Consider the following 112,747-nt stretch of genomic DNA (forward strand, 5'->3'; position numbering starts at 1 on the left):
CTTTGAACCGCAGCTAATTTTTCTTCTGCACTAATTTTAGACATAGAAAACTGCACCTCCTTGTTAGTTGTGTCTAACAATTGGGGTGCAGTTCACGTTTGGGGGCCATTTGAAATCCTTGTTGCACTAAAGCCCCCGTTAGTTTAAGAAGGATTTGGTATTTATTACTCCTAAGCTATTTTATTGAAATAAAACCGTCTGTAATAGTTAAAATGCCTGCGCTGGCGCCAACTAAACATATGGTGAATTCCCCATCATTCGGAATTTCAAATGAAGCATCTAATTTATTTGAAATTCGGTCAAAGAAAACTTGATAAAATTTATCATTTAAATAGTATCCAAAAACAAAATGAACATTACTGTCTTCGTCTTCGAGTATATCAAAATCTAACTTTAAAGAAACAACATCACCTTTTTTTAAGGTTAGGGGATTGTTATTGTATTTCATTAAAAACGCTTCTCCATTTGGAATTATTAGCTCTTTAAAAGAGTATTTATCTTTTGCTTCTTTTTTTATGAAAAAGTCTTTATGTCTAAACATAGAAATATCTTCTTCTTGATATAATTGTTCTTGTTTATCAGTTTTATTAAAAGAAATACTAAAATAGATTATCCCGAGAATTGCTATAACACCTATCGTTATTATTACAATCAATAAAGTTTTAGTTTTCATGATTTTCACCTCACCTAAATTTTAACAATAAAGGTTCTTTATTGATACTTTATTTTCAAGATTGACTAAACTGCTCCGTTAGTTCAATAACATAAAGCTACCCCAAAGGCAGCCTTATTCTGCTAAAGCCCCCGTTAGCCATACATGTAGCGGAAAACCCGCGCTACACCACAGAGAATGAAAGTTTATGACGTTCTTTCATAGGAGTTCAATAAAGAAAAAAGAGCTGCATATGGAACTCAATGATCTTCAAGTAAAGCCCCCGTTAGTTGAAGAAGAAAATTGAAGCTTATTAAACAATTGCACCCGATTGTTGCTCTTTTCATTTATTTATAAATAGCCTATCTACCGTAGTTTCTAATATGCTCGCTATGTTAAATGCTAATTGTAAAGTAGGATCATATTTATCATTTTCAATCGCATTTATTGTTTGTCTGGAAACCTTACAGAGTTTAGCAAGTTCTTCTTGGGATAATTTAGCTAACCTTCTTAATTCCTTAATATGATTATTCATTTAACCACCATATTTCTTTTTGGAAAAGAATAATGAAATTAGATATACACCTGAAATTGTTACGAGAAGGCTAAATGGACTTATTTGTGCATAAGAGCCGTTACCCCAAATAGTTTTGTATATATTTTCCCCAATTTCTATTATTAGATAACCGATTATAACTATAAATGTGTAAGACTGGGCTTTCATTTTAATGAATTTTTTTCTCTCATCACCCAACCTTGTTAATGATACGAGCGTAATTATAATCAAAATTAAACAGATAGCTAGAAATCCCAAAAACGCAATTAAAATCATCCAATCCATACTTTAACTCAGTCCTTTCATCCCCAAATGTAAAGAACATTTGACACTTATTATTATTATTATATAACCGTACGAACAAATGTCAAATACTCTTTACATATTTCCGTAAAAATGAACACTCTTAAAAGGACTCATTTTCGTTTTATTTCAACAATATGGCCCGTTAGTTGAATGGGAAAATGCACCCAAAGCGTCATTTGGGAAAATTTTCTAAATACTTGTTGCACTAAAGCCCCCTTTAGTTTAACTAAGAAGTTACTTTTATCAAAGAGATAAACTGGCTGCAAAGGACTTTTTAAGAGAACTTTGCGGTCTAATCATGTTTCTAAGCCACGTGTCATCACAGTCGAGAAGAATCCTGCTTATCCTATTACAATTGAGCAGTTAAAAATGGTGAAAAGTATACCCGATGGTATGCAAATCAGACAACAGAAGTACCAAAACAATATAGTGGAACAAGATTACGGCATTATCAAGTAGTGAGTTCGTTTTATCAAGAGGTGAAATCTCCAAAAATGAGATTGAATTCAAACATAGGTTATTTGGCATAGTATCATAATCCACAGATATGAAGCGTAATGAGATGCTATGTTTCTAACAAATTGTATTTGCACCAGAATCCTAAATAATGCTCTCTTGAAAGTGAAAAAGCCCCTTATATATTTTCAAACTGAAATAAATAAATTATAATGGTATATAAATGGTAGAAATGCTAAATTCTATTCATTTATCTTTATTTATACAAATAAACTTTAGAGGAGCACGAAGATGAAAAAGAAGTTCTTATCCTTACTAATGACCATAATAATGGTCCTATCCGTTAGCTTATCGGTGTATGCCGATGAAACGTCGCCACCAGCCACAAGAGGAGAAATCGTTAAAGCCTTGTTGATGGCAGCAGACGCATATCAACAAGGAATTAATAAAGAAGCCGTAATGCAAGGCTCTAAAAACGGAGATTTAAGAGAGAATGAGCCAGCTAAGAAGGTTGAAGCTTTAGTCATGTTGAGCAGGGCTTTCGGCGAATTACCAGAGCCTGTAGGAAATGATCTGCGCAGTGGAACATTTGGCGTTGAATTTACCGATGTACCTGGTTGGGCTAAGAAAGATATCGATAAACTGGCAAAAGCAGGCGTACTGACAGCCAAACCTGATGGCACATTAGGCGTAAATGACAATATTACGATTGATGAGTTCCAAAACATAATCGACAGAATGTGGACGCTTGCAGGCTCCCATTTAAATGACGATTTTTATGAAGCAATCAATAAGGAATGGTTAAATAAATCGACAATTCCAGCAGGAGAAATCATGGGCGGCGGATTTCCAGAGCTGCAAAAGCAAAATAACGATAAAATAGAAAAAATAATAGAAGAGCTCGCTGGCAAACAATTCGCAGAAGGAACAAAAGAACAGAAAATTGCCGACTTCTATTCGACAGCATTGGATACCAAAAATAGAAATAAACAAGGGATTGAGCCCATTCAAAAATATGTAAAGGCAATAGACGGGGCTAAAACGGTTGATGAACTCATTCAAGCAGATCTTACCCTAGAGAAAGAATTGGGTATAAGCTCTTTATTCAGCTTTGCAATCATGAACGATGCAAAGAACAGCAGTGAAAATACTTTGTATTACACAGGATTAGCTACTGGTCTGGATAAGAACAGCTTTGTAACGGAAGACTCGAAAGCGAAAAAAGCCTATATTCAATATATGACCAGACTTCTTGTGGTATCGGGCGAGGAAAAGTCTGCTGCGAAAACACTTGCCGAAAAAGTTTACGAGATGGAGAAAAGCTTAGCTTCCGTATCGCTTGAACCTCATGAACAAGGCGATGTCAATAAATACTATAATCCGTATACAATCGAACAATTCGATAACATGTTCAAAACAGTAGATATGAAACAAGTCTTGAAATCGATGAAAGTCGACAGTGCTGATAAAGTAATCGTATTCGATGTGAAGCTGACGCAAAAAGGCACGGAACTCTTGACTGAAGCTAATATCAACGTGCTTAAAGCTTACTCCAAAGTGAAACTGCTTATGGCAACAGGCGGTTTGCTGTTAGATGAATTCGGAGATGCGGCTAATGAATTTGCCGCAACGTTATACGGCGTTGCAGGAGAAAAAACAGATCAGGAAATAGCAGTAGCCATGACAACTGGCACAATGGGTGGATATTTGGAGCAAATGTTTGCCGAGAAACATTTTTCACCAAAAGCTAAAAAAGATGTTGAGCAAATGGTAGAGAAGTTAATTGTTACGTATGAGGAAAGAATCAAATCTCTTGATTGGATGTCAGAAGCAACAAAAGCGAAAGCAATTAAAAAGCTGGATACGATGATAGTTAAGATCGGTTACCCAGATAAATGGGATACGACATTAGATAAAGTAGCTATCAAGACATATGACGAAGGCGGTTCACTGTTCACTAATACCTTCACAGTAACCAAAGCATACATTGATAACACGAAAGCCAAGCTAGGAAAACCGGTTGATAGAACGGAATGGATTACGAGCGTATATACCGTAAATGCTTTCTACAATCCTCTTAATAACGAAATTACGTTCCCTGCCGGTATTCTCCAAGCACCTTTCTATGATATTGACGCTAAACCTGAAGAAAACTATGGGGCCATTGGCATGATCATTGGCCATGAAATCAGCCATGCATTTGATAACAACGGATCTGCATACGACGAAAATGGAAATGCAAATAACTGGTGGACAGAATCAGACTTTAAGAAATTTAAAGAGAAAAACCAGGAACTAATTGAATTCTATAATGAAATTGAGATTATTCCGGGTGTGTCAAACGACGGTCAGCTTACACTAAGTGAGAATGTCGCTGATTTAGGTGGAATGGCCGCTTCACTGCAAGTTATATCCAAAATGAGCAATCCGGATTATAAAGCTTATTTCGAAAGCAATGCAGAAATGTGGAAATCCACAACTACAAAAGAATTTGCAGCGAATCTAAGCAAAAACGATGTACATTCAGCCAATAAAATTAGGGTAAACCGCACGATTGTGAACTTCCAGCAATTCTATGATACCTATGGAATTAAGCTTGGAGATGGCATGTATGTAGCTCCTGAGGACCGAGTTTCCATCTGGTAAAAATAAGAGCAGATAGAGCTATTTGCGATAGCTCTTACATCAGTGTATAAAGGCAAAGGGGCTGTCTAGGAAGTCCTTTTAAGAGTATATACACCAAAATAAAAAGCCCAAGAATGGTAATTTACCGAATTCTTGGGTTTTACTTTTTTTCAGCACTCAAAATAGTTTAGTTATCTTCTCACTTGCTTCTTCTTAGGAGTCTTCAACATTTGAATTTTCGGCTCTCCAAACCTAAATATCTTATTGAGTTTTGTTCATCCAATAAGTAAGTTTAATGTGTTATTTTTTTACTTTACTATCTTTTAATTGTTATTTAGTAAGGGGAAGAAAAAAATGTTTCATTTAAAAATTATTACTACAAACAATTCCCTAAAGGCTATTTACGTGTCCGGGAAGTTCAAGCAAGGTTTGTCTCATCAAATGCAGTATATCTAGCTCAGTTAAATTTTCTTGAAAAATTCTATGCAAAAGGAATCTTTCTAGACGAGGAAATGATCTATGGGATTGATGAAGAAGTCCATGAGAATTGGAATTATCACATGATGATTGTTCAAAATCACCAAGGAAAAGGATTTGGATTGAAGGCGGTTGAACTTATGATAGAGGTTATTAGGATTATGAAAGAGGATCACCTTCAAACACCATCACACTTTCTTATGAGCCTACTAATGAACATGCAAAACGTGTCTACGAAGAAAGATACATTTTTATTCAACTATACTTCTTCATAGTTTCAATAAGAAAAAGTATGACTTATTAGTTGTATCACTATTAGCTCATTTTTTTTGCTTTCATCTTAGACTTTAAATTTAAAATAAACTCGTATCCAAAAGCTACTAACAATCCAGTCTAAAAAATTACAACTGAAGTAAAAGGCTCACTTCCAAATATGAAAAAGTAAATATAATTTAAAAATAATAGCAGCATATACGTGTAAAAACAAAGGATTGCCCCTTTTCTCGAATTATTTTGTTCAAATTTAGACATTTTTCTGAAGAACTTCATTTTTTCCCTCCAAAATATTACCTGCATCCTTACAGTTCTATTAATGCACTTTAGCCATCCTACTACACCTGAATGTAATTCCGTTTCTTTACCAAATACTATGGTACCTTCTTCAAGTAAACTGCCCCGTTAGTTTAAGTGTAACGTTTCACAATGGATCACCGAAGCCTACTTGATGATTTAGGCGTAAAAATAGACCATCGAAATGATGGTCTTGTTTAGCTAAAGCCCCCGTTAGTGAAAAAAACATCAGCTATTTCAAGTCTTCAATTTTCTTTAGAATCACACTCTCTGAAATATCAAACTCATTCTTTTTTTCTACAAAATTAACTTCATCAAGAGGTCCAAATACCTCTCCACTTTTAATCTCTAATATCCAAAAATGTACATCGTCATTATTGGGAATTTGATAGCCATTACTACTTTTCGGGTCGTTTACTAAACCAAGTTGCTTTGCAATAATATAGTTGTCATCCCAAGCCACCTCGGTGACTTTTGTTGGAATAACATCACTCCCCCAATGCGATTCACTAATTTTTGGTGCTACCTTTACTTGGTGAGCAGAAGTTCTTACAATAGAATAATTTCCAGGGAGGTCTAAGCTATAATCTGCCAATCCCGCACAACCTGTTAACATTATCAAGGAAATAAACACCATTACTAAATAGCGAAAAATGTGTTTATTAAACAATTAACCACCTCATTTACAAATATTGCTGTTTCACTAAACTGCCCCGTTAGTCCAATAAGAAAAAGCTACTCTAAAGGCAGCCTGGTTACGCTAAAGCCCCCGTTAGTTTAATAAGAACCGAGACGCTAATTAAATAATCGAGCCCAATCGTTGAAAATGATTAAACAGTTCTGTTCCCCTTATTATATGGTAAAGCATTTCTGAAAACTGTAGATTCCATAAACCATCTTATAATAATCTCCCTTACTTATACCTACTTAATATTTCTTCTGGAATATGACAATAATCATTTGGACACCTAGCTAACCTATCTTGATGTTCTTCTGCACTTCTCATATAGTTTGTAAGAGGCAATACTTCAACAACTATAAGGTCATAATCATTTCTCTCACCAAGAAACGCCTTCGCCTCTTTTAAATGTTCAGGCTTTTCACTATATACGCCTGTTCTGTATTTCTCGCCAACATCCTGTCCTTGTTTATTCAAACTGTAAGGATCAATGATTTCAAAAAAATATCCCATTAATTCCTTGATTGTTACAACTGTTGGATCAAATCCTGTTTTTACACATTCGGCGTACCGATCATAATCACCCTCAAGTGTATGACTTGTTCCATTAGCTCTTCCTGCTTCTGTAAACTTAACACCAGGTAAAGTTTTTATAAAAGCTTGTACTCCCCATAAACATCCACCTGCAAAATATACTACTTCCATATTGACTCACCTCTTTGTTTAAAAAATATAAAATTCATTCCAAGCAACTAGGAGAAAAAAATGTAATTGTTTAGTCTACTACACATTAAAATAATGACAAATTTTGTTATTCCACATTATGGCTCGATTGTTGAACACAAGTCAAATAACGCTCTTCAACTAAACTGCCTCGTTAGTTAAAAAAGAAACTGCTACCCTAAAGGCAGCCTTGTTCTGCTAAAGCACCCCGTTATTTTAAGTACATCTCTCCACAATCTTTATATCGCAATTATTGTAAATATCCAAATAAAAAAATCATCTCACCCTAAGAAATCTTTAGAGAAGAGATGATTTTATTCAGACTTTATTACAAACTATCTATCTTAATTATAAATCATCATTCTTTTTTATAAAGCTACATTATTCTATTTTATTTTTCTTTAATTAACATAACATTGTTCATTCTTGTGAATAGCAAAATGGCTAGAAGGAGTGCGATACACACTGCACCGAGACCTACCCAATTTAAATACAAAATAGATGCACTGCTGATGATAAGTCCACCCAATCCAGAACCTAATGCAAAGCCAAATTGTATGAAGGATGTATTCACACTCAACGCGATATCCGGATACCGAGGTACCAAAGTGACTAGATATAGCTGTTGGGCAGGAGATATGCTCCAGGTTGCCAACATGAAAATCATGAAAATCACTATCAAGAACAAGAGATTAGTACCAGAAAGAGCAAGTAAAGTAAGCATTGCTCCTTGTAAAAGGAGTCCAAAACAAATTGTAAATTTTGATCCTTTTATATCTGCCAATTGTCCGCCTATTCTTGAGCCAACAAAGCTGCAAATTCCTGCAAGGAATAGAATGCCGCTTATTTCCGCTATGGAAAGTGAGGATGTAGCATGCAAGAAAGGTGTAATATAAGTGAATAGCGTTGAATAACCGGCGATATAAAATAATGTGATAGCTAGTGCAGTCAGAATCCTTGAATCTTTTAAAATTGAGAGCTGCATGCCTAGGCTAACTGGTTCTTCTTCCTTGATTACCGGAACTTTTTTGTGAACAACCAGGAATGGGAAAATGCATAATAGTCCAATCAAAATAAACAAAACTCTCCAGCCAAAGATCTCACTAAAAAAGGTGCCAATCGGAACACCTAGCACAAGCGAACTGCTAAGACCCATCAAAATAATACCGATAGCACGACCCCTTCTTTCTTTTTCAACCAGTCGAGTGGCTACTGCCATGGCTACCACTGTAGCGATTCCTCCGCTAGCTCCCTGAACAATTCGTACTAAAAAAACGGTTTCATAAGAAGGACTTATAAACATCAGTCCGTTACTCGCTATAAAAATACCCAGGGTAATTAATAATAGCTTCTTACGATCCACATTAATTGTTAAGGCGATAAGAATCGGAGCGACAATGGCTGCTGCAAGGGCAAATACAGTTACCAATAGTCCAATTTTAGATGTAGACACACCCAAATCCACGGCAATCATTTCAATTATTCCTGTGATAATGTATTCAACGGTCCCAATTAAAAAAACTGCAAGAGCCATAATATAGATAATAGTGTTGTTTTTCAATTCGCATCGTCCCTCCTCTTATCGGCTTTAACATGTCAATCTGGTCATTATAGAGCAATGTTTTTAATGAAAACTTGCTTAAGCGAGCAAATTCTTTAAATTGGAACAAAGGTTCACCTCCAATCAATAAGGTAAGTGCTTTATCCATCATTCAAGCAAGAACTGCTTGAGACGTTCATCTATACATTCCGAATCCTGTTTATGCTGTCCGATGCCCGCGCAATGTCCCCAGTTAGATTCAATAGGGAGGAAAGTGGCGTTTGGCATATGTCGTGTTTCATATTCGTTGTCTTGTGGAGGAAAGAACAGGTCTGTGCTTCCAGGCATGACCAGAGCCCTTGCTGTAATTCTGCTTAATGCAAGCTCGAAGTTGCCGTTGTAAACCGGGTTTGCACTAATATCCCCGGTGATACCAGTACGTAGCATGGTGATTAAGTTATTGGCGTCAAAGCTGAAAAACACTTGATCCCAGTAATCTACGAGATACTCTTCCAAGTTGGCAAAGCCCTCTTGCTGGTAAAGCTGTTCCAAATAATAAGCCTGAGAGAAGCCCCAAGCTGCATAAACTCGTCCCATGGCCGCCAATCCAACCCTCGGTTGCTCTTTGTAATAACCATCTTTCCAGCCAGCATCCGCTTGAAGAGCAGCAATCATTCCCTCGAATACTACCTTTGCATGAGGTCGGGTTTTAGCAGTTCCTCCGAATGGAGCGATTCGCTCGACCATATCGGGATAACTAGTCCCCCACTGAAAGGTCTGAACTGCGCCAAGTGACCAACCGACAACGAGGGCGATTTTTGTAATGCCAAATTTCTTCGTAACTAGTTGATGCTGTATTCGCACATTGTCATAAATAGAGATGTGTGGAAAATGTGCCTGATGATATGGCGGTGGTGTATTACTTGGTGAAGATGACAACCCGTTTCCCAGCATATTGGGTACAATGATAAAATACTTTTCCGGATCCAGTGCCTTACCAGTTCCGATTAACCATTCGTTATCGGTATGTAGTCCTGCAAACCAGGTAGGATAAACGATCACATTATTTTTGGCCTCATTCAACTTACCGTATGTTTTGTACGCTAAAATGGCATTGGGTAGGGTGTCACCCGATTGGAGCGACACATCGCCCAGTTCAAACAGTTCATAATCTTTCATATCAAAATCTCCTCTCCATAATCAAAGACATAAATGTCTTTCTTGTCATAACTTTACGGCGATGTTATTGTTAAGTCAAAGAAACATTTTTGAATTGAATGTTCATTTTTTTTGAACTATTGGAGGTTTTTTAGTATGGAATTGCGTCAACTCAAAACGTTTCATACCCTTGCTTCTACACTCAACTTTAGCCGCGCAGCAGAAGTGCAAAACTACGTTCCCTCAACAGTTACGATGCAGATGAAATCATTGGAGGATGAACTTGGAGTCAAACTGGTGGACCGACTTGGGAAAAAGGTGGTTCTGACCGATGCGGGTAGAAGTTTTCTGGGCTATGTGGATCACATCTTGAGTGAACTAGAAGAAGCGCAGCATGCAGTCAAGCAATCTGGCGAAATGACCGGTACTCTGACCATAAGTGCGGATGAAACCTTGTGTACGTACCGACTTCCGGCTGTACTTCGCCGATTTCGTTTACGTTTCCCAGGGGTTCGATTGATGTTTCGTCCTCTCACTGAGCCGAACCTAAAGCAGAACTTGCGGGAAGGCAACGCGGACATTATTTTTATGTTAGATGAGATTAAGGGAGAGGCGGGAATTTGCGGAGAAAAGGTGCTTGATGAGCCCTTTCATCTATTGGTCTCACCTGAGCACTCGTTAGCTTTGAAAACTACTTTGACGATTGAGGATTTTGATGGCGAGACTTTCCTACTTACAGAGCAGGGCTGCTCATATCGAATGTTTTTTGAGCGGAGCCTTTCTCAGAAGTCCATGGGAGGCATTACAGAATTGGAGTTTAGCAGTGCAGAGGCGATTAAGCAATGTGCAAAAATAGGGATGGGAGTTGCTATATTGCCTGAAATGGCCGTAGCGGCAGAGCTGAATCGGGGAGAGCTGGTTTCACTGCCGTGGGATTTGACTGCCATATCCTTTGCTACCCAAATGTTTTGGCATGAAGAGAAATGGATTTCCCCAGCCATTGAAGCATTTTTGAATTTGACCAGGGAGAACTTCCAGATTCATACGTAATGGAAAAACTGGTTGTCATGAATAAGCAACTATAATACTAGGCTTGAGATATTAAGTGAAAAAGTTGCACCACAAGATAAAAACTATAGATGAAGATTAGAGATAGCATTCCAATTAATTTGCTAATTGGAATGCTATTTTTATTTGCATTACTACCGAAGTGTAACTTTAGTATAAGGATTGATTTAAAAGTTTCCTTCAACCTATATTTAACAACAAATACATAACTCCATTTTGAAAAATGATTGTTCAAAATAGATATCTTTCTAACTAAGTAAGAGACTTTTACAAAAATGATTGATCTTTCTATTGAGTCTCGTTCAACTAAAGCCCCCGTTAGTTTAAGTACATTATTTCACAAACTTTAATAGAATTGGTTATTTATTTAGAACTTAAGACTGAATTAGTTGAGAATCTCGCCCTAAATTTAATTAGAAACTAAATAGAGCCACCACAATAACTAATAAAGATACTGGTATAAAAAACATTCCCCAACTATTTTTACCTTTATTTTTAAATTCCTCTATTCCTATAATTGCAAGAAAAATTCCAAGCAATATAGATGATATTGGACCATATAAAAAATCATTTGTGATTATGCCGTATGCTGAAATTGCAATTACAACTAAAGCAAGAATTATTTTAATAATTTTCAACTCAATTCCCCCTTGAATTATTGAACTAATCTGCCCCGTTAGTTGAAGAAAAAAATGCCCCCAAAGCTTGGTTTGGGGGCTTTTCTTCGCTTAACGTTGTAAATTCGCATTTTTCTGACGCTCCCCCTATTAGCAAGTTAATTTAAAACTGCTAATCCTCTAAGAGAACTTAATTATTGAAATAAGTCGAGTATAATGTCAGCTATGTAAGTTTCCAGAAATGCGGCTGCGATGATTATTGGTAAAACAAAAACTGCGTAAACTATTATTGTCCTTACAAATTTATTAATAAAAGAATTTCCTTCTTTGTCTTTCTTAAATTTATTTCTAATTTTCACTCTAATAACTTGATTTAATTCAAAGAGAACTGCAGCAAATAAGCAATATGCAAAAATCTCAAAAACAGCATGTGGAATCGAAGCAATTATGAGCTCAAATCCTTTTTCATCAATCAGTAAAGCAATTCCAAAAAAAACTCCGAGTAAAGAAGTAGTTGAAATAACATTTAGCATATATATAAATTGAATAGGTATAAGGGCGAGGATCAACATTTGCAATGGTACTGCAAAACCGTTATTGATTACATAAGACCATACTCTATCAATGCCTGTGGATTCTTTTATCTGGATTGATGAACTCTCCTCCAACCCCAGTACTACTCCTTTTATATCCGGATTAATAATATAGGTTATAATTGTTGCAATCATTGTTATAGCGGCAGAAAATGTGATAAATTTAATAGCTCTTTTAAAGACCACTTGATTGAATATTTCTGTCTTGGTGTACATCATAATTTCGAATCCTACTCCCCTCATTTGCTTTAATACAATGTGAAGAACTTTAGTACTTTTCTATCTCATATCATGAATTTTCATTTTTTCTAATTCCTTTTTTCGTTTCTCAATAAGATACTTTCGTCCACCACTCCATTCTGCAATAAGAAAAAGTAACCCTAATAATAGAATTAGGAAATAGCTAATAGCACTATCAATATGATTTGTTATTAACATCCATGTTAGAAACACAATATAGGCTACTGGTAAAAATGCTCCCCAATATTTATTGTTTCTAGTAGATAAGAAGAATTGAACAGCTAAAACACCTGCAATAATGAAAACTCTGTAAAAACTAAAGTCCATTACTTCTCATTCCTTTCTTGTTTATATTTTTCAATAATTAATTTTGCATCTTCTACACTTATTCGATCATCAATCGACAAACTCTTTATAAATTTAATGAATTCTTGGTTTTCCACAGTATCATTCATTTTTATTTTATCGATTAATCGATCGAGTTTAAGTCTTACCGTTGGGTATGATACCTCATATACTTTAGCTATTTCTTTTAAAGAACCTGAATGAATCACTAAGTTTTTAACAAACTCTAAATCCTCATTTTCCAAAGCTAAAATCCAGTTTGGAATATTGTTAATATCCATAGCACCGTTCCCCTTTTACTTTTATAAAAATAACTTTAACATAAACATAAATAAAATTAAAGTTATTTTTAATATTATTTATGTTTATTTTTATTAAAACAAAAAGAATCCAGTTGCTCTACTGGACTCTTATATATACTCAAGTATATTTTTAAGTGTTATAAACATTTCGTGGTTTGTATATAAGCTATCCTTTCGCTAACCTGCTCCTTTAGTTCAATAAAAAATGAGCTACATAAGCAACTCAACGATCTTTCACTAAAGCCCCCGTTAGTTTAATAAAGACAAAGGCTATGTTATAGGAAAAGGTTGATTTATAACGTTAAGAAATCCGCTGTATATGCAAGATTTTATTCAAAATAAGATCCAGTGGAATTTCTTTTGAACAGCATTGAAAGCCTTGTTGTATCTTAGTTCAAACAATAGTGCATAAAATGGAGTATATGAATGAAATACAGAAAAACACTTAAAACATTGGTATGACAATGTTTTAAGTGTTTTATTTCGTCCCAAAACTTGCATTTTGGAACGTTTATTAGGTTTATTTTGTAAATCTTTAATAAACTAAAGTAATTTTGAATTTAATAACTTAAAAACGTTTCTTAGATAATCGTGCCTGATTACGGAAATATTATATTTTTGCTAGAACAGAGCAAACAAAATCGGTGTTTCTTTTGGATATTTGTGTTTATTATGGGTCAAGCCGTGATAGCTTACATTACTTGCTGAGATATCCTATTCAACTAAGGATTCTGTTATTTTCCCATCTAGATTTTTAATCGCCAACATCGAATTATCCTGAACGATGCCCGTTTCTGAAAAACCAAATGAAGCGTATAATGTTTTAGCTGTGAGATTACTTGTGTGATAAAAGAGGGCTGCATATTCTGCTTCCCCATAAGGCATCGCTTCAATATCCATCAACATTTTTTCAAAGGCAAGCTTGCCATATCCTTTTCCTTGGTAGCTTTTATCAATCATATTATGCCAAATAAAATAACTCTTCTTGCCATAAAAAACTTCATTTTCAAATGATTCATGATCCATCGTATCGTAAATATACATCAAAAAACCAACCATAGTTTCATCAGCATAAATGGCTAGTGGGGTCGCTGGTATACCATCTGCGTTCAACATATGAGCGTCTGCGAAGCATCTTAGGTTAGTAGTTTCTAATATAAAATCTTTCTGGTTTTCTTCAACATCAAGCGCTATTACTTCATCTATGTTATCCCCGTCTATTTTTCGTAATTCAATCATCTTTTTATCTCCTCTCCTTAGACAAGCTACTTCAATACCTAGCCTAAAACATTATAACTATAATTCCCATAATTATCAAAACCAGGTATATAAATATTCAGCCATACTAACTCTTTTTCCCTGTGATTTCTAACCCTTGTTCCGTAAAATGGATCGATTGTTGAATAATGAAAATGTCCTCAAAGCGTCGTTTGGTTACATTTCTTAACTTAGCGTTGTAAATCCCCATAATTCTGAAGGTACTCCTTGTTGCACTAAACTGCTTCGTTAGTTTAATAAAGAATAAAAGAGCTGCATAAGCAACTCAATGAGCTTCAAGTAAAGCCCCAGTTAGTTGAACAAGGGGCATTTAAATTTCTAACCATTCATTCACATTAGCAATGCCACTATATGTTTTATTCCAGACGATGTTTTTTTCTAAGAATTCTAAACCTACATTAGTAAGATGTGCTGAGTTAAGTACAACCGAGTGAACAGTTTCATCATACCACTCATCATCCTCAAAGTAAGAAATGATGACACCCTTCAAGTACCCATAATATTCAATAGTGTCTAAAATTTCAGCCCACATAAACAATTCTAAATTATAATCTATATGATTAGGGATTCTCCCATTATTTATTTCAAACAGTATACTGTACATCAATTTTTCCTTATCCACGTTCTCCCCCCTAAAAAAATCTTTAACTATACTGCTGCGTTAGTTCAATAAAGAAAAAAGTGCTACTTATGCAACTCAATGATCTTCAAGTACAGCCCCCGTTAGTTGAATATTCGACAACCGAAATTTATTTATCACTTTTTTCTCTCCAAAGTTTACCCAGAGCCAAAAAGTAGTTACCGCAATAATAGGTATAAACACTGCTATTCTTTCAAGGGTTTTTGAGTCTTGCATTAAAAAAAGTAACATTAATATTCCAAAAGAAATAAATACAATATAGAATTTTTGCATACCTTTCTTTTTATTCATCCTCCCCCCCCTAAATATGGTATTAGTCTCAATTAATAGTAACACTATTCTTGTTCAACTAATCTGCTGCGTTAGTTGAAGAAGAAAAAAGAGCCGCTTAAGCAGCTCAACGGACTTTCACTAAAGCCCCCGGTAGCGCTATTTTCACTAACTCTTCACCAAATACTCTTTATTAGGCGAATTACCATTCTTGGAATGAATAGTATGGTGTTCCAAATAATGTTCCAAACGATTTCTATTAAGATATAGCCCCCAAGCTGACTTAGAATTTCTTAAAAAAAACCATCCTGCTTTTCTTTTTTTTTATTTTTCATCTTCTAACTCCCAATAACTCAATATCTTTTAATAGCATAATTCAAAAAATCATCTCCCAACTAAAAAATTTCTAGAGGGGAGATGATTGTAATCAATCTTTATTATATATTATCGAACTTTGTTGTAAATTATCAATCTTAATTAAAAGGCTACATCAGCAATCCTTATTCAACTAAAGCCCCCGTTAGTTGAACAAAGCACTAAGTTATTTTTCCCCAAATTTTTAATGCTATGGGATGACATTTTTTTATTGAGAATTCTTCTGTAAGTACAGAATTTTTACCAAACCATTTAATAAAGACTTCGTTTATCACTACCGCTAATTCACCAACCGACTTTACAGTTGTTAAGGATTTTACAATATCTCTTATTTCTGATTCATACTCGTCATCTGGAGCATGTGGCAATAAATCAATTGGATCCCACTCATTAATGACTTCTTTTACTATTACGAATTTGTTCATATTACTCCTCTTTTTAAATAGTATTTTATTGTTAAATTCTATATCCTTATTAAAGTAAGCTGTTCCTTTAGTTTAATAAGAAAAAAGGCTTTACTCCTTCTTGAAGTAAAGCCCCCGTTAGTTGAATAAGAACAGAGACGCTTATTCAACAATCGCGCCCTATTGTTGAAGATTGTTATTAAAAAAAAACGGTAACCTTTAGTTGAATTAAAACACAATATCGAAAATTATGTTCCATATCATTTACTTATCATTAATTCAAATTCTCCTACCTCATCGTTCCATTCATCGAATTTTTAAAGTTGTTTCATTTAGAGTTCATACCAAAGATTATACGTGGTAAACTGAATCTATGATGCAATTTTGAAAGTAGGTTGTTCAATGGAATTTGTCATCTTTTTTATGATTGGAATTATAGGTAATGTAGTAGGTACATTGGTCGGAGGAGGGGGACTGATTAGCTTACCCACTATGTTACTTATGGGGTTACCCGTACATTCAGCAATCGGTGCAAACAAGGTTTCCAATACTGTCAGTTCACTCTCAAGCTTTCTTGTCATATTAAAGAGAAAAGAAGTTTCCACAAAAGAAGCATTATCAGTCCTAATGTTTTGTCTTGGAGGAGGTATTTTAGGTGGACTCATTGCTTCCTTTTTAAGCGGAAGTACCCTAACGCTTATTGCAATCATTTTATTAAGCTTTGCATTTGTAACTTCTTTCATGAATACAGGTAATTTTGATGGAACTGAACAGTTTCATGCAAGTAAAAAATCAGGAACTGCACTAATTGGTATAGGAATGTATGACGGAATGTTTGGGCCAGGAAGCAGTACACTTGCGATGTATTTATATGCAAGCCAAAAAATTGCCTATATCCGAGCAATTGGCTTAGCAAGAGTTGGGGTTTTTGCAAGTTGCTTTGGTTCTGCCATCACTTACATATCAACGGGTAAAATTTTCTGGCCACTTACCATAGCATTAATGCTTGGATCCATTGTTGGTGCACAGTTCGGAGTAAGATTAGCTCGTAAATTAAAAACGGAACATGTAAAACCACTTCTTAGATTAGTAACAGTTCTTTTAATCGTACAAATGATTGTAGATTACTTTATTTTTTGAAAGTATCTTTTTTGAAGATTCTAATTGAACTACAATTCTAACCAGACAAATAAGACGTCCATCTCACTTTTGGATCGACGCCTCTTCCTTGATTTAAGATAACATTTATTGGGGTTCTAATAAAAAAATTAAAATTCTATTCAACTTGTACTTAAACTATCCTGCCCCGTTAGCTTAATATGAAAAAGCTACCCTAAAGGCAGCCTTGTTCTGCTAAAGTACTCCGTTAGTAAAAATTATTTTTTTCTTTTATAGCGATAAAGTAGGAATATTACTGCTTTACCAACTAAAATACTCGCAATAACATATAAGAGTAAGTATGACTTATTATTTTGACTATCATTATCGGTTTTATATTTTGTTTTAATTGTTTTTTCTGGTTGTAATTTTAGAAAATCTTCGAAAAAAGTCCTTCTTTTATCATTTGTGTCTTTAACTTTCCCTTTGTAAACTTGAATCATACCGTTTGGACATCCAACTGGTATTAGGAAATCAGCATCCATACTTTTTTCTAATAATCCATATGAACAATCGTTACCTTAGAAAATTCTTCTTTTATTTTATTAGCTAATGTACTTTTCCAGAATCTCCACAACCGTCTATCCCAATCATGAGTGTAGATTGCTATTTAGAAATTTCATTTATACCATCTGCTAATTTTTTGAAAGAACTAGATTGAACTTTTATTATTTTAAAATTCACCTTAATTCACCACCTTCTGTAATTCACTATTTTTGATAGTTCTCTATTTGTCATATAAAAACCTTTACTTACTAAACTAACCTGCACCGTTATTAGAAGCGGCGTTTTTACTTCTACTGCAAATTTTGGTTGTACTATGCCTTATTCTAACCTCTTTGTAATCGCAAACAATTTCTATTTTTAATAGACTAGATATAAATTACTTTTAATTTATCCAACCTAACCATATAATTAAGAAACTAATTGTAAAGGAGGTTGAACAAATGAAACCTAATCCTTTGCACCAAGGGAAAAAAGATCATAATAAACATGTATTAGATTTCCATAAAAATCACGCATTAGAATTAGAGCGTGGCGAGAATGGAAACGGGTTGTTAGCTAAATGGGAAAGATTTGTCTACAACAAGGGAAAAGCTCTTTTTAAAGCTGTCAAATAAACTTTTATTAATAAACTGTTCCTTGTGGGACAGTTCTTTTTTTCCATTATTGTTGTATGAATAGTTACGCATTTTGTGTCAAATGCGACATAAAAAAGAATTAATTTTTCATATCACTTGTTCCAGTAAGCTTCTACGTTAGTTCAATACAGAAAAAGGCTATGTTGTTGATTTATAACGTTAAGGATTCCTCTGTATATGCAAGATTTTATTCAAAATAAGATCCAGTGCAATTTCTTTTGAACAGCATTTAGTAATTAAATTTATCCCAGACATAACCTTTATTCAACCAAGAAAAGTGAAAACTGACCATTTGTTCAAAATCAATCACCTCATACTAAAATGCTATCATAAAACGTCTCTAAAGCGATGTTTGGGCACATTTATCTCACAAATGTAATAAAATCAATATTAACGGGCTCAAAACTATCTATCCGAAGTCTAGAGTTAATTTGTCCTCGATGGTACTGTCCATGCAATGCTACATGAGTTAAAATATCGTGTACAGAATTTTTAAACTCTGTTCCTTTACTATTTGTGTAAACAATTAATTTATCTAGGTCAGCATTTGTTACATTAGAAATAAACGTTGTTAAACTTTCTTCATTTTGCCTAACAAGTTCTGCACAAATATTTATATTTCCCTCTAACCAAATGGGCAGTAGTGAACTGTCCAATCCGTGTAATCTTGTTATCCATACTTTTTCTGCAAGTAGTAAATGAGAAAATAAACGGACTTCATCATGAATTTCTCCTTCGATACTTTGCAATGTTTCAAGAATACGTTTATTAGCCCAATTTAAATGTTCATACATCTTTTGGATCGTTTTCAATACGAATCACACCCCCAATGATAAAGTTTCCCCTAACTAAATGTTACCATTTCACACCATTTATCAAGAGGAATAAAAGGATACTTCCTCTACTTAAATTTCCGTTCTAGTTGAAGCAAAAAGTTTCTAAACCGTCGTTTGGGGACTATATGAAATCCTTGTTGCACTAAAGCCCCCGTTAGTTTAAGTGTAATATTTAACAAACTCGTTAAGTGTTCATAAATATTTTGAATAATTTTAAGTGTAAACAATTTAAAGATTATTATTTTTTATCTCTTCAAACCACTCATCTGCAATATGATCGGCCGTTTTAATCTCATCATGCGTATAGACTAATTCATACTTATATTCAGTTTTGAAGTTACCATTCTTAACATCGTATATTAATTTCATCTCAGTTGGCATATCTCTCTCATATTCTTCGCACAATTCCTTGGTTTTTTCGATATCTTCATTTATTATGTGCAATACCATAAGCATTCGTTTTGGAGACACATCATACCTTTCATCCCCATCCTGCAATGCATCATTCACTTTGTGACATTCTACATACTTATTATTAATTAAATAAAAGAAACTGCTCGAAATAACTCCTTCTTCACATGAAGCATAAACAAACACTTTATCCGCTCTATCTTCAACATATTCCATACATATTGATATCATATCTGCTTGCAATTCACTAAATCTATCTTCAAATTCTTTCATACTACACCTCACTCCTAGAACTAATTATCACTATCACTCTTTATATTTCACACAAAATACCAACCTGTCGTAATTAAATATTTATATACCATCACTCAAAATCCTTATTCAGCTAACCTGCTGCATTAGTTGAATAAGAAAAAAGAGCCGCTTAATCGGCTCAACGGGCTTTCACTAAAGCCCCCGTTCCTTCAATAAGTACAAGTATGACTTATTTGTTGTATCACTATTAGTTCATTTCTTTGCTTTCATCTTAGACTTTAAATTTAAGATAAACTCGTACCCAAAAGCTACTAACAATCCAGTCCAAAAAATTACAACTGAAGTAAAAGGCTCACTTCTAGATATAAAAAAGTAAATATAATTTACAAATAATAGCAGCATATAAGTGTAAAAACCAAGGATTGCTCCTTTTCTCCAATTATTTTGCTCAAATTTAGACATTTTTCTGAAGAATTTCATTTTTACCCTCCACAAAATAACTTCTTTAGCCATCCTACTATACCTGTATATAATACCATTATTTTACCAAATAATTAAGATACCTTATTGAACTAAACTGCCTCGTTAGTTTGAGTGTATTTTTTCACAAGCCCTAAATAAAAATTTATATTTCTTCATTTAGACAAATCTCTACGAATTCAAATATATTCTTTGCCTCAATAGAACGATTTCCCCAATCATGCCAAAAGTATAAAATCTGTCCTACCACCCCAGCTTCAGATGGATCTGTATCAATGCAAAGATAATCACCACCACCATTAACTGCAATTGGAATCCATTTTGAATTCCAAAGAAATGACTTAAGCTCTTTTTCAATATCTGGCTCTACGTCATCATCTGAATCGAATTCTTCTTGTAAAAAAATCCAATTATCTATAATTTCAGAAGTAGTTGATAGAGTCAAATTTCTCACAAATGGATTCACCCCAGTTACCCAAACTTGTCCGTTATATACCCTATAAAAGCTCTTCATTTCTTCAGGCAGTAAAACACCCAGTGTATCCTCAAGAAGTTGAAACTCTTCATCACTTGCACCCGACTGAAGATTTAATGATTCTTTAAAGTTACTTCCATTATTTGAACCTCTTTCAATAATACGTTTCCATAACCGATCAGCTTGATTTATCATATTTTTAATCTTCTCCTCACGTCTCAAATGTGAATTTTCTCTTATTCAAAATTAGATTTTTATTTTTACTATAAACATATTTTAACATAAAATTCCATAAATATTATTGAACTAAACTGCTCCGTTTGTCCAATAAGAACTCCAACAAAAAAGCGTTAATCCTTCTTGGATCAACGCAACTGTTAGCTTAAGAAGAAATACTAAATTGAAGAGCTATCTATACCCCAAACTTTAAAAGTCTCATTTATAGTTGTAGTAAACAAAGTCACTTCTAACCCCAAATAATCATCCTCACCCGTTGGCAAATGTTCTGTAAGTCTAGTCTTAATCATAATCTGGAATCCCATTGGATTTACGTGTTTAATAAACGAAACAGATTCAATATAATAATTACCTGTTAATTTACTCCGTACAGGAAACGAATTTAAATCTTCACCGTCATCAAAACACAAATTATCATTATTGATATACGTAAGTACTTCTTTATGAACAATTGACAACATTTCAGTCCATCTTTTAGCTAAGTGTTGATATTGATCTAAGCAAATTCCATCATAAAAATCTACCCTGGGATTTGTACCGTTTTCTGTTAATTTTAAATTCATATATAACATCCGCTACCATTGTTTTACCCTGAAAGTAGCTTCAATTATGCTAAGTTCTTCAAGCGTACTTAAAAATCCTTCTTCCACTAACCTGCTTCGTTAGTTCAATAAGAAAAAGCTCCCTTTAAAGGCAGCTTTGTTCTGCTAAAGCACCTGTTAGTTGAACAATAATTTCAGTCTATAATTTAGTATAGATAGAATATTTTATCGGATTTATAAAACCTAATTTACTACCTAAATTAATAGAAGCACTATTATCAACATCACAATCCCAACGTGGTTGAATATTTTCAGAAAGGCAATAATCTATAAATTTTTCAGCAACAATACTTGCTAACCCTTTTCCTCTGTAACTCAAGTCGGTTGTTATATCTATTTCAGCATAATTATTAGATTTAAAAATTGAAACTACTTCGCTAATAATCTTCTCTTTAACCTTCACACAAAAACCAATTCCATTTCCAAGAAAATTTCCAACGGAACCCCAATATTCGTCATAGTATTTTTTATCAAATTCCAAGCAATGTTCAATCAGATATTGATTAATTTTTATTACATTATATTCATTAATTTCATTTCTTTTTCTATTTTTATATGTGATTAAATCAAAAGAAAAAGCATAACGTTGTATTTTTCTTACTCTCTTGTCAAAGTGGTTTTCAATTGCCTGATTCCAAGCGGGAGTAGGAGAAAATAATGTAAATCGTTTGCCTTTATTTACTGATGCCTCAAAAACACTAACTAAATTCTTAAGAAATAGCTCATCAGGTAATTGCCCTGCAACATAATACAATCCTGAATCCGTTTGAAAAAGGAATGATTTATAATTAGTGGAATCTGCAAGTACAGTTCCTTTAATTGTAGAATCTAATAAGCTAAATACAAATGTTGGTGCTTCTTCAATTTTCTTTTTCATAAGATTGAAATGCTCTTTTGGTACAGTAATCATTTCGTTATACCTCCACCATTCCTATTAATCTGAATATTTTTATACGACATTTGTTTCACTAACCCACGACGTTAGTTGAAGTATAACCTTCCCAAAGCGATGTTTGGTAACATTAACATAAAAAACTGAAACATATCGGGATGTTTCAGTTTAAATAGTTATTCAGTAATTTATTTATTTACTATTTCCTTCAAATCTAAAATAATTGGTGGCTCAAAATTTTCGTGGATGATACCAAGATAAGGGAGCATCGTCATTTCTTCTGGGATTGTTTGCATTTCAGGAAGAATGATCCTAAATATTGATTGATTGTTTTCAACATTACGGAAAGTAGTGTTATGTTGACGTGTTCCATTGACCGTAATATGCCATCCAGAAGGCATAATTTCGGGCTGCCCCTCTACGCTGATTGAAAGTTGTAGTCCATTATCCCTTAACTGTGTATCATAAATCGTATACGTATGACCTAAATAGTCGAAGCTCGTATTTTCATTTTTTTTTAAAGTAAACGGCTCAGCGAATGTTGGTAGCTGAGCTAAGTATTGTGTAATTTCAAAGGCTGATGGGTCAATTTCAACAGGCAATGAAAAACGCTTAATCCGCTCACCAAAAATTTCTGTCGTTTGACTAGATTGGCTACTTATTTCATAAACAGGTTTGATACTTTCATTTGCACCCACACCCATGTCTAAAAAAGTTGATACGACTTCGTTTTTACTATTGCGGATGTCGAACGAAATCCGTGCATGCCAGTCAGGTTGAGGTAACTCCAGTGCTTCTAATTGATAGGTACTCACTAACTTTCGAAGGGTTGCTTCTGAATATTGTTGCATCGCTTCATTGTAGTTAGCACGATAAGTAATTTCCTTCATGCCGTTTTTTTCAATAACACTGTCAATTTTAATATCAAGCACAGGACCAGCATGTAGTGGAATACCATATGTGTTCGGCTCCTCCATTGTGTCGGTAGCATGTTGCTGATTTACTGCTATATCCTTAGCTGTTGATTGCCCAGTAGGCGACGATTCTGCTATCGCTTCTTTGATATCAGCTTCATTATTTGTGCAACCTGATAAAGTAAATGCTCCTAATAAAATACTTGTGTAAAGAATTTTTTTCAACATTCCCACCCCATTTAACATTACTAAAATACTCTATTCAATAATACCATATATGGATTTTATTGGTCTTAAGGTATTTAAAGTTACCAAAGCATCGTTTGGGGACTATTTGAAATGCTTGTTGCACTAAAGCACCCCGTTAGTTTAAGTATAATTCTTCACAATCTGCTAATTATATCAGGCAAAAACACTTGTAGCTTTACGATAAATAAAAAAGAATCCATTTTGAAAAAAAATGATCAAAATGGATTCTTACCCAGCAGATTTAAGTTTAGTTTTATAAAAAAGGGTAAGTACTTTCGAGGTGCCTAAAGTTAATTATCGACTTGGCTTACAAATGATATAGACTCCTATTACGTAACATGAGGGTCAAGTATTTATCTTTTTTGAAAACGGTGCAACTTTTTTAAAACATCGCGACATTATTCTAAACATCGTACCTTTTTATTAAGTAAGGGTAAGCTTATTAAAAGCATAACAATCCCTAGTGCTAAAAAATATAGTGGCATCACAAGGACTGTTCCATTATGGAAAATGCTCATACCATATATTGTAGCGCTGACGAGTAAATAATAACCTAAGCTAAAAATCGCACCCGCAGAACCAATGACGTCTTGAAAGTCAATGAGCGCTAAGCTTAAACAGTTTGGTAAAGCAGTACCTGTACCAAATAAAATAATGAACACACTAACAATCATGGTTGGCATTTGTAATGAAATCGGTAAAAAATGTACCGATGTAGCGAACAATGTACCGATGAGCATAATGGCTAACCCGTGAACGATAATCTTCTCAGGTTTTGTGTGGCTAACGAGGTGTTTAGATAGCATCGCACCTGCGATAGAAGCGAACGCAACGACAACGCCTAAAAAACCATACATCGCACTTGTTAGTGTGAAGTATTGCGTAAAAATAAATGGTGCTTCGGTATAATAGCTAAATAATACACCGTTAATACCGCCAATTAATACGCCGTAGCGCCATAGACGCGCATTTGTAATCATGCGCTTCACTATTGGTAATATAGGCTTCATTTCGATTGTAGTAAGCGCTGTTTCAGGTAAGCGTAAAAACGCATAACAAAATACAATAACGCTCATAGCAACTAACACCAAAAATACGACTTTAAAGCCAAAATAATAATCGGTAAAGCCACCGATTAACGGGCCAAGTGCAGGTGTGAAGGCAAGGGCAGCTGAAATTTGAGCAAACAATTTATGACGCTCAACACCAGAGAAGCTTTCGCGTAAAATCGTTTGTGTCACGACAGAGCCAACACTTGCGCCAAATGCTTGAATAAAGCGCGCGACTAATAAAACCGCCATTTCATTTGCTACTAAACAAAGTACGTTACCAACAAAATATAAAAACAGCCCATAAAGCATTGCCTTGCGACGACCCGTTTTATCGGATAAACGCCCAAAGAAAAATACTCCGAAGGCAAAAGCGATAAAGTACACACTCATCGTAAGCTGTGCATCCTTCATAGACGTTTCAAACGCTTCTGCGATAGAAGGTAATGATGGGCTAAAAATAGTTTCACTAATTTGTGGAAAGCCAACTAATATAATCAGTAATATTAAGCTAGGTGTTTTGTTTCCGATGTTTTTCTTCAAAATAATCCTCTCCTAGATAATTATAGGTTTGAAAGAAAAACATCGTAGCTTGGGAAATGGTGGCTTCACGAGTTTAATTTTTTCTAAATCCCTCATGAATTCACTTCCTTCTAATTAAAATACGTAAAAATTATATCATCCAAAGGGATATAACGGTGCACCTATTTTATAAACGATCGAACTTTATTTCAAATCAACAATAATATCGAATACCCCTCTTTCACTAAACTGCCCCGTTAGTTGAACAAGAAAAAGCTCCCCCTAAAGGTAGCCACTTGTACGGCTAAAGCACCCCGTTAGTGCAATAGTTTTAGTTGTTTTTGAGTCTCACACTATAAAACCTCATAGCTTTTGGAACTCCTTCTATTTCAAAAACGCCATTCATGATTAAATGTCTTACCCTATACTCAAAAAACTCGTCACCAATATATTGGTCTAAATATCCAATAACCTCACCAATAAGACGTGCTGATTTCATAAAATCATTATTCTTTCGTTCCGTATGTAATTTTTTAGCATTATTGATAATATAGTCATCATAGTAAGCTACGTCTACACTCTTTATTTCTTTATTTTCCCATACCCTTAGAACCTCTTGTGTAGAAGATAACTCTTTCCATTCCTTCTCCAATTTTTCACGTTGCTCTTGACTTATCGGAGGAACCATTCTACCTTTCTCATAAATTAACCTTAATTTTTCAGAAATAATTTCTCCAGTGTGTAACGGGTAACAATCAGTATCTGGAATATTGAATTGATTTTTATATTGCTTAGTGGTATCCATTAAGAAAATATCGTATTTATTATCTTTTAATAAATACAGAACATATCTTAAGGCAGTCTGTTCGTGAGAGTTCGCCCCAACCCAAACTATAATTGTTGTATTTTTAGGAATAGCGTTAATCATTGAAGTAGTATTATTGAAATTATATTGGTATTCATCTATATAATCATCATCAAAAATTAGATGATTTTTTATCCATTCATACCTTTGATTAAGCCCAACCTTATCATGCAATTGCCAAACTGGACCAATAGAGAACATATCCGAAAATGAGATAACCTTTTCTTCGTCCCGAGATTCCATTTCTTTTAATGCTCTTTTTAAACTACCAGATGCTGAATCACCAAAGAGAATATGTACAACCTTACAGTTTTTATTATTTTTTATATCAGTTTGGTTTCTTTTATAATTCAGAAAATCATTATATGTTTTTTTCAAGTCTGTCACAAATTGCCCCTCAGTATATTGGTCTGTTTCTTCAAGCAAATTGATTCGCAAAAGAATTTGAAATAAAAGTGATTTCACTTCATCATTAGGAGAATTTTTAAGGATTCTTTTCAATTCATCAATCAATTTATTACCCCCTTTTACAGATAATATTACCATAAAAATTCAGCAAATCTTATTAAACATAACTGCTTCGTTAGTTCAATAAGAAAACGCTACCCTTAAAGGCAGTCTTGTTCTTCTAAAGCCCCCGTTAGTTGAAGAAAAAAAGTGAAGCTTATTCCACAATCGCGCCCGATTGAGGAAGACTATTTAAGACTTTGCTCACATACTTTTGAATAAAACAAGACTGGAATTCATTTAAGAATGCGATAAAATGATTAATACAGTGTGTAGAGATATTGGTCAATTCATTTAACCAAAAATATATGTCACATGATACGTCTACCATCTGAAAACTTATTTCGGAGGGTAATAAAATGCATAAAGAAAATCGACTGCCTCAATCGCCAAGAGAAGGCATACTATTTATGATGATTATATCGATTATTTCTGTAAACACCATTGCTCCTATCATTATGATGTTGGATCAAGGATTCAACATGGGAAATTATTTGGAAACGTTACGGATTATCCCGTTCATATGGATAATCATCGTGTTGCTGGTAACTTTGGTCGCTGAACCGATAGTTAGTAAAGTGATGCCAATATTCGTAGCTAAAACGGATGGATTCAATGCCCGCATATTGTTGAATACCTTTTTGACGGTTACAGTCTTATCTGTTTGCATGTCAATAATAGGACCCTGGGTTGGTACGGGGAAAATAGGCATCGAGCCTTTTCAAAACTTCTTTCACAATTGGTTTAGGAACTTCGGGGTAGCGATTTGGATCGAGTTGCTGGTTGCACAGCCCATCGCAAGATTTGCAATGAAAAGATTACATGCAAAACAGGCAATTAAAACAGCGAATGGAAATATTTGACCTAGATAAATTCCTCACAGCCGATTGATTTTCAATCGGCTTTTTTAACGCTGTTAATTTCAAAGATAATTTTTTTTGAAAGTGTTATTTAACAATCTAGCCCGATCGTTGAACACAAGTTAAACAACACTCTTGATCTAACCTGCTGCGTTAGTTCAATAAGAAAAAGCTAATCTAAAGGCAGCCTTGTTCTGCTAAAGCCCCCGTTAGTTCAACAAGGGGAAAAATGATTTAACTATTCTATTCAAATAAATTAGTCGAAAAAATACCAACGACAATTAACAAAGATATGCTCCAAAATATTAAACTTACAAAACGGCTTTTGAGTGCATGAATTGTCAGTGCTAAAGATGGTAAGTATATAGCAATGGCTAGGAGCATCATAGGATTAAGTAATGTCCCTTGAAGCCAATGTTCATTTAACTCATAATTCATTTTAATTATTAAAGCAGCTACTACACTTAAAATTACAGCAATGATTCCACTTAAAGAGCGTTTTGCTACTCTCATCATTCTTCACCTCAATTACTTATTAAGCAATCCTGCCCCGTTAGTTCAATAAGACGAAACTCTAATAGTCAAAATATAATAAACAAAATTTAACTTCTGCCTATTCAATTCGAACTCTTCGCCAACAGTGGCTATTCTCTCAAATCCATTTTTCTCTAAGACTCTTTGTGACGCTATATTGTTAGTTGTTGTTTTCGCTTTAATTTGTTTTATGTCTATTTCAATTACTGTTTCTAATAATAACTTCAATGCTTTAGTGGCAATACTTTTTCCAATATGTGCTTGACCAACTCTATAACCGAGATGCCCGATTTTTTGAGATTTATCAATATCCACTACATTTATTCTTCCTATAATAGAACTATCCTTATCTTTAATTAAATAGAAATAAGCATCTCCTTGAACTTGTTCTTCAAGTAAAGCTTCATGTCTATTTTTAAAAATCTCAGGGTTATAGTAGTCATCCCCACGAGTAGGTACCATTTCTTCGAAAAATAGTCTGTTTTCAAGTTCAAACTTATACAAACCTTCGGCATCTGTAACTTGTAATTTTTCAATATATATATCCATGAATAATGACCTCCATTCTTACATTGTTGCTTATTACAAATTTCTGGTTGAACTAAACTGCTGCGTTAGTAAAAACACTCCATATGTCTATTATTCTATTAACTTGGTAATAATTCCATTAATATCACTTTATTAGGGGGAATGGAATTGTTACTGTCAAAAGCATGGGCTTTGTTTGAAGCTGACAAGCGAATCGAAGGTTTTTCTCCGTAAACGTTGAAGGAATATCTCGCTATATCCGGAAACATTTAAAACCTGTTAGTCTTGCACATCGCATTCTCTTTATGAAATCGTTTTTTCGTTGGTCTCATGAAAAAGTTACCTGAGGAAGAATCCAACTTCCAAAATTAAGGAACCCAAGGTAGGGAAGCGGATACCCAAGTATTTAACCGAATGAGAGATCGAACACCTTCATGAATCCTGTCATTCCCCAATGGAAGAGCGATTTTCGAATTTATGTTTTCTATGGGTTGTCGAATTGGAGAAATCGTTACTTTAGAAAAGAACCATATTAATTGGTCCAATCAATCCGCGATTGTTAGAGGGAAAGGTGATAAGGAGAGGGAAGTTTATTTTAATATACGCTGCGAAATATTGCTTAAACGGTATATTGAAAGTCGGAATGACAATAATCCTGCAATCTTTGTAACGGCAAGCCAACCACATAAAATGAGTGTTGCCCAAATGCGATACATCATCAAGCGGATCTCCAATCGTGCTAAAATTAATAAAGAGATTCATCCACACCAACTTAGACACAGCTATGCAACTAACTTGTTGAATAATGGCGCTCCAATTGAAGTCATTCAAAGTCTTATGGGTCATGAGAAAAGTGAAACCACAAGGATATACGCTCAATTAAGCGGAAAACTACGGAAAGAGTATTATCAAAAGTACTATTAAATGTAAAATGAGCAACGTCTTAAAAGACGTTGCTCTACTTGACTAATGCCCCCTTTAGTTGAAGTAGCATACTTCACAACCTTTAGCTTTATTTTCTATTCAATAAAATAACTTCAGATTTGCCATCCCACTCTATTTTCGCTTCCATCATTTCATCATCTTCAATAATTACTGCACAACTTTTATTATTTATGGGAGGTCCAGTACATTCACTATTACCAGAACTAATATTGTTATCTTGATGATTGAATCCTTCTTCTTTGCTTGTTAATTCAAACCATGTACTTTTTAAGTTATATCCAAATATTTCTGGTGCAGCTTCTTCTCCAATATATTCAAATGAAACATCAGCCCATTCTTTTGCTTCACTTATTTCAGTTTCGTACTTAACAACCCAGTTATTACTTGTTCCATAAAAATTATATGCTTTTTCATCTTGTGAACAGGCACTTAAGGTTAGCAATAAAAAAATAGATATAACACTTAAATTCATATTTAATTTCATTGTTACGCCTCCTAAATAATATATATCCTAATATTACCATTTAAGAACAGTTTTATATAGTTGCATTTTGAGTGAATTATTTGGGTTGTTGATAATCAGTAAGTTACCAAAGCGTCTTTTGAGTACTTACTGTTCATAAGCAGCAAAAACACCCCCTTTTCAATTGAATGAGGGTGTTGGTTCACTAACTTTCATTTGGGAACGTTGTATTTATAGTTGTAGGATATTTATTCAATAATAAAGTGAATTTAATTATTGATATAAAATTCATTTTCATTACTTACACCTAATACAGTACCTGAATCTAAAGAAATCTCAATTGGAAAAACCTTAGACTCCTTATCAGAAAACAACCACTTTCTATTAGAGCTAGCTAATAACAAATATACTTTTGTTTTTTTGTCACTCATAAAAGACAGAGAAGTGCTAGTAATTTCTGAATCACTGCGTTCTACAATATGATTGTTTATCAAACGATTCGCAACAGCCATTTTATCTGGCACTATTAAACTCATTTCTGAAAGTTTTTGTATGCTATCTAAAGAAAACGGATTATCACTTGGCGGATTATCCTCTAATCTAGCCATGAATTCAATAATAATACCTGAAGGGTCCTCAAAATAAAATGATTTTGCAACAGAGTAAGTAAAATTAATTTCGTCTGCTCCATTTTCAATTAAAAGATTCATTTTACTTTTAATCCAATTTTTTGCCTCTCCAAATTGATTAGAAGGAATGTCACATGCAAAATGGTAAAAAGGCGTTCCAACAACATCGTTATCATTAAATTCAATTGAACTTTTACCTAATGTTATTTGGAAACTATTTCGAGTTTCGTTCTCTATGGAGAAGCCTAAAATCTGTTCATAAAAATCTTTCATCTCTTTAAGTTTGTGTGTTTTCAATTTTGTGTTTATGATATCCATAATCTTAATCTCCTTAATTATTCTTGCAATAAAATGTTAACTTATTACTTAAAAAGAAAATATTAGACTTTTGGATGGAAAATTTTTCTACATCTGGAATGTTACCAAAGTGTCGTTTGGTAAAAATTGTGTAACAACAATAAAGTTATGTATTTTTGAAGATGAAAATACGCAATACACCGGTCGAAAATGTGGACGGTGTAAAAAAATTCATTTAAATTTTGGCGCAATTGCCGAATAACAGCTCATAGATGTTACAATACCGTCGTTTATATTGAAGGGTTGTTTAACAATCGCGCCCTATTACTGAAGATCATGATAATAATTATGATTGCTCCTTTTAGCTTGTTAAACTACATAGCATATTATTCAATTAAAAGAATTGGATGAATAATTGTTTCATAAAATTCAAGTTGGAGCATCTCTACTCCCTTAGAAACTTCCATAACTTTAGGCTCCTTTATAATTAAATAACATAAGCATGCAATTAACTTCGACTTAATTCATAAATATTCCTGCTGTTGTTCCACAATCCATCCAGTTTGTAGAACAACTATTAAACAGCACTCTTCACATTCTTTATAGATAAACTAGCATAAATATACAACAAAAAATCATCTCACTTCTAAAAATCATAGAGGTGAGATGATTTTAATCAATCTTTTTTAAAGCTATATAAACCTATATAAGTAATCATAAAGTTGCGACATGACTATAGTAAGTATCCGAATTCATAATGCTAATCCATTTATTCATTCGCAACTTGCAATACGGTTTTCGTCAGTAAAGCAAAGCGTTCAACAATATGTGCCCGTAAAATATGCTCGGTCTCCGCATGAATGCCGTTGCCGACAAGGCCGAGTCCATCTAATGTTGGTGCATACAACGCTGTGAAATTGCCGTCACTCGCACCACCGACAGCCGATTCTTCCACGCTAAACCCTAATTGTTTGGCTTCCTCCTGCGCTACTTCGAATAGTTCTTCGCTTTCTGCATCTTGCTCCATTGGTGGACGATTAATGCCACCCTCTACATCAATTTTCACGCGTGCATCATGCGGCTTAATTGTTTCAAAATAGTCATCGATGCGCAGTTGCTCCTGTTTCGTCACAGAGCGCACGTCCACACCTAAATGTGCCTCATCAGGTATCACATTTAGCTTGCCCCCACCTTGCATCATGCCAACATTGATTTATCCGTTATTCCTCGCAAAATCACACGCTGTCATAGTGGTTTTATAATAATCATTTTTCGTCCCGTAACTTTCATTAGTTGTCGGGATTCCCTTTTGATTTTCATAGCGTGTTTTTAGTTGGTCGCTTTTTGGTCGCTCGTTGAAATATTATAATATTTTGTAGTTTTGGTCGCCTGCTCTATCGAATTTACTAAAGAAATATCCCTCCACAAATTCCGTGGAAGGCTATTTTTATGAAATATATCCTTGTGTTGTATATGTCTGACCGTCAATTTCTATTTCTCTATTTATTGAGTGGCTTTTCTTTAATTAACTAGTGCTACACCATCTTTTACATGTAAATATATAGTCCCATTTGGACTTACGCACATCACTACGTCATCGTTACTTTTCTTTAGGATATTTTCTAACATATATACAAGCTCCCACTCCTGAACATACCCATAACCTTTACTGTTTGAAATACTAGCACACTCAGTATTTCTGTTTTTACTGTGTATAATTATCGATTCTTTACATTTATAGACATTTACTTTTGCATCAGCTGGCAAGGTACACATTGTAGCTTTAACTGCCTCTGGGCTTTCTTTTGTTATATCCCGAAATGTCCGTTGTCTTGAAAATGGATTTTTAAATTTTACTGTCACCTTATAGACACCCCTTTTAAATGAAAATTAGTATGTAACATCCGAAACTTTAAGTATGTCCAAAAAATGCACTTTATGGACTCCGTACACCTTATCCCGGATGTGTATTAACTTAGTATTTGCATCCATCTTTATGATTGCCCCCTGTAAGTGTTCTTCCATTCTGTATACTGTAAATACTTTTAACTTTTTTTCTTCCTTCGCTTCGCCTAATGCAACTGCTATTTCTTCCAACTCAAATTCATCACGATCTAAATGTTTCTTTTCCTTTGGTGGTGAAGGTGTAGTTCTCTGTGGTTTATCTAATTTTTTCGGCTTTGAACCTTTAGCTGGCTTTGGGATTGGTGTAAAAGTCATTATGTATTCATCTTTTCATTTTAGAATATTTGTTCTTTTTCCATTATAGAACATAAGTTCTTATTTGTGCAATAAAAAATTACCAGACACTCACGATTAAAAAAGATCGTTAACCTTCAATTGGATATTTATGTTAAAATGAATTTTAGAAGGGGAGTAATCTAATGGTTAAAAAATTAATTGACATTATAATGTATTCTTTTTTTCTGATATTCTTTATCTATATCGATATTAAAAATAATTTACCTGTTGAATATATTGTTGTTCTTATTATCGTATACATATCTGTCATCATTTATAAAATCATCACAATAAGAAATCACGGCAAAGAGAACTAAGTGATATGGTAACTCTCTTTGTATAAGCATTATTGAGTAAATTTATTCAACTAACGGTGGCTTTACTTGAATATCGTAGAGTTGCATGGCAGCTCTATCCTTATTGCACTAACGCAGAAGGTTAGTTCAATATTTTAGATGTTGATTCGTTAATGCAGTAATATTTTTTAAGGAGGTGGAAATATGAAATTAGAAATTGAAGTAAGAGCATTTGGAGAAGATAAAGTTCAAGGAACGGTAGATGCATATAAAAACACTGAACTGATGCGTGTGCATAAACTTTCAAAAGATACAACATTAGCCGAAGTAGAGTCATTATTATCTAGGTTGTTTGAAGAAGTAGAAAGTGGTTTCACAAATCCAGAACAATGTTTAGGTAAAATCACAATTCGTGCAAAGAAAGAAAATGGTGAAATTGTATTTTTAGGTTAGAAGTTTTAAAGGTGTTAAGGTTTTTTGCACTAACGGGGCTTCAGTTAAACAAGTCGTTTTAAAAATAGATACAAAAAAGTTGTCATTTTGATTATTCAAAACGGCAGCTTTTTATTTATCCATACTGTACGTTTGCAAGAATTGTACAGCTAAATCTAATACTAAATATTCATGTACAAGTTGACGTTGCTCAATACTTAACATTAGACCACCCAACCTTCTTTGTGGGCTACTGGGACTGTAGCAAGTACATTATCAACGGTAAAAGTACGTTTTGCTTGCTTAGTAAAACAAAAAGCTTGAAACTTATCACCCATCATTTTTATGATTTTTACACGTCGTTTTGATATTTCACCCGTTTTAGATACATACATCATGTCAACCAATTGATTACGTTGCATTGCTTTTATTAATTGTTCTTGCATTATAAGCACCCTCAACAAGAACGTTTGTTTGTATTTATTTCAGAACAAACGTTTGCATTTTGGCAAGTATTAATATTATTGTGTACTTAATCAAAATTTTCCATTAAAATGTAATGTATACATAATTTTATAAAGGGGTAACAACAACATGGAAACACTAATTACGAATAAGCGAAATTATAAAATTAAGTTTATTCCATTTGAAGATAAATGCGGGCTAAATGAAGACGGAACCTATGACAATATTTACAGAGGTCACAATATTGAAATTCATTTCAATGAAGAAATATTTTATGGAAGAATATATAAATGTTCACAATATGAAATTTCTTTTCGTTCTACCCCTTTCCCTGTTTTTGGTGAAGATTTAGAAGCGGTAAAGAAATATTTTATGGAAAAACACGAGATAAGAAAATTCCTATATCATGACCCAGATAGAGATGAAGATTGTTATGTGAAATTTTAATCATAAATTAGAAAATGACCAAGACGGCAATTAAGCTATCTTGGTCTTCTTTGTTATGGGTGTCCCTTTGCATTGACGAAAATACATTGTTCCATTAACAAAAATGCACGATTTTTATCATGGTAAATAAGTTTATTTATGGTTAAAGTTGTATTTGCAGGATATTTAATATCATACCCTGCGATAATTTTAAAGGAGGATACATAAGTGATTAATTCGTTTAAAAAAGGTTTTATTTATCTAGCATTAACGTTATTAGTGTTAGTTGGCATTAGTTTTGAAAGTGCATCAGCAGCCGAAGTAGTTGATTATAAGGAAGGAGTTAATAATCTAAATAACACACCTGAAAATAGTTCAGTGGTAGGAGATAGACTCACACAACCTGAAATTGATTGGAAAAGATACGACGATAATCACAATAAAATTATTTACGAAAAGGGTAAATGGGTAAGATACACATCAAGTTCCGCTTCTAATGATTACAAAAAAGGAAGCATGGGCGCAAAAAAAAATGTAACTGCAAAAATGGAATTTTGGTTTTTAGGTAGTAAACTTAATATTATTTCTTTTAGGAATCCAACATATACAAAAGACGCTATTGTTAAAATCGACGGCATTGAACAGGGTAAGGTTGAGAGTTTTGGTTCTACTCAATCTCAAACTTTAGTATTCAAAAAAGAAGGTTTAAATTTTGGTATTCATAAAGTTGAAGTTATAATAACAAGTACATCTCCTAATGTAGATACTTACAATCTTAGAATAGACGCTATTGATATTGATGCAAATGGTAGCCTTGTAGATGAACCTAACAACCAATCCATCACATTAGACAAAAATTTATTAGAGCTTCTAGAAGGTAGTCAATATAAATTAACAGCAACAACCTCACCAGATAGCGTGAATGTAATTTGGTCTTCTAGTGATGAATCTATTGCTACTGTAGATCAAAACGGTAATGTAACAGCCATCCATGAAGGTGAAGCAATTATTACTGCGCAGATAGAAGGCTCAGACCTTGTAGCTACTGCTACCGTTATCGTTAAAAAACCAATTAATGAGTCTTCGAGTGCTATTCTAAGTATCACTTTGGTGAACGGAATAACAAAAGAATATGATGTCACTAATAAAGTTTTAAATGATTACTTAAATTGGTTTGATAGTGCTCAAGGTACTTCGACATTCAAATTCATAAAAACCATTTCTCCTTATAAAAAAGTAACGGAATATATAGTACATGATAAAATTGCTTCTTTTGAAGTAAGAGAATATTAAACTCAAAAAAGCCCGTCACTACTATTACAGTAATGACGGGCTTTGAATTTTTATATTAAATTAATGAGTAAAAAAATCATTATTTATATTGCATTTCACCTATACAGTTGGTGTATTTTGTAAAAAATTAATCCATTGAGTATATGCCTCGATAAGACGTGGTGAATTCGAAACAGTATCCATAATATTTTTTGCACCATCTAACATACTTCTGATAACGGATTGTTTAGGTATCTCGGCTTCACTTGCAGCTTGAGCAGCTTCAATCAATTCTTTTAGTTCTTCTCGCTCGTCATTTTTTAATTCCGAAGAATCAATTTCCTTGAATAAATTCAGTAATAATTCTTCCGATACACCATTGTTATTATTAGTTACTGTATTTGTAGAGTTTTCACCAAAACTAAATGCAGATCCTTGCGGATTATTCACTGTATATGTTCTTTTATCATTAACCATAACGAATACAAATCTCCCTTCATCTTCTAATAGTCCCAGTTCTATTAATTCTTTTGTTGTCTTAGTCCGTTCTATACCATTAAGCATTCTCGGATTGATTTCTTCTTTTTTTTTAACGCATCCTCTATAAATTCATCCTTAAACGAAAATGCAAGAAGAAAATTCTCTGGTTCAAAATCAGTTTCTTCACAGCTATAACAATCGAAATGTTCTTCATCTATAGGTTCATCCAGTAGGAATTCATCACATTTATGATTGTTTGGACAAAGTAATATCTTTTTTGCTAGTAACTCAAATCCATTTTTGCTCATTAGATATCTATATACATCATCATAATAGCTGTCATCTAACCCCATTGAATGCAAAACATTTTCAACAGTAAAATCAGTTATAGAGGGAGTATTGGACGCCCATCGACTTAAAATATCATTCACTTTATAATACGATAAACGCACCCTAACCCCCCCTTTGATTTTATATTATTGAACCTGAATTAATGGCTCTTCAATTGATAATGTATCGTCATTATTAACAATGACTAATGTATCGAGAACATGATCTACTACTATTTCTGGCACAGCAGATGTAAATTTAAAATAACTAGCTTTAATATTCACTTCAAATGTTACTTCTATTACTATATTTGTTTTAGGGTCAGTATATGAATAAAAACAATTTTCATCCATAGTATCATTAGTAGGAAGTCCTAATCCCTCAATAGCTGTCGTAATGGATTTAAATGTATTATCTATATCTAAATTTATACCCTTTTTCCCATTAAATTTCAAGCTACCTACTGTAGATGGTAACGCAATATGAGTGGATGCTATTCCTGCTGAAAGTAAAGAACATAATTGCCTCGCCGCTTGTTTTGTTAGCTTTGGAACCAAAAACCATTTATATGGTGTTGCAAATCCCATTAATTTCATTACATACTCTGAATATTTTTTTGCTTCTCTTGCTGAACATCTCAATTCGATCAATTCTTCTTCTCCAAAGTGTATAACTAAAGAAGTTAAATGTGCATAAGAGGAGGGTATTGTGCCGTAACCGTTTCTTCTTGAATTAAATCTTTCTTCCACCAATTTAATGTAAATTGAATTACCTTCATGTTTTATAGCACAAATTTTAACTTCAGGTGTATATGTTGGTTGCCACTCAGCATTAACTTGAGAACTTAGAATTACACCTTCCGTAATCAATGTGTCTATAAACTTTTCTGGTGTTTTAGACTTATCCGGAAAATTCGATTCAGCCTTGCAAATTGATATATAATTGGCAGGGAATTTAAATTGTTCATTCAGATAAACAAGTTCTGCTTCTTTTCCATTTTCAATTAACATTTCCTCAATTTCCTCTTGAAACTTACCTCTGTAAACAACCTTATTTAATTTTGCGAACTGGTTCAAATACTTCTTTGGAATGTTTTCGTATTTTGCCATAATATCCTGCCTTTCACAATTTTGCAGGTGGCTATAGAATCGACATATCAACTAGATTTTGATATAATACTACTAAGGTTTTTATCTATAGCAACACCTTAGGATACATTTGGGTAATTGTATCCTTTTTTTATTTGTTAATATTATACCACTATTTTCTTATTTTTCAAAAATAACCAAATACTATATAATCAAAAACATGATTATATTAAAATTTTAGTTTTTAATGTAAACGTAAAAAAGCCCGCCACTACTATTACAGTAATTTCGGGCTTTGGAATCGTATTATTTAGTTACAGAACGTTGAGAGATAATCCGTTTTAAACCTGCGTAATCGCCATTAGTCATTGTTCCTTCATCAAATTTCTCCAACCAGGATCCATCGATAAGCTCTTTATCTACCGCTTGTTGTAATTCATCTCTCACTGCATTTTTTGTAGTAGCTGATGTAAATTTCATCGTTTCATCATCCTCTTCGATTTGTTGTGGTTCATACTTTACAATAAGCTGTACCTTAAACTTACTATTGGAAGGTACAATAACCTGTCCTTCTAATTTGTAACCTTTCGGCGGTGCCCAATTTGCTTTTACTTCAAAATGTGGGCGATCCGTTTTCCCTGCATTAACCCACGATGCGTGACCGCCCCAAGTAATGCCTAGCTTAGCCGCAATCGCACCAACTTTATTTAATGTATCTAAATCGTATAAAGACTTTGGAGGACCAACAGCAATATCCCACGCTAAACGGCCGCTATGATTACTATTAAGTGTCCAAGTAACAATTTGCCCAGGTCTTGTACGCCCCAGAGCATATAAATACTTTTGGCGTTCTGGACTACGGTATGTTTCCGTGAGAAAAACGTCCACGATCCCCGCTTTGTAGCACTCCTGGAATAAAAGGCGGCATGCTAATTGTGCTGCTTGTGTTAATTCAGCTAAATCACGGCATGTTGTTGTTACATTCATTTTCCTTCATCCTTTTTATTTACGGCTTTTAACGCATCAAATGTGCCGCTAGCTGCAAGACCAGCAATCAAACCAACTACTAACATGTAATAAAAATCGTAATCACTTAATGGCCAAACAATTAACGCAATAAAAATACCGACTACAATGGATGTAATCGGCAAGTAACGAGCTTTAATTGTAAATGTTTTTTTGATTACCTCTACTACCGCCGTGACGATTGCTACCAATGTAATTGCTACTAAAATTAATCCTGTTAAATCCATGCTTATGCACTCTCCTTATTCACTGTTTTTTCGAGCATTTCTAATCGATTATTTGTTTCAGTTTTTAACTCATGCAAATTGTTTTGTACACCTGTTATTGCATTAATCATTTCTTTTTGTGTGTCTACAATACTACTTGATGCAGCAATCGATTTATCTAGTTGATCGCTTAATTTTTCTTCACGTTTTGCTGATTCGCTCCGATGTGTATCATCTAATTTAACAAGCCACTTTAATGTGTAGCCACCGATAAAGATTAAAGCGACTAATAATACTCCCGCTAAATATACCCATGGCTCACTACTTTTTGCCATTCCCTCAGCTATTTTTGCTCCACCTAAAACTGTTGCCTCCAATACCATAATTCCACCGACCTTTTTATTGAATTGATGCCCTGTGAGACGCATTAAAATCCTGTTTTGTGTACAATTGCCCGTCTCGATTGCGCTCGCAGCACCAGTTTTTAGTATAAAAATAACGATAGGCGATTGTCAGCGCCTTAGAAATCTTGCTTTGTAATCTCTTTATATTCCTCTCCTGTAACTTCACCGAATTTGTTACTTTCAGTGATAACAGCTAAGCGTAATTGTTCAGCCGTCACCCATTTAAGATTGAATGCCATTTTCCAAAATACCATTACACTCCACCTCCCTTCATAGCCATGATTTCAAGTTTCACTTGCGCTAACTGTTCACCTAATCCGTTAATAATTGCGTCCTTTTGCATATTTGCCAGCTTTTCTTGCGTGAGTTGCATGCCAAGTGCTGAGATCTGTTCTTCAGTAGTTGGATCACTTCCTGCTTTTATTGGTTCACCTAAATCACCGTTTTGGTCTCGTACTTTGTATTCTATTGCCATCAGTCAACTACCCCCGATATTAGATGGATTTTGTTATTAATGTTTACGTCCGGTCGTGATGTGGAGAGCTTTAAAATGATATTGTTTTTTTGCTCATTAGCTTCGTGATAATACGTGTCTTCTACGATGCCTGTTTGATTCGGTATAGGTGCAGTATTTTCTTGTGTAAGTGTCACGTAATTCTCTTGCTCACCAATTAATGTCATACTAAGTTCCACTTTTAAATCAAGGTCAACATCGCGTTCTATGAACAACAAAACACCTTTCGCAGATCCTTTAGGTGGCTCGATTTTATAACGAGCGACGGAATCTAAAATAGGCGTTTTGATTTCATTTTTATTTAGTTTAATTGTTTTAGAAACTTTGAAATTATAGCTGTCAGTAAGCTCGACAACGATTGTATTTTGTCCGACTTGTAATTGAGCTAGGGCGATATCAAATGCCCATTTTCCGTCAGTAATTCCAAGCGCTACGCTATTTCCACCATTACTGCGATAGGCAGCTGTAACGGGGTTGCCGTCTGGATCATCTGCTGCGCCACTGATTGTAAATTTATCCGTGTTGATAATGCCGTTTGGCTGCACTGTATCAACTGTTAATACTGGTGGACGGTTTGGCACAACGTAAAATGTACGCTCAGTGATTGCTGATTGACCACCATCGCCGTCCTGTGCCCAGATTTTTAATGTGTGAGGTACGCCGTCTGTTAGACTACCAGTGATAGGCGTGTCACCGTCGTATAGCTTTCCACCAACAAACTTTAGCTGCTTAGTAAATGGTATAGGCGCGTTGCTTAAACCAACTCCTAATACAATCCTTTGCTCCAAATTAACTTGGGCGTAGATTGTAACGGATTGATTAGCGTTTATATCGGATGCATTTCCAGCTAGATTAAACACATCATTTTCATATAATGTCATATTAGCTGTCGGTGACGTCACAATAACTGTTGGTATGCTATTTACCACGTTTAAAGTAAATCCTTGGGATGTACTCAATGATCCGTCCGACGCTGATACCGTAACCCAAACCGACCCGATTTCCTTACCTGCAAGTGTTAAAGTATTTCCAGATACTGTCGCCGTTGCAAGACTCATATTATTTGATAATGCCGAAAACGTTAATGGATTTCCGTCTGGGTCCGAAAAATAGTTTGATAAATTTATTGTAATGCTTTCGTTTTTCTTTGTTGATTGCGTTGGGATAGGTGTTTTAATTGTTGGTGCTGTATTTACAACGCCTTTTCGAACGTACCAAAAACCGTCACCGTGACGACCGTCATTTGGATATGTGCCGTCCTCCACTTGAATGTCCGCTTGAATTATTGAACCTCTACTGTAATTGTTCGTCAAAACCCTTTTGTTATAAAAATTACTACTAAAACCATAATTTCCGCCGGAATATATCATACTATTAGACGGTACGGAATATCCGGAAAATTGATCTATGGCGTAAACATACTCGTCCTTTTTTTGATACGCTTCCGACGCTACAAAAGACCCTATAATTTTAAAGTTGCCCACGGCATCAAGTATCCCACTGGTAAAATTGATAATTGTAGGATCGTTAAATTTTACCGATACATGCGAACTGTAAACCGTCTCGACGCGGTGAGTTACGTTATTTACGCTATTAAACTTATCATAATAATACTTAACCATCCTAAACCACCTCCACTAATTCCACATTATAAGTCTGCCAATCCCCAACGCCCATCTCTGCATTAACCGTATCAATCGCCACATTACTACGTGCCACTTTTGCGCCTTTTTTGTAGCTATTTGCAAGGGCTTGGACTGTGATTGTATCTGCACCGATTGCTGTGATCATTATGTCCTCGCTTGATACGTCATCATAAATTGTGACTTGGGTAAATGCGGTAAAGCCTGTTACATTTGCTACCGGCAATAAGGTTGTACCCGCTGTTACTGGCTGAATGATATCCGTCAGTGTTGTGTCTAATATGATTTTGTTGGTGTTACCGTCTAAAGTATCAGCGAACGTACCGCTGTTACCAGGGACGCGACCATCTAGCTCCATTTGTACACGCATACGCTCCATTTGACGATACATTTCATTTAGAAATTTATAGGCGTTCCAAATACCCCACTCAAAATTATTAGCCAACTCAGACATAAAAGGTGTACCATCATCAATGACTTCTCCAGTCACTGGATCTGTTACATCATCGGCCCATTGAGTTCGTTCATAAGGATTCTTCTTGAAATTTAATGGAATTTCGCCATTCATTAACTTACGCATTTACTTTCACTTCCTTTGCTTCGAGTTGCAGCGGGAATGCGATTACATACCCCTGCGCCCCCTTTTGATATTGCATGGTTTTTACATATAATTCCCGACCGTGGCTATCGACCAAAGCAGCACGCGTTACTAGACCTTGCTCCATAGACAACTTTACATATTTTCGTAATCCATATTTGGTGCTAGTATGATAGATTTCTTTGTCATGTACAATACCATCAATTGTCACCTTTGCACCGGTTACCATGTCGCTCAAAAATTGTTCCACTAAATCAATCATCAATGGCTGTATTTCATTCAATTGCTTGCACCTCCTGCTCTAAATCGACCACAAATGCGGGTATTGATACTAAAATCATAGGATGCTTCTGCTACATTTAATATATCTTTACCGAGTGCGCCGTGAGTTTCAGCTGTTTTAAAGCGGCCGCAGATTTTAGTTGGTAATGCCCATGCATAAGAACCACCTACTACTTGAATCATTTCTTTTAAAATACCTTCTGCAATGATCATATAAATATTTAATGGAATCATCGGCTCTAAAATATCCGATAACTCACGGTAATAGTTCTGTTCACTTGGTATTAACAATTCCAAAATATAATCTTGTGGATCTAAGTTGATTTGAAAGTTATTTTCCCCAAATATAGAACTCAATAATTGTTGTAATGAGCGCCACGTGTACGGAAGTTTATTATTAATTTTCGCAACAACTTTTATTTGACGGGTTTCAAGTGTGTCGGTTGGGCGTCGTTTTAACTTCAACATTTTTTCCCAACGAGCAATACCTATTTCATCCGTTGCATGGACAAAACGCATAGAAAAAAGTTGTAATAATTGTACTTTCACTCGATTAAAATTGGTATTCTCGACATTAGCTACCTCAATAAATTCTTCAAAATCACTAATGGTTGAAGGATAATATTTCGATAGGTCAACAACATTTGTTAATGGCTCATACATTAGTTATCTCACCCCTATTTGGAATGGAGTTTGGTCCTAAAATAAGATTATTTGCTTCACCATTGATTGTTGTGTTTTGCACATCGATAATTCCGTTGATTTCCAACATTTTAGACTCTAGTTGTACAATGCGAATTACGATTTGAGTTGCATCTTCCCAACCTTTTTTCAGTTCAAGTATGTGATTATCAACCATTTGCTGTACATCTAGCACGACATCTTCCCATTCAAATCCATCTTCAAAAACAATTGATGGGAAATTAATATCGACTTTTTCCTTTTCGACACCAGCTACAAGTACGGTATGACCAATTGGCGCGATCCCCAAACCTTCACCTTGATTTGTCACTGGATCAATTGCCGTTTGAATCGTCTCTATTAATGATGGAGAAGGAATATTGTATGTGGAATCTAATATCACCAGTTTTACGTTGAAAATTCCTTCGCGAATACGGTAAGCTTTTACTCCACCGACACCTTGTAATTCATGTACTTTTTCTAAATAATCTTTCCGGTTACCCCCATAAGCCAACGCTTCAAAGCTATCTAAATAGCGTTTGCGTAGGCTTTCGGTTTCTTCTTCATCTTCCCCAGGAATTAGTAGCTCCATCAAAGTAGCTGAAGCCAATCCGTCTACATACTCAATCGGAATCAATTGACCGAAATAATTATTACCGATTACACCTAGCGTTTCACATTCCAATTTAAAAACACCATTACTGACTCTTTCAATAACGGTGTAATTCAATGTATCTAAAGAAAACCGACTTCCAATAGGCACATCAATATTAAATTCTCCCTTTAAAATTGCCTTTTCAGCTGCATGAGGATAAATTCCTCTATCCCTACATAGGCGTATTAAAAATTCACGGGAGGCCGTATCACCGAACATTTCTTTTAGCATGCCTTCCATTGACAAATAGAGCTCGTACAGTTGAATTGTATGCGGTGATAAGGCATCCCAAATAATCGAACCTTCCCGTTTGTCTACATCGTTTTTTACCATATCCAAGGCATCGCTTAACAATCGCTCCTGACTGATATGTTCAAACATTAGATGTCCACCTCCTTTTCGATATCTATAGGACCGACAATCGTATGAGCTGTGAATTGCACATGCACTCTATGCTTTACATGACTAAAATTAAAAGCATCAACACTATCGATTCGGTCATCGTGTGTTAATGCTTCTGTGATTAATCTTTTCAATTCGCTATATACATAGGGAATCGGTTGCCCAAACAACTTGGCTATTTCGGCGCCGTAATTCCACGTATATATTAGATAGTCATAACGTTCTGTGCTTAATGCTTTGTAGATAGCTTGTTCAACAGCTTCGCGTCCATCTGCATAACCAACAATTCGCTTACGTTCTAAGTCTAATTTATATGTGCGAGAAGGCTGAACAACTTCCTCAAAATCTACTGTTAAATCTTCAACATCATTTTGTGGAATCATCAAACCACCTCTTTATCAATAATTAAATATTGTTGGCCGCCATGTACACGGATCATCGTTACTTTGTCACCGTCACCAAGGCCATTATGGATTAAATACTTTCTACGAACATTATCCACCGTCATATCAACTTCATGGTCCATGACTGCACGTGTTAATTTTAAATGTTCTGCTTCTAAGCTTAACTTTTGATCCACATATATCTTCAAGGGGCTAGTGCTTATAACTGTGCCATATACGATATTAGTTAACTTTTGTGCATTAACAGCACCCAATACAACCTTCCGTATTGCTATCATAATATCAGTCATATCACGCAATGAACTCACCACCAATCAATTTTAGATCCATTCGATGGTCACTCTCTTTAAATGTATGTTTTACCGTTTCAACCATCATGAATTTAGCTACAGATAAATCGCCAAGGTACAATTGCACACCTAACGTTGAGCCACCTCGTACTCGAATATCGCCTAATACTTTATTAATGTGTAGCTTACGTGTTTTTTGATTATAAAGAGCAAGTAATGCATCTGCCTTAACTTTTCCATTCTCGCCTTCTTGGAGCGATTCTGTTAGCTGCAACATGCCCCATTGATTAATATTTTTACTATCTTGAGCAATGTAAATTTCACGTTTACCTTTTTTCTTATCCTCGCGATAGATTTTAATTTTATTGTATGTCTTTTCATCAATGGACGTAGTGTATTCAAACGTTTCGCCGCTTTCTTCATCAATTAATATGTTCAACTTCATGTCTTTTACTTCACGTAAAAAGAGCTTACCGTATTCATCGTATAGGACATATAACTTACCTGTGTGCTTAGTTGTTATAGATAGCGCATTATCCATAATCGTAAATAGCTCTTGAATATCCTCGACACGTGGAGAAATTACATGTTTTGTATCATCAATGGCTCCGGCTTGTAATTTGAAATCGGTAATCAGCATTTTGAGTACCTGCGCAGCCGTTTTCCCTTTGTATGTGTACGTATCTTTATTTTTAAAGTAACGTAGCTGATCATAAGCAGTGACACCGATAATCCGATTGTCCGAGCGCTTTTTAGTAAACACAAAGCCGAAAAATATCTTATGCCCATCATAATCAAAGCGCACTGCATCACCTTCGTGAAAACTTATAATCTCATCTTTCAGGACATTGAAAGTGAGTTTACCTGGAATACCTTTTCGATGCACCTCCCAAACAATAGGCTCTTGTACAGCACATTCAAAAATATTGCCCTGAGATAAAATAAGTAACTGATATTTACCCAAGTTTAATCACCTGCCCTGCTTTAATTAGATTTGGATTAGATAGGTTATTCAGCTTAGCAAGTTGGGTAGATTTAGAGCCATCACCAAGATACTTTTTAGCAATAGCCCATAACGTATCGCCCGATTTAACAGTATGCGTTTTCGGTGTTTCCTTGCCTGTTGTTGGGCGTGATTTCTCAACGGTAGCCTTTTGTTTGGTTGTATCTGAACTACCTGTAGCCGCTTTGCTAGGCTCATTTTTGATGTTTAACTTTTTGGTACCGTATGGACGAAATTGCTTTAAAGGGATAGTTACTTTGATATCAAAGCCATTTTCCGCATTCTCATCAATCGTATAGTCCTCTAGCGATACCGTCATATTTGTATCAAATAACAAAGAGCCATCCGGTTTCATTCGATTAACAATGAACTGAAACGGCTCTTGTGCTGTTTTTAATTTTTCTAATTTTTCAAGGTAATGTGAAGCTGGTTGAAAGCCATCCGGATAAACTGCAAAAGGATATTTAACGTTTGGAAACTCCACTTCAAATTCAATATCCGTCAGTCCTGCTTTTTTCAGGATATTAACCTCACCCTCGTTCATGAGGATGAGGGTTTCATTTTTGTTGTTAATCTTCATGGACATTGAAGGTGGCGCTATTGGTAGCTGCACACCATCAAGGAAAAAATTATACATCTACCTCGCCTCCTTCCGCTAAGATTTCCGCTACTTCTTCTACCTTTTCACCGAAACGATCAATAACCCCATCGATATCCATTTCGGAATTGATGTGGTTCTCATTTTTCATATCAACTTTTATTTCTGCTGTTGTGTAGCGGTTGATGGCATCTCGTTCAGCAAGGTCGCGGAGGTATTTAAGTTCGTTTACAGTACCATCCATTTTCTTCGCCATTTTTGCAGTATTCTTGGCAGTATCTTTAGCCGCTGGAGAATCATCCCCTAAGCCACCTAAAATATCATCCCAATCTTGAGATGCTGCAGGTTTTGGTGGTCCTTGCACTGGTTTGTTACTGAATAAATTATCACCCCAGTTATAACCCGCATCCCAAGCGCCACCTAGAGATTTTAAATTCATCTTAGGTGCTTCCCAGTAATTGGCTGGTGTCTCTCCTACCCAATCATTTATGCCGCTTTTAATGCCGGATAAATCACTAGTAATCGATTCGCGATATGAATATTCGGTTCCTTTTCCGAGCCCTAATGTGCCCGCTACCCCATCAGGCAGTACCTCGATAAACTTATTCCATGCGCCAATTGCTAGGTTTACCGCTTTAATAATTGCATTTACAAAAGCTGTGGCAAATGCATCCCAACCGCTAGTCATAGCGATCGCTTGGTCCAAGACATTGTTAGTTAAATCGCCAAATAGCTTTTTAACAGAAAACATCGGATGTTGCCAAACATTAACGAAAAATTCAGCTATGGATGCGAATATATTCCACCAAAATGCAACTTGATTATAAATGTATGTTCCCAGAACCATAAACGCACCGGCAACAATTCCTGTTGCGCTAATTGAAGTTCCTGCGAAATAATTTATTGCGGCTACTGCTGCATATAAAACTGCAATCAATACAAATACCGCCATAATTATTATGAAAATAGGGTTCGCTGCCATTGCCGCATTCAATCCCCACATAGCAGTAACCATAGACCACGTAGCGCCAGTTCCAACACTGGTTGCAGTAGCATACAACATCGTCGCGGTTGTATTAATAAACTTCCAAGCCGCCGCCGCCATTTCTGCCAACTTCACTGCTCCTAACGCAGTTGCATAACCTAAAAGCACGATGGTAACACCGCCAATTAGAGGGCCTATGAGAGACCAACTATCAAATATGAAACCAGCTGTAGAACTGAAAATGTCCAAAGTTGCTATAGCTACCCTAGCGAAAGTGTCCAACGATCGTGCCGCATTATCTATGAATTCACTTAACCCATCACTATTAGCCATTTGCTCTAATTTCTTAAATACATCATCAAAGGCTTTGACAGCATCATTTTTAAATGAGGTCCATAGTTGCGCCCATGTTTTTGGCATCGTTTCAAATTGCTCTGTGATAGATTCGGTTGCACCTAGCATGGCTGCTTTTACAATACCAGCCGTAATTTCGCCATTAGAAGCCATATCCTTAATTTGACCGATTGGAACTTCTAAGTAATCCGCTATCGTTTGGATAACGTTTGGAGCTGCCTCAAACACAGCGTTTAGTTCTTCACCGCGTAATACTCCAGAACCGAGCGCTTGCGTTAATTGTAAACTCGCGGATGCCATTTCTTCAGTGGTCGCACCGGCTATCGTGAATAATTTGTTAAGGTTCTCGGCAAATTGAATTGTTTCTCTGTTATTCGAGAAAGCGTCACTTGCACGTAACCCTAATTGAGCAACAACATCAGCAGTATCTAAGTATGATGCACGCGACCGTTCAGCCGATTCGAAAATCATTTCTTGCAACTCCGCTGTTGTTTGTAAGCCGTCATTCATCATATTGAGTCTAGCTACCATACTTGTCATTCTATCAGACAGACCTAAAATATCACTGCCGGTCTGAAAACTTAAATAAGCAGCGGCTATCCCCATTATTTTGCCGAGCATTCCGCTTGCGGCGGTGGTTCCATCTCTTATGGATTGGTTAAACCTATCTTGCTGTTGGTCTGCTTCACGGATTTGAGTTTCAATATCCCCGAATGCGGATTCCATTCTAGTAAGTTCACGTCTAGCTAAATCCATGCTAGCTGTATCGACCGCATTACCTGATGCTTGTTGCAAATGCTCGAAGTTATTAATCGTAGCTTGCATTGCTACATTCATAGACCGGAATGCACTAGAAAGACCATCTTGAATTTGTATTGCCGTACGGATAGTTGCCATTCGTTTCCTCCTTTCCTCCATAATAAAAAGCGCTCAAATTATGAGCGCTTTACAATTCGACAGTAACTCTGCCTCTATCTTTCAAATTATAATATTCGTTGTTGAACATAATGGCTTTAGGTTCCGATGTAGCTTCAAATGAAATGAAATCAATTTCATCTGAGGAATTAACATAAGAAAAGATTAAGTATTTATCGATAACCTTACTTTCTTTCTCTTTTGTACGTCCTCCAACCATCGCTCCTAAAGGGCCAAATAAAACATATCCACCAACAGCTCCGCCAATGCTACTAGAGTAGCTCTTTTGAATCTCAATACTCGTTTTCATCAACACATCTTTAACTTTCGAGACAGGAAGTTCAAAAGTTTCTTGGTTTCTTTCGAAAATAATTTTATCTGTACATCTATAAACAAACACTTCCGAACCTTCTGCTAACGGCAAACCAGCCATGTGCTTCAATGAAATACAAAGATCCGCACCTAACAAATGTTGTCGTGCCTTTGAACCAATAACTTTACTTTCAACATCGAATTTTTCTTTTTCTTTATCAGACTTCATTTTTTTCATTGCGAGTTTACGGTTTTCGTCAGCCTCTTTAGCTTCGGGACCGAATATTTTTTTATACCTCTTGATTAAAAATACTTCTAACAAACCAACGAGCAATAACATAACTCCCACAATTAAAAAATCTGCACCTTTATAACCTTCGAAATTCAAAATAACGTTAGATAATCCATAAATAAAGTATAGGCCTACCATTACTGTCATCAAAAGATAAAGAATCTTTTTCATCAAATCTCCTCCTGATACTAATATACCCAATATGGAGGTGTTTTCCTATCATTACTTCCCTTTCCTTTTCCCGTTCCGCTTAGACTCATTTTCAGCTTTTTTATCTGCCTCCATTTTTATTTGGACAGCAGCAATGACAAAGGCTTTTTCATACTTTGGTAAGGAATCATACTCTGACGGCCACTTACGCAATTTGTGCATACAATAGTATGCTATATTCGCGTCATAGTCGCCGTCATTAATTAGTTTTTTGCTTCTTCTACCGCCTCGTCCATACCTACGTCGAATCCATTTGCATTTTGAACGACTTTCAGAAACTCAGCATATTCACCAGGAAGAAGCATTTTCTTTAACAACATCTCTGCCCCCATAACGCCATATGAAGTTTGAACATCCTGGTCGTTCAAATTCGGGTAAATTGTACATTTTACTGCTAAAGAAGCTAAATAAGCATCGTAATCTGTTGTAGGTGTAAACATATTTTTCTTCCCTGGCACAGGTAATCGTTTAGTATGCTGTTTACGTAGTGCTTCATCTTCATCAGAAGAAATCGCACCGATTTGCCATGGGATTGGTTGTTTTGTTTCTGGATCAATAAAACGTTTCGATACAATATGTTCTTCTGTTTCCGCCTTGATTGCATTCTGTGATAAAAAAGCTGTTAAGTTTGTCATTATTAATCACCTTATCCTTTTAATTTTTGTATAGAAAAAGCCCACAAAGCAAGCTTCATTAAGATTGCATTGTGTTCAAAATAGAATAAACCTCAGGTAATTCAAATCGTTCAAAAGTAAAATCAACCGAGTCCTCTAAATATTCAGCGTCAGCATCCAATAACGCAACAATACCGCCATCCATATTGCAATCTTTTAAGATTGTCGTTTGGCGACCGACAGAAGCGCTTTTATCTTCATTTGTCACTTGGATATCAAAATAAATATCCTCACCGGTTTCTTGGTAACGGTAAAGTAATTCTCGGAAAATAGATGTGTTGTAATGGAATGTTGCCGATCCAGTTCCTTCGCCACCAGTTGCTTTATTCCCTTTCGAAACACGTCCCATAATAGGTACTTGTGTTTTTGTTTTATCAAAGCGCGCCTCTAAATTAATTAGGTTAGCAAATAGATAGCGATTATCTCCAATCGTTACGAAAGCTCTCCCTTGTGCGCCTTGAATCGCGTCCTTAGCATGCATTGTTAAATCTGCCATAAACTTATCCCTCCATTAAACTACTGTTGTTGTAATGTATAGTTGCGACATGGCTACTGTCGGTTCAACAACTTCATTAACGACAACTGCTTTTTTTGAATTGCCCGGTTCTACTAATACTTGATCCGATACGAAATTTTGGATAGCGCGAATACGCTCTAGTTCTCTTCGGTGTGCCACAATGTCATTCCAAAGTGAAATACGACCATCTTGATCATTCGGCACTTTACCTAAATAACGCGAATTAAATAGTTGCGCAGTATCAATAGCAATTTGATCTAGTACACGGATAACTTGATTCATACTGAAATCCTCATTTTTATCTGGTGTAAATGAGGTAAACGTATTTACATCTTCTAAAACATTGATATCTTCACCAACGCGATGGAACACATATTTACCCGCTTTTAAAAGCGCTGTTAATTGCGATTGCGTTTTTGTTTCAGTCATATCAAGCGTGTGCTCACCTGTGTACGTTTTATTAGTATTTGACTTGTTAACTGCGATACCACCTTGTACGCCCGTTGCCCAATAAACTGCGCCGAACACTTCTTCACCATCTCCGACAGCATCGTTTTGCACGTCGATGATACCTTCATGATCCATCTTGCCGAGCTTATGACCGACTAGTTGGAATTTACCTCCTACAGTGTCACGGATACGCTTTGTATACTCGACGTACAGTGATTTGATTGTTGGCTCTGAAGACAAGCAACCGAGTGTATTGAAGCCATATGCCTCTAAATTATCAAGTGCCATTTGGTGAGGGGTACCAGCTGTTAAGGCTGTTGCACCATTCGCTCCACCTGTTAATGGCATACCAGCAGTAACCTCTAATTTTGCATCTGTTTTAAATACAACAAAATCATTTCCAACTAAATCAGCAGCAGTCGCCACCGTTTGCTCATCGACTAATGTTGTATCGATGTAGGTTAATACATCGTAATTAGTAGGTTCATCCACATTCGTTTGCACCACAATTCGAATGTCATTTCCGCGGATGCCCTTATATTTAGCTTTAGCAAACTCATTTTCTGCAGCAGTGCCACCTAAGTTAAGTTTTGCAAAGAATACGGTAATCGCGCCTTTAAATAAGTCACGAATACCTTTCAATTTTGGATGCGTGTAATCGTAGCCGAAAATCTTCAAGGAATCTTTCTGTAAGTCCTCTAAATTTACGGTAAATACCCCCTCATCCTGCCCCCAATCTAATGCGATTGGTTGACCTACATAACCACGATCAGATAAATTCACGAACGCTCGTAGTGCACTGATAAAGTTATGATACGTCCCCGGTAAAACCTTATTTTGCGTTAAAAACGGACCTCCACCTAGCGCCATTATTTTTTCACCCCTTCATCGAATTTCTTAAGAATTTCATTTACCTGTGCGAATGAGTATGTTCCATCATCTGGTAGCAATGCATTGATCGCATCACGTCGATGAATATATTTTTGGCTTTTAGCTAATTGCTCTTTTGTGAATTTTGGCAGTTTAGAAGTTACAACCTCTGCCACTCTTTTAACATCCACTGGTTCAATTTTCGCTTGAATCGCTTTCGCCAATTAAATCACCCTTTCGTTTTTTGATAGTGCTCAAGTGAACCCATGAGCGTTTTCACCTCGACCTCTTGCAAGAAGAAATCAAACCGCATGAAGTTATGAGCAATGCCATCGACAACCTCACTATTAGCCCCACGTGCAAGCATTACAGCGCCATTAAGTAGCGTTACATTCTTTAATGCCCTTTGGATTTTTAAAGTCATATTCGCACTTTCTGACGCTCCTTTTTGCGGGAAATACTGAACGTTGAATAACGGCGTTACTTTCCACCGGTCGCCAATTTTCATGATATGTTCAAAGCTCAAAAACTGAATAAAAAAACAAGGTGTCGCAAAGTTTTGCGGTACCTCGTCCATGTATTTTTTATAGCCACTACCAAAAACTGCTTGAAGCTTTCGGGAAATAGCAATTGATATATCGTTAATCTCCATTGAATGCCTCCCTTAGCATTTTCATAAGTTTCTTTTCAAGGATAGCTGGTGCAGCTCGTTCAACTTCATCTGCTGAAATGGTCATCATGAAGCGACCATTTACCCAACCTTGGTGATTGCGTGTGCGATGTCCAAATTCAACATATTGTGCGTATTCTGTTGGATTGATAACTTCAATTTCGAAATGACTACCGTTTTTCTTAACTTCACCGACAGTCCACCCCCTACGTAAAGTACCCCCTGTTTTATCATCTTCATAAACACCGACTGGCGTACGTTTAATGACCTTTCTTAGTAAACGAGCCGCTAATTCCTTAGCAGCAGCCTCGCAAAACTTGTCGTACTCCTTGCCGAGCTTCTCCATCTTCTTTTGCATGCGTTTTAATTCGCGAAAATTAACCCTCGCTCCACGTCTAGCCATTAAGCCCACCCCTTGAATATGTCTAAGACAATCTCTTGATGGTCAATAAATACACCAGGCTCACCGCTACGAGCATAATCTGCAGTCTTACCATTCTGTGTGACGGTGATTTTACAACCTGCAGGTATTTCAAATTCATTGCCAAGCGACACTTTAATTTGTTGGACCACAATAGCACCAGCGCCAGTTGATGATGTGGCACTGATATTTTTATGGGATAGCTTACATTTAAGGTTTTCGTGCAGTAAAACTTCTTGGAATTCAGTCACGAATGTAATTGGATCTTCAACCTCTTTCCATTCGTACACCGTGCATTCTCCAATCCATAATCGCTCGAGTGCTTTTCTACGTTCACTTACCACGTCAGCACCCGATACTTCACACAGTCGACTTCGTTATGCTGCAAGTACATAATAAACGACTCAAACTTTTGCTCTGGGCTGTATTTCGCTTCGACTGCATATTCAACAGTTGTGTCACCATCTTGTACCTTTTTAATGGCGCTACTAAAATCTAATGAGCTTACATCAAGTAAGCCCATCGATTTTTTAGCAAACAAAAACTCACCCACGGCCATGTCGATAGCAACGTGTGTGAGCCCTTTCGGAATCGCATCAAGATTTGTTTGATTATTAATATGATCCGTCACCTTTTTAACAGCAAAAGAAAGCAAAAAGCCATCTGTACTGGATGGCTCGTTGGTAAGTGTAATTCCGAGTGATACTAAGCGCTCTTTCACTTTTTCAAGCATAGAATCACGTCCTATTCAGCTTTTTGAGCTTCTTCGATTTTTTCGATAATGCCTTTTTCTGTTGTGGCTTTTCCGATATCAATGCTTTTTTGCTCGGCATACGCTTTCAGTTCGTCTATGGACATACCTTCAAACTGGCTATCCTGTGTATTCGTTTGCTTTTCCGCAACATCACCGATAATTTCTACTAACTTTTCATTTACATGATCATCTTCCATCTCGAACTGTTCGTCTTTTGGATGCGTTACCTCTTTATAACGAACCGGAACATCAATTACTTTAACTAATTTCATCTGTAAGCCCTCCTTATGCAATTGGCTGTGCTTGGAATACGTTATTTGCTTCTGGGAATGATGGAATAGCAGTAGATGCTGCCTTTGCCCACGTTGACACTGGATCTAAACCTTCTTCAAAGATCATGCCGATGACATTACCGACATTTGTCACTTCTTCATTACCTTGACGTAATAAGCGGCTTTCTTCTGGTGTTGGTCCGTTCAGCGTCTCGCCTAGTTGCGCATCGCCGAACATTACGAATTTGTTTTCAGGGAAATAACGCATTGTTGTATACGTCCCATTAGCGTTTTGTACACGGTATTTAGAGTCGTATGTCGCAATTGTAGGTAAACCATGTGACTGCATGAATGAATTTAAATCCGCTAACGTAGCTACACGACCGCTATCTTTGCCGAATAAAGCAGCGATGATTTTCGCATTACGTAAAATTTGACCAGTAATCTTTGTGGACGTTAAAGCGCGTGTTGGCTTTTCATCTAACGCATCGGACCAGCGTGTAATGTCGCTAATGATATCCGCTGTATCTAGGTCCCATAAAGCCGTTCCAGTTAAAGCCTCTTTATGTTCGTTGGGCACTTTATAATCAACCGTTAATGTACCTCCACCTTCCATAGCAAGTGATAGTTGACCGTTAGCTAAAGCTTGCATACGCATAACTTCTTTTTCAGCGCGCACATCACCAACAGCACGATCAATTAAATTAAATACACGACCCATTAACACTTGTTGTTCTTGTGGTGTACGAGGGAATTGTAATGCAATTAAGTCCTTCTCTTTGATTTGGTACTTCTTTTTAATGTAAGCAGCTTCAAGTGCTTGTTCACCGAATTCAACAGAACCAATTTCCGCTTCTGTATCAAAAGCATGAATTTTAGCGGCAACAGGAAGATTACTCGCACCTACTAAATATTCGAATTCAAGCGTGTCATGTTTCACTTCTGGGAATAGCGTTTCACCTAAGAAAGGTATAATTTTACGCTCCTTTAAATAACTAAGAACTGTTTTATGGGCAAATAACTCTAAAATATCTGGCATATCAATTTTCCACCTTTCGATTATCGGAATTTAATTTCTGTTAATGCTGTTTTCGCTTCTTCTGACGGTGCTGTGTGTAGGCGTGCTTCTAAGATATATGCCTCTACGATTAATGAACCTGGTTGCGGGCCTTGTGTTACATCAACGTCGTTGTACAAAATACCTTTCGCTGAAGCATCATTTGTAGGTAATACAGTACCAGCTCGTACAATTTTTTTTCCATTGGCATCTGCAGCTACACCAGCATCACTGACTAAAGTTGTGAATGACTGCACCTTTGAAGATGCTAAGAAGTTAATACGAGAATAATTGGTTACACCTTTTACATATGGCATGTGTATGCCCTCCCTTTAATTAATTTTCTCCCCATGGATTCGGAGCATCGGAACCGACAGCGCCTTTTTCATTGAACTGTTTAGCAAATGCACTTCCTGCATCTAATTCACCACTTGCACCACCGTCACCACCAGCAGGGCTCCACCCCTTAAATTCAGTCTTCTTTTCTTCCTTTTCAGGAACAAACAAAAAGGACTTCGATTCTTGCAATGTTTTACGTTGCTCATCCAGTCCCTTTGTAATATTTCCTTTTTCATCTAGCTCAATTTGTTCTTTGTCAAAAAGACTTAAAACTAAATCAACATCATGCACTTTACCTGTAAGCGCTAATTTTAAAGCAGTAGATAAACGCTCATCTTTTAGCTGTTTAGCATGATCTAATTTCGCCTGTGCATTTTCTTGCTGTAGGTTAGTGATTTTCTCTTGAAGTCCTTCAGCATCCACTTTCTTCAAACCTTCAAGTTGTGTATCACGATCTGAGATAGTATCGTTCGCAATTTTGAGCTCATTGACTTTATTGTCGAAATCGCTTTTTGGTACAGTCTGACCGTAACCATCTAATACAGCTTGCGCCTGTTCTTCCGTAAGTCCTAGCGCAATTAATTGTTCTTTTGTCATTGAAATAGCCTCCTTAGTGGGATATAGAAAAGTTCGTTCTTTAATGTCTACGATAAAAGACATAATAAAAAGCCGTATCGCTACGACTTAAGTTTCCATTCGATTTTTACAATTTGTTTTGTGAAAATGGTAACATCATCAAAATTTATTACATCACCTAACGTTTCAGTGCGTATCAATTTATTAACATATCGCGCCGCAATGTCCGACAACGTTTCTGTCAAGTTATTAGAGTAATAGATTATTGCACCCTCAATTTTCAAATTATCCACCCTTTCAACCGTATTAAAAATCTATATCATTACAACTATCCAAGTGAAATTCTATTGATATATAAAATAGCATCGTTTGTTGTCATGAATAGAATGTCGCCCTGATCATCAAGAAATGATATAACACTCTCATCTGTACTGATTTTAGCCACATCTTGTATAGTCTTGATTCTCTCGCCATCTCGATACACGAGCATAATTTCATAAACCAATTAACCACCTCATGCCACAAACCTCACTTCCCACTCTGGATATTTGATATTGCTAGAAATGTAATAAACCTTGCCATCTTTACCACGTGCAGCACGTTGAGATAAATCAAACTCATCATCAAAATATGGAGCTGTTGTAGTCCTACAATATGGATGAAACGGATTTGCAGTAATACCTGGCTCAAAGTCCACCATCTTGAATACCTTGCCGTCCATCGATTGACAAATATCACTGGTCTTACTGTCCAATGTAGCAATGATTTCATACTGCTCAACATCAAGTTCCTTAAATGCATCCTTTTGAGCCGATGCACTAAAAAAAGCCGATTCGGTCATAACCAAACGGCGTACTTGATTCTTTGAATTTTTCGAACCTAATTTTTGATGCACTACACTAACAATCTTTTCAGGACCAATACCACGCGCGATTGATTGAGTTAGCTCTTTGTGTAATGTATCAATCAGCAACCCTCTGTCGCGCCAAATCTTAGCGCTGAAAGTCATATTATCAGCAGTCCATGGCTTACTAATAATTTTGGTTAACAGTCGCTCATCAAGGGCTTGCATGGTGAAACCAACATTAAAAGCTTTCTGCACCTCGAACGCTGTATGATAATACTGTGATTGATAGCTTTCTTGAATAAACTGCTCAAAGCCTTTTATGTGCCCGTCATACAGTTTTTCCACATGCTGTTGTATTTGTATTCGTAGGCTTTCCAAACGCGAAATATGGACACGTGACGATGCATTTTCAAGCTGTTTCATCCACTTACCATTGAGCGCGTTCTTTTTGCCGTATTCGATATACTCGTCAACAGTCCACTGGAACTCTTTCAATTCATCAGACTTCAACAATCGTTTCGCTTCATCCAGTGAAATTTCATTGTTAGCAGCAAAGCGGTTGTACCATTTCAATATGTCCTTTTCCAGCTCGTTCATAGTTTGGATGTACGCTTTTTCAAGATCGTCATAATAAAAGATGGAGCGTTGATGCTGGGCATCTTCTAATAGCTCAAATCGTTCGCGCCAGTAATTACGTTTCTTTGCCATTTAGCTCACCTTGCTTTTGCTTGAAATGGTCATCGTAACCGTCATGCATATTCATTTCTTCTTGGCGTTCCTTCTTTCTACGCTTCAATTCTAATTCCACATCTTTTACATACGGATGTTGAGCAATCTTCGTTTCTTCGGATAAGTAAGGTGATTTGTCTAATACTTCTACGACTTCTTTTTCGTTGATTAACACATCGCGGTTAAATGTGATATCGACAGTTTCACCTTCGAAATCCCCTTGTCCGGTATTTGCTAGATGCTGATTAATAAACCAAAGAAGTTCCTCAAATGAGGCTTGGAACTCTGTCTCAATTCCGTTCGCATCAAGCTCAATATCGCTGTACATCGACTGGATATTCATTTGGTTTGGATTGTTACTCATACGCTCATCTTTTGCATCATAGCCACGACCATTTTCGATTAATGCCTTTTTAAATAGCGAAAGAATGGATTTATAGTTATCAGCATTAACCGTAATGGTCAACGTATCAACGCCACCTTTAGCACCATCAGCTGAACGTACTTTAACAGCTCCAAATTGTGCAAGATTGTGTCTGAATTGACCTAAATCCTGTCCGTCATAATTGTGAATTACAAGAATGGTGTTTCTCGCATCTTCCTGCATGTTGTTTTCAAAGTCACTAAGCATAATGTTGACTCCATCTTGCAACGATTTAACACGCTTGATCAATGGTATTTCCTTGCTGTTAAATTTAAACGGAATCAACGGGACGCGCTGCCAGTTTACAGCTTGTTCTTGCTCACCATCTGAAATTGTAATGTAAGGCTGTGTTTGAGTCGTTACATCTGGCACCAATCGACCGTTAAACCATTCGTAATAATCAACGCCCTGTGTGCTGTAAACTTCTGCTTTTTCTTTAACAACTTCTCTTTCACCTTCGTATACAGTGGTTGAATAAATACGTATTGCAAAATCAACAACGGTTTGCTCCGAATCCTGCCAAAACGGAATAATTTCATGTGGAGGGAATCGTTTGATAGTAAACTCACCCTGCTCATTGTAATAAGGGTAGAGCCACCCAATACCACCATTTAATGCATCTTGTCCGACTGCTTTTAACGTGCGATGGAAGCGACGATTAAGAACAATCTCAAGCGCTTTTAAATACGGCTTGTTTTCAGATTCCAATGTAATCGGCTTACCTAGCTGGTAGTTCACCTTTTGGTCAACAAGCTTGGCATATTGATTATCCAAGATTTTATTGTTAGGAAGGTTTTGTGCAATTTCTAACTGCCCACCTTTACCGATAATTCGGCGTTTGCGCTTTAAGATTTCTTGCTCACCCTCATAGTAGGCGTCACCGACTAACATCCACTTACGCTTTTCAGATGCTTTAAATTTACTAATTTCATTTTCTAGTAACTTAATATTGCTAATGATTTTATTTGCTCCTGCAGCTACGTGCTCATTTAAAATGTCCGTATCGGTTATTGCCCCTTGAAACGGGAAAAAACTTGTCATGTAATCACCTCTTTTTAATCGAAACTGTATGTGCTGCCGCCATCAATCTTTTCTGCAATACCTGTTGTTGCATCCGGTGCATCATCATGTTTGTTTTTACCTTCGCGCTGGTACTCGGTCATAGCTTTGAAATATTCTGGCCATCTCTCACGCCAGTTGCTCGGAAAATAAATATGATCCATCACCCATGTGGCATTGGATAATATACGTGCTTGTTTGTTTTTGCTTTGATGGAACGGCTCAACGCGTGTGAAATTTGAATTATGGTTTGTTTTAAGCAATCGTTCAACTGCTCGGGCAAACCCTCGACCACCATTATTTGATTCAATATCAGACATGTTTACCTTACCTTCGAACAGCATCTTAGCTGTGTCCGGCTCTGTTTCTTCCATGCCATCTTTTGTGTAAAGGACATCCAACACGTATGCCTCATTATTAAATGTGACGCCGTAGTTAATACTGCACAAGAAGTCAGCGCCCGTATCTGCCGTATCCGTATAGTTCTTAATCTGTTTAAACTGCAGCAACTCACCGTCATACGTCTTAAATTTGCTATACAATCGTCCTTTAACATCAATAGGCTCTTGCTGATAGTTAGCAGCTGCAATTTCTGGTCTCATTGCACGAGTTTTACTTTCGTATGATCTTTGACTTAAAATTTCATCGCATAACATTGAGCCATCTTCTTGCTGTGCCTTTAAATTGATATGACGAACTTTCTTGCCTTCTTCTTTAAAATGAAGAAGCGCTCGCCCTGCTAAATCTTTAGAGGACCAACGCGTCATGATAATTATTATTTTCCCGCCTTCTTCAACACGTGAAAGCATCGTATTAGTGAACCATTCCCAATGCTTTTCAAGGACACCTTCATTAAACGCCTCTTCAGCATTTTTGATTAAGTCATCAATAATAAGTAAAGATGCACCGAACCCTGTTGCCGTACCAGTAGGTGAAGTGGCTAGATAGTTATTGTAACCACCCTCTAAGCTCCATAAGTTCATAGCGCCATCACCTTGTTTGATGCGCGTATCTGGGAATATGTCGCTATAAACTAATTTATCCTTATCCCCTTTAACTTCGGAAATGTCATTTCGTACAGCTTTTGAGAATGTTGTTGATAGCATTTCATTATACGAACCTGTCATAATCTTTTCGTTTTGATTTTGACCGAATACAAATTTAGCGAACATAGATGCCGTGCGTGATTTCCCATGACGAGGAGGAACATTCACAATCATTACTTCATCATCTGATTCATAAAAGCCTTGCATTTCATCACACATGTAAATTAAAAAGGCTCGACTCTCTTTATAAAAAGAAGGAGCGAGCACATTGCAAAATTTGAAGAAGTTCGTTTTTGCTTCATCGAGTGCTTCTAGCTGCAGTAATGTTTCTAGCTCTAATAATTCTGCATCTGTAATCATTTTAATTTCGCCTTCAATTCAGCTATTCGTTTTTGTCGATCTTCGGTTGTCATTTCAACGACTGTGTTCATTACCTCACCGCTATGCTCTACTTGTTGTTTATCGCGCCATTCTACTGGCTTACGATTCTTTAACCAGAAGATTTGAGCGGTAACATCCGGTTGCACTTCTTTTGTGACAACTTTAGTTATATCTAATTTCATTCCACCGTTTTCTAAGTCCTCTACTAATTCCTTTGTAACCTCATCATATCGGTAACCTAAAGCACGTTTAAGCAAGGCATTTTCAACTTGACGGTCGATTACTTCCTTACCTCTTTTTAAGGCTGCCGAAAGTGCCGAAAATTTATCTCTCCACGTTCGTAATGTTGAATATGCAATGCCCATATTTTTAGCAATCTGTTCATCTGTTAGCCCATCACGTGCCCAACCCTCAATCTTAATAAGTCCTTCATCGGTTAGCCATTCGGAATACTTTCCCTTGGCACCGCCTTTGTTGACTTTCCCAATGGCTTCACCCCCTTGTGCTAATAGCTTTTTGAAATAAAAAACACCCTTATTTGGGTGCTTATATAATTCTATTAAATTCATTTAGTAATACTTCTATTTTCTTAAGTTCGTCCATGTTAAATTTCTTTTCATTTCCTGACACTAGGTTGATTACATTAGTGCGTAAATCCTTACTATTAATACAAATTAAAGCGGCATATTTATCATATTTACTTGTTTTCGAACTATAATTTTCAACAAAATTTTTCGTATCAATTGGATATCCAAAGTATACTATTGAACTAACTCCTTTATTAATGTTTAGTTTTAAATTAATATACTCATTTAACTTCCCTGCTGTACCCCTAACTTGTTTTACAGGATTATCATATGATACAACTTTAAATTCCCGAATATTATCATCATTCTTTTTTAAAGGTTCAAAAATTATTGTTTCTTCTTTATCTTCAGGGTTGTCGTAGAATATATTGTTAAATACAATAGACATATCTCCTGCATTCTTTTTTGAAATGCCATGCAATATTTTCCCTTTCCAAAATTTTGTTTCTATAACGTAGATTCCACTTTGACAAAGAATTAAATGGTCTATTTGTCTAGTCATTAATTCTTTGTCTTTAGTAATAAAAGGTATAAACACATTCCCCATAATTATCATATCTTCAGGTTGAATTTCTTGATTCTTTACAAGTTCACTCTTTAAATCGACTAAAATTTTGTGGGTAATAATTTCCCCACGATTTCGTGAATATTTTTCGAAATTTTTTATATAATCTTCAATTTTATTTAATTTTCCATCGTGTTCTTCTTTAATCTTTTGAAAGTCCTTTTTATACTTTATCGATACTGTGTTTTTGATTTCTTGTATTTTCTGATTATAATAATCCTGTATTTTCTTACCCTCTATTTGTAATTTTTCATTATACTCGCCTTTAGTAAGTTGTAATTCCTTAGAATATTTCTCTTCTGCCGTATAAAGCGTGGAAGCTAACTCATTATTGCTTGAATTTATTAATTCCTCATATTTTTTTGTGTCTCTTTTAAATTTGAAAATAAAATATAAAATAACTAAAAATAATATGGCGATTAACACTATATAAAACATATCCATCTATTTACACTCCTTTTTTCATATATTACCATAATATTAATAGCTAAATCACATTATATTTTACCGAGGCCTATTAAATTATAAAAAGCCACGCTCGAATGAACGCGACTTTTATTAAAGCAGTATTAATTTTCGAAACTCCAACCACTCGCTTCGTAAGAAGTCTTTATTAGTTCTGCATTATCTTGGAATTCTGATTCAGTCAATTTCATCGTATCAAGATAGACAGTGCAATAGCCGCCATCGTAATTAAATAATACCTCGGATACTTTAGTTAGTATGCCATCGTGGAAGCCATCATCTTCCCATAAGTCTCCAGGTCTAGGTATGCATAATAAATCCTCTTTTGAATATTCCTTACTAACTACGATAGTGTTTTCTTCAGTTTCAATAATTCTAGTAATAATAATAGGAACAGTCATTTTTCTCACCTCCCACCCTATCATAACTAAAGACAGGAGGTAATACTACCCAAATTTTGCTCTCAACAGCACGCACCCCTAAAAAAGCAATACGCACTATTCAAAGCCCTAATCAATCATAGGTTTAATGTTGCCTCCACACGCACATCTATTTGGCACAGTCTTTTTAACTGTCTCATGACCAACAATCGTATGCCCATGCTTTTTACTAATCACAGGAGCTGGTCGTTCACATTTCTCACACTGCAATACATAACGCATCGTTCTCACCCCTTTCTGGACATAGAAAAAAGAGCACTGCATAAGCAGCACTCCTGTAGTAATAATAGTAGCCTCTCGTTTATTATTGTGGTAAAAACGATTTGCTTTTGATCTTTTAAAAGGACGAAGTCATTGCATAAGAGGAATAAAACCGCTCCTACCTCCCCTTCAGTTTACATCGTATCTTCCACAAAAAATACGATTGGAACTTTTGTAACACTTGTCACATTTGTAAACCAATCCAAGTTAAATAATGAAAAAGCAAACTTATATTAGTTTGCTTTTGAAAATTACTAATATTAGATTATTTCATTCTACTGACTTTTAAACTTTTTTTATATCTTTCCAATTGTTAGGGAAACCCATTTTATCTAATACTTCATCAAGTAAAATTGTCTTCAAATTATTATCCAGTAGTTCAACTGCATATTTAATCTCGGTAAACATTTTATTAAAGTCGGTTTTTGAAGAAAGCATTTTTAAGCTTATAAGTGCAGCAAATAAATCGTTTTTACCATACAATAAATTCCCGTTAGAATCTAGCGGAATAGACAAATTAGTATGTATATAATTTGTTTTTAATTGAGGAGTATGTGATATAAAATCAAATAATCTTTCATCATGAGCACATGTATTACGAACAAGCGTCAATATACCAATTATTCCATATAGTTCATCAAACTGAACGTTTAAAATTTTTGCAACACTTCTTTGATCAGCTTCTTTCATTGTTCTATAAAACTTACTTACAGTACCGAAAGTCAAAACATTAATTAAAACCCACATAGGTATATAACCATAATCAACCATATAATGCTGTATATATTTTTGATTTTTTATAGCTCTAGCAATGTCACCTTGTATACCTTGTATCAATTTATAAATATCTTGAATAGTATTTACTTGCTTAATTTTAGCTTTTTTCTCTTGATTTGGTGTTAAACCAACAGGTATTGAGGGAACATTGAAGTTTTCTAGCTTTAAATAATTATCATGCCCGTATTTTTCTGAGAATACATACGATATTGCACTACCGAAGTTGTTTTCTATTCTTAAAATTCTTTTCAAAAAAATACTTCTTAATTCGGCATCAAAATCATACAAAGCTTTAATCTCATATAGTTCGGACCCAACCTTATACTTCTCGTTTAATGGAGTGGATAAAGCAGGGTCTATAAATAACGATTTATAACCATTGATTATTTTATAATAATTTTCTTGTTGAAGGATTCTTTTAGGTACTCCTGTCGTGGGTACTATTAAACCCCTACTTCTTAAGATTCTTAATTGTGAATTATATGTTTTGAACACTTTTGGATCCATATTAACACCCCGTATATTTTTAACATTATTGCAATTATAATCCACTAATCAAATAATGTGTATAAAAAAAGGCCCTGGGCCCGCAGGCGACCAGAGCGCGATCTAATAAGTAGATGATATCAAATAGAATAAATTTTGTCAATCACCTACTATATTAGTATATGCTTCACCAGTTATAATAATGTACCTCTAATTAATACAATTTTAAAAATGATAAAAAAATTACATCATGATATCCAAAATACGTTCACGTACTCGCTGTACACTTGTGTGGCTCATATTAAGCTTTGTTCCAATCCACCTAAAGGGCATACCCTCTAATAACCAATAGAGCACCTCTAGCTCTATATCGCCAGTTACTTTTCCAATCAAATTTTGAACAAGTAATAATTCTTCTTTTGTTTTATTAAGTCTTGCTACACGCGATGCTTTAATTTGGATATGCGCAAATACTGGATCACTATTTCCACCAACAGCTTTTGGCATGGTTGCCTCGATCCCATACTGAGTTGTTGATGCGACAGCTGAAAGAGAACCTAATTCATCCCTCATTCGAACATACTTACACATATTCTCATGATATTTTTTTAATGCTTTGTCTAGCTGAAAACGATTTATGCTGATTTGCCCTGCCATAAGATTGCCCCCTTATGTTATAATTTGATTATCCGAATAACATAAAAGGGACTTACCAAGCCGTAGCTCTGCAAAGCTGTGGCTTTTTGTATGCTATAATTTACATAAAATACATAATGAGGTAATGCTATGGACATATTATTAGGTTTATTAAATGGTGGATTAAGTGTGATAATTACAATACTGCCAGTATTAGTTTTAATGGTTGTTCTATTTGGTTGTATCTTTATTTTTTCGCTAATCTTTGTAAAACTACTTCCCGTTAAAATTTATAGATTCCTTTTGGGTTGTGTGGCTCTAGTTGCTTTTTACATTTGGGCTGTGCCAATGAATTTGGGCTTTCATGAATTTTTCAGTTCAATTTTTTAGCGCTACACGAACATACATGCTATAATACACACGTATAGTTTTGCTGACTTGAGGAGACTCAGGTCTTTTTTTATGCCCATTTACTACACATAATTTACAAAATGCTTAGTAACTATAAACGTTTCGCTATCGCTGCAATTACATTTACCGTTACACTATTTCCTGCTTGCTTATACAATTGACTGTCACTATTGACTGCTTGTGCTCGTTCAAATGCCCAATCTGGAAACCCTTGTAATCTCCAACATTCCCTAGGTGTTAATTTACGAATGCGAATACCGTCATCAATGCCAAATGTGCCACTATTTGTGGAACTTGTATTACCTTTAGTTGTTAAAGTTCCGACATTACCGTCAGATCGTTGCACTTTGTTATACATATCCCAAACAACTACACCTTGCTGGCAACCTGTATCAAGTGTATTGGCAACACCCTTCCCAACCCTACCTCGACGAGTTTGTGATCCTGGTACTGCTAAATTAATCGAATCCCCTTCATTAGCAATGTCATAACCCTTTTTAGTAGCTTCACGAATTGCTATTCCATGCCTATCTTGTGCTGTCAGCGTAAACATTGGTTCTCCATCTTCTTTAAATCTACGTCCATTTTGTCGCTTTTCCATTCGATTAGGTGTAAGGACCGGTTGAATAATTTTTAACCCTTCCCCTTTGTTCGTGGTTAATGTTGGTGATATTCCTTCATTGCTATAAACGTTGCCGTTCATACCATGCCCACTAGGATTCACATTCCCTACGTTTACGACATTATTAAACGTTCTACTTGTTGTGGTGATAGGAAATATTTCTCGTCTACTTGTTCCTCTAAGATGTCCAACAATGAACACGCGCTCTCTGTTCTGTGGGACTCCGAAGTCGCTTGAATTGAGTACTTGCCATTCCAAGTTGTACCCGATTTCATCCAGTTCAATTTGGGCCTCAAGGAAATCCCATCCTCTGTTAACCGAGAGAAAGTTTTTAACGTTTTCAATGAGTAAGTAGGTAGGCATTTTTTCGGAATCCCACTCTTTGATTTGGCGTAATCGCTTAGTGACTGCAAAAAAGAGAGAGGATCTGTTTCCGCTAAATCCTTTTTGTTCTCCTGCGACGGAGATGTCTTGGCAAGGAAATCCGAAGGTCCAACAGTCTGCCCTAGGAATGTCTCTATAGTCAATTGTTGATATGTCATGCCACGTCCACTCTCCTTCTGTGTTGTGTATTGCTTCATAGCTTTTCCTAGCAAATTTATCCCACTCAACATAGCCGACACATTCATGCCCAGCTTGTTCCATACCTAATCTGAATCCACCGATACCAGCAAATAAATCTAAAAACTTCATTTCCTCACCCTCTTGTTACTGCACATTTTCTTTCAAATGCTTAATACCTTAACCTCTGCCCTAGGCTGCATCCCATAAAATTTACGAACCACCATCTCGACAATCTGTGCATCATCATGCCAAATTATTTTTGTACAACCATCCTTTATGCCCTTAACCAAATTATCAAGATCCGGCTTAGTTGTCGGTCGTAACTCACCACTCGCAATAAGCGCTTGTTTTGGCTTTGTGTGGTACTTTTTCGGTGGGACGACAAATACATCCACCTCTAACCGTATCGACTCTTGTATAGGCTCTTGTGGCTTATTTTTCCATGCTACGAGCTTGACCAACTCTTTATAATTACGAGACTTGGGAGCGTCGTGTGTTCTGACGCCCTTACCCATTCTCGAAAATCTCGGCCTTTCCTGTGCTTGAACTGCACCTGGTACTGTAAATTTAATCATTGGTCTCCCCTTCAACTAACCACTTGTTTCTCAAATTTATATATCCCTTCAACATAAAACGGTACGTCATCTTGCAAATGGATCCGTAAATTATGTCGCTCGTATTCACAACGATAATTATGGGTATCAACATCTGCTTTTTGTTCGATACCCTTAAATTCATATACATTTCCCTCAAACTCAATTAATCTTGCTGGTGCACGATAGTTGTCGTAAATAGCTGTTTTGCTCTCATACGTAGGTGTCATCCCTGTTCCTCCCTTTTCTCAGCAATCCTGGCATTTATCAAATTTTGAAGATAGCTCAATTGCTAAGCTGCATAATATGCAGCTGTTCACCCCAACATTCGTGTATGTACGTCTAGTAGTGCCTCGAATGGAAATACATACGCGCTGATTAACTCACTTATTGCTTGATCTACCTGTTGTTTGGTCATGCTCCACCTAATTTCGCTAAAACTTTTGCACGTTCTGCTTCAAAATCAATCGGTTCATTCGCCTTTTGTTGTGTCGCTGCTGATTCAGCTTGATGTTTACCAAACCATTCAGGAATGTTTTCTGTGCGTTGATTACCATGCGAACGATTCTTTTGAGCTCTCTGTGCTTCAAACTGAGCTAATAAGGCATCTACGTCTTTTAAGGACTTAACGCCTTTTGAATGCCATTTCTTTAAGATTCCCTCTGCATAAGACCAACTGATGCTGTTTCGTTCCATTGCGATTTGCATAGCGTGAATGACAAGCTCGTCAGATAAGTCATTACACCAGCCAACAATCTTTTCACGGGTAATGTCATTCATGGTTAATCCAAAACCATTTTGAGCATAAAAATTAAAAGGATTTACTACTGCTACAGAAGAAGGCGAAGCCGATTCTTCTTTTAGTAGTTCTTGTTCTTTATCTATTTCTTTATCTATTTCTTTATCTATATCTAATTCTTTATCTATTCCGTCACGTGACGTCACGCTAACGTTACCCTCGTTATTTTGTGACGACTCGGGAGCTTGTAAAGCCTGTTGTTTCTTACGTTCACGGTACTTTCTGTTACGTTCAGCAGTTTGTAAACGAACCTTTTCCATGCCGTCAATGTTTTGGTGCTTCTCCCAATTTGAAATGCATACACGTTCATTTTCATCAACATCAATCATTCTGTAACGTTGTAAAACTTGTATTGCATAACGTACTTTTTCGAGAGGTCGATTAAAAATGATTGCCATTTCTTCTACATTCATTGGGATATCTTCGGCGATCATAATGTAACCGCTGCAATTTACTTTTCCAGCATAGGCGAGTAGCTTCACCCAAATTATCAAGATGCCATCGCCCTCAGGCATACGTTCGATAAGTTTAATTTTTTCATCATCGAACATATCCGTTTTAAGTTTTATCCAAGTGATTTCAGCCATTGCCCTAGTCCTCCTAGTAAACTCTCCGTGGTAAAACCCCAATTGTCATTTCTTCGTTCTCTAAAATAAATATCCGTAGTGCTCCTTGGAAGAAAACAGTGATATTTTCATCAGCAGAAAATTTAACAAACGCTTCTAAAGCTTCCAATAAATATAATGGTGTAAACGAAAGTATATTTTCACCGTCAAAGTGCTGCTCAATATCTAATTCAAAACCATCCAACTTTATTTGAATACCAGGTACCGAAAGTTCGATAGATTCTTTTGTAAACGAAAATCTCACAACTTCAAATTTGCTCGATTTGATAAACTTAAGTGCAGTAATTAGATGCATTGCATCTCCTTTAGACAATTTAAAAGAAGCTTGTAACTTTTCACTAACCTCTACTAATTTCGCTAATTCTGGAAAGTTGTAACCTTTGATCAAATCCAATGTTTTATGGTTCAGCATCAAATTATCTTTATAAGAATGAATGTTTTTTAATATGATCACTCGATGACTGTCGGTAGCTTGAATTTCTCCATTTTCTTTTAAAGCCACATAAGTTAATGCTGGCCTACTTTGTGATGTAGCCACAAATTTCTTCGCTACATCTAATGCTGGGGTTAACCTTTCGCGACCTACCACTTCGATTTCATTTTTTAATGCTACTGCCATATGTTTTGCCCTCCTATGGTATATAAATCATTTTGCCCGTTGCCCTTGCGACTGCTTTAAAAATGCGCTCCACGTTACTGTTGTTGTCTGATAAGTGGAGCAAGTGTATTTCTTCAACTTTGCTTAAATCGTTAGCAGCAAAGAAGTTTAATAGATTTTCAAGTCCAAAGTGCGACCTCATTACACGTTTTCTCATTGCCGGGTGTATACGGCCACTCTCAACATTTTCGTCCAATGTTTGTTGATCGTAATTGCACTCAATCATCAAATGTGTAAGACCACTGAATTTGTACTTGATGTAATAAGTATCAGTAGCAAATAAAAGCTTGTCCCCGTTATCTGATTGAAGCAGGAAACCTAGCGGCTCGTTCACATCGTGCTGTATATCAAACGGTAAAATCGTCCATGTACCAATGCGGAACTGATCTTTGCTTTTAATGACGCGAATTTGCGCATTATCTAAGCCCATGCCGTCTTTTGTGCCTTGCGACATATAAATTGTCATACCACGTTTCAAACAGCCCTCTACGCCTTTGCAGTGGTCCATGTGCTCGTGCGTTACTAATACGCCAGCTATATTGCTAGTTTCGAAATTTACGCCCTGCTGAATTTGCTTGAATGAAATGCCTGCCTCCAGAAGAAGTTGGGTGCTGCCATCACTAATGTGATAGCAGTTACCTTTACTTCCCGTTGCAATTGTTTTAATTTCAATCATTAAAATTCTGGACCTTCATTATCTTTTAGAAGCTCCTGTTGCTCGTATTCAGCGATTACTTGAGCATCTGGAATATGCGTTACTGGCTCTGATTGTTGTTTAGTTGGCTTAACATCTAATATTTCTTGATTAGCGTTCTGCGCAATTTCCTGCTGAATATTTTCTTCTGGTGTAATGTCTTTACGTTCATTTTCATACTCATTTTCAGTTGAATTATTTATCGATTCGATTAATAAATCACTGTCATCCGATGTATTGATAAATGCCTTAGCAGCTCGATTAATTACTGTTCTCTTTGCCATTTCTTGCGGGAACTTTTTATGAACAGCTTGGGATGTTTTGCTTTGCCCCCAAGACGCCTCGATTTCCTTTTTAGTCATAACAGTTAAGATTTCTTCATCATCTGCCGTTTTGACAATTGCATACGCTCCTAAAATTTCCTTATCACGATTTTCGAAAGCAGTTTTGTGACTAATTAAACGTTCGCGACCATGATAATTTTCATAATCGAATACATCATCTTGATAGATAACGTTTGCCCATATGTCCTTCACTCCACTTAAACGTTTGAGCACTGATTGTGTCCCGAAATATGAGCGAAGCATTTGTAACTGGGTACCATACACCACAAAATAGCATTGTGTTTTAGCTGGGCTTAACCCTTGCACCGTCATATCCAATAGTGCGTTAGCAATAGAATCTTTACTACATACTTCTAATGCCGGACGACCTGATTTATCCTTCACTTCTTGAAGTTTGAAAAATGCTGATTTTAGAGAGTTACTAGCGTTATAATTTTGAGGGATTACTAGCCCTTCTTGCTGCAACTCACCTAATTTACCGTTGACTTGGTCTGTAATATCTTTTTGAATGATTGCTACTTGATTTGACATATTAAATTTCCCCCTTTTAATCGCAATAGCTACGGTTGCAGTGAGGGCAACCTGTAACTAATTGTGTTTTTGCTTCATCAACTGAAATTCCACGCATGATCGTTTTTGTTGAACCATCATATAGGTGATATTCCTTTGGCAATTCTTCATAAATATTTTTGTTGCAGTTCCAGCAACTACCCGATTTTGGAGCAAAATGAGGAGCTCTAGTTTCTTTACAGTATTCCGATTGAGCCTTTACGCTTTCAATGACATTGAATGTTTTTTCAGACATATTAGATAGCCTCCGTTTGCTTAGAAATACTTATTGAAGTATTCGAATCAATAGTTCGAACCGACACACCAACTTTTTTCTCGAAAAATTCTTGCGCTTGTTTTGCGTCTTTTGCGTAAACTATCGCAATTGAAACAGTTGTAATTTCTTCTTGAACAATGAAAGGTTTTATTTTCGTCATATTAGATAGCCTCCTTCAGTTCGAATGGATCCAATTCAACGCGCAACTGCTTGTCCTGTTCACTCACAATCAAGCTAATAAGTTGAGTGTCCACATCGATAAACTTGGTTACAGCCTCGGCATTGTCCACGAAAATTGGAGCAAGGATACCATAATGAGCTGAAAGTGTATTGATAATGTCTAAGCCCACATTGATCTTTGCAGCGTTATTTAAGCCCGAACCGTATGGCACACCACTGTAAAGCGTTTCGCATACTTCATTTAAGCCACCGTTGACCTGCTCCTCAAATAACTTGAAGCGTGCGTATTTAAACTTGCTATTAATGCGCTCTGTAAGCATTTCAACCTTCTTGCGTGTGAATGTTTCGATTAGATATAAGTTACCTTCCAGTTGCTCAAATTCAGCAGCTAACCGTTGCTGGTCAGCTTCTAATTGAGTGATACGTACTTTACTAGCTTCCACATTCGCAAATTGAGCTAGTTCGGCGTTAACCTCTCGCTTTTGCTCTTCCAGTTGGCGAATATTCGCATCAATATCTGCAACAACCTCATTTGCATTTGATTTCATTTTTGCAATTTCTTCGTATGTTGCAGTCATTTGAGCAGTTAATTGTTTGTGCTGATCTGCTGTTGTTACATCCGGAATCGTCGATTGTGCTTGCTGTAATTTGTCATTAAATTTAGCAAACTCCTTTTTTGTTGTAGCTAATTTTTCGTTAAGCTCCATTGATTTCGGTGTTACCGTTGTTTCAAGCTTCGAATTAATTGCTTGAATTTGTCCGCTGAAATGAGCGTTATGACTTGCCAATGCTTTACCTTGGTCGTTGATTAAAGCGAGCTTTGCTGTACGTTGTTCGTTGAATTGTGCTATAGCTTCGTTTCGTGCCGCTTCAACTTGTTCAGCTGGTAAGGATTGTTTACATGTTGGACATTCGTTACAGTCATCCTCATGAACAAATCCAGTAGCTCTCACCTGTGAATATTCTGCCCGCTTTTCATTCGTCACTTGTTCATTTTTAGAAATGGCGAATACGGCTTCCTTAATTTCTCGCTCTGCGGCTTCTTTCTCCATATCGTTCATACGAATTTCCGATTTGATAATTTGGATATTGCCTTGCAGCTCCTGTAAGCGCACTTGGAGCTTATGAATTTCCGTTTTGCTGTCCGATTCAAACGTGCGCTTAAATTCGTTCAACTGCATTTCAAGCTCCTTTAATTGGTGCTGCCTGTCCAATAATGCAGACCCATTTGTTACAGAGTAGCGCTGGTCTTTTAAGCCGTTGATTTCTGTTTCTAATGAAGCAACCTGTTCTTTTAATGCACCCACATCCACCGTCATTTCTGGAATCATTTTGTGGATTTCGTCGATGCGTACAGGGATTTTATCAAGTTCGTCATTGATTTTCTTTCTCTTTTCTGCAATGACTTTTTTCATAGCCTCAATAGATTTTCCGCTTAGTACCTCATTTAATTTTGCTAATGCCGAATCCGATGCAATTACGTCCTCGTCCGATATATCACCGCAAATTTCAATTAGAATTTCACGACGTTTTTGCCACTTTAATCCTTCGTTAAAATACGTAGGAGAAGTTAACAATTTGAAAGTTTCTTCTTCTACAATTTCTTCAATTTTGGAAACATACTCATTTTTTTTAGCTGGAACACCATCTACCCAATAAGCTGTTGTATAGCCGCCGAATTCTTGATGAGCTTGGCCACGTTTTTTAGTCCACTTTTCTTTGTAAACTTTTTTCAACTGGACCTCGACGCCATCTACCAAAAATGTCCCCTCAACCGTGTGCTCCAAGTTATGCACTTTATGCCCCGAACCCGTTAACGTTTGAATGGCAAATTTTGAATCGTTGTTAGAATCCTTGTCAAAAAGCAACCACAAGAACCCGTCAAACACTGTTGTCTTTCCTGTTGCATTGTCACCGTAAATACGTGCATTTTCGCGTTTTACATCCACGTTCAATAACGAAATGCCTTTAAAGTTGCGTAATTTCATTACGACTAATTCGATTTTTCTCATATAATGTTTCCTCCTGTGATATAATCATTTTAAAAATAATGTTTAAAAGCTCATGACCACTGTTGGCGCAGTGGTTTTTCTGTTTAAAAAGGGGCATTTGCAAGATATTGCTCGCTAAGGATTACCCCGAAAACCAAAACTCCATCGATTACAGTTGAAATCCGTTTACAGCCATCGTCGTAAATTTCTTCCGATAAATCTAAACCCTTTAATTCAGCTAAGTTGTTCACTTGGATTTTTGCTGGTCCAACTTGATTCGTAGTAACTGATACTACGTTGTTTAGATCTAAGCGCTTGATAACACTTAATGCCTGCACGGTTTTTTCTGCTACTGACATAAAATCACCAACTTTCCGATGGACCATCCCATCAAGCAACTTAAAAGTTTAGGAGAAAGCGCAATGACGGGCGCTCTTTTAAGCTGCTTGACGAGAGCGAGCGATGTGCTCGCACTGTCTGATATTATTTAAGGTCGTACACCGTCGTTATGGCTTGACCGTAAGTCTTACGTTCCAAGATATTTATCGCATCCATAATTTTGTGAATTGCTTGAGCTATCTCGTTATCGCGATCAACTGCGTATATTTCGTATAAAGCCATTGCTTCATTTTTTAGATTATTTATGATTTCAAAAGCCGCTTGTTCTTTCACTTTTCAACCTCCGTATGTTATAATTGCGTTAAATAAATGACTTTTCTCTTTTATTAAAGCCGTTGATTGGTCCAACAATCAGCGGTTTTTTATTTGCCCCGAACTGACTACTAAGCGTTGCTGAGTTGTTAATCGTGACCAGCTGTATAACCATTTCAACATTAAATCCCTCCTACTATAATCACTGCGTTTAGAGCCATTAATAAACTTGCTACAACTACCAATAAGCAAACTATGTCTGATTTTGAAGCTTCTGCATCTTCTTCTAAAAAGTAATTGCGTATTTTCTTCAACATCGCGTGACCTCCTATATAAAGAATGAAAAGCGGATAAATGCTGGTACTAAAGATAAAACCTGTGTTGCTTGTGCGAATATATCTGCGCCAAATAAGATCATTGCTGCTTGTATCTCGCTATTTGTTAGAATCGCCCAATCCTTAAATGTCCCTATACCGATTTCTTGCTCGTTATTTTCGATTTTTGATATTGCTGATCTTGACTTAAACAATTGGTCAGCAAGCTGTTGCTGTGTTAGCCCAGCTTGCTGACGGAATTGTTTTAGGTGCTCCCCATACATAAATTTCACCTCCTTGTTCGAAAATCGAACACCTTCCAAACTGTTCTAATAAAGAACACACAACCATGTAATTTTTAGTTATTATCTAATTAGCAAGTTAACTTGCTATTGAGCTATTGCCCTAGCTCTTCTATAAAAGCCGATTGCCCTCGGCTATGATTATTCGCCTGATGCATTGGCAACGGATAGCCAGTTGTCAATTGCATCTAGGTCGAAAATTAAAATACGTTCCGTTGGTTTAATATGTGGAATACCTTTAGTGCGTATTAAACGATAAATTGTAGACTCTGACATTGGTGTGCCAGTCTCTGCGAGATACTCCACCAACTTTTTTGCCCCTCGAACTCTTCGCAATTTGTTCCCTCCAATCTAAGGCGCTGTTATAGCGCCTTACTCCACTAATTTGAATTGTGCTTGTTTATTAGCTGCCTGAATATCGATTGCAAGTGTTGTATCTGGACGCCAGATTTCGATAAATTTAACCCCTTCATTAAAGCGCGCCTTTGGTAAATCCATTGAGCGAGGTAAAATGAAGTGTCGTTTAAAGTCGCCCCATAATTTTGCAAATACTTTTCGACTTAATTTTTCGTAAGCTAACGATCCGTATCCACCTAACTCTTGTAAAACCTTTGCTTTCCCCTGCTCTTTAAGGGCATATTCTTGGCGACCATCGATGCGCATTGAATCCTTTAGAAAAGAAACTTCTTCTTTTATCCCTTTAATATCTTGATAATTTTTGAGCGATGTTTGTAAGGCTAGCTCTACTGGATCAGTGGGAACTTGTTGATTGATGTGTTGCTCCATCGCGTTAAAACGTTCGATGTATTTGACTGCAAATTGAGTGCCCTTTTCGCCAGTCATGCGAGTACCGTATAATTCACAACCCTTCTTTGTTAAAAGGAAACAAGGAAGCTCTTTGTTTTGTGCATTCGTGTATGTTGATTCGATGAAATAGGACTGCACAGTTTTGTGCTCTCCTCCTAAATGGTAATTAATTGTACGAATATCTCTCATTACTGAACGATGTTCACGCCCTACCATTTCTGCGACTTCTAAACTTGAAATGTTACGCGGTAATTGATTCATGATAAAACCTCCTGTTTTTTATTTTCCAATCTCTGTTATGCTAGTTGTTTCGTACAAGAATCTTGTACATTGTACCCGAATAAAAAAGCAACATCTTCATTTAAAATTTCTGATACCGCCAATGCAACTTCTAAACGCGGTTTAGAATAACCTGTTTCCCAATTTGATACTGCCGCCTTGGTTACAATACGCAGCTCTTTAGCTAACTCTGCTTGAGTTAGATTTTTACTTTTTCTTGCATTTATCAAGTTCAAGTTTTTCAAACCATTCACCTCCCAAGGTATGACTAACTTGTACTTTTATATTAACAACAAGTTTCTCATACGTCAACAACGAAGTGTGAGTTTCTTGTACTTTTTATTTATTACTTGGTTATTATTTTGTGGGATAGTACAATTTACTTGTACAAAGGAGTGGAAAATATGTTAGATCATAGATTGAAGGTTGCTCGAAAGGCTAGTAAACTTACCCAAGAACAACTTGCCGCAAAGGTACAAACAACAAAAGGTACAATTAGTAATTATGAAAATGGTTACAGCACTCCTTCAAATGAAATGCTTGTACTTTTAGCTAAAATATTAAATACCTCAACGGATTTCTTATTGGGAAGTTCTGATATTATGAATAATGATGAAAAAGAGTTTTTAGAATTCGCAAACAACCCTTCTTTACAAAAATGGTATAAAGAATTGCCAAAATCGAAAGAGGAAGATTTGGAGAAGCTCCGGATGATGTGGGAAATTATTAAAACTGATCAAAATAAGTAGGCATTCCAGTTCACTGGTTGCCTTTTTTCTTAAGTATTGATGTAAAATTATTCAATTTTTATGCATTTATTTTACTTGTAAATGATTGACTTTATAGTAATTTAGGCTGAACACATATGCTGGACTTTATGGAAACATAAAGAAAGAGCCTATAAAAAACGGAATTAGAAAAGTATCTGGAGGTAATGTATGTATTACAACGACTTAACACAGGATCAAGTTAATAATCTCTCTCATTTACTTGAATATGCTCAGGTTAATCAACTTGATGAATTACGTAGTAAATTTGATGAAATAGTAAAAAGACAAAAATTAGACCTATATCGTAATAGCGTTTTACAATCAATAATGTTGAATAATATTAAAATCGAAGAAATTGAAGGCTGGTTGCTTAAACTAAAAGAGAATTCTGATAACACAATTATTCATATTGAATGCAGCCTCTTAAAAGGTAAGAAAAAGTTAATAAATAAAAAAATTATTTCTGATTTACAAAATAGCCAAAAAAATATTTTAGATATTTCACATTCAACAATAAAAGATCCTCAAATAGTTGATTATATGCCTAATGGAAATGAAATTGAACTAACATTATTATTGCCAGCAAAAACCCTTTCTGAAGATGGCGAGCAATTGAAAACTGGAAATAGAACCATATACATTCAAAAATCTTCGTTATATCATGTATACATTTGGGTAAATACTGATGAAAATACAATTACACTTTCATTACCGTCGTATTCAAAATATAATTCAATTTGGGACATAAAGAATAAAAGAAATATGACAGATCTCTTAACGGAAAAGATAGTAAAATATTTGTGGGGATATACTGGAGAATTTGAATACAAAGATTTGGATTGGGTTAATCATGCTCTCAGAAAAATTACAAATGAATACTATTACCATAACAACCCCCTTATTGAAAATGAAATAGCTGCTATAATTAATAAAAAAAAATCGATGGAAAAAAACACTTTTTCTTTAAATGAATATTTCGCCAATTTATCAGATAGTTTAAATAATGATGTATGTTTAAAACGCATTAATAATGCTATAGATTCTGCAATTGAACGTGAATTAATTTCATTATATAAAATGAAAACTTGTCCACATCCTTTTGAAGTATTTTTACACGAAATTAGTAAAGGTGTTACCTCTTATAAATCTCGAAGTGGTACTACTAATAACCAGATTAAGGAACCACCATCATTAGATACTCGTGATATAATTTTGAAAATTCTGAACTCCGGCTCATTAAAATCTTTAGGATTAAAATATTATTCGGATAATCTTACATCTGTTGCATATAAAGTAATATGTAAAGAAAATTGGATTGTGTTAGAACAAACTAATGAAACAGGTACATCAAAGGAGCTGGTAAAAAATGTACTTTCAGAATTTAAAACATATAAAGGAAGTGAGCAAGCTAATAAAAGAAGCGGAAATAACTAAGTTAGAAAATTACTTAAATGAGCTATACCCTAACGAGGTAATTTCAATCGATGCAACGGCCTTTCAATTAAATTTACCAATACATTTGACTAAAGAAATCTTAATGCTATTAGCTAAATATCAATATTTCGATAAGCAATTTATTGTTAAATGTGATAATCCTAAATTCGATTCGGTACACACTTATAAATTTGAAAAATACCATGATTTAATGAAATTTGTATTAGACAACAATACTTGTCCCTCTTGTTACCAAGATATCCTAGAAGAGAATACTGAAATTTTATTGTTAATTCCTGAATTAAGTATAAAAGAGGTGAATACTGATGAGTGAAACTATTAATCTCAGTCACTTTAAAAATTACTTAACTGATGATGATATTTGGTTACCAATTTCTAAAGATAAAGAAAAAAAAATTTACTTATCAAAGTTAAAAGAAGTCGAATCCTATTTAATTAGTGGTACTAATGAACAAAAAGGCGAATCATTAGAAAAATTAATGACTTTTATCTATTCGCGATTTACATCAGTAAAAGTTAAGGCAAATATCAGAACATCAGATAATCAATTAGATCATGAAATTGTTTTTTCTGAATATGGATTACCACCCTTTATCAGTACAAAAATGGGCACAAAAATAATTGGTGAAAGTAAAAATCATAACAGAACTGTCAGCTCTAGAGAAGTTGATAATTTAGATGGTTTATTGAGAATCCGTAATTCGAATTTTGGAATTATTTCCTCTTACCATCCTTTTTCAAGAGGGAGAAGTAGCGTTTGGGTTAATGGTGAAGGTAAAAGAAGAAAATTAGCTTTACTTTCAGATTACCGAAGAATAATAATTGGAATACATTATAAAGATTTACTTAGACTTTCTGAAGGCGAAAATTTTTATACCATTATTCAACAAAAATATAATCTCTTAATTGATGAATTAGCAGATGATTATGTAGAAGATTCAATTTCCCATTATCATAAGCGAATTTATGAAAGTTTTGAAGACTTATCTAAAAAAGGGATAATTCCACAAGATCATTTAATTACATATAAAAATAATCTTATAACAAAATATGGTCCATTAAAATAACCCCCTACCAAATAGTGGGGTTTTATTGTACACTTATAAGAACATACGTTCCTTACGAGGTGGTTATACTTATGAAAGTTAATAGTTATTTAGAAGATTTCATCCATAAAATTTATCAACAAATCGATATCCATAAACCCACACAGTTAAATATTAAGACCATTTCAAATGCAATGGGCATCAAGGTATTCTACTGGGAAGGAACCAGTGAAGCGATTTTATACGATGATATGACTGTTATTTTTATTGATAGTCGTATTAGCAATCAATTGCAGTGGCAGGATTTTGGTCATGAGCTTTGTCACCCATTGCTGCATACAGGTGATCAATTTAACATGCCTCCCCTATTCCGTGAATATCAGGAGTTTAAAGCAAATAATTTTATGTATCACGCTTGCATTCCAACATTCATGCTCGATCAATTAGAAATTATGGATTGTACTTCTCAAACAATTCATCGTGTGCGGCAACTGTTCAACGTCGAATATGAATTTGCTCGAGTTCGTTTAGAAAAATACATAAGCAAGTAATACTATGTTCCAAATTAGAACATTAAAATTACTTTTGTTGGTATATAGTAATTTGAAAGGGATGGTGCCTACGCTATTGCCCATTCACTAATTATCTATCACTTATAGAAAGGATGTAGAAAAATGGCTAGTTATGTTGAACTAGGGCCTAGAAACGGTAAACCACGTATCAAAATAACTGTTGAATTGGGATATGACAAATACGGTAGACGTCAACGTAAATATAAAACCGTGACATTAAATAGCATGACGGACCGTGCAATTAAAAAAGCTATTTCTGATTTTGAAATTGAAGTGGCTACAAGTGCTGATGAAAACGAAATAGAATTTATGACTGTTGAAATGTTCTTTGAAAAGTGGATGGAAATGTATGTTAAACCACAACTCTCTATCAGTAGCAGAGATGCATACTATTCTTATTTTAACAATGGGATTTTAGATACTTTAGGAAAAATGCAGATGACCGAAATTAAAACGTTTCATTTAGTTGAATTTTTTAGGGATCAGCAATCAAGTGGCAAGAAGAGCCTTGAAGGTAAACATTCTTCGTTGAGTGGTTTCTTTAGGACTGCTCAAAAATGGGGGATTATTGAGGACAATCCTATGGTTGGTGTAGATTGTCCTGTTGGTGGCAAAAGATACAAGGAATTAGATTTCTATGATGAAGAACAATTAAAAGAATTATTAAAAGTGTTGGATAAAGTATATTTAAATCATGCAATTATGATTAAATTAGCAGCCTTAGTAGGTTTACGTATGGCCGAAATTGCTGGTATTCGTATGGAAAGCATCAATTACAAAGATAATACTATTCTAATTGACAAGCAACTTCTTTACGATAAAGAAACCAGTAAATTTAAATTAGGACCGACTAAAACAAAAAAACCTCGTACTGTTAGTGTGCCACAATCGTTAATGAAAGATATCAAGCAATTCGAAATTGCTCAAAAGAAATTAAAAATTGCTCTAGGCGATGAATGGACTCCTTTGATAGATGCAAACGGAAAACCTGTAAATCTATTAATAACTAAGCCAAATGGTTTCCCTGCGCACCCGCGTGGTATGAGCAATCGCTTCAAAGAAATTTTGGAACGATTTAATTTACCTACCCTAAATTTTCATGGGTTGCGTCATACCTATGCATCATATGCACTAAGTCAAGGTGTCAATTTCAAAGTAATACAAGAACAATTAGGGCACGCCAATATTCAGGAAACAATGAACACTTATAGTCACATAACAATGCTAGATAAAAAAGAAGCAAGCGACATTTTCAACCACTTTTTATAAAGTTGGTCGCTTTTTGGTCGCTTGCCTCTAATATTGTATTAGAATTTAACCTCTAAAACCCTTGAAAACACTGCTATTCTTGAGCCATTGCTTTTCACGCGATAATCATGCCAACATTGAGCGTTGTTCCTTTGTCATAATCATTTAAGTGCTCAATATCTAAAATTTGGCGTGCCGCTTCAGTAATGGCACTAACCCCATCAAGCGGATTGTTTCCTGCATGTGAAGCAACCCCTTTTAAATTGAGCAAATAATGCGAGGTCCCTTTTCGTGCAACTTTTAAGTTTCCAGATACCGTAACAGCAGGCTCCAGCACAAAAGCGGCCACTGATTTTTTCGCTTCCGCCTCAATCAATGGTCTGGACGATGGACTGCCAATTTCTTCATCACTATTCATAAAAAACACAATCCGTTTTTTCAAAGGCAACTTCATTTCTTTCACGTACTTAAAAAACCAGATTGCACTCACAATGCTCGATTTCATATCTAAAATGCCTGGACCGAATAGTTTATCCGCTTCTTCGCGGTATTGCAGCACACCTGGATCCCACACCGTATCATAATGCCCAATCATTAAAATTTGCGCTGGCCCCTCCCCCATTTCAAAGCGTAAATGATTGCCATTTTGCGGCATTTCATATTCCGTCGCCTTCACTTGAAACGTATCAAAAAACATCGTTTGAATGATTTCCTTGCAGCAATCTAGAAACGCTTTATTTTGCGACGGCGAATCGCTTAAAACGAGCCGCTTAATATCTTCTATAATTTCCTGCTCATGCAACGTAAAATATTCGAATGCTTCCATATCCTAACGCCTCCATTTTTCCCGTATTCCATTGATTTTTATCTTTACCCAAAAATGAGTATAAAAAATACCTAAGCTTTTACACTTAGGCATCCTTAATTTCTTTATTTTGCCCACCTGAGATGGATAAATATACGATAAAAATGAGCATGAACACAATTCCAACAAGCTGCCATTTTAAAAGGACTGCACCTAGCCATATAACTGAAATAAACATAGCTGCTAGTGGCTCAAAACTTGATAATATACTCGTTTCAACAGGTGTTATATATTTCAAGCTCATTAAAAATAAAACATAGGCTGTTGATCCGCATAAACTAATACCCAACATTAACAGAATCATTTGCGAATCAGCTAAAATTGACCATTCATCACTCACCCAAATCGTCCCCATCACAGCAAATATCACGCCACTTATAACCATTCCCCAGCCGTTAATTGTTATAACACCGATTTCGGTCATTAACCTTGCTGGATAAAGTGTATAAAAAGCATACGTCAACCCTAAAAACACACCCCAAATGAGTGCTTCATAGCTAACAAATAACGCTGTAAAAGAGCCGTTCGTTAATAGTAAATATAAGCCAAATAGCGTACCGATAATCCCGATAAATTGACTTTTCGGTGGCAGTTTTTTATGAATGATTGCCATATAAATGATAATAAATATCGGCGCTAAAAATTGTAATAACGTTGCCACAATTGCATTGCTCACTTCAATTGTTTTAACGAATGTATACTGTAAACCAAGCATGCCAATTAAACTAAATACAACCAGTTGCGTCGCCCAATATTTTTCCTTCCAAACATGAAATATCGGCGTTTTTTGAACTTTTAGCACAACTAAAATAACGCTGCCTGAAATGATTAAACGCACTGCCAGCATAAATTCTACTGTTATTTTCGTATGATCAAGCAACCATTCCATCATCGGACCAGTTGCTCCCCATAATATCGAACCTATGATAATCATCGCAATACCCTTCAAACGTTCCACAAATACCCTTCTTCCTCTAACCTATTAAGAAGAGTTTAGCACGCTTTTTAGGTAAATGGACAAACAATTATTTTCAAATAGGAAAATCAGCTATTTGTTGTTGTATAACTCGTTATTTATCAATTTTGATCCATCCCCCTTCCTTAATCGTCAGTTTTTTTGGCGAAAATTTTGGTGGTTCATAGGAATAAATAATTTTATACTCATCTTCTTTTTCTACATACACATTCAAATAATGTAATTCATTAATTAATGTACGAATGCCTGTTGATTCTTCCTTATTGAACTTATCATTTAATAATAAAAGCATTTCATTTTTTATATTTAAAACATCTCGTTCCGTTGCTTTTCGAACACGATTTTTTGACATGTTTAACAGTTCATCAATCATTAACACATTTACATCCATTTTCACTTTCTCCCCTTCATGATTGAGTATCACCCATTTTTTATAGTGTAGACAAACATGCACTTGAATTATACTTTCATTGGGGTGAATAATTGTTTGAGTCAACAGTAAAAATCCACCATTACAATCGAGCGCTCATGGTGGATTTTAAACAATTATTTAAGATGATTTTCTTTTTTGCGACTGTTGTTCACGAAAAATATAGCGATTGAACAACCATTCGATTCCAAAATAGAGCATTGCCCCGCACGCACCAAGAATTGCAAATCGGAGCGCATCCGAGTCTTGAAAATAGTATTTTGAAAACGGAATGATGAGAATCGCACCTGTTACAACATAACAAATAAAACGAATAAGCGTAGAACGTATAAATTTCCCGTAAATTAACGAAGAAAGGACGCCTACAATCAAGAACATCGGTGCGCTTAAAATGATAAACGTCATCCATAATGTGCTAAATGGGATATCGTATTCCTTTGAACCGACAATGCTTACAACTGCAAAAATGAGACTACATATAACAATTGATATTAGTGCGATTGAAAATTTACGACTAAGTACTTGCATAAAAACTCCTCCATCTAATCAGCGATTGTTACTAAGAAGGTTTGAATTCGGTCGATAGCTTCTTGGATTTGTTTTGGAAAGGCGTCATTATTTGTGAAAAAACTATGCACAACACCTTCCATTGTTACAATTTCCGTTTTCGTCCCTACTGCACGTAATTTTTCTCCGTACTGCACAGCCTCATCACGCAAAACATCATTTTCTGCCACAATAATAAGTGCAGGAGGTAATGATGAAAAATCCTTTAGTTGTAAAGGAGCAACGAGCGGATTTTTTGCATCTATTTGTGCGTTAATATAGTAATTACCAAACCATTGCATCACATCTTTATCGAGCCCAAAACCTTTCTCAAATAGTGTATAGGAATTGCTACCGTAGCTCAAGTCCGTTACAGGATAAAGTAAAATTTGTGCGGTAATCGGCAAATTTCCCTGCTCCTTTGCAAGCTGACAAATTGCTATTGCGAGATTGCCACCTGCACTATCTCCAGCAACTGAAATTCGGCTGCCAATCCCGTTGAATTGTTCTGCATGTGCTTGTGTCCAAAGTGCGCTATCCCATGCGTCGTTTACGGGCACTGGAAATTTATGCTCTGGCGCTAACCGATACGCAACAGATACGACAATTTGGTTTGTTCCATGCGCTAAATGCGAGCAGCTTTCATGGCATGTATTTAAATCATTCAAAACCCAACCACCACCATGAAAATAAACAATTACTGGAAATGGACCATCCCCAAAAGGCGTATAAATTCGGATAGCAATTTGTTCGCCATCACGAACGGAAATAAAACGCTCTTCTATTTTTGCTAACGGAGCTAATTGGAAACCACTTTTCGGCATAGCCGCTCGCATCCTTCTCGCCTCAACGTAATCCATTGATACCAATGAGGGTAATTTATTTTTATTCGCTAAATAACGTTTTGTATTTTCCAATAAATTTGCCATAGCTTCTCACGTTCCTTTTCGTTTATTTCATTGCGTCTTAGTTGTGAATATCAAATTCATTCAATCCCTATAAACTTACTATGTTATAACTATAAAGAACTCCATCTTAAATTGCAAATACCTTTTATACAAAAAAGCCTAACAATTCGGAGTTACTCCAATCTGTTAGGCTTTAAACATTACATTCTTTTCAGTTTTTCATACTCCAATTGTAATTGCTCAATACGTTTTCGTCCTTCATCACGACTGCGCACTGTCTCGGCTTGAATTTGCTTCGTCTCTTCAATTCCCGCCATAATAGAGCGCCATGTTGTTTCAATCGTTTCTACTTTAATACTTGGACTACCTGCTTGACGTGCAATATTCACAGAATTTTGGCGTACATTTTCAGCATTGCGCACAAGCATTTCATTTGTACGTTTATCAAGCTCGGCCATAGATTCTGAAACTAATTTTTGACGTTGCATCGTCACCGCATGTATTAATCCTTGCTTAAAAATAGGAATGGTCGTCACGAATGCGGAGTTAATCTTCCCGATGAGGTGGTTATTCCCTTGCTGCATCAAGCGTATTTGCGGGGCAGATTGGAACGAAACTTGCTGCGCCATTTCTAAATCATACGCTCTTTGCTCCAGTAATTCAATGCCGCGCGTTACCGTTTCAAGCTCCATAATCGCTTCATGATCACCTGCATCTGCTTGCGTAGAAAGAGCTGGTATTTTATCGCGTAATTCAATTACTTTTAGGTCAATTGCCGCCACGTGCTCGCTTAATGTATGGAAATAATTTAAGTTTTCATCATACATTTGCTCCAACTGAACCGTATTACGTTTCATTTCGATTTCGTATTTTTGGATTTCCGTGTAAACCACGTCGACTTCTTTATTCATCGTATCGTATTTTGACAAGATGCTATCAAGCTTCTCTTTACTTTTTGAAAACAATTTCTTCAAAAAGCCTTTTTTCTCTTCTTCTTTAAAATCCACTGGGTCAAAACGATCCATAATTTTATTTAAATTATTTAATAGAGTAGTTGATTTTTCTAAATTACTTTGCTTAATCGTTGCTAACATACGGTCAGAAAACGTCGAAATGCCCTTAGCCGTTTCCTTCCCAAATTCTAATACAGCAATTTGATTTTTTACATCGATTTTTTGTGCCAATGTTTGAACGGACGGTTGTTGTTTCAGTGCTTCTTGTCTTTTGCGAATTTGCGATAGTTCCTGCTCATTCACTAAAACTTGTGGTGCTGGTGCCGGAGTTGTCACCTCATGGATTGGCTGCTCATTTTGCTGCGTACGTTTGTCTAAATCATCAAATAATGGATTTTCTGTCATCTATATCCCCCGTTCTAATTGTCTAATACTATTTACGAATTAACATGCAAAAGGTTTCACGTTCTATTACTGAATTATAACCCATTTGTCCTCACATTTCTTGATTTTCATTATGAATAGCTTGAATTGAAACAATAAATTGAAATATCGCACTATTAATAGTATTATAATACTACTAAATCCAATATTTTCTTGTAAAATTATTTTACACCATTTTAAATTGTCAGTTAATTACGATATTTCAAAATAATTATCAGGGAATAGGATTCCATCATACATACGTTTATCTAAGGAGGATCAATTTTATGAAATTATCCATTCGATGGCGAATTATTGGACTCATTGTTATCATCGTCATTGCGGGTCTTGGTTCATTAGCTACAATTAGTTCAGCAATCATAAAAGATAAAACGGTTGATTCCGTTGTCGAACAAAGTGGCACCCTTGTCACTCAAGTAGCCAGTACGGTCACAACTTTTTTAAGTACCTATGAACAAGTGCTCTACAATATGTCGATTTCAGAAGAGGTCAAAAAGTTTGCGCAAGCCGAAGATCACACTTATAACGGCGAGGCAGATATGCTCTACCGGAAGCAGCTTGAAAATTTTGTGACAAGCTTCCCTGCAACCTCAGCTATTTATTTTGCGAATCAGGACCTTATTACGATTCATCCATATTTTGATGACATCAAAAATATTCGCCCCCTGACACGCACATGGTATCAAAATAGTATTCACAACCCAGATGAAGTGCAATGGTCATCCCCATATATTGATAAAGCAACAGGAAATTATACACTTACCGCTTCCGTTGGGGTGAAAGTTCAAAATAAAATTGTTGGGGTTCTCGGTGTCGACATTTTATTATCTGAATTAACTGCGATGGTTTCAGAAATTGAATTGGGCTATGAAGGCTTCCCAGTTATTATTGATTCAGACGGTGTCGCAATTGTTCACCCGACCAATGCAGGGGAAAACCTTGAGGAACAAGAGGCCATTGCCAAAATGCTTGCATCGTCAGAAATGAGTGATGCCATGCATGCAAAAATTGAAGGAGAAAATAATACCGTTGTCTTTGCAAAAGTTCCTGAAATTGATTGGACGATTGCCGCTTTTTATAGAGAATCCAATCTTAACGCAACTGCTACGGACATTCAGAAAGTGATTTTCTTAATAACTATTTGTATTTTAATCGTAACCTTTATCGTTCTTTACTTCTTTATTTCACGAATGATCAAACCACTTTACTCGCTTGGAACATTAATGGGACGCGTATCAAATGGAGATTTGACGGTGCAAATTCAAGTTAAAACACATGATGAAATTGGCCGACTCGCACATCATTTTAATAATATGATTGCGAATATGAAAGATATTGTTGGTGTCGTCCAGCATTCTTCTTCCAATGTTGAAGGGCGTTCCCATCACCTAAGTGCGATGGCGGAAGAAACAAGCGCATCGAGTATTGAAGTTTCACAAGCTATCGGGGAAATCGCTGCAAGTGCTACGGAATCATCTGAACACGCGGACGCAGTTACATTACAAGCGACACAATTAGGTTCCGAAATTGATAAAATGCATGAACAAACAACAGCCGTTCAACAAACAACGACTGAGATGGGTCAATTAAATACATTGGGTCAGCAGAAAATGCGCGACTTGCTACAAAGCTTTGAACATTCCAAACATGATTTACATGAGATGTCTAATGTCGTAACAGCACTTGAAACGAAAATTACATCCATTGAATCCGTCATTGATAGCATTTCCGCCATTTCAGCCCAAACGAATTTACTTGCCTTAAACGCCTCCATTGAAGCAGCACGGGCTGGGAATCATGGGAAAGGCTTTGCCGTTGTTGCCACTGAAGTACGTAAACTAGCCGAGCAATCCGCTGCCGCTACCGAGCAAGTGAGGGCAACCATCTCTGCGTTAGAAGTCGAATCACATTCCGTTACAACACAAATGTATGAAATGGAAAAAACCTTTGACAAGCAAGGCATTGTAGTGGAAGAAACAACACAAACATTTAGTCAATTGTCGAGCAACATGACAACAATCGAACACTCTTTTGAATTACTTACAGCAGAAATTCAAGAAATGATTCTTTACAAAGATAATGTCCTTTCCACAATCGGAGAAATGTCAACAAATGCACAAACTGTTGCTGCTACATGTGAAGAAGTGAGCGCTTCCTCCGATGAACAGCTACATGCGATTCAATCTGTTGCCGAAGCTTCAGAGCAACTAAACAGCTTAAGCAATGATTTAGCTGTTGCCATTAGCCGATTTAAAATATAGCCGGAATAAAAATAAATAACGCGTTCGATTGGAGGGAATGCCCTATTCAATCGAACGCGTTTTTTTATATTAAGTTTTGAATTCTTTACACAAAAAGAATGCCCTTTTTATGCGCGAAAGGACATCTTTTCAAGTCTACTATTGGGGGAGAGACCTATTACCCACATTTATTAACATGAGCATATTTATATAATACCCGGAAATATGAAATTGAAACTTCTATTTAAGATAAATTATTTATTAGGGAAGTTTTTTCATTCGTCTCCCCTATTAATAGCCTATATTTTTGCTGTGAACTCATTTTTTTAAGTTTGCTTTCATTAATGATGCAATCTGCTTCTCATCTGTATTTGAAATTTGTTCCAGTTGATTGACAACTAACTCTTTTCTCTGCAATGAATGGTTTTGACTTAACTTTGCTTTCCCTTCTACTTTGTTAATTTTTATTTTGAATCCTTGAACTCCTTTATTCATATTAGAAAGAAACTCAGCATCTACATCTTGCAAACTGTATGAACTGTCTGGAGTTTCGTACTTCGCCACCATATCATGCATAGAGTTCATTAATTCTTGTTCATCTTCTAACAGTTCGACTTCTCCGTAAACATGAACGGTCACATAATTCCATGTTGGTACGGCTTTATTCGTCTCATACCAAGATGGAGAAATATAACAATGCGGACCATGAAAAATAGCTAAAACGACTTGATCTTTGATGTCTTTCCATTGAGGATTAGGACGAGCAAAATGTCCATATAAGTATGAATTGTCTTCGTTCAAAATTAACGGTAAGTGCGTCGCAAAGGGCAAGCCATCATGTTGAGAAATAAGTGTCGCAAAACTATGTTCTTTCATAATGTCATAGGCAAGTGCTTTGTCAGTAATGTTAAAATGTGCAGGAATAAACATGTTTTTTCTCCTCTCAAAATCGGTTGTTATCATTCAAATACTAGCTTTATTAACTATATTCCATCATCTCCATTGAACATACAATTAATTTTTCTCTAATGAATCTTCTTTTTTGGAAACAGGAGCATTTTTACCAATTAAAACCGAAATGACAACAATAATTGCGGTAACAACAGTGAACCCAGTGATAGATTCGCCTAGAAATAACGTTGCAAATAGAATCATCAAAAATGGTTGTAAGTACTGAATTTGACTTACTCTTGCTATCCCACCCATAGCCAATCCACTATACCAAGCAACGAATGCTAGAAATTGACTCACTATTGCAAGATAAAAGAAGCTAACCCAAGCTTGTATTGGCGCTTGGAGCATTTCAGTTGAAAGCTGCAACCCTACTGGAATAATGAAAAATGGAGCCCCGATCATAATTGCCCAAGCAATGACTTGCCAGCTCCCTAATTCTTTCGCTAACATCCCACCTTCTGCATAACTAAGTCCAAGAATAATTACTGCTGCTAGTAAAGCTAAATCGGCATATTGTAATTGACCAAATCCAAGATGAAGTGCATACATAATGACAGCTAAAGAGCCGATTACACTTGAAATCCAAAATTTCCGTGAAGGACGTTCACCTGCTCTAAATATGGCAAATCCGGCAGTTGCTAACGGTAACAGAGCTAATTCCACCGCTCCGTGAGAGACAGGCAAGGATTCCATTGCAAAAGAAGCAAGGAGCGGAAATCCTAAAACTGCACCTAGAGCAACAATAAGTAGACTTTTGAAGTGGCGAGGAGAAGGAATTTTTTCTTTTTTCACAATCAATACTACAGCTACTAATAACGCTGCAACAACGGTTCTGCCTAGACCGACGACCGTAGCCCCAAAATACTCTACTGCAATACTTGTAGCAGGGAGTGTTAAACTAAAACAAATGACACCTACTAATCCTAATAATAATCCCATTTTCTCTCTATTTTCTCTCTATTTTCTTTCTGCACCTTAACCTACCTCCATTTTTTGTATCCTTCTGTACCATTTTCTACTTTTCTGTAAAAACCTTCTGCTATAATTAGGATTATAATAGGTACAGTTGGTGAAAATAAACCATTTTTTTACCTATCTGAACTGGTACAGTTAAAGGAGGTTCAATAGATGCATTCAAAATATATAAATATAATGGAAGAAATTAAGCAGCAACTCGCAGATGGGTCACTCATTGCAGGTAGTAAACTCCCTTCTGTTCGTCAGTTATCGGAGCATTTTTCATGTAGTAAAAATACGATTATTAAAGCATACGCTGAACTAGAAAAGGAGCATTGCATTTATTCGGTTCCTAAAAGTGGCTACTATGTTGTGAATGATTTTCAAAAAGTCGCGGATGAAATGGAGGTGATTGATTTCTTGGCTGCCGGTCCAGACAAAAATGTTATGCCATATGTAGAATTTCAACATTGTATGAATCAAGCAATAAATCAATATAAAGAAGAGCTTTTTACTTACTCAGATCAACAAGGGCTTTACCCACTACGAGTACAATTGGTGAAATATCTTCAAACTTTACAGGTATTTACCCAACCTGAAAGATTAGTCGTTGTTTCCGGCTCGCAACAAGCACTAAATTTATTAGTTTCTATGCCCTTTCCAAATGGGAAAAACAATATTTTGATCGAACAGCCTAGTTACTTTGGAATAATTGAGTCCGTCAATCTGCATCAAGTGACTACTTTTGGGATTGAGTTAACGATGGATGGAATTGACTTTGACCGTTTGGAATATATTTTCCGCAATAATGATATAAAATTTTTCTATGTTATTCCAAGATTTCATAATCCACTTGGACATAGTTATACGAATAGCGAAAAGAAAAAAATCGTGGAATTAGCTGAAAAATATGATGTGTATATAGTTGAAGATGATTTTTTAGGAGACCTTGATACAAACGCAAAATCAGATCCTTTATTTTCCTTTGATCCTTCTGGAAGAGTGATTTATATTAAAAGCTTTTCGAAAATTTTTCTCCCAGGATTAAGGATTGCTACTGTCATTCTTCCTTCATTAATGATTAACAATTTTTTGAGATATAAATTTACTTCGGATTTTAATAGCTCAACACTTTCTCAAGGGGCGTTGGAAATTTATTTGAAAAGTGGCATGTTTAATAGCCATCTCAAAAAAATAAAAGAGGTATACCAAACTAAAATGCATATCCTTCAAGAAGCTTGTGCATTATTGCTTCCGGCAAATACTCATTTTTCTAAACCGACTTCAGGGTTCTATTTATCCATTAGTTTGCCAGAGAATGTGACAGCAAAACAGGTCGTCCATATGCTAAAGGAGCAGCATGTTTATGTTGATGATGCATCTAGAATGTTTTTACCCGAATATAAAAAGGAAAATCTCCTTCGATTAAGCATCTCTCAAGTGAACGAGAGTCAAATTAAACTAGGGGTAGAACGATTGGCACACTGTATTTCTTTAATTGACAGTAGAAAAAAACCTATTACTCCAAATAACGCTTTACTCATATAATGTGAGAAAGTTTATTTAGAGGACCGCTTCACAGGCTTAACGAATTCCACACCTTGACTTGCATGGGGGAGCATTTTTATGTTAGAAGCGACAATAACATACTTTAGTTATAAAACACATATCTTTAAAATTGCACTAACCAACACTACCAAAAAAGGAACTGTCTACTTTCGGACAGTCCCTTCTCAATGTGTTCTTTTTAATTAATCGCTTAAAGCCATGCTTTTACTTCTTTCACAAGTAGATTCCACTCATTATTTTGAATCCACTCTTTTTCAGAAAACCACTACCTGAACCTAATGCCATTTCCCCCGCTTCCTAAGTAAGTTTTCAAATTCGCACATTGATGACGTTTACTCATGTAAGTATATTAACTTTTACGAACTTAGAGTTTTCAGTACATTCCGAATGATAAATGTTATTAAATTAAAATTTTTAATATGCAATTTAATTAAATTAATATGTATAGGCTATTAACCTATCCCCCTAGCTTTTCCAACTCCTCCAAACTATAATTAACAAAATAATCCATAATAAAGGAGACACATATGAAAAAACTAGCTTGTTTACACGCACACCATTCCAATATCCCATACATAGAGGATTTACTAAAACCATTCCTTATTGAAATCTCACATCATGTTGATCCAGGTTTAATGGATCAAATTAAAAATAATCCGCATTTTGATCTGCAGTTAGCTCAAACAAAAGTAAATTCGCAAATTGCATGGCTTGAAGATACCCACCCAGATGCCATCCTCATTACGTGTACGAATTACATTGCACTTATGGACACGGAAAGAAAATTTCCATCTATCCCGTTAATTAAAATAGACGAACCCTCTTTTGAAAAGATTTGCTCTATAACCGCGCCACAAATAGTCATTTTTACAAATCAAGATACGGTTGAAGGTACGCTTGCTCGATTAAATGACTACGCAAAAAGCAATAGGAAAAATATCAATATTGAAGTACGTATGCTTCCCGAGGCTTTTTCACTTATTATGAAAGGCTTGAAAAGCGAGCATGATGCGATGTTGGCAGCATTTATGGATGAACTGATCCAGACGGAAAAGAAAGTGATCTCCGTTGCACAACTTTCAATGGTGGACGCAGCAAGGCAGATGAGTGCAAAACATGCTTTAACTATTCTTAATCCGTTAGATGCACTAACTAAAACAATCATAGATGCCCTGAGTTTACCTATTTAGCGCTCAATGGGCATTACAAAATATAATAGCCGTACACAATAACAAGCCCAGTAATTCATTCAATTTGCAATGAGTTGTATAGGGCTTTTAAATAATTTTGCAATTTTCTAAAATAAAACAACCTTTCCCATATCTCAATCGTCTCATAAGTGAGTGACAATTAATGGGGGCTCAAAATGAAAATGAATAATCCATTTGAAGCGATTGAAGAAATTTATATCGCTCACTATCCATATTTAAGAAATTATTTACTCAAGCTCACTAAAGATGAGGAAGTAGCCGATGATATTATTCAAGAGCTTTTTTCCAAAATACTTAAAGATCCTGCACGAATTTCGCAAGTTCAGCATATGAAAAGCTGGTTAATAAAAGCCAGCAAAAATACATTGCTCGATTATTATAAAAAAAGAAACCCGAATTGTTGCATGATGAAAATCTAATTGAGGACTTGTTGGTAAATTATCTAACACCTGAATCGAAGGCTGTGATGAATGCTCAAATCGAAACGGCTTTGAAGGCATGGGCTATGGAATTATTGGGGTAAGCATTTTAGCTGTAGCGATTATTGGCACATTCATTTTACCATTTGTCGTAAAGAAAAGTGATAAAACTGGGATAAACAAGTTCGACAAATTCATTTTAATTATCGCACCAATGCTATTATTTGCATCTATAATAGGGACAATTATCTCCGAAGATGGGTACTGGATTATTAATGAAGGATATATAGTGGAAAGCAATTTGTCAGCAACGAGTTACTATTCAACTTCCACAATATCAGAGGGCAGTAAGAAAGTGAAAATACAATTAGGTGAAGCGTACGAAGGAAAACAATTACTTATAAAAAAAGTGAAAACGATTGGGAATACCGAAGTGGTCGTCAAAATTGTTGATGGTGGAGAACCGCAAAAATTACCATTTGTTGAAATTGGGATCGACAAAATCGTTGAACCTTTCGTTGTTAAAACGACTGACGGCGAAATTATTGAGTCCACATTCAATTTACGGTAGCAATGACTACCCCACACTAAATAAAATGAAAACTTATCTATTAAATAAGCAAACCCATCAATATCAAGGGTTTGCTTATTTTTTACTCACTGAACTTCGCTAACGATTAAAACATGCGATTCAAATTCGCCATTTCAATTGCCGAAATTGCGCTGTCATAGCCTTTATTCCCTACTTTCGTTCCAGCACGTTCGATTGCTTGCTCGATATTTTCAGTCGTTACGATGCCGAAAATAACTGGGATTCCTGATTCTAATGATACGTTGGCTATACCTTTTGCTGCTTCATTACAAACATAGTCATAATGCGTCGTAGAGCCTCGAATGACCGTACCTAATCCAATAACCGCATCATAGTCCCCTGTTGCGACCATTTTTTTTGCGATAAAAGGTACTTCAAATGCACCAGGTACCCATGCAATATCAATATTCTCTTCTGAAACTCCGTGGCGCTTTAAACCATCTAATGCCCCGCTCAATAATTTGTCGTTAATAAATTCATTAAATCGGCCAACAATAATTCCGATTTTTAAATCCGTTCCTACTAATTGTGCTTCAAATGTTTGTCCCATGTTCATATCCCCAATGCTATATTTTTTATTTGATTAGTCGGAATTGAAATACCAACTATAAAATGATCAATATCTGCCCCATTATGCCGGGACGTAATTTTTATTTAAATGCAATGCTAATGCATCAATTGTTATAAATTTCAGGTTAAATGTTTTGGCGATTTCCCATAAATCCGGTACGCGCGCCATTGTGCCGTCCTCATTCATAATTTCACAAATCACGCCTACTTGTGCGGAACCACATAGCTTCGCCAAATCGACCGCTGCTTCCGTATGTCCTCTACGTTCTAATACGCCACCGTCTTTTGCAAGAAGTGGAAACACATGCCCGGGACTTCTAAAATCCTTAGCTCGAACGTCTTCATCTACCATTGCCAACATCGTATCCGAGCGCTCAAACGCACTAATGCCGGTTGTTGTTGTTTTATAATCAATGCTTACTGTAAATGCTGTTTGATGGACATCTGTATTTGTTTGGACCATCGGCTTTAGTTGTAGCTTGTCCGCAATACTTTGTGAAATCGGTGTACAAATTAAACCGCGCCCATATGTTGCCATAAAATTAATATTTTTCGGTGTCGCATGTTCACCTAATACTAAAAAATCTCCTTCGTTTTCGCGGTTTTCATCATCCACCACAATAATGACTTCCCCTGCTTTTAACGCCTCTAGCGCTTCCTCAATTGTATGAAACATTTCGGTTCTCCCCTTAAAATCCATGTTGTTGTAAAAAATCCGCTGAAAGATTGTTGGACTGACGTTTCGTTAAATGCTGCAAAATATACTTACCAAATAAATCGGTTTCAACATTGACGAGATCCCCTACTTTTTTCATACCGAGTACCGTTTCTTTGTACGTATGTGGAATTAATGAAACGGTTAATGAAGACGATGTGACATTAAAAATCGTTAAACTCGTACCATCTAGTGTAATGGAGCCTTTTACTAAGCAGTTTTTTAACAGTTCTTCCGGTACGTCCAAGTCAATATAAACAGCATTGGCCACTTGGCGCTTTTGAAGGATTTTAGCAACTCCATCAATATGCCCTGATACAAAATGTCCGCCAAAACGACCATTTGCAGCCATCGCACGCTCCAAATTAACCATTGAGCCGCTTTGCAATTGTTGAATGCTCGATGCTTTCACCGTTTCCGGCATAACATCTACCGTAAATGCATTGCTTGTAAAATTGGTCACCGTTAGACAAACACCATTTACCGCGATACTGTCTCCAAGTTTTACATCTTCTAACACTTTTTTCGCTTGAATGGATAATACCATTGCTTGAGGAGTTGATTTCATCTGGTGAATCGTTCCTAACTCCTCGATAATTCCTGTAAACATCATTCTCACCTCATCCTATAAAATAGAAAAAACCCCGCTAATCGCTCGGAGTTTTAATGAGAGTTATAAAAATGGCGTCGTCAAATAAACTTATTTTCATCTATTTTTGAAAAAAGTCGACCATTTTTATTTCCTTCTCCCATCCAGACTATACTGTCGGCTTTGGAATTACACCAAATCCTGCCAAAAAGGCTCGCGGGCTTAGAATTGCTTCATCACCGCCGATTGGGATTTTCACCCGACCCCGAAGGAAATACATATGAAATTGTACAGGTTTCTTTGAAAAACAAAAAAACCACATAGAAGGTGCTCTACGGGGTGATTAGAAAATTCTCATTTAGGCATCACGAAATAAGCCTCGGTGTAAACGGTAAAATTACACAAAGGGTTCATAAAACGCCTAATCCATCCTTCTCTCATCCAGACTATACTGTCGGCTTTGGAATCACACCAAATCCTGCCAAAAAGGCTCGCGGGCTTAGAATTTCTTCATCACCGCCGATTGGGACTTTCACCCGACCCCGAAGGACTATTCAACTATGACGCCCATTATAGCAAACTATTTTTATCAATGCAAAATAAGTTTTGAACCCGTTTTATTTTTTGCTCATGAAAAATGATGAGATCAAAATCCCCCCACTCGATTTCCTTTAATAATTGAAAATAGCCAAGCATACATTTGACTAAACATGAATTTAAGAAGACAAAGGTGGTTGATCAATGCAAACAGCACTTATATATATCGTATTATTGCGTATCCTTTCGGGAAGCGTAGATATTATTGCTGCATATATTATGTTTAAATTAAATGATTTAGAAAAGGCGTTTATTGTGAATTCATCACTTGCGCTAATCGGGCCTATCATTTTCATTATCACGACTGGTATAGGCTTGTCAGGGCTGAGTGATAAAATATCATTTGCAAAAATGATTTGTCTACTTAGTGGTGTGACCCTGATTTTTATTAGTTTGCGTATGAAATGATGGGACAACCATCCGTCCCTTTCCGAGCAAACAATCAGTTTTATTAGAGCATGAATTCAATATTCCTCGAATACATTAGGCATTGATAACTAGTACTGGAGGAGGTATAGGAATTCCTACATTTGTTACGCAATCATTGGAGGAAATACGTTTTTGGTCTCGAATCATGAAGGAACATGCTTTCTTTTTAAGTCTTGGGTTCACCGCAGATCAAACGGAACTCATAAATGAAGCTAAATATTTTATCCCTGTATTTGAACAAATTCAAGAGCAGGCGAATCAATATAACGAACAAACAGATCCTCAAGTAATTAAACAGTTTAACATTCAAGTATATCAAGCGACCGTTTATATTTGGGCTTATAAACGAAAAGTACTTGGATTAATTTTAAGCTGTAAAATCGTTAGTAATAATATGCCTTTATTAGTGGATCATACAAGTCGTGAAGCCTATTATTTTGCGAAACGATTAAAAGAATTAAACGAAGGCAAATTAATCCCGTTACCTGAAGCCATTATTAAAGAAAATGTGTTTTTCCTAAAAATTATGGCTGATCATTCGAAGTTCATCGGTCACTTATTGGATCCTTCCGAACGAAAATTAGTGGATCAAGCCCGTGAGTTCAGCAATGATTTCGACCAACTACTATTTCAAGCGCAAGACTTAGATCATATGCGTCCTCAATCCGAAACTCCTTCACTTTTAGACCAATTTCTTGATCAAAACCGCGTATCTGTTGTGGCATTACGTGACTTCAAAAAAACGGCACGCGATTTAATTGAAGCTTGTCGCATAAAAAGTAATATTCCTGCACTTCTCGCAGACCATGTATACCGAGAAGCCGATCATTTCCTTCATATAATTGATGCTTTTGAAGACCATCTTACTTCCCTAAAGCCGTAAATTATATGAATCAAATGGAATAAATCATTTCAATTAATTTCATATTAACACCCAATAAAGAGGCATTCATGCAATGATGGAATGCCTTTTAATGTTTGTCATTTTTATATAATAATTAATTAAACTGAATCACGTTGATTTAGCCTCCATCCATTCAATTGATAAGTATCGAAAATGCACTATATACTAATAACCCCGCCATTACGATATTAAACGGCTGTCGATATTGCGATAATAAACTTTGGAAAACGGAACCAAAAAGACTCCAGCTAAATGTGCTCATAACACCGACTATTCCTAAAAATACTGAAAATAGCAGATAGCTAAAATAAGAATCATAATAAGGAAGAATGAACGTTGCGACGACAGTAATCCCAAACAAAATTCCTTTTGGATTAACAAATTGCAGCAAAATCGCGATAACAAAAAAGTTTTTATGCTCCTTGGCTGTACTGTCATCTCCCTCCTTACTCGTCAAAATTTTATATGCTAAATACAGCATGTAACCGACACCCAAAAGCGTCAATAGGAATTCGATTTTCGGCATAACATTTGTCAGTACGATATTAAAAACACTACATAATAAAGTAATCGCAAAAAAACCGACACCAACACCTAAACAAAAGGACACGGTTTTCTTTAATCCATACTTGTTCGCAAATGCCATCGCCATAATATTGTTTGGTCCTGGCGTAAAACTAGAAATGATGACAAATAACAAAAATGAAAATACAGGCATCATCTGCTCCCCCTCATTAAATGGCGTATGTTATAATGTACAAAATAATCAATATAACGTCATACGTTTTATTATACATATAGGTCGTTATATTGTACATAGTGGAGGGATTCACATATGGAAGACATTCATCTAATCGTTGCAAAAAATTTAAAAGTCATTCGCGAGCAGGAAAAACTAAGCTTAGAAAAAGTGGCCCAATTAAGTGGCGTTAGTAAAACGATGATTGGTCAAATTGAACGAGGTGAGTCCAGTCCAACTCTAACAACGATTTGGAAAATAGCGAACGGCTTAAAAATTTCTTTTACAGCCCTCATCAACAATCCACAGCCTGATACGACGGTTGCTTTAAGAAATGAGATTCAAGTTTTATCTGAAGACAGTGGAAAATACCGCGTCTACCCTGCCTTTCCGTTCCAAGATGATCGACGCTTTGAAGTATATACAGTTGAAATAGACAAAGACGGACATTTGCAGGCTGAAGGTCACCGTGAAGGGACGGAGGAATTTATTACGGTGTTTGACGGCGCACTAACAATTCATGTCGATGACGGTCACTATACAATAAAGAGTGGCGATTCCATCCGATTCAAGGCAGATAAACCCCATAGTTATACGAATGCTGGCAACACATTAACGCGCTTAAGCATGACAATTTATTATCCACCTTTCCAGTAAGATTGCATGCATCGATACATGAAAACAGCCACTTCACGGAGAAATGGCTATTTTCACTTTAAACTATTTCGTATTTTTCAGCACTTCGCTTAATTGCAATGGTGATATTGTCCCTTGATGAAAATATAATTGCCATCTTTCATCCATACGTTTCCAAATAGAACTTCTTAACGTATTCCGATTTCTCGTCTTGTCGACAATAAAATACGTAGCTAAAACGACATCTGGTGCTAGTGGATAAATTTCATAGTTATGTAGTGACATCTCTGTCAACACAACGCCTGTTTCAAGGCAATCTTGCTTATTGTAGAAATAACCCGAACTCCCAATTTCAAAGAATTCGTCTGCCAGTATTTCATCTAGCTTTTCATTACTATTCCGTACTTCAAGCCCAATGTGACTTTCCTCTAATTGCTTTAAATGTTCCTTTAAATTTATATTCATTAGATACGCACCTTTAATTTCAACTATTCACTAGCATGATCAAATCGTTTTAGCCATTGAGATATTCGTTATTTCATAGCCAAGCTTTTCATACAATCCGCGCGCTACTTTGTTATGACCAAATACATGGAGTCCGATTTTTTTCATCCCTAAACCTTTCGCAATCACTTCGATTTCTTTCATTGCTGATTTTCCATATCCTAAACCTTGGAATTGCTCAAAAATGAGGAAGTCATAAATAAAACCTTCTTCCGGATTGGTAGGCGGTTGTGAAATCCAAATCATCCCAACTAGAATCTCGTGTTGAAAAACAGAAAATAACTGATGATTTTCCGTTCTCTCATCGTTTGGTAACAGTTTTTCAAAAGAGTCCTTTGACAATCGCATCGCTTCCTCTTCACGCCAATTGCCAGCATCGACCTTCTCTTTCGCATAATCTTCTATCGCATAGCTAATATAGTGCTGAAACTCTTGCCCACTCATCTGTTTTAATGTAATCAATTTGTCTCCTCCTAATGAAATTTTATAGGTAAAATAATCATTGTGTAAAAGTCCCACCGTTTCTACTTCTCAAGTCAGCCGTTTTTTGCCTCTTGCTTTGTTACGTCTAAAAACTTTACTAAATGGGCGCGTGTCCAGCTAGGAACTTCTCAGCAACACGCATCAAAATATATTTTAAATGCTTAATCGATTATACTCCGTAAACCGATTACATACATTGAATAATTATTATTGAGAAAAGAGGTCTTACTATGTTTATTTATGTGGTTCAAATGGGAGATAGCTTATACTCCATTGCGTCAAAATTTCAAGTTAATATGGATAGTATCCGCATCACGAACGAATTAACAACAGATAGCTTAGTACCTGGACAGGATTTGCTTATTCCAACAAATATGTATATTGTCCAGCCTGGCGATTCCTTATATTACATTTCTCGAATGAGTTTCGTTCCAATTGAGATTATACGGTTATATAACGGTCTCAGGTCAGATGTTCTAATGATTGGAATGACTCTATATTTACCGCCACGTCCTAAATATCCCGTAGAAAATTTAAGTTACATGTATCCTACCACTCCTGATCAGGACCAATTAATTATCAGTACTTTTGCAGCAACCAATACGTATATTGCCATGTTTGAATACCATATTCTCGAGGGAGGAACACTCAGCACACTTAATGACGAGTTTGCGATTCAAACTGCACGAGATTACAATGTGGCACCTGTGGCTACCATCACTAATTTAACACCGGAAGGATTTAGTCCAGAAGTTACACGCCAAGTATTAACTTTTCCTGAACAACGAAACCTTCTTATAGACAATATATATGCTCTTGTAACAACCAAAAATTATGCTGGAGTTAATGTTGATTTTGAAAGAGTACGAGAAGACGAAAGAGACTTATATACTGGTTTTTTAAGATTGTTGAGCGAACGTTTAAAACCTGAAGGTTATTCGGTCTCCGCTGCAGTTCCAGCTAAAACAAGTGAAGATATACCGTGGTTAAAAGGATATGACTTCGGGGGAATTGGATCCGTTGTCGATTTTATATTTATTATGGCCTATGACTGGCATGTTCCAAATTCTGAGCCTGGCCCTGTTGCTCCGATTAATGAAGTACGAAGCGCCATTGAATTTGCGCTGCAACACATGAATCGAAATAAAATTATGCTCGGGTTACCAAATTACGGGTATGAATGGACGATGGACAACGGAAACGCGGTAAGTGGGAGAGCTATTTCAGTTTCTGGTGCAATACAACTTGCCTTAAGGTATCAAGTCCCCATTCAATATTCATATGAATATGAACAACCATTCTTTATATACTGGGACGAAAATGGGATCCGACACATTGTTTGGTTTGAAGATGCCCAGGCACGTGCAATAAAATTACAGTTAACAGTTGATTATCAGCTTAGAGGCGTTGGGGTTTGGCAATTAGGACTTGGTTTCCCGCAAGCACCTCACTTAATCAATGAGTTTTTTCATACGAAGCATATTATTAATTAAACCCGAAATAAAGAAAAGATGCGCTCCCATTTGATAAGCATGACGAATAGCCAACTATCCAAGTTTATTTCGGATAGTTGGCTATTTTTCGTCGAAAGTATGTAATGAGACAGAATTTAGGATTTTTGGTGAATCCGTCATTCGCTTTACTGTCAAAATCATGGGCAGCATGTAACGCGCTCGTTTGTTTATTAAAAGATTAAGCTATTCTATTGACCTAACCTTGTATCTCAAAACTGTTTTTAATTTTGCAGGTTCAACTTTTCTAAAATCCGAAAGATATATTTCCCTATGTTGTAATGAAACTCTTTCAAGATTGTTGTTTTTTGTAAATTCATTCATTAATTCAAAATTTTGAGGTTCATCATCATATGGACCAATATGAAGCATTTGCACACTTGAACCATCTTGAAATACATCGAACGTTACCTCATTTAGAAATGGATGTGGTTTCTTTTTTTCTACGATTTCGAAAGCTCTTTCTACTATTTCTTTCGTTACAAAATCTGGCTGTCTGATCATAATCGTATAAACTAATTCATCTTTATTTAATGAATCTAACCCCCTTCCCTTTTCTGATAAATCCCAAATTCCTTCTAATGGATAGACAGTATATTCAAAATAACCGTCTGGCGTGTATCCTTGCTTCGGCATCATTCGAATTGCATAGGCCAAAGAATAAAGAACACCTATCTTTTCAGCGAATTCATGCTCATTTGGATTTCCATTTCCCTTTATTAATAAAAACTTCTGTTCTGGAATTGTGACAAGTTCTGGTTTTTGTTTTGGAATATAGAGATGTTTCTCTTGTTTTCTCCATTCGTATTTCATTCGCTTTGATTCCCTTCTCTCTATTATTTTCATTATGTTTGAGTACTACTATAATCTCCTTCTCTAAAAAAATCTCCTTAACGAGCTTTCTTTCGTTCATTAGAGCCTGTACAGCACAGAAAAGTTTCAAAAATTTTAGGAATTCTATTATTATAAATGCTTCACCCCTAGTTAAACATGGGATGAAGCATTTTTATACTAGCTACTGTGAAAATTTATACTGTACGACTTAAAAAAGCAAGCAACAAACTTAAAATTTTGCCATCTGAATATTGTTCGATTTTATCGCTGTGATCTGTACTAAATATCCCTTTTTCATACAGTTTTCCGAATAACTTTTTCGCTTCTGCTATGCCCGTCGCATCTAATGTATTTTTGGACGTTTCCACTTTATTTCCCTCCTCCTTTGCGGGTATTGAAAATGGATGACCAATTGCTGCTGCTAAAACTTTTGCTATGGCAAGGCAAATTTTTTCTAAATTCTGATCCAGCAATTCGATATCTTTTTTACTGTTTACAAACCCAAACTCAATCAAAATGCCCGGCTCGTAGGTTTTCGTTAAAACGCCAATGTCGTTCCGGTATTTTGCACCACGATTAATTAGACCAGACGCATCGCACATCGCTTTTGCTACGTTCGTGGCTAAGTCTTTTTGGGTATTGTACAACACCTCTCCTCCTATTGGTCGGTCGGTTAACGGAGTCGTCGAATTTAAGTGACCACTCACAATTAGTCCATTGCGATCTTTGTTATGGTAGGCTACTAAATGATTAATATTTTGCGTTTGATTTTTAGATATTTTATCCTCGTAATATGTTGCAGGTACTTTATTAGCGATCAAAATTTCATAAATTCGTTTTATAAATTTCCGGGCATATTGCACCTCATCTACATACCCGCTCGCACCAGTTCTGTCACCATAATGTCCTACATGCAATTCAATTTCTACTGGTTGTGTCATTTCATATTCCCTCCCTTCAAAATTAAGGTGTATTTTAGCATATACAAAACCTACTAGAATTGAATGTGCTATCTACTAAAACTTTGCAATTTGCTTTATTTTTAATTTAAATGGCCTTGAGATTATAGAATTCAGCTAACTTTGAATTACAGGCTGTAGCTTTTCCAATAATAATTTCATGGATATGTCCCCTTTATTTATGTATTACTAAATATCGTGAAAAAGGGGACATTTGTTGGTTAATTTTTTTATAATTCGCAAAAAAATCATGATAGATAAAAATATAATTCAAGCTATACTATAGATGTGGGTAATCATAACTGAGGAGATATATTATGCCAAAAGAAAAATATCAACAAATGATTTATACAAGTATCAATGAGAAATTTCAAAAATGGGATGAATTAGAGTTTATTACAGAACGACAAATCTATTTTTTTCTACATAGTTTAAAAGGAACGGCTGGATCAATCGGATTATATGAACTAACGACAACTGCTAGTGAAAAAATAGAACCTTTAAATGAAAATGGGGAAAGATATTGGAGTAAGCCTGAATGGAAGAGCTATCTTGCACCTATAATTGAAGAAATTAGTTTTTATCAAACAAATTTTAATGGACAGCAAGTTGAAAACACACAATTAATTTCAACAAATAACAGATATGACCAAGAATTTATATTAATTATAGATGATGACATTGTATTCATTTCTTATTTAAAAGATATTTTAGAAAGAATGGGTCATTCCGTAATCGTTGCATACAATGGCAAACGTGGGTTGGAATTAATATATGAACTTAAACCTGCTATTGTATTTTTAGATATTATGCTACCTGATACAAGTGGTTTTTCTATCTTAAATAATATAAAGAAGATTAAAAAGGATCGTATGTTTGTTGCTGTTATGAGTTCGAATGATTGCAAGGAAAACAAAATACGAGCATATGACATGGGCGCTTTAGATTTTATTTCTAAACCTATAGAGGAAGATATTTTGATTTCCTATGTAACAAATCGCTTAGCTTATAAAAAAGAGTTAGACCAATCGATTATTACTGATGAGTTAACACAAATCTTTAATCGTAAATTCATGAACACTCAACTCGATAAGTTAATCCAGCAATACACTCGAAACAACGAACCCTTTGCTCTTGTAATAGCTGATTTAGATTATTTTAAAAAGGTCAATGATACATACGGACATTTGGTTGGAGATGAAGTGTTAAAAGGATTCGCAGATTTAGTAATGAAGTCTAAACGTGAGCAAGATGTATTTTGTCGATATGGTGGTGAAGAATTTGTCATGTTAATGCCTCAAACCACTGCCGACCAAGCATGCATGCTACTCGAACAACTTCGCGAGTCAATGAAGCAAAAATATTTTACAGCGAACGAAGTAAGATTTCAGGTGACCTTCTCTTCTGGAGTAGTGGAAGCCAGTGCGGCAAATCTTCATCCAAAAAAATTACTAGAAGAGGCCGATCAAGCTCTTTACAATGCGAAGGAATCTGGAAGAAATCAGACCGTTATTTTTAATCGACTAACAGCTGGTGTACAGAAGAAAGTAAACGTGAAAATCATCGTGATTGATGATGTTTCTCTCATTCGGAATCTAATTACAACTCACTTCGCGAATTGGGAATCAAGTGAAAACTTTGATATTGAAGTTACCCCTTATAGTGATGGTATTAGCTTCTTAAATTCGAATTGGTATACGCCAAATTATAAGTATATTATTTTACTAGATGGCATGATGCCAGAAATGAATGGTATGGATGTCCTTAAGAAAATTAGAGAAAAACATACTTCAAAAGATGTCATCATTTCAATGTTAACGGGTCTTAAAGATGAGAAATACGTCTTTGAGGCACTAGAAATTGGTGCTGATGATTATATTATCAAACCATTTAATATAACAGATGTTTCAACACGAATTTTGAATCTAATTAACCGCGTATTTAATTGACGTAGAGATGAGGGATAATATGAAAAAGATTTTAGTTGTAGATGATGAAGAAATTTTAAGAATGCTTATTTGCGATACATTGGAAGACCTAGGATTCGAAATTGATGAAGCAGAAGATGGTGTTGAAGCAATTCAAAAACTCAATGCGCAAGCTTATGACTTAATAATACTCGATTACATGATGCCAAATTTAACTGGCGTAGAGGTTATAGAGCAGCTGGAAGTAGATGTCAAAAACAACACCCCAATTCTGATGCTTACTGCTAAAGCTCAAGAAGCAGACCGTCAAGTCGTATTGGATAAAGGCGCTCATTATTTTATGTCCAAACCCTTTAGTCCTGTTGAATTGATGGGCTTAGTGGAGGAAATTTTAAATGTATAAGTCTTTCCCAAGTCTAGATAAAAACATTCGTAGTCAATTTCTAAAAATGCTGTTTAAAGTCTCATTTACATTTTTAATAATCGTGATTGTTTTCTTTTCGTATGTTAAATCTAGTAATGAGAGTTTAAAAGTAGAACGAGAAGCTGTAAGGGAAAAAGCAGAAATTGTAGATGGATTAGCGGATAGTTTTAATGGCATTAATTTCAGGGCTAGAGGGTATTATGCATTTCAAAATAAACAAGAACTACAATTATTACATGAAAATTTAGAGGCATTCGAATTATATTTAAATAAATTCGGTCAATTACCTCACACAAAAGAAGAAAAAGCATTGTATGAAGAATTACTTAATTTTAGTCAAAATTATAAAACAGTCATCCTCCCTCAAGCTATAAGTTATGTAGATGCAAATGACTATGAAGCTTTAAGGAAGCTTTCCGGTGATGGGACAAATACTCTTGTAAATAAATTTGTAGCATATACAAATACTTACAACAAAAAAAATGAGATTGATTTAAACAATTTATTCTCAAAATCGATTGAAAAAGCTCAAAATTTTACATTAATATCCCTATTTTTAGGTATTATTCTCCTATTTTTTGTAGGGATCATTATGCGCAGAGTACTTTCTAATGTGATTCAACCAATTGAGCAGTTAACAAATGCTACAAATGCAATAACATCAGGACATTTCATAGATCTTAGTAGTCTGGTTCAGAAAGAAGATGAGCTAGGTATTTTAGCTAATTCATTCCATAAAATGACGATGTCAATTCAAGAGAAAGAAGAAGTATTGACGACTCAAAATGAAGAACTGACTGCACAACAAGATGAATTACAGGGCAATCAAATTCAATTACAACACTCACTAAGTCAGTTACAAAAATATAATGATTTGAATCACGTTTTAACGTTCACACTCGATAAACAACAATTATTAGAGAATCTGAATGATTATTTAAATGATATCTACAAGTTCGATACTAGTATCTTGTATTTACTCGAAGGGCATGTTTATGTATCTAAAGGGTTAACAAAAAATTCAACTGAACTTCTTGTTGGAAATCTTAATAAAGATAAACAAGTTCGTTTAGAGGAAGAAAAGTCTTTTGTCATTACTCGAAAAGTAATTCCAGAGGCACAAGATATTGCACAACACCCCTATTATTGCTATGACCTCTATTCATCTGTCTTGAATTCTGAGGGGCATTTAGTAGCTGTTATGATGGCTACTCGAGAAGGCTTTCCATTTTCATGCCATGAAATAGAAGATTTGAACGGGTTAATGAATCGTGTGTCTATCGCCTTTGAACGCATACTTATGTATGAAGAAGTTGAGCGATCGCGACAATTAAATCAAAATATTATTGACAATGTAAATGAGGGAATTCAACTGGTGTCCTCCACAGGTGATGTTGTCTTAGCCAACAAAGCATTCTCTCAAATAATTCCTTCTCAAAACAAATTTAACAAGCAACATGTTTCACAACAAATTTGGCTGGAAAATTTACAAACTATTTGCGATCAACCCGAAGATTTGACTCAATTTTTCACCAAAGCTATTGTAGAGGATTTTATCGATAAAAGAACTTTCCGCTATTCAATTTCACAAAGTACTCAAGTTTTTGTTGAAGTATATGCAACGAGCGTGTATGAAGATGAAGTAAAAATTGGAACGATGTTTGTTCATCGTGACATTACTAGAGAGTACGAGGTAGATCAAATGAAATCCGAGTTGGTTAGTACAGTTAGTCATGAACTACGTACGCCATTATCAAGCGTTTTAGGATTTACTGAGCTTTTATTAACAAAAGAATTAAAACCGGAACGTCAAACAAAATACATTGAAACAATTCATAAAGAAGCGATTCGTCTAACAAATCTAATTAATGATTTTCTCGATTTACAGAGAATGGAATCTGGTAAGCAACAGTATAATATGCAACAACTATCAATGAATGAGCTATCCATTGAAATCGTTAACAGATTTAGTCACGAAAAGAACCACCATGTACATTTAATTGATAAAGCAAAATACGTAAATGTAAACGGAGATTCAGAAAGACTCGTTCAAGTATTTATTAATATCATCGGTAACGCGATCAAGTTCTCCCCTACTGGTGGCGATGTAACTATTACTCTAGAAAACGTTAATGACATGCTGCAAGTTAGTGTAAAAGATCAAGGCATTGGTATCCCAAAAAATGAAACGCCTAAACTATTTCAGAAATTTAAACGAATTGATAATAGTTCAAGAAGACAAATTGGTGGTACAGGGTTAGGACTATCCATTTGTAAAGAAATTATTATCAAACATGGTGGCGATATATGGCTAGATTCAGAAGAAGGACAAGGGACAACCGTATACTTTAACTTACCACTTAACATGAAGCTTGCAGCTAGAAAAAATATTGACGGAAATGATTTAGATGAAGTACAAACGGGTTTAAACGTCATGATTGTAGAAGATGATTTAAGCTTAGCCTTACTCTTATCTGAAGAGTTAAAAAGTAAAGGCTTTACTGTACTTTTTCATGATAATCCTAGACTTGCTTTTGAAGAAGCGCTTCAAACACCATTAGTCGGAATTGTGATTGATTTAATGCTTGGAGATGAAATAAACGGATGGGATTTTGTACAACTTCTAAATGAGACAGAACAAACAAGTAAAATACCAATTATCATTTCTTCTGCATTAGATGAAACAAAAGAAAACGTTGAAAAATACAAAATTGAAAAGTATTTTACGAAACCATACTCTCCTGAAGAACTTTCAAAAATACTTGTAGCATCCGTTACTAGCCAAGTAAAGTAATAGGTTGCGCTCGAAATGTAATTTTCTCTTAAATTTTAAAGTGAAGATAAATGTTAATGAAATATCGAATACTCGCATTGATTTTTAGATTATATTTCTACTTTTAAAATAAATTGTAGGAATACCTATAAAAGCTAATATGTCTTTGCATGACCCAAGTGAATTTATTCGCTTGGGTCATTTTTCGCTTCAAACATTTCTACTTAGGCACAATAGAGATGTGACTTCTTCCATGTCTTGCTGCGGATGTTTTGAAACCTTTTGTTATTTCAATCGTATGAACTAGTAAGTAGGCGGTGATATTGTGGTAAGATGTACAAACTGTAATCATAAATGGTCATTCAAAGAAGTGATGGCTCTAGGCTTTTCAAAGGAAGGCAAAAATTGTTCCCATTGTCATGAAAAACAGTATTTATCAGCAAAAACCCAAAACATATTTACTTTAGGGTATATCAGTCTTTTATTTGTCCTTATTTTCCCCTTCTTTATCAAACTAAGTGATAAGAAAGAAAACTTATTGTAAATGCAAAACAGCATCCTCATCGTGAAGGATGCTGTTTTGACTATACCGCAATCGGTGCTTTAATCGTTGGATGCGGGTCATAGCCTTCAATTGTTAAATCTTCCAGCTCAATATCGAAAATTGACTTTTTCTCTGGATTGATTGTTAATGTTGGTAAGTCTTTTAACGCGCGGCTTAATTGTTCATTCACTTGCTCAATATGGTTAGAATAAATATGTGCATCCCCAATGCTATGCACGAACTCCCCTACTTCTAACCCACATTCATGTGCAATTAAATGCGTGAGTAAAGCATAGCTCGCAATATTGAATGGAATGCCTAGGAATGTATCCCCACTGCGCTGTGTTAACATGCAGCTTAATTTCCCATTAGCTACATAAAATTGGAACATAATATGGCATGGTGGTAATGCAGCTTTACTTCCTTTTGCACCAGCATTGATCACATCTTCTGGGTTCCATGCGTTGACAATAATACGACGTGAATCTGGATTGTTTTTAATTTGGTTAATGGCATCTTGCAACTGGTCAATTTCATTGCCTTCTGAGTCAGTCCAACGGCGCCATTGCTTCCCGTAAACATTGCCAAGTTCACCGTATTTTTCAGCAAATGCATCATCTTCTAATACACGCTCGCAATAAGAAGCCATTTCCGCTTTATACACTTTGTTGAATTCTTCATCCACTAAACAGCGATTGCCGAAGTCCGTCATATCAGGTCCTGTATATTCATCCGACTCCACCCAGCGCTTAAATGACCACTCATTCCAAATATGATTATTATTTTGCAATAAGTAACGAATATTCGTATCGCCTTTAATAAACCAAAGTAGCTCACTCGCCACAAGCTTAAATGGCACGCGTTTTGTCGTCAGTAATGGGAATCCTTGCGCTAAATCAAAACGCATTTGATGGCCAAAAATGCTCATCGTTCCCGTTCCAGTACGGTCTTCCTTTTTTACACCGTTATTTAAAATAGTCTGTAAAAGATCTAAGTATGTTTGTTCTAATGTATTTGCCACTTTTGTGCACCTCCGAAATAATTCACTTCATATTATAGCTGAAAAACGTGGTGAATGCGTGAACTACGGTAGTTTTTTCAATTATGTGCGGAAAAAGAGGATATATCGCTTTAAAGCATTATGTATTCCTTAAAAATAAGCACAATAAAAGGCGCTACTCGTATTACTTTTGCTGAGCATCGCCTTTAGTCAAATGTGTCTAAATCATCATAAAGTTCAATTGTTTTCCCCAATTACTAAGTGGCCTCCTTTAGGATTGTTTTATTGTTTTCCAGAATGTGAATGAATTGATTTAAAATCTTCTCCTCCATTTTCATAGAGCAATTCACTTCTTTTGCAATAATTTTGTTTACTTCTAAAATTGTGCTTACGTCGATCTTATGTTTTTCCGCTAGAAACTATACAAAATGTCTACTGCCGTTGATCGTTTGACTGCACAATTAAACGCACAAAATTTAGTTGCATAATTTCTAAAAATAAAATAAGAAATGTACTCGTCTAAGTTCTTGAAAAAAACGAGTTATGAAATTGATTCTTTTACTAAATCTTTTCAGGCTAATATTATGTTCGGCCTTCCATTATTACATCATCAGCTGTTAGGGAGCTCTATAACTAAAACTCCCATTATTTCTTTCGATAAATCGTCTAACTGTTAAAATAACAAATAAATAAAATGATGTCAGGTAAATGATGAAGCGACACTGTTTTTTTTCTAGATAATAATTCGACATTCTTTTCAAATTCAGTTTCACTTACAACTTGATTCAATGCTCAAATTTTTTAAATGTAGTACCAACCACGCTATAAGTAAATTCTGTTATTTGCATAGCATTTTATTAAGGAATGAAATAATCCACTATTCAGTTTACTTAATTCTCACGCCTTTGTTTTCTCGCCAAATAAGCCAACAAGACAAACATGAACATTGTCTGTACTAAAAATGCAATAGCATCCCAAAACGCTGCACGATCTTCTGCTCCCAGAATATTTAAATAAATTGTACTAAACACATAATAGAGCTGTGGTAAAAAATACAGAACTGCCAAAAGTAACGTTAAAAAAACTCCAACTATGTAAAATACACTATATATACGAATCAAATTCCATTCATCCTGGAACATCTCTTTATGATCCTTCCCTGATTTTCGATGTTTCTTAAAGAATGAACTTAAATATATTTTGCCACTCTCCATCAGGTTATAACAACCTGTTACATTTTCTACAACATAATAGACATCTGTTTTCATATAGAAACAGCATTGATAGATTGATTTAATAAAAATATCTAACACGATGATGCTAAGAATTCCTACAAAATTTGCATTTGGAAAAAGAAGCATAAAACTGAATGAAAGGAAAAGAATGATCTGCTCAAAAGACATGCCAGCAAGATACAGGATATTCCTCTGTTTAGAATCTAGCTTCCACGCTTGAGTTAGGTCGGTTTCAAAAACAATAAAAATGAGCCGGTTTCCTATACTTAATTTAGCAGGTAAATCATACGACCGAATGGCAAGGATATGCCCAAATTCATGAATTAAAATTAATACTATAGAAATTAATAGATAACTAATCATATTTAACACCATGGAATCGAACAGGAATATGTCCTTGTAATGAGGAAAAAGTTCTGGATTCAGTATAAGAATTAATATGTTCGATACTAGCAGAAGCAAGTAAACCTTGTTCATCGTTCCATTAAAAAACAAACGTCCAACCCTGTGTGGGACCCATAAGAAACCACCTGCATCAGATACAGATTTAATCTGCTTCTCTTTATCTCTATTAACTCGTACCCCATCCACATCTTGAACAAGGCCTAACTCGACCAATTGCTCCACAAATTCAATGATTTCCACTTCTTCCTCGGGATAAGAATCTTTTAGTGCATTTTCAATCGCAGCTAGTCCTTCACCTTTTACCAAACGTTTGATTGCATCAACACTTATCTCAGGCAATTCAAAGAAATCACCGGAAATCGGCTCCTCCACAATATAATTTTTTTTATCTTTTTGAATGGATAGCGGATATAATGCTATTTTGGATTGCAAGGATACCTTCAACGTATAGCCTCCTCTATAAATTAAAATAGGATGCTAAAATTATAGCATCCTATTTGTACTTCTTCATGGGTTCGGAGTAAACCAACACCACCAGCAAGTCACTTTAATTTTATTAAGTTTGCGAATTTTCACGTTTTTCTACTCCTCTCATGTCCATACCTTTACGATAGGTTTTAGAAATTTGCATCCAATTGGGGTAAACTTGTTTAAATAATCCGATCAATTGTGGATCGAACTGACTCCCTTGTCCATCGAGAATTCGTTCATACGCTTCTTCAAATTGAAGTGCTGGGCGATAGGATCTGGTTGAAGTCATCGCATCAAAAGCATCGGCAACTGCCGTAATTCTCGCTAAAAATGGAATATCTTCCCCTGCTAGGCTATCTGGATACCCTTTCCCGTCCCATCTTTCATGATGGTGGTAAATCACTTCAAGATTATCGGCAATACCATCGACTTCTCGAATAGCTTCGGCTCCAACTACCGGGTGCTTCTTAATAATATCATATTCTTCATCCGTTAATCTACCAGACTTTGTTAAAATTGAATCCGGTATATTAACTTTTCCAATATCATGTAATAGACAGGCGTAATAAAAATCATTTAACTCGGACGGTTTAAATTTTCCAGTAGCTTCCGCCATATTCATTGCATATGCAGCAACCCGTTCACTATGTCCCCGAGTATAGGGATCCTTCAACTCCAGTATAGCAATGACTCCTTTAACTATACCTTCCAATTGTTCGTCGTACGAATATTTCAATGCTTTAATATAATTTAAAAAACGATGAAGCAGTAAAAAGGAAATAAATGACAGTACACCCAGTACACTAATTGGAAACAAAATTAATGGATCCTGTATAAATATACCAACCAA

At 35.7% G+C, this 112,747-nt stretch carries 139 protein-coding genes, 3 pseudogenes and 2 riboswitches (1 of these 144 cut by a window edge); of the genes and pseudogenes, 30 read left to right on the top strand and 112 right to left on the bottom strand.

Annotation, left to right across the window (positions count from 1 at the left end; genetic code table 11):
• Positions 1–175: 175 nt before the first annotated feature.
• The 3 genes from ACQKIH_RS08485 to ACQKIH_RS08495 all read right to left on the bottom strand — a co-directional run bounded on the left by ACQKIH_RS08485 (position 176) and on the right by ACQKIH_RS08495 (position 1,493).
• Complete coding sequence (locus ACQKIH_RS08485; protein WP_427765012.1) at positions 176–673, bottom strand: hypothetical protein; 498 nt, start codon at positions 671–673, stop codon at positions 176–178.
• A gap of 322 nt (positions 674–995) precedes the next feature.
• Positions 996–1,187, bottom strand: a complete 192-nt coding sequence (locus ACQKIH_RS08490; protein WP_427765015.1) for a helix-turn-helix transcriptional regulator — start codon at positions 1,185–1,187, stop codon at positions 996–998.
• On the bottom strand, positions 1,188–1,493 hold the full coding sequence (locus ACQKIH_RS08495) for a hypothetical protein (RefSeq protein ID WP_057990210.1): 306 nt from the start codon (positions 1,491–1,493) through the stop codon (positions 1,188–1,190).
• Between the two features lie 285 nt (positions 1,494–1,778).
• Here ACQKIH_RS08495 and ACQKIH_RS08500 point away from each other — a divergent pair.
• The 3 genes and pseudogenes from ACQKIH_RS08500 to ACQKIH_RS08510 all read left to right on the top strand — a co-directional run.
• Positions 1,779–1,970: pseudogene (locus ACQKIH_RS08500) on the top strand (DDE-type integrase/transposase/recombinase); the annotation flags it as partial.
• A 291-nt stretch (positions 1,971–2,261) separates the two neighbouring features.
• Positions 2,262–4,616, top strand: coding sequence for a M13-type metalloendopeptidase (locus ACQKIH_RS08505; RefSeq protein WP_427765018.1), 2,355 nt, complete (start codon positions 2,262–2,264; stop codon positions 4,614–4,616).
• Positions 4,617–5,107: 491 nt separating this feature from the next.
• A complete protein-coding gene (locus ACQKIH_RS08510; RefSeq protein ID WP_427765020.1) occupies positions 5,108–5,347 on the top strand; it encodes a hypothetical protein in 240 nt (79 codons plus the stop codon).
• Between the two features lie 527 nt (positions 5,348–5,874).
• Here the strand turns inward: ACQKIH_RS08510 and ACQKIH_RS08515 are convergent.
• The 4 genes from ACQKIH_RS08515 to ACQKIH_RS08530 all read right to left on the bottom strand — a co-directional run bounded on the left by ACQKIH_RS08515 (position 5,875) and on the right by ACQKIH_RS08530 (position 9,763).
• On the bottom strand, positions 5,875–6,312 hold the full coding sequence (locus ACQKIH_RS08515; protein WP_427765023.1) for a DUF3997 domain-containing protein: 438 nt from the start codon (positions 6,310–6,312) through the stop codon (positions 5,875–5,877).
• A 243-nt stretch (positions 6,313–6,555) separates the two neighbouring features.
• Positions 6,556–7,026 (bottom strand): peptide-methionine (S)-S-oxide reductase, encoded by a 471-nt coding sequence (locus tag ACQKIH_RS08520; RefSeq protein WP_427765025.1) that lies wholly within the window; start codon positions 7,024–7,026, stop codon positions 6,556–6,558.
• 409 nt (positions 7,027–7,435) lie between these two features.
• On the bottom strand, positions 7,436–8,605 hold the full coding sequence (locus ACQKIH_RS08525; RefSeq protein ID WP_427765028.1) for an MFS transporter: 1,170 nt from the start codon (positions 8,603–8,605) through the stop codon (positions 7,436–7,438).
• Between the two features lie 147 nt (positions 8,606–8,752).
• A complete protein-coding gene (locus ACQKIH_RS08530) occupies positions 8,753–9,763 on the bottom strand; it encodes an alpha/beta fold hydrolase (protein WP_099424230.1) in 1,011 nt (336 codons plus the stop codon).
• A 135-nt stretch (positions 9,764–9,898) separates the two neighbouring features.
• Between ACQKIH_RS08530 and ACQKIH_RS08535 the strand changes: the two genes are divergently transcribed.
• On the top strand, positions 9,899–10,792 hold the full coding sequence (locus ACQKIH_RS08535; protein ID WP_057990167.1) for a LysR family transcriptional regulator: 894 nt from the start codon (positions 9,899–9,901) through the stop codon (positions 10,790–10,792).
• 431 nt (positions 10,793–11,223) lie between these two features.
• On the opposite strand, the gene ACQKIH_RS08540 is transcribed toward ACQKIH_RS08535, so the two are convergent.
• From ACQKIH_RS08540 to ACQKIH_RS08580, 9 genes are all read right to left on the bottom strand, one after another.
• The gene (locus tag ACQKIH_RS08540) at positions 11,224–11,448 is read right to left on the bottom strand and encodes a DUF3953 domain-containing protein (RefSeq protein WP_427765031.1); all 225 of its coding nucleotides are present in this window, start codon (positions 11,446–11,448) and stop codon (positions 11,224–11,226) included.
• A gap of 173 nt (positions 11,449–11,621) precedes the next feature.
• On the bottom strand, positions 11,622–12,236 hold the full coding sequence (locus ACQKIH_RS08545; protein ID WP_427765034.1) for a stage II sporulation protein M: 615 nt from the start codon (positions 12,234–12,236) through the stop codon (positions 11,622–11,624).
• Positions 12,237–12,299: 63 nt separating this feature from the next.
• The gene (locus ACQKIH_RS08550) at positions 12,300–12,587 is read right to left on the bottom strand and encodes a hypothetical protein (protein WP_427765036.1); all 288 of its coding nucleotides are present in this window, start codon (positions 12,585–12,587) and stop codon (positions 12,300–12,302) included.
• Positions 12,587–12,886 carry a DUF2089 family protein gene (locus ACQKIH_RS08555; protein ID WP_427765038.1) on the bottom strand — a complete coding sequence of 100 codons (300 nt, stop codon included), beginning with the start codon at positions 12,884–12,886 and terminating at the stop codon, positions 12,587–12,589. Before ACQKIH_RS08555 ends, ACQKIH_RS08550 begins: the two co-directional genes overlap by 1 nt.
• 735 nt (positions 12,887–13,621) lie before the next feature.
• A complete protein-coding gene (locus ACQKIH_RS08560; protein ID WP_427765041.1) occupies positions 13,622–14,146 on the bottom strand; it encodes a GNAT family N-acetyltransferase in 525 nt (174 codons plus the stop codon).
• Positions 14,147–14,252: 106 nt separating this feature from the next.
• Complete coding sequence (locus ACQKIH_RS08565; RefSeq protein ID WP_427765043.1) at positions 14,253–14,375, bottom strand: hypothetical protein; 123 nt, start codon at positions 14,373–14,375, stop codon at positions 14,253–14,255.
• 120 nt (positions 14,376–14,495) lie between these two features.
• Positions 14,496–14,807, bottom strand: a complete 312-nt coding sequence (locus ACQKIH_RS08570) for a YjcQ family protein (RefSeq protein ID WP_427765046.1) — start codon at positions 14,805–14,807, stop codon at positions 14,496–14,498.
• Between the two features lie 75 nt (positions 14,808–14,882).
• Positions 14,883–15,116, bottom strand: a complete 234-nt coding sequence (locus ACQKIH_RS08575) for a hypothetical protein (protein ID WP_427765049.1) — start codon at positions 15,114–15,116, stop codon at positions 14,883–14,885.
• Between the two features lie 515 nt (positions 15,117–15,631).
• Positions 15,632–15,895 carry a DUF1871 family protein gene (locus ACQKIH_RS08580; protein WP_427765051.1) on the bottom strand — a complete coding sequence of 88 codons (264 nt, stop codon included), beginning with the start codon at positions 15,893–15,895 and terminating at the stop codon, positions 15,632–15,634.
• Between the two features lie 381 nt (positions 15,896–16,276).
• On the opposite strand from ACQKIH_RS08580, the gene ACQKIH_RS08585 reads away from it, so the two are divergent.
• Positions 16,277–17,014: a sulfite exporter TauE/SafE family protein gene (locus ACQKIH_RS08585; RefSeq protein ID WP_427765053.1), complete on the top strand. Its 738-nt coding sequence runs from the start codon at positions 16,277–16,279 to the stop codon at positions 17,012–17,014.
• A 236-nt stretch (positions 17,015–17,250) separates the two neighbouring features.
• Here the strand turns inward: ACQKIH_RS08585 and ACQKIH_RS08590 are convergent, their stop codons facing one another.
• Both ACQKIH_RS08590 and ACQKIH_RS08595 read right to left on the bottom strand, forming a co-directional pair.
• Complete coding sequence (locus tag ACQKIH_RS08590) at positions 17,251–17,517, bottom strand: hypothetical protein (protein ID WP_427765056.1); 267 nt, start codon at positions 17,515–17,517, stop codon at positions 17,251–17,253.
• Between the two features lie 14 nt (positions 17,518–17,531).
• Positions 17,532–17,626, bottom strand: a pseudogene (locus ACQKIH_RS08595) (uridine kinase); the annotation flags it as partial.
• A 353-nt stretch (positions 17,627–17,979) separates the two neighbouring features.
• On the opposite strand from ACQKIH_RS08595, the gene ACQKIH_RS08600 reads away from it, so the two are divergent.
• On the top strand, positions 17,980–18,153 hold the full coding sequence (locus ACQKIH_RS08600; RefSeq protein ID WP_427765058.1) for a hypothetical protein: 174 nt from the start codon (positions 17,980–17,982) through the stop codon (positions 18,151–18,153).
• 383 nt (positions 18,154–18,536) lie between these two features.
• Here the strand turns inward: ACQKIH_RS08600 and ACQKIH_RS08605 are convergent, their stop codons facing one another.
• The 8 genes from ACQKIH_RS08605 to ACQKIH_RS08640 all read right to left on the bottom strand — a co-directional run bounded on the left by ACQKIH_RS08605 (position 18,537) and on the right by ACQKIH_RS08640 (position 26,474).
• The gene (locus ACQKIH_RS08605) at positions 18,537–18,986 is read right to left on the bottom strand and encodes a DinB family protein (RefSeq protein WP_427765061.1); all 450 of its coding nucleotides are present in this window, start codon (positions 18,984–18,986) and stop codon (positions 18,537–18,539) included.
• Between the two features lie 252 nt (positions 18,987–19,238).
• Positions 19,239–19,694 carry a DUF600 domain-containing protein gene (locus ACQKIH_RS08610; protein WP_427765064.1) on the bottom strand — a complete coding sequence of 152 codons (456 nt, stop codon included), beginning with the start codon at positions 19,692–19,694 and terminating at the stop codon, positions 19,239–19,241.
• 607 nt (positions 19,695–20,301) lie between these two features.
• Positions 20,302–20,826, bottom strand: a complete 525-nt coding sequence (locus ACQKIH_RS08615) for an SMI1/KNR4 family protein (RefSeq protein ID WP_427765066.1) — start codon at positions 20,824–20,826, stop codon at positions 20,302–20,304.
• A 200-nt stretch (positions 20,827–21,026) separates the two neighbouring features.
• On the bottom strand, positions 21,027–21,431 hold the full coding sequence (locus ACQKIH_RS08620) for a hypothetical protein (RefSeq protein WP_427765068.1): 405 nt from the start codon (positions 21,429–21,431) through the stop codon (positions 21,027–21,029).
• A 178-nt stretch (positions 21,432–21,609) separates the two neighbouring features.
• On the bottom strand, positions 21,610–22,380 hold the full coding sequence (locus ACQKIH_RS08625) for a GNAT family N-acetyltransferase (RefSeq protein ID WP_427765071.1): 771 nt from the start codon (positions 22,378–22,380) through the stop codon (positions 21,610–21,612).
• 170 nt (positions 22,381–22,550) lie between these two features.
• On the bottom strand, positions 22,551–23,501 hold the full coding sequence (locus ACQKIH_RS08630) for a hypothetical protein (RefSeq protein WP_427765073.1): 951 nt from the start codon (positions 23,499–23,501) through the stop codon (positions 22,551–22,553).
• A 422-nt stretch (positions 23,502–23,923) separates the two neighbouring features.
• Positions 23,924–25,117: a multidrug effflux MFS transporter gene (locus tag ACQKIH_RS08635; protein ID WP_427765075.1), complete on the bottom strand. Its 1,194-nt coding sequence runs from the start codon at positions 25,115–25,117 to the stop codon at positions 23,924–23,926.
• Between the two features lie 310 nt (positions 25,118–25,427).
• A complete protein-coding gene (locus ACQKIH_RS08640; RefSeq protein ID WP_427765078.1) occupies positions 25,428–26,474 on the bottom strand; it encodes a DUF1835 domain-containing protein in 1,047 nt (348 codons plus the stop codon).
• Positions 26,475–26,827: 353 nt separating this feature from the next.
• Here ACQKIH_RS08640 and ACQKIH_RS08645 point away from each other — a divergent pair, with 353 nt between their 5' ends.
• Positions 26,828–27,331, top strand: a complete 504-nt coding sequence (locus tag ACQKIH_RS08645) for a DUF2798 domain-containing protein (RefSeq protein WP_057988828.1) — start codon at positions 26,828–26,830, stop codon at positions 27,329–27,331.
• Positions 27,332–27,571: 240 nt separating this feature from the next.
• Here ACQKIH_RS08645 and ACQKIH_RS08650 read toward each other — a convergent pair whose 3' ends face one another.
• Both ACQKIH_RS08650 and ACQKIH_RS08655 read right to left on the bottom strand, forming a co-directional pair.
• Complete coding sequence (locus tag ACQKIH_RS08650; RefSeq protein WP_057988826.1) at positions 27,572–27,841, bottom strand: hypothetical protein; 270 nt, start codon at positions 27,839–27,841, stop codon at positions 27,572–27,574.
• 45 nt (positions 27,842–27,886) lie between these two features.
• Entirely contained in the window at positions 27,887–28,411 is a 525-nt protein-coding gene (locus tag ACQKIH_RS08655) for a GNAT family N-acetyltransferase (RefSeq protein WP_427765081.1), read from the bottom strand.
• A 456-nt stretch (positions 28,412–28,867) separates the two neighbouring features.
• Between ACQKIH_RS08655 and ACQKIH_RS08660 the strand changes: the two genes are divergently transcribed.
• Positions 28,868–29,314, top strand: coding sequence for a tyrosine-type recombinase/integrase (locus tag ACQKIH_RS08660; protein ID WP_427765084.1), 447 nt, complete (start codon positions 28,868–28,870; stop codon positions 29,312–29,314).
• 88 nt (positions 29,315–29,402) lie between these two features.
• On the opposite strand, the gene ACQKIH_RS08665 is transcribed toward ACQKIH_RS08660, so the two are convergent.
• The 5 genes from ACQKIH_RS08665 to ACQKIH_RS08685 all read right to left on the bottom strand — a co-directional run bounded on the left by ACQKIH_RS08665 (position 29,403) and on the right by ACQKIH_RS08685 (position 32,944).
• Complete coding sequence (locus ACQKIH_RS08665) at positions 29,403–29,819, bottom strand: hypothetical protein (RefSeq protein ID WP_057988822.1); 417 nt, start codon at positions 29,817–29,819, stop codon at positions 29,403–29,405.
• Between the two features lie 248 nt (positions 29,820–30,067).
• Positions 30,068–30,745, bottom strand: a complete 678-nt coding sequence (locus ACQKIH_RS08670) for a VOC family protein (protein WP_427765088.1) — start codon at positions 30,743–30,745, stop codon at positions 30,068–30,070.
• Positions 30,746–31,493: 748 nt separating this feature from the next.
• Positions 31,494–31,925 (bottom strand): M20/M25/M40 family metallo-hydrolase, encoded by a 432-nt coding sequence (locus ACQKIH_RS08675; RefSeq protein ID WP_427765091.1) that lies wholly within the window; start codon positions 31,923–31,925, stop codon positions 31,494–31,496.
• A gap of 320 nt (positions 31,926–32,245) precedes the next feature.
• Positions 32,246–32,587 (bottom strand): DUF1827 family protein, encoded by a 342-nt coding sequence (locus ACQKIH_RS08680; protein WP_427765093.1) that lies wholly within the window; start codon positions 32,585–32,587, stop codon positions 32,246–32,248.
• Positions 32,588–32,614: 27 nt separating this feature from the next.
• The gene (locus tag ACQKIH_RS08685; protein ID WP_427765096.1) at positions 32,615–32,944 is read right to left on the bottom strand and encodes a YolD-like family protein; all 330 of its coding nucleotides are present in this window, start codon (positions 32,942–32,944) and stop codon (positions 32,615–32,617) included.
• A 521-nt stretch (positions 32,945–33,465) separates the two neighbouring features.
• On the opposite strand from ACQKIH_RS08685, the gene ACQKIH_RS08690 reads away from it, so the two are divergent.
• Positions 33,466–33,714, top strand: a complete 249-nt coding sequence (locus tag ACQKIH_RS08690) for a hypothetical protein (RefSeq protein ID WP_427765098.1) — start codon at positions 33,466–33,468, stop codon at positions 33,712–33,714.
• A 203-nt stretch (positions 33,715–33,917) separates the two neighbouring features.
• Here ACQKIH_RS08690 and ACQKIH_RS08695 read toward each other — a convergent pair whose 3' ends face one another.
• Entirely contained in the window at positions 33,918–34,139 is a 222-nt protein-coding gene (locus ACQKIH_RS08695; protein ID WP_427765101.1) for a transcriptional regulator, read from the bottom strand.
• Positions 34,140–34,287: 148 nt separating this feature from the next.
• Between ACQKIH_RS08695 and ACQKIH_RS08700 the strand changes: the two genes are divergently transcribed.
• Complete coding sequence (locus ACQKIH_RS08700) at positions 34,288–34,605, top strand: hypothetical protein (protein WP_427765103.1); 318 nt, start codon at positions 34,288–34,290, stop codon at positions 34,603–34,605.
• Positions 34,606–34,812: 207 nt separating this feature from the next.
• On the top strand, positions 34,813–35,877 hold the full coding sequence (locus ACQKIH_RS08705; protein WP_427765106.1) for an Ig-like domain-containing protein: 1,065 nt from the start codon (positions 34,813–34,815) through the stop codon (positions 35,875–35,877).
• A gap of 99 nt (positions 35,878–35,976) precedes the next feature.
• On the opposite strand, the gene ACQKIH_RS08710 is transcribed toward ACQKIH_RS08705, so the two are convergent.
• From ACQKIH_RS08710 to ACQKIH_RS08910, 41 genes are all read right to left on the bottom strand, one after another.
• A complete protein-coding gene (locus ACQKIH_RS08710) occupies positions 35,977–36,420 on the bottom strand; it encodes a hypothetical protein (protein WP_427765108.1) in 444 nt (147 codons plus the stop codon).
• Entirely contained in the window at positions 36,405–36,788 is a 384-nt protein-coding gene (locus ACQKIH_RS08715) for a hypothetical protein (protein ID WP_427765110.1), read from the bottom strand. Before ACQKIH_RS08715 ends, ACQKIH_RS08710 begins: the two co-directional genes overlap by 16 nt.
• Before the next feature lie 24 nt (positions 36,789–36,812).
• Positions 36,813–37,775 carry a hypothetical protein gene (locus ACQKIH_RS08720; RefSeq protein WP_427765112.1) on the bottom strand — a complete coding sequence of 321 codons (963 nt, stop codon included), beginning with the start codon at positions 37,773–37,775 and terminating at the stop codon, positions 36,813–36,815.
• A gap of 285 nt (positions 37,776–38,060) precedes the next feature.
• A complete protein-coding gene (locus ACQKIH_RS08725) occupies positions 38,061–38,741 on the bottom strand; it encodes a M15 family metallopeptidase (protein ID WP_427765114.1) in 681 nt (226 codons plus the stop codon).
• Positions 38,738–39,007 (bottom strand): holin, encoded by a 270-nt coding sequence (locus tag ACQKIH_RS08730; protein ID WP_427765116.1) that lies wholly within the window; start codon positions 39,005–39,007, stop codon positions 38,738–38,740. The genes ACQKIH_RS08725 and ACQKIH_RS08730 overlap by 4 nt, the downstream gene beginning before the upstream one ends.
• A gap of 2 nt (positions 39,008–39,009) precedes the next feature.
• Positions 39,010–39,414, bottom strand: coding sequence for a hypothetical protein (locus tag ACQKIH_RS08735; protein ID WP_427765118.1), 405 nt, complete (start codon positions 39,412–39,414; stop codon positions 39,010–39,012).
• Between the two features lie 92 nt (positions 39,415–39,506).
• Positions 39,507–39,644, bottom strand: coding sequence for an XkdX family protein (locus ACQKIH_RS08740; protein WP_427765120.1), 138 nt, complete (start codon positions 39,642–39,644; stop codon positions 39,507–39,509).
• A complete protein-coding gene (locus tag ACQKIH_RS08745; RefSeq protein ID WP_427765122.1) occupies positions 39,644–39,865 on the bottom strand; it encodes an XkdW family protein in 222 nt (73 codons plus the stop codon). Before ACQKIH_RS08745 ends, ACQKIH_RS08740 begins: the two co-directional genes overlap by 1 nt.
• Entirely contained in the window at positions 39,865–41,217 is a 1,353-nt protein-coding gene (locus ACQKIH_RS08750; protein ID WP_427765124.1) for an Ig-like domain-containing protein, read from the bottom strand. The genes ACQKIH_RS08745 and ACQKIH_RS08750 overlap by 1 nt, the downstream gene beginning before the upstream one ends.
• Positions 41,218–41,527: 310 nt before the next feature.
• On the bottom strand, positions 41,528–42,127 hold the full coding sequence (locus tag ACQKIH_RS08755; RefSeq protein WP_427765126.1) for a hypothetical protein: 600 nt from the start codon (positions 42,125–42,127) through the stop codon (positions 41,528–41,530).
• On the bottom strand, positions 42,120–42,428 hold the full coding sequence (locus ACQKIH_RS08760; RefSeq protein ID WP_427765128.1) for a hypothetical protein: 309 nt from the start codon (positions 42,426–42,428) through the stop codon (positions 42,120–42,122). The genes ACQKIH_RS08755 and ACQKIH_RS08760 overlap by 8 nt, the downstream gene beginning before the upstream one ends.
• On the bottom strand, positions 42,425–43,090 hold the full coding sequence (locus tag ACQKIH_RS08765; RefSeq protein ID WP_427765130.1) for a putative phage tail protein: 666 nt from the start codon (positions 43,088–43,090) through the stop codon (positions 42,425–42,427). The genes ACQKIH_RS08760 and ACQKIH_RS08765 overlap by 4 nt, the downstream gene beginning before the upstream one ends.
• Positions 43,083–44,144, bottom strand: coding sequence for a baseplate J/gp47 family protein (locus ACQKIH_RS08770; protein ID WP_427765132.1), 1,062 nt, complete (start codon positions 44,142–44,144; stop codon positions 43,083–43,085). The genes ACQKIH_RS08765 and ACQKIH_RS08770 overlap by 8 nt, the downstream gene beginning before the upstream one ends.
• The gene (locus ACQKIH_RS08775; protein ID WP_427765134.1) at positions 44,144–44,548 is read right to left on the bottom strand and encodes a DUF2634 domain-containing protein; all 405 of its coding nucleotides are present in this window, start codon (positions 44,546–44,548) and stop codon (positions 44,144–44,146) included. Before ACQKIH_RS08775 ends, ACQKIH_RS08770 begins: the two co-directional genes overlap by 1 nt.
• Positions 44,548–44,859, bottom strand: a complete 312-nt coding sequence (locus ACQKIH_RS08780) for a DUF2577 domain-containing protein (RefSeq protein ID WP_427765380.1) — start codon at positions 44,857–44,859, stop codon at positions 44,548–44,550. Before ACQKIH_RS08780 ends, ACQKIH_RS08775 begins: the two co-directional genes overlap by 1 nt.
• A gap of 1 nt (position 44,860) precedes the next feature.
• On the bottom strand, positions 44,861–45,823 hold the full coding sequence (locus ACQKIH_RS08785; RefSeq protein WP_427765137.1) for an XkdQ/YqbQ family protein: 963 nt from the start codon (positions 45,821–45,823) through the stop codon (positions 44,861–44,863).
• A complete protein-coding gene (locus ACQKIH_RS08790; RefSeq protein ID WP_427765140.1) occupies positions 45,816–46,499 on the bottom strand; it encodes a LysM peptidoglycan-binding domain-containing protein in 684 nt (227 codons plus the stop codon). The genes ACQKIH_RS08785 and ACQKIH_RS08790 overlap by 8 nt, the downstream gene beginning before the upstream one ends.
• Positions 46,492–48,696: a tape measure protein gene (locus ACQKIH_RS08795; protein WP_427765142.1), complete on the bottom strand. Its 2,205-nt coding sequence runs from the start codon at positions 48,694–48,696 to the stop codon at positions 46,492–46,494. Before ACQKIH_RS08795 ends, ACQKIH_RS08790 begins: the two co-directional genes overlap by 8 nt.
• A 49-nt stretch (positions 48,697–48,745) precedes the next feature.
• Positions 48,746–49,489, bottom strand: coding sequence for a hypothetical protein (locus ACQKIH_RS08800; protein ID WP_427765145.1), 744 nt, complete (start codon positions 49,487–49,489; stop codon positions 48,746–48,748).
• A gap of 51 nt (positions 49,490–49,540) precedes the next feature.
• Positions 49,541–49,681, bottom strand: a complete 141-nt coding sequence (locus ACQKIH_RS08805; RefSeq protein WP_427765148.1) for a hypothetical protein — start codon at positions 49,679–49,681, stop codon at positions 49,541–49,543.
• 50 nt (positions 49,682–49,731) lie between these two features.
• The gene (locus ACQKIH_RS08810; protein WP_427765150.1) at positions 49,732–50,163 is read right to left on the bottom strand and encodes a phage tail assembly chaperone; all 432 of its coding nucleotides are present in this window, start codon (positions 50,161–50,163) and stop codon (positions 49,732–49,734) included.
• Positions 50,164–50,221: 58 nt separating this feature from the next.
• Entirely contained in the window at positions 50,222–50,698 is a 477-nt protein-coding gene (locus ACQKIH_RS08815) for a phage tail tube protein (RefSeq protein WP_057989895.1), read from the bottom strand.
• 15 nt (positions 50,699–50,713) lie between these two features.
• Entirely contained in the window at positions 50,714–52,039 is a 1,326-nt protein-coding gene (locus tag ACQKIH_RS08820) for a phage tail sheath C-terminal domain-containing protein (RefSeq protein WP_427765152.1), read from the bottom strand.
• Positions 52,039–52,263, bottom strand: coding sequence for a hypothetical protein (locus ACQKIH_RS08825; RefSeq protein WP_427765154.1), 225 nt, complete (start codon positions 52,261–52,263; stop codon positions 52,039–52,041). Before ACQKIH_RS08825 ends, ACQKIH_RS08820 begins: the two co-directional genes overlap by 1 nt.
• A 5-nt stretch (positions 52,264–52,268) precedes the next feature.
• A complete protein-coding gene (locus ACQKIH_RS08830) occupies positions 52,269–52,691 on the bottom strand; it encodes a phage tail terminator family protein (RefSeq protein ID WP_427765156.1) in 423 nt (140 codons plus the stop codon).
• Entirely contained in the window at positions 52,681–53,112 is a 432-nt protein-coding gene (locus tag ACQKIH_RS08835; RefSeq protein WP_427765158.1) for an HK97 gp10 family phage protein, read from the bottom strand. The genes ACQKIH_RS08830 and ACQKIH_RS08835 overlap by 11 nt, the downstream gene beginning before the upstream one ends.
• Positions 53,112–53,420, bottom strand: coding sequence for a hypothetical protein (locus ACQKIH_RS08840; protein ID WP_427765160.1), 309 nt, complete (start codon positions 53,418–53,420; stop codon positions 53,112–53,114). Before ACQKIH_RS08840 ends, ACQKIH_RS08835 begins: the two co-directional genes overlap by 1 nt.
• A gap of 47 nt (positions 53,421–53,467) precedes the next feature.
• Positions 53,468–53,863 carry a hypothetical protein gene (locus ACQKIH_RS08845; protein WP_427765163.1) on the bottom strand — a complete coding sequence of 132 codons (396 nt, stop codon included), beginning with the start codon at positions 53,861–53,863 and terminating at the stop codon, positions 53,468–53,470.
• An 11-nt stretch (positions 53,864–53,874) separates the two neighbouring features.
• Positions 53,875–54,156 carry a hypothetical protein gene (locus ACQKIH_RS08850; RefSeq protein ID WP_427765165.1) on the bottom strand — a complete coding sequence of 94 codons (282 nt, stop codon included), beginning with the start codon at positions 54,154–54,156 and terminating at the stop codon, positions 53,875–53,877.
• A 13-nt stretch (positions 54,157–54,169) separates the two neighbouring features.
• Positions 54,170–55,195: a major capsid protein gene (locus tag ACQKIH_RS08855; protein ID WP_427765168.1), complete on the bottom strand. Its 1,026-nt coding sequence runs from the start codon at positions 55,193–55,195 to the stop codon at positions 54,170–54,172.
• Positions 55,196–55,215: 20 nt separating this feature from the next.
• Positions 55,216–55,530 (bottom strand): hypothetical protein, encoded by a 315-nt coding sequence (locus ACQKIH_RS08860; RefSeq protein WP_427765170.1) that lies wholly within the window; start codon positions 55,528–55,530, stop codon positions 55,216–55,218.
• Positions 55,531–55,549: 19 nt separating this feature from the next.
• Positions 55,550–56,149, bottom strand: a complete 600-nt coding sequence (locus tag ACQKIH_RS08865) for a phage scaffolding protein (RefSeq protein WP_427765173.1) — start codon at positions 56,147–56,149, stop codon at positions 55,550–55,552.
• 493 nt (positions 56,150–56,642) lie between these two features.
• Positions 56,643–57,683, bottom strand: coding sequence for a minor capsid protein (locus ACQKIH_RS08870; protein WP_427765175.1), 1,041 nt, complete (start codon positions 57,681–57,683; stop codon positions 56,643–56,645).
• Entirely contained in the window at positions 57,667–59,169 is a 1,503-nt protein-coding gene (locus ACQKIH_RS08875) for a phage portal protein (RefSeq protein WP_427765177.1), read from the bottom strand. Before ACQKIH_RS08875 ends, ACQKIH_RS08870 begins: the two co-directional genes overlap by 17 nt.
• 14 nt (positions 59,170–59,183) lie before the next feature.
• Complete coding sequence (gene terL / locus ACQKIH_RS08880; protein ID WP_427765179.1) at positions 59,184–60,593, bottom strand: phage terminase large subunit; 1,410 nt, start codon at positions 60,591–60,593, stop codon at positions 59,184–59,186.
• Positions 60,590–61,183: a transposase gene (locus ACQKIH_RS08885; RefSeq protein ID WP_427765182.1), complete on the bottom strand. Its 594-nt coding sequence runs from the start codon at positions 61,181–61,183 to the stop codon at positions 60,590–60,592. Before ACQKIH_RS08885 ends, terL begins: the two co-directional genes overlap by 4 nt.
• The gene (locus tag ACQKIH_RS08890) at positions 61,161–62,210 is read right to left on the bottom strand and encodes a nuclease-related domain-containing protein (protein ID WP_427765184.1); all 1,050 of its coding nucleotides are present in this window, start codon (positions 62,208–62,210) and stop codon (positions 61,161–61,163) included. Before ACQKIH_RS08890 ends, ACQKIH_RS08885 begins: the two co-directional genes overlap by 23 nt.
• A gap of 125 nt (positions 62,211–62,335) precedes the next feature.
• Positions 62,336–62,632, bottom strand: a complete 297-nt coding sequence (locus tag ACQKIH_RS08895; RefSeq protein WP_427765187.1) for a hypothetical protein — start codon at positions 62,630–62,632, stop codon at positions 62,336–62,338.
• Positions 62,633–62,740: 108 nt separating this feature from the next.
• A complete protein-coding gene (locus tag ACQKIH_RS08900; RefSeq protein ID WP_427765189.1) occupies positions 62,741–62,893 on the bottom strand; it encodes a hypothetical protein in 153 nt (50 codons plus the stop codon).
• Positions 62,894–63,217: 324 nt separating this feature from the next.
• A complete protein-coding gene (locus ACQKIH_RS08905; RefSeq protein ID WP_427765192.1) occupies positions 63,218–64,216 on the bottom strand; it encodes an Abi family protein in 999 nt (332 codons plus the stop codon).
• Positions 64,217–64,438: 222 nt separating this feature from the next.
• Positions 64,439–64,852, bottom strand: coding sequence for a hypothetical protein (locus tag ACQKIH_RS08910; RefSeq protein ID WP_427765195.1), 414 nt, complete (start codon positions 64,850–64,852; stop codon positions 64,439–64,441).
• A gap of 129 nt (positions 64,853–64,981) precedes the next feature.
• On the opposite strand from ACQKIH_RS08910, the gene ACQKIH_RS08915 reads away from it, so the two are divergent.
• Positions 64,982–65,221 (top strand): hypothetical protein, encoded by a 240-nt coding sequence (locus tag ACQKIH_RS08915; RefSeq protein WP_427765197.1) that lies wholly within the window; start codon positions 64,982–64,984, stop codon positions 65,219–65,221.
• A 112-nt stretch (positions 65,222–65,333) separates the two neighbouring features.
• On the opposite strand, the gene ACQKIH_RS08920 is transcribed toward ACQKIH_RS08915, so the two are convergent.
• The 18 genes from ACQKIH_RS08920 to ACQKIH_RS09005 all read right to left on the bottom strand — a co-directional run bounded on the left by ACQKIH_RS08920 (position 65,334) and on the right by ACQKIH_RS09005 (position 75,746).
• Complete coding sequence (locus tag ACQKIH_RS08920; protein ID WP_427765200.1) at positions 65,334–66,557, bottom strand: DNA cytosine methyltransferase; 1,224 nt, start codon at positions 66,555–66,557, stop codon at positions 65,334–65,336.
• Between the two features lie 32 nt (positions 66,558–66,589).
• Complete coding sequence (locus tag ACQKIH_RS08925; RefSeq protein ID WP_427765203.1) at positions 66,590–67,018, bottom strand: RusA family crossover junction endodeoxyribonuclease; 429 nt, start codon at positions 67,016–67,018, stop codon at positions 66,590–66,592.
• A complete protein-coding gene (locus tag ACQKIH_RS08930; RefSeq protein WP_427765205.1) occupies positions 67,015–67,251 on the bottom strand; it encodes a hypothetical protein in 237 nt (78 codons plus the stop codon). Before ACQKIH_RS08930 ends, ACQKIH_RS08925 begins: the two co-directional genes overlap by 4 nt.
• A 184-nt stretch (positions 67,252–67,435) precedes the next feature.
• The gene (locus ACQKIH_RS08935) at positions 67,436–68,407 is read right to left on the bottom strand and encodes a phage replisome organizer N-terminal domain-containing protein (RefSeq protein WP_427765207.1); all 972 of its coding nucleotides are present in this window, start codon (positions 68,405–68,407) and stop codon (positions 67,436–67,438) included.
• Positions 68,408–68,420: 13 nt separating this feature from the next.
• The gene (locus tag ACQKIH_RS08940) at positions 68,421–69,065 is read right to left on the bottom strand and encodes a hypothetical protein (protein WP_427765210.1); all 645 of its coding nucleotides are present in this window, start codon (positions 69,063–69,065) and stop codon (positions 68,421–68,423) included.
• A 13-nt stretch (positions 69,066–69,078) separates the two neighbouring features.
• The gene (locus tag ACQKIH_RS08945) at positions 69,079–69,780 is read right to left on the bottom strand and encodes an MBL fold metallo-hydrolase (protein WP_427765212.1); all 702 of its coding nucleotides are present in this window, start codon (positions 69,778–69,780) and stop codon (positions 69,079–69,081) included.
• Positions 69,780–70,673 (bottom strand): recombinase RecT, encoded by an 894-nt coding sequence (locus ACQKIH_RS08950; RefSeq protein ID WP_427765215.1) that lies wholly within the window; start codon positions 70,671–70,673, stop codon positions 69,780–69,782. The genes ACQKIH_RS08945 and ACQKIH_RS08950 overlap by 1 nt, the downstream gene beginning before the upstream one ends.
• A gap of 16 nt (positions 70,674–70,689) precedes the next feature.
• Positions 70,690–70,947, bottom strand: a complete 258-nt coding sequence (locus ACQKIH_RS08955; protein WP_427765217.1) for a hypothetical protein — start codon at positions 70,945–70,947, stop codon at positions 70,690–70,692.
• A gap of 1 nt (position 70,948) precedes the next feature.
• Entirely contained in the window at positions 70,949–71,128 is a 180-nt protein-coding gene (locus tag ACQKIH_RS08960) for a hypothetical protein (RefSeq protein ID WP_427765219.1), read from the bottom strand.
• A gap of 1 nt (position 71,129) precedes the next feature.
• The gene (locus ACQKIH_RS08965) at positions 71,130–73,160 is read right to left on the bottom strand and encodes a coiled-coil domain-containing protein (protein WP_427765221.1); all 2,031 of its coding nucleotides are present in this window, start codon (positions 73,158–73,160) and stop codon (positions 71,130–71,132) included.
• 83 nt (positions 73,161–73,243) lie between these two features.
• Complete coding sequence (locus tag ACQKIH_RS08970) at positions 73,244–73,498, bottom strand: hypothetical protein (RefSeq protein WP_427765223.1); 255 nt, start codon at positions 73,496–73,498, stop codon at positions 73,244–73,246.
• Between the two features lie 124 nt (positions 73,499–73,622).
• Positions 73,623–73,811, bottom strand: a complete 189-nt coding sequence (locus ACQKIH_RS08975) for a hypothetical protein (protein WP_427765225.1) — start codon at positions 73,809–73,811, stop codon at positions 73,623–73,625.
• 28 nt (positions 73,812–73,839) lie between these two features.
• The gene (locus ACQKIH_RS08980; RefSeq protein WP_427765227.1) at positions 73,840–73,965 is read right to left on the bottom strand and encodes a hypothetical protein; all 126 of its coding nucleotides are present in this window, start codon (positions 73,963–73,965) and stop codon (positions 73,840–73,842) included.
• A 7-nt stretch (positions 73,966–73,972) separates the two neighbouring features.
• A complete protein-coding gene (locus tag ACQKIH_RS08985; RefSeq protein WP_427765229.1) occupies positions 73,973–74,107 on the bottom strand; it encodes a hypothetical protein in 135 nt (44 codons plus the stop codon).
• A gap of 11 nt (positions 74,108–74,118) precedes the next feature.
• On the bottom strand, positions 74,119–74,388 hold the full coding sequence (locus ACQKIH_RS08990; protein ID WP_427765232.1) for a helix-turn-helix domain-containing protein: 270 nt from the start codon (positions 74,386–74,388) through the stop codon (positions 74,119–74,121).
• A gap of 159 nt (positions 74,389–74,547) precedes the next feature.
• Positions 74,548–74,742, bottom strand: a complete 195-nt coding sequence (locus tag ACQKIH_RS08995; protein ID WP_427765234.1) for a helix-turn-helix transcriptional regulator — start codon at positions 74,740–74,742, stop codon at positions 74,548–74,550.
• Positions 74,743–74,778: 36 nt separating this feature from the next.
• On the bottom strand, positions 74,779–75,474 hold the full coding sequence (locus ACQKIH_RS09000; RefSeq protein ID WP_427765237.1) for a Rha family transcriptional regulator: 696 nt from the start codon (positions 75,472–75,474) through the stop codon (positions 74,779–74,781).
• A 35-nt stretch (positions 75,475–75,509) separates the two neighbouring features.
• Complete coding sequence (locus ACQKIH_RS09005) at positions 75,510–75,746, bottom strand: helix-turn-helix transcriptional regulator (RefSeq protein WP_427765239.1); 237 nt, start codon at positions 75,744–75,746, stop codon at positions 75,510–75,512.
• 150 nt (positions 75,747–75,896) lie between these two features.
• Between ACQKIH_RS09005 and ACQKIH_RS09010 the strand changes: the two genes are divergently transcribed.
• The 6 genes from ACQKIH_RS09010 to ACQKIH_RS09035 all read left to right on the top strand — a co-directional run bounded on the left by ACQKIH_RS09010 (position 75,897) and on the right by ACQKIH_RS09035 (position 80,604).
• The gene (locus ACQKIH_RS09010; RefSeq protein WP_427765241.1) at positions 75,897–76,241 is read left to right on the top strand and encodes a helix-turn-helix domain-containing protein; all 345 of its coding nucleotides are present in this window, start codon (positions 75,897–75,899) and stop codon (positions 76,239–76,241) included.
• Positions 76,242–76,430: 189 nt separating this feature from the next.
• Positions 76,431–77,696: a hypothetical protein gene (locus ACQKIH_RS09015; protein ID WP_427765243.1), complete on the top strand. Its 1,266-nt coding sequence runs from the start codon at positions 76,431–76,433 to the stop codon at positions 77,694–77,696.
• Positions 77,629–78,030 carry a hypothetical protein gene (locus tag ACQKIH_RS09020; protein WP_427765245.1) on the top strand — a complete coding sequence of 134 codons (402 nt, stop codon included), beginning with the start codon at positions 77,629–77,631 and terminating at the stop codon, positions 78,028–78,030. Before ACQKIH_RS09015 ends, ACQKIH_RS09020 begins: the two co-directional genes overlap by 68 nt.
• Positions 78,023–78,784, top strand: coding sequence for a hypothetical protein (locus ACQKIH_RS09025; protein WP_427765247.1), 762 nt, complete (start codon positions 78,023–78,025; stop codon positions 78,782–78,784). The genes ACQKIH_RS09020 and ACQKIH_RS09025 overlap by 8 nt, the downstream gene beginning before the upstream one ends.
• Before the next feature lie 71 nt (positions 78,785–78,855).
• Positions 78,856–79,314 carry an ImmA/IrrE family metallo-endopeptidase gene (locus ACQKIH_RS09030; RefSeq protein ID WP_427765249.1) on the top strand — a complete coding sequence of 153 codons (459 nt, stop codon included), beginning with the start codon at positions 78,856–78,858 and terminating at the stop codon, positions 79,312–79,314.
• A gap of 123 nt (positions 79,315–79,437) precedes the next feature.
• A complete protein-coding gene (locus tag ACQKIH_RS09035; protein WP_427765251.1) occupies positions 79,438–80,604 on the top strand; it encodes a tyrosine-type recombinase/integrase in 1,167 nt (388 codons plus the stop codon).
• Positions 80,605–80,698: 94 nt separating this feature from the next.
• On the opposite strand, the gene ACQKIH_RS09040 is transcribed toward ACQKIH_RS09035, so the two are convergent.
• From ACQKIH_RS09040 to ACQKIH_RS09065, 6 genes are all read right to left on the bottom strand, one after another.
• Entirely contained in the window at positions 80,699–81,409 is a 711-nt protein-coding gene (locus ACQKIH_RS09040; protein ID WP_427765253.1) for a M20/M25/M40 family metallo-hydrolase, read from the bottom strand.
• Positions 81,410–81,494: 85 nt separating this feature from the next.
• Positions 81,495–82,406, bottom strand: a complete 912-nt coding sequence (locus ACQKIH_RS09045) for a DMT family transporter (RefSeq protein ID WP_427765256.1) — start codon at positions 82,404–82,406, stop codon at positions 81,495–81,497.
• A 112-nt stretch (positions 82,407–82,518) separates the two neighbouring features.
• Positions 82,519–82,815, bottom strand: a complete 297-nt coding sequence (locus ACQKIH_RS09050) for a hypothetical protein (RefSeq protein ID WP_057988815.1) — start codon at positions 82,813–82,815, stop codon at positions 82,519–82,521.
• A 159-nt stretch (positions 82,816–82,974) separates the two neighbouring features.
• A complete protein-coding gene (locus tag ACQKIH_RS09055) occupies positions 82,975–83,382 on the bottom strand; it encodes a hypothetical protein (protein ID WP_427765258.1) in 408 nt (135 codons plus the stop codon).
• A gap of 14 nt (positions 83,383–83,396) precedes the next feature.
• Positions 83,397–84,329 carry an alpha/beta hydrolase gene (locus ACQKIH_RS09060; RefSeq protein ID WP_427765260.1) on the bottom strand — a complete coding sequence of 311 codons (933 nt, stop codon included), beginning with the start codon at positions 84,327–84,329 and terminating at the stop codon, positions 83,397–83,399.
• Positions 84,330–84,508: 179 nt separating this feature from the next.
• The gene (locus ACQKIH_RS09065) at positions 84,509–85,666 is read right to left on the bottom strand and encodes a toxic anion resistance protein (protein WP_057988811.1); all 1,158 of its coding nucleotides are present in this window, start codon (positions 85,664–85,666) and stop codon (positions 84,509–84,511) included.
• Between the two features lie 305 nt (positions 85,667–85,971).
• On the opposite strand from ACQKIH_RS09065, the gene ACQKIH_RS09070 reads away from it, so the two are divergent.
• Positions 85,972–87,966 carry a methyl-accepting chemotaxis protein gene (locus tag ACQKIH_RS09070; protein WP_427765263.1) on the top strand — a complete coding sequence of 665 codons (1,995 nt, stop codon included), beginning with the start codon at positions 85,972–85,974 and terminating at the stop codon, positions 87,964–87,966.
• 297 nt (positions 87,967–88,263) lie between these two features.
• Here ACQKIH_RS09070 and ACQKIH_RS09075 read toward each other — a convergent pair whose 3' ends face one another.
• Positions 88,264–88,875: an FMN-binding negative transcriptional regulator gene (locus tag ACQKIH_RS09075; protein WP_427765265.1), complete on the bottom strand. Its 612-nt coding sequence runs from the start codon at positions 88,873–88,875 to the stop codon at positions 88,264–88,266.
• Between the two features lie 84 nt (positions 88,876–88,959).
• Positions 88,960–89,838 carry a DMT family transporter gene (locus ACQKIH_RS09080; protein WP_427765267.1) on the bottom strand — a complete coding sequence of 293 codons (879 nt, stop codon included), beginning with the start codon at positions 89,836–89,838 and terminating at the stop codon, positions 88,960–88,962.
• A gap of 189 nt (positions 89,839–90,027) precedes the next feature.
• On the opposite strand from ACQKIH_RS09080, the gene ACQKIH_RS09085 reads away from it, so the two are divergent.
• From ACQKIH_RS09085 to ACQKIH_RS09100, 4 genes are all read left to right on the top strand, one after another.
• Complete coding sequence (locus ACQKIH_RS09085; protein ID WP_427765270.1) at positions 90,028–91,404, top strand: aminotransferase-like domain-containing protein; 1,377 nt, start codon at positions 90,028–90,030, stop codon at positions 91,402–91,404.
• Positions 91,405–91,952: 548 nt separating this feature from the next.
• Complete coding sequence (locus tag ACQKIH_RS09090; protein WP_427765272.1) at positions 91,953–92,615, top strand: hypothetical protein; 663 nt, start codon at positions 91,953–91,955, stop codon at positions 92,613–92,615.
• Between the two features lie 176 nt (positions 92,616–92,791).
• Complete coding sequence (locus ACQKIH_RS09095; RefSeq protein ID WP_057988801.1) at positions 92,792–93,055, top strand: RNA polymerase sigma factor; 264 nt, start codon at positions 92,792–92,794, stop codon at positions 93,053–93,055.
• A gap of 79 nt (positions 93,056–93,134) precedes the next feature.
• On the top strand, positions 93,135–93,626 hold the full coding sequence (locus tag ACQKIH_RS09100; RefSeq protein ID WP_427765276.1) for a hypothetical protein: 492 nt from the start codon (positions 93,135–93,137) through the stop codon (positions 93,624–93,626).
• Positions 93,627–93,732: 106 nt separating this feature from the next.
• Here ACQKIH_RS09100 and ribH read toward each other — a convergent pair whose 3' ends face one another.
• From ribH to ribE, 3 genes and pseudogenes are all read right to left on the bottom strand, one after another.
• On the bottom strand, positions 93,733–94,197 hold the full coding sequence (gene ribH, locus ACQKIH_RS09105; RefSeq protein WP_427765279.1) for a 6,7-dimethyl-8-ribityllumazine synthase: 465 nt from the start codon (positions 94,195–94,197) through the stop codon (positions 93,733–93,735).
• A gap of 117 nt (positions 94,198–94,314) precedes the next feature.
• Positions 94,315–94,893: pseudogene (ribB, locus tag ACQKIH_RS09110) on the bottom strand (3,4-dihydroxy-2-butanone-4-phosphate synthase); the annotation flags it as partial.
• Positions 94,894–94,906: 13 nt separating this feature from the next.
• Positions 94,907–95,542: a riboflavin synthase gene (ribE, locus tag ACQKIH_RS09115; protein ID WP_427765281.1), complete on the bottom strand. Its 636-nt coding sequence runs from the start codon at positions 95,540–95,542 to the stop codon at positions 94,907–94,909.
• Between the two features lie 127 nt (positions 95,543–95,669).
• Positions 95,670–95,798, bottom strand: a riboswitch (FMN riboswitch).
• Positions 95,799–95,946: 148 nt separating this feature from the next.
• Positions 95,947–96,075: riboswitch (FMN riboswitch) on the bottom strand.
• 187 nt (positions 96,076–96,262) lie between these two features.
• Between ribE and ACQKIH_RS09120 the strand changes: the two genes are divergently transcribed.
• Entirely contained in the window at positions 96,263–96,526 is a 264-nt protein-coding gene (locus ACQKIH_RS09120; protein WP_057988793.1) for a DUF2619 domain-containing protein, read from the top strand.
• A 112-nt stretch (positions 96,527–96,638) separates the two neighbouring features.
• Positions 96,639–97,430 carry a DUF2935 domain-containing protein gene (locus ACQKIH_RS09125; RefSeq protein ID WP_427765382.1) on the top strand — a complete coding sequence of 264 codons (792 nt, stop codon included), beginning with the start codon at positions 96,639–96,641 and terminating at the stop codon, positions 97,428–97,430.
• 154 nt (positions 97,431–97,584) lie between these two features.
• Here ACQKIH_RS09125 and ACQKIH_RS09130 read toward each other — a convergent pair whose 3' ends face one another.
• Positions 97,585–98,169 (bottom strand): LysE family transporter, encoded by a 585-nt coding sequence (locus ACQKIH_RS09130; protein ID WP_427765285.1) that lies wholly within the window; start codon positions 98,167–98,169, stop codon positions 97,585–97,587.
• A gap of 117 nt (positions 98,170–98,286) precedes the next feature.
• On the opposite strand from ACQKIH_RS09130, the gene ACQKIH_RS09135 reads away from it, so the two are divergent.
• On the top strand, positions 98,287–98,847 hold the full coding sequence (locus ACQKIH_RS09135) for a helix-turn-helix domain-containing protein (RefSeq protein WP_427765287.1): 561 nt from the start codon (positions 98,287–98,289) through the stop codon (positions 98,845–98,847).
• Positions 98,848–98,910: 63 nt separating this feature from the next.
• Here ACQKIH_RS09135 and ACQKIH_RS09140 read toward each other — a convergent pair whose 3' ends face one another.
• The gene (locus ACQKIH_RS09140; protein ID WP_427765290.1) at positions 98,911–99,291 is read right to left on the bottom strand and encodes a nuclear transport factor 2 family protein; all 381 of its coding nucleotides are present in this window, start codon (positions 99,289–99,291) and stop codon (positions 98,911–98,913) included.
• Between the two features lie 39 nt (positions 99,292–99,330).
• Positions 99,331–99,792, bottom strand: coding sequence for a GNAT family N-acetyltransferase (locus ACQKIH_RS09145; protein ID WP_057988782.1), 462 nt, complete (start codon positions 99,790–99,792; stop codon positions 99,331–99,333).
• A gap of 251 nt (positions 99,793–100,043) precedes the next feature.
• Between ACQKIH_RS09145 and ACQKIH_RS09150 the strand changes: the two genes are divergently transcribed.
• Positions 100,044–101,306, top strand: coding sequence for a glycosyl hydrolase family 18 protein (locus ACQKIH_RS09150; RefSeq protein ID WP_427765292.1), 1,263 nt, complete (start codon positions 100,044–100,046; stop codon positions 101,304–101,306).
• 204 nt (positions 101,307–101,510) lie between these two features.
• Here the strand turns inward: ACQKIH_RS09150 and ACQKIH_RS09155 are convergent, their stop codons facing one another.
• The gene (locus ACQKIH_RS09155; protein WP_427765295.1) at positions 101,511–102,170 is read right to left on the bottom strand and encodes a GyrI-like domain-containing protein; all 660 of its coding nucleotides are present in this window, start codon (positions 102,168–102,170) and stop codon (positions 101,511–101,513) included.
• Between the two features lie 182 nt (positions 102,171–102,352).
• Positions 102,353–103,099: an N-acetylmuramoyl-L-alanine amidase gene (locus ACQKIH_RS09160; RefSeq protein ID WP_057988775.1), complete on the bottom strand. Its 747-nt coding sequence runs from the start codon at positions 103,097–103,099 to the stop codon at positions 102,353–102,355.
• Between the two features lie 335 nt (positions 103,100–103,434).
• Between ACQKIH_RS09160 and ACQKIH_RS09165 the strand changes: the two genes are divergently transcribed.
• The 3 genes from ACQKIH_RS09165 to ACQKIH_RS09175 are packed head-to-tail and all read left to right on the top strand — an operon-like array spanning position 103,435 to position 108,263.
• Positions 103,435–105,066: a GGDEF domain-containing response regulator gene (locus ACQKIH_RS09165; RefSeq protein WP_427765298.1), complete on the top strand. Its 1,632-nt coding sequence runs from the start codon at positions 103,435–103,437 to the stop codon at positions 105,064–105,066.
• A gap of 19 nt (positions 105,067–105,085) precedes the next feature.
• Positions 105,086–105,448 (top strand): response regulator transcription factor, encoded by a 363-nt coding sequence (locus ACQKIH_RS09170; protein ID WP_427765300.1) that lies wholly within the window; start codon positions 105,086–105,088, stop codon positions 105,446–105,448.
• The gene (locus ACQKIH_RS09175) at positions 105,441–108,263 is read left to right on the top strand and encodes an ATP-binding protein (RefSeq protein ID WP_427765303.1); all 2,823 of its coding nucleotides are present in this window, start codon (positions 105,441–105,443) and stop codon (positions 108,261–108,263) included. The genes ACQKIH_RS09170 and ACQKIH_RS09175 overlap by 8 nt, the downstream gene beginning before the upstream one ends.
• Before the next feature lie 563 nt (positions 108,264–108,826).
• On the opposite strand, the gene ACQKIH_RS09180 is transcribed toward ACQKIH_RS09175, so the two are convergent.
• The 3 genes from ACQKIH_RS09180 to ACQKIH_RS09190 form a co-directional block, all read right to left on the bottom strand.
• Complete coding sequence (locus ACQKIH_RS09180; protein WP_057988768.1) at positions 108,827–109,807, bottom strand: thymidylate synthase; 981 nt, start codon at positions 109,805–109,807, stop codon at positions 108,827–108,829.
• A gap of 869 nt (positions 109,808–110,676) precedes the next feature.
• The gene (locus ACQKIH_RS09185) at positions 110,677–111,870 is read right to left on the bottom strand and encodes a PqqD family protein (protein WP_427765305.1); all 1,194 of its coding nucleotides are present in this window, start codon (positions 111,868–111,870) and stop codon (positions 110,677–110,679) included.
• A 112-nt stretch (positions 111,871–111,982) separates the two neighbouring features.
• On the bottom strand, positions 111,983–112,747 hold the 3' portion of the coding sequence (locus ACQKIH_RS09190) for an HD-GYP domain-containing protein (protein WP_427765308.1). 429 nt of this gene lie beyond the right edge of the window; only the last 765 of its 1,194 coding nucleotides appear in the window; its start codon lies off the right edge, out of view — the gene reads right to left on this strand; the stop codon is at positions 111,983–111,985.

Source organism: Solibacillus cecembensis, assembly GCF_050272495.1.
Taxonomy (GTDB): Bacteria; Bacillota; Bacilli; order Bacillales_A; family Planococcaceae; genus Solibacillus; species Solibacillus cecembensis.

Bases quoted from the DNA above. Each gene is read 5' to 3' on its own strand.
- ACQKIH_RS08485 (WP_427765012.1), bottom strand. From the start codon at position 673: ATGAAAACTAAAACTTTATTGATTGTAATAATAACGATAGGTGTTATA.
- ACQKIH_RS08490 (WP_427765015.1), bottom strand. From the start codon at position 1,187: ATGAATAATCATATTAAGGAATTAAGAAGGTTAGCTAAATTATCCCAA.
- ACQKIH_RS08495 (WP_057990210.1), bottom strand. From the start codon at position 1,493: ATGGATTGGATGATTTTAATTGCGTTTTTGGGATTTCTAGCTATCTGT.
- ACQKIH_RS08505 (WP_427765018.1), top strand. From the start codon at position 2,262: ATGAAAAAGAAGTTCTTATCCTTACTAATGACCATAATAATGGTCCTA.
- ACQKIH_RS08510 (WP_427765020.1), top strand. From the start codon at position 5,108: ATGATCTATGGGATTGATGAAGAAGTCCATGAGAATTGGAATTATCAC.
- ACQKIH_RS08520 (WP_427765025.1), bottom strand. From the start codon at position 7,026: ATGGAAGTAGTATATTTTGCAGGTGGATGTTTATGGGGAGTACAAGCT.
- ACQKIH_RS08530 (WP_099424230.1), bottom strand. From the start codon at position 9,763: ATGAAAGATTATGAACTGTTTGAACTGGGCGATGTGTCGCTCCAATCG.
- ACQKIH_RS08535 (WP_057990167.1), top strand. From the start codon at position 9,899: ATGGAATTGCGTCAACTCAAAACGTTTCATACCCTTGCTTCTACACTC.
- ACQKIH_RS08545 (WP_427765034.1), bottom strand. From the start codon at position 12,236: ATGTACACCAAGACAGAAATATTCAATCAAGTGGTCTTTAAAAGAGCT.
- ACQKIH_RS08550 (WP_427765036.1), bottom strand. From the start codon at position 12,587: ATGGACTTTAGTTTTTACAGAGTTTTCATTATTGCAGGTGTTTTAGCT.
- ACQKIH_RS08555 (WP_427765038.1), bottom strand. From the start codon at position 12,886: ATGGATATTAACAATATTCCAAACTGGATTTTAGCTTTGGAAAATGAG.
- ACQKIH_RS08560 (WP_427765041.1), bottom strand. From the start codon at position 14,146: ATGATTGAATTACGAAAAATAGACGGGGATAACATAGATGAAGTAATA.
- ACQKIH_RS08565 (WP_427765043.1), bottom strand. From the start codon at position 14,375: ATGGGGATTTACAACGCTAAGTTAAGAAATGTAACCAAACGACGCTTT.
- ACQKIH_RS08575 (WP_427765049.1), bottom strand. From the start codon at position 15,116: ATGAATAAAAAGAAAGGTATGCAAAAATTCTATATTGTATTTATTTCT.
- ACQKIH_RS08580 (WP_427765051.1), bottom strand. From the start codon at position 15,895: ATGAACAAATTCGTAATAGTAAAAGAAGTCATTAATGAGTGGGATCCA.
- ACQKIH_RS08585 (WP_427765053.1), top strand. From the start codon at position 16,277: ATGGAATTTGTCATCTTTTTTATGATTGGAATTATAGGTAATGTAGTA.
- ACQKIH_RS08590 (WP_427765056.1), bottom strand. From the start codon at position 17,517: ATGGATGCTGATTTCCTAATACCAGTTGGATGTCCAAACGGTATGATT.
- ACQKIH_RS08600 (WP_427765058.1), top strand. From the start codon at position 17,980: ATGAAACCTAATCCTTTGCACCAAGGGAAAAAAGATCATAATAAACAT.
- ACQKIH_RS08610 (WP_427765064.1), bottom strand. From the start codon at position 19,694: ATGAAAGAATTTGAAGATAGATTTAGTGAATTGCAAGCAGATATGATA.
- ACQKIH_RS08615 (WP_427765066.1), bottom strand. From the start codon at position 20,826: ATGATAAATCAAGCTGATCGGTTATGGAAACGTATTATTGAAAGAGGT.
- ACQKIH_RS08620 (WP_427765068.1), bottom strand. From the start codon at position 21,431: ATGAATTTAAAATTAACAGAAAACGGTACAAATCCCAGGGTAGATTTT.
- ACQKIH_RS08625 (WP_427765071.1), bottom strand. From the start codon at position 22,380: ATGATTACTGTACCAAAAGAGCATTTCAATCTTATGAAAAAGAAAATT.
- ACQKIH_RS08645 (WP_057988828.1), top strand. From the start codon at position 26,828: ATGCATAAAGAAAATCGACTGCCTCAATCGCCAAGAGAAGGCATACTA.
- ACQKIH_RS08650 (WP_057988826.1), bottom strand. From the start codon at position 27,841: ATGAGAGTAGCAAAACGCTCTTTAAGTGGAATCATTGCTGTAATTTTA.
- ACQKIH_RS08655 (WP_427765081.1), bottom strand. From the start codon at position 28,411: ATGGATATATATATTGAAAAATTACAAGTTACAGATGCCGAAGGTTTG.
- ACQKIH_RS08660 (WP_427765084.1), top strand. From the start codon at position 28,868: ATGTTTTCTATGGGTTGTCGAATTGGAGAAATCGTTACTTTAGAAAAG.
- ACQKIH_RS08665 (WP_057988822.1), bottom strand. From the start codon at position 29,819: ATGAAATTAAATATGAATTTAAGTGTTATATCTATTTTTTTATTGCTA.
- ACQKIH_RS08670 (WP_427765088.1), bottom strand. From the start codon at position 30,745: ATGGATATCATAAACACAAAATTGAAAACACACAAACTTAAAGAGATG.
- ACQKIH_RS08675 (WP_427765091.1), bottom strand. From the start codon at position 31,925: ATGATGCAAGGTGGGGGCAAGCTAAATGTGATACCTGATGAGGCACAT.
- ACQKIH_RS08685 (WP_427765096.1), bottom strand. From the start codon at position 32,944: ATGACTTTTACACCAATCCCAAAGCCAGCTAAAGGTTCAAAGCCGAAA.
- ACQKIH_RS08690 (WP_427765098.1), top strand. From the start codon at position 33,466: ATGAAATTAGAAATTGAAGTAAGAGCATTTGGAGAAGATAAAGTTCAA.
- ACQKIH_RS08695 (WP_427765101.1), bottom strand. From the start codon at position 34,139: ATGCAAGAACAATTAATAAAAGCAATGCAACGTAATCAATTGGTTGAC.
- ACQKIH_RS08700 (WP_427765103.1), top strand. From the start codon at position 34,288: ATGGAAACACTAATTACGAATAAGCGAAATTATAAAATTAAGTTTATT.
- ACQKIH_RS08710 (WP_427765108.1), bottom strand. From the start codon at position 36,420: ATGCTTAATGGTATAGAACGGACTAAGACAACAAAAGAATTAATAGAA.
- ACQKIH_RS08720 (WP_427765112.1), bottom strand. From the start codon at position 37,775: ATGGCAAAATACGAAAACATTCCAAAGAAGTATTTGAACCAGTTCGCA.
- ACQKIH_RS08725 (WP_427765114.1), bottom strand. From the start codon at position 38,741: ATGAATGTAACAACAACATGCCGTGATTTAGCTGAATTAACACAAGCA.
- ACQKIH_RS08730 (WP_427765116.1), bottom strand. From the start codon at position 39,007: ATGGATTTAACAGGATTAATTTTAGTAGCAATTACATTGGTAGCAATC.
- ACQKIH_RS08735 (WP_427765118.1), bottom strand. From the start codon at position 39,414: ATGCGTCTCACAGGGCATCAATTCAATAAAAAGGTCGGTGGAATTATG.
- ACQKIH_RS08740 (WP_427765120.1), bottom strand. From the start codon at position 39,644: ATGGTATTTTGGAAAATGGCATTCAATCTTAAATGGGTGACGGCTGAA.
- ACQKIH_RS08745 (WP_427765122.1), bottom strand. From the start codon at position 39,865: ATGGCAATAGAATACAAAGTACGAGACCAAAACGGTGATTTAGGTGAA.
- ACQKIH_RS08755 (WP_427765126.1), bottom strand. From the start codon at position 42,127: ATGCGTAAGTTAATGAATGGCGAAATTCCATTAAATTTCAAGAAGAAT.
- ACQKIH_RS08765 (WP_427765130.1), bottom strand. From the start codon at position 43,090: ATGTATGAGCCATTAACAAATGTTGTTGACCTATCGAAATATTATCCT.
- ACQKIH_RS08770 (WP_427765132.1), bottom strand. From the start codon at position 44,144: ATGTTTGAACATATCAGTCAGGAGCGATTGTTAAGCGATGCCTTGGAT.
- ACQKIH_RS08775 (WP_427765134.1), bottom strand. From the start codon at position 44,548: ATGATTCCACAAAATGATGTTGAAGATTTAACAGTAGATTTTGAGGAA.
- ACQKIH_RS08780 (WP_427765380.1), bottom strand. From the start codon at position 44,859: ATGACTGATATTATGATAGCAATACGGAAGGTTGTATTGGGTGCTGTT.
- ACQKIH_RS08790 (WP_427765140.1), bottom strand. From the start codon at position 46,499: ATGTATAATTTTTTCCTTGATGGTGTGCAGCTACCAATAGCGCCACCT.
- ACQKIH_RS08795 (WP_427765142.1), bottom strand. From the start codon at position 48,696: ATGGCAACTATCCGTACGGCAATACAAATTCAAGATGGTCTTTCTAGT.
- ACQKIH_RS08800 (WP_427765145.1), bottom strand. From the start codon at position 49,489: ATGAAAAAGATTCTTTATCTTTTGATGACAGTAATGGTAGGCCTATAC.
- ACQKIH_RS08810 (WP_427765150.1), bottom strand. From the start codon at position 50,163: ATGACAAACTTAACAGCTTTTTTATCACAGAATGCAATCAAGGCGGAA.
- ACQKIH_RS08815 (WP_057989895.1), bottom strand. From the start codon at position 50,698: ATGGCAGATTTAACAATGCATGCTAAGGACGCGATTCAAGGCGCACAA.
- ACQKIH_RS08820 (WP_427765152.1), bottom strand. From the start codon at position 52,039: ATGGCGCTAGGTGGAGGTCCGTTTTTAACGCAAAATAAGGTTTTACCG.
- ACQKIH_RS08830 (WP_427765156.1), bottom strand. From the start codon at position 52,691: ATGGAGATTAACGATATATCAATTGCTATTTCCCGAAAGCTTCAAGCA.
- ACQKIH_RS08835 (WP_427765158.1), bottom strand. From the start codon at position 53,112: ATGGCTAGACGTGGAGCGAGGGTTAATTTTCGCGAATTAAAACGCATG.
- ACQKIH_RS08845 (WP_427765163.1), bottom strand. From the start codon at position 53,863: ATGCTTGAAAAAGTGAAAGAGCGCTTAGTATCACTCGGAATTACACTT.
- ACQKIH_RS08850 (WP_427765165.1), bottom strand. From the start codon at position 54,156: ATGAAATTAGTTAAAGTAATTGATGTTCCGGTTCGTTATAAAGAGGTA.
- ACQKIH_RS08855 (WP_427765168.1), bottom strand. From the start codon at position 55,195: ATGCCAGATATTTTAGAGTTATTTGCCCATAAAACAGTTCTTAGTTAT.
- ACQKIH_RS08860 (WP_427765170.1), bottom strand. From the start codon at position 55,530: ATGCCATATGTAAAAGGTGTAACCAATTATTCTCGTATTAACTTCTTA.
- ACQKIH_RS08865 (WP_427765173.1), bottom strand. From the start codon at position 56,149: ATGACAAAAGAACAATTAATTGCGCTAGGACTTACGGAAGAACAGGCG.
- ACQKIH_RS08870 (WP_427765175.1), bottom strand. From the start codon at position 57,683: ATGGCAAAGAAACGTAATTACTGGCGCGAACGATTTGAGCTATTAGAA.
- ACQKIH_RS08875 (WP_427765177.1), bottom strand. From the start codon at position 59,169: ATGACAAGTTTTTTCCCGTTTCAAGGGGCAATAACCGATACGGACATT.
- terL (WP_427765179.1), bottom strand. From the start codon at position 60,593: ATGATTACAGATGCAGAATTATTAGAGCTAGAAACATTACTGCAGCTA.
- ACQKIH_RS08885 (WP_427765182.1), bottom strand. From the start codon at position 61,183: ATGAATTTAATAGAATTATATAAGCACCCAAATAAGGGTGTTTTTTAT.
- ACQKIH_RS08890 (WP_427765184.1), bottom strand. From the start codon at position 62,210: ATGGATATGTTTTATATAGTGTTAATCGCCATATTATTTTTAGTTATT.
- ACQKIH_RS08895 (WP_427765187.1), bottom strand. From the start codon at position 62,632: ATGACTGTTCCTATTATTATTACTAGAATTATTGAAACTGAAGAAAAC.
- ACQKIH_RS08900 (WP_427765189.1), bottom strand. From the start codon at position 62,893: ATGCGTTATGTATTGCAGTGTGAGAAATGTGAACGACCAGCTCCTGTG.
- ACQKIH_RS08905 (WP_427765192.1), bottom strand. From the start codon at position 64,216: ATGGATCCAAAAGTGTTCAAAACATATAATTCACAATTAAGAATCTTA.
- ACQKIH_RS08910 (WP_427765195.1), bottom strand. From the start codon at position 64,852: ATGGCAGGGCAAATCAGCATAAATCGTTTTCAGCTAGACAAAGCATTA.
- ACQKIH_RS08915 (WP_427765197.1), top strand. From the start codon at position 64,982: ATGGACATATTATTAGGTTTATTAAATGGTGGATTAAGTGTGATAATT.
- ACQKIH_RS08920 (WP_427765200.1), bottom strand. From the start codon at position 66,557: ATGAAGTTTTTAGATTTATTTGCTGGTATCGGTGGATTCAGATTAGGT.
- ACQKIH_RS08930 (WP_427765205.1), bottom strand. From the start codon at position 67,251: ATGACACCTACGTATGAGAGCAAAACAGCTATTTACGACAACTATCGT.
- ACQKIH_RS08935 (WP_427765207.1), bottom strand. From the start codon at position 68,407: ATGGCTGAAATCACTTGGATAAAACTTAAAACGGATATGTTCGATGAT.
- ACQKIH_RS08940 (WP_427765210.1), bottom strand. From the start codon at position 69,065: ATGGCAGTAGCATTAAAAAATGAAATCGAAGTGGTAGGTCGCGAAAGG.
- ACQKIH_RS08945 (WP_427765212.1), bottom strand. From the start codon at position 69,780: ATGATTGAAATTAAAACAATTGCAACGGGAAGTAAAGGTAACTGCTAT.
- ACQKIH_RS08950 (WP_427765215.1), bottom strand. From the start codon at position 70,673: ATGTCAAATCAAGTAGCAATCATTCAAAAAGATATTACAGACCAAGTC.
- ACQKIH_RS08955 (WP_427765217.1), bottom strand. From the start codon at position 70,947: ATGTCTGAAAAAACATTCAATGTCATTGAAAGCGTAAAGGCTCAATCG.
- ACQKIH_RS08960 (WP_427765219.1), bottom strand. From the start codon at position 71,128: ATGACGAAAATAAAACCTTTCATTGTTCAAGAAGAAATTACAACTGTT.
- ACQKIH_RS08965 (WP_427765221.1), bottom strand. From the start codon at position 73,160: ATGAGAAAAATCGAATTAGTCGTAATGAAATTACGCAACTTTAAAGGC.
- ACQKIH_RS08970 (WP_427765223.1), bottom strand. From the start codon at position 73,498: ATGTCAGTAGCAGAAAAAACCGTGCAGGCATTAAGTGTTATCAAGCGC.
- ACQKIH_RS08980 (WP_427765227.1), bottom strand. From the start codon at position 73,965: ATGGTTATACAGCTGGTCACGATTAACAACTCAGCAACGCTTAGTAGT.
- ACQKIH_RS08985 (WP_427765229.1), bottom strand. From the start codon at position 74,107: ATGTTGAAGAAAATACGCAATTACTTTTTAGAAGAAGATGCAGAAGCT.
- ACQKIH_RS08990 (WP_427765232.1), bottom strand. From the start codon at position 74,388: ATGTATGGGGAGCACCTAAAACAATTCCGTCAGCAAGCTGGGCTAACA.
- ACQKIH_RS09000 (WP_427765237.1), bottom strand. From the start codon at position 75,474: ATGAATCAATTACCGCGTAACATTTCAAGTTTAGAAGTCGCAGAAATG.
- ACQKIH_RS09010 (WP_427765241.1), top strand. From the start codon at position 75,897: ATGTTAGATCATAGATTGAAGGTTGCTCGAAAGGCTAGTAAACTTACC.
- ACQKIH_RS09015 (WP_427765243.1), top strand. From the start codon at position 76,431: ATGTATTACAACGACTTAACACAGGATCAAGTTAATAATCTCTCTCAT.
- ACQKIH_RS09020 (WP_427765245.1), top strand. From the start codon at position 77,629: ATGTACTTTCAGAATTTAAAACATATAAAGGAAGTGAGCAAGCTAATA.
- ACQKIH_RS09025 (WP_427765247.1), top strand. From the start codon at position 78,023: ATGAGTGAAACTATTAATCTCAGTCACTTTAAAAATTACTTAACTGAT.
- ACQKIH_RS09030 (WP_427765249.1), top strand. From the start codon at position 78,856: ATGAAAGTTAATAGTTATTTAGAAGATTTCATCCATAAAATTTATCAA.
- ACQKIH_RS09035 (WP_427765251.1), top strand. From the start codon at position 79,438: ATGGCTAGTTATGTTGAACTAGGGCCTAGAAACGGTAAACCACGTATC.
- ACQKIH_RS09040 (WP_427765253.1), bottom strand. From the start codon at position 81,409: ATGGAAGCATTCGAATATTTTACGTTGCATGAGCAGGAAATTATAGAA.
- ACQKIH_RS09050 (WP_057988815.1), bottom strand. From the start codon at position 82,815: ATGGATGTAAATGTGTTAATGATTGATGAACTGTTAAACATGTCAAAA.
- ACQKIH_RS09055 (WP_427765258.1), bottom strand. From the start codon at position 83,382: ATGCAAGTACTTAGTCGTAAATTTTCAATCGCACTAATATCAATTGTT.
- ACQKIH_RS09060 (WP_427765260.1), bottom strand. From the start codon at position 84,329: ATGGCAAATTTATTGGAAAATACAAAACGTTATTTAGCGAATAAAAAT.
- ACQKIH_RS09065 (WP_057988811.1), bottom strand. From the start codon at position 85,666: ATGACAGAAAATCCATTATTTGATGATTTAGACAAACGTACGCAGCAA.
- ACQKIH_RS09070 (WP_427765263.1), top strand. From the start codon at position 85,972: ATGAAATTATCCATTCGATGGCGAATTATTGGACTCATTGTTATCATC.
- ACQKIH_RS09075 (WP_427765265.1), bottom strand. From the start codon at position 88,875: ATGTTTATTCCTGCACATTTTAACATTACTGACAAAGCACTTGCCTAT.
- ACQKIH_RS09080 (WP_427765267.1), bottom strand. From the start codon at position 89,838: ATGGGATTATTATTAGGATTAGTAGGTGTCATTTGTTTTAGTTTAACA.
- ACQKIH_RS09085 (WP_427765270.1), top strand. From the start codon at position 90,028: ATGCATTCAAAATATATAAATATAATGGAAGAAATTAAGCAGCAACTC.
- ACQKIH_RS09090 (WP_427765272.1), top strand. From the start codon at position 91,953: ATGAAAAAACTAGCTTGTTTACACGCACACCATTCCAATATCCCATAC.
- ACQKIH_RS09095 (WP_057988801.1), top strand. From the start codon at position 92,792: ATGAAAATGAATAATCCATTTGAAGCGATTGAAGAAATTTATATCGCT.
- ACQKIH_RS09100 (WP_427765276.1), top strand. From the start codon at position 93,135: ATGGGCTATGGAATTATTGGGGTAAGCATTTTAGCTGTAGCGATTATT.
- ribH (WP_427765279.1), bottom strand. From the start codon at position 94,197: ATGGGACAAACATTTGAAGCACAATTAGTAGGAACGGATTTAAAAATC.
- ribE (WP_427765281.1), bottom strand. From the start codon at position 95,542: ATGTTTACAGGAATTATCGAGGAGTTAGGAACGATTCACCAGATGAAA.
- ACQKIH_RS09120 (WP_057988793.1), top strand. From the start codon at position 96,263: ATGCAAACAGCACTTATATATATCGTATTATTGCGTATCCTTTCGGGA.
- ACQKIH_RS09130 (WP_427765285.1), bottom strand. From the start codon at position 98,169: ATGCCTGTATTTTCATTTTTGTTATTTGTCATCATTTCTAGTTTTACG.
- ACQKIH_RS09135 (WP_427765287.1), top strand. From the start codon at position 98,287: ATGGAAGACATTCATCTAATCGTTGCAAAAAATTTAAAAGTCATTCGC.
- ACQKIH_RS09140 (WP_427765290.1), bottom strand. From the start codon at position 99,291: ATGAATATAAATTTAAAGGAACATTTAAAGCAATTAGAGGAAAGTCAC.
- ACQKIH_RS09150 (WP_427765292.1), top strand. From the start codon at position 100,044: ATGTTTATTTATGTGGTTCAAATGGGAGATAGCTTATACTCCATTGCG.
- ACQKIH_RS09155 (WP_427765295.1), bottom strand. From the start codon at position 102,170: ATGAAAATAATAGAGAGAAGGGAATCAAAGCGAATGAAATACGAATGG.
- ACQKIH_RS09160 (WP_057988775.1), bottom strand. From the start codon at position 103,099: ATGACACAACCAGTAGAAATTGAATTGCATGTAGGACATTATGGTGAC.
- ACQKIH_RS09165 (WP_427765298.1), top strand. From the start codon at position 103,435: ATGCCAAAAGAAAAATATCAACAAATGATTTATACAAGTATCAATGAG.
- ACQKIH_RS09170 (WP_427765300.1), top strand. From the start codon at position 105,086: ATGAAAAAGATTTTAGTTGTAGATGATGAAGAAATTTTAAGAATGCTT.
- ACQKIH_RS09175 (WP_427765303.1), top strand. From the start codon at position 105,441: ATGTATAAGTCTTTCCCAAGTCTAGATAAAAACATTCGTAGTCAATTT.